Origin of the sequence: Gordonia aurantiaca (assembly GCF_039939235.1) — a bacterium.
Taxonomy (GTDB): Bacteria; Actinomycetota; Actinomycetes; order Mycobacteriales; family Mycobacteriaceae; genus Gordonia.
This window is the reverse complement of the sequence record NZ_JBDUUF010000009.1, coordinates 56,287-171,380: the sequence shown is the minus strand read 5'-3', so window position 1 is coordinate 171,380 and position 115,094 is coordinate 56,287. Positions and strand designations below refer to the sequence as shown.

Below are 115,094 nucleotides of genomic sequence, written 5' to 3'. Positions count from 1 at the left end.
GCGGACCTCGTCGACCTCTCCGGCGGGCAGGCGGGTGGTCGCCCCACGCGGATCGGCGACCAGCGCCCCGTCGCCGCCCAGTGTCACCACGACCGATGCCGTGCTGTGCTCGGCGACGGTGGCGGCCATGCCCTCGACGGCCGGCTCCGCCACGCCTGAGAGATCCGGCGGGAGCAGGGCGTACAGGTCCGCGAGCTCGCCGGCATTGGGGGTCAGGACCGGCGCGAGCGCGAGCAGTTCGGCGAGTTCCGCCGAGACCGGAGCCGGGTTCAGCACGCACGGTATTCCGTGCGCGGCGGCGGTTTTCACGGCCGCCACGACGGCTGCGGCCGGTATCTCGGTCGAGACGAGCACACAGCCGGCCCAGTCGACGGCACGTATGACGGCCGCGCGGGCATGATCCGGGTCGACGGCCGCGTTGGCGCCGGCGCCGACCGCGATCTGATTCTCCCCCTTCGGATCCACCATGATCAACGCGGTACCGGTGACCACGTCGTCGAGGACGGTCACGTCGGTGACGTCCACGCCCTCGCTGCGGAGCTCGGCAAGCGCGTCGGCACCCATGTCGTCTGCCCCGACCGCCCCGCAGAAGCGGACCTCGGCGCCGGCGCGCGATGCGGCCACCGCCGCGTTGGCGCCCTTCCCGCCGCCGTGGCGCGTCATCGTGGGACCGACGACCGTCTCGCCGGGCCCCGGCAGACGATCGGCGGCGACGACCAGGTCGACGTTGACCGCTCCGACCACGAGCACCCGTGGTGCGGTAGCGGTCATGAGCGCGTCGCGTCCCGGCGCGGCAGCACCCAATCCGGTCGCGGGAAGTGGCAGGTGTAACCCGACGGATACCGCTGGAGGTAATCCTGGTGCTCGGGTTCGGCCTCCCAGAACGGGCCGGCCGGCTCGATCGTCGTGACCGCTTCACCCGGCCACAGCCCGGAGGCATCGACATCGGCGATCGTCTCGCGCGCGATGCGCTCCTGCTCAGGGGTCAGCGGGAAGATCGCCGACCGGTAGCTCGTCCCGACGTCGTTACCCTGGCGGTCGAGAGTCGTCGGGTCGTGGATCTGGAAGAAGAACGCCAGGATGTCGCAGTAGGTCGTCACGGTCGGGTCGAACACGATCTCGACGGCCTCCGCATGTCCCGGATGGTTGCGGTAGGTGGCGTGATCGTTGTGCCCGCCGGTGTAGCCGACACGGGTGTCCAGGACACCCGGCTGCCTGCGTATCAGGTCTTCCATCCCCCAGAAGCAACCGCCGGCCAGGACGGCGGTCTCGGTGCCGGGACGGATGGTGATCTGGCCGGTGTCGGTGCCGCGGTGTTCGTTGGTCAAGATTCCTCCTGTCGCCGCCCCCGGTCCGTCGGGCCGACGGAGCGCGGGGCGTCACCACCCACAACAACACGATGCCCCGTTTTGGTCCCGGCTCACCGGGACCCGCGGTGTCGGCTTGCACGAGTACACCCACCGCTCATCCCGATCACGGCGAACCTGCCTGATCTCCCTCCGTGCGGCTCCTTCCCGCGCGCTGTCGAGTGCCGGCTGCACGATGTGAGACCAATCGATGCAGGTGGCGAATCGGGTGCACACCGCCCGTCCTACCCTGATGACCGCCAGACGAGCACTGGCGGTCAGGAGTTCTCAACGTGACGATCGAGCACGGCGACGTCGCCTCCGACGTCGAACCCGACGAGGGTTATCAGCGCGGCCTCACGGCACGTACCGTTCAGATGATCGCCATCGGCGGCGCGATCGGAACGGGACTGTTCTACGGGTCGGGCGGCGCCATCGAGAAGGCGGGACCGGCGCTGGTGCTGGCCTACGCCCTCGCCGGCCTCGCCATCTTCATCGTCATGCGGGCGCTGGGCGAGCTCCTCATCTACCGGCCCATCTCCGGTGGCATCAGCGAGTACGCCGACGAGTTCCTCGGCCGGTTCGCCGGCTTCAGCCAGGGGTGGACCTACTGGGCGGTATGGACCACCACCTGCATGGCCGAGATCACCGTGGCCGGCAAGTACATCAACTATTGGTGGCCGTCGATCCCCGTCTGGGTGACCGCACTCGTCGCGTTGAGCATCCTGTTCGGCGCGAACCTCATCTCGGTCGGGCTGTTCGGCCGCGCCGAGTTCTGGTTCTCGGCGATCAAGGTCACCGCGATCCTCGGGATGATCGTCATCGGCATCGGCGTGCTCCTGCCGATCTCCGGCCTCGGACCCGAGACCGGCCCGTCGATCACCAACCTCTGGAACGACGGCGGCTTCTTCGCCACCGGTTTCAGCAATGCACTGCTGAGCCTGCAGATCGTCATGTTCGCCTACGTCGGCGTCGAACTGGTCGGCGTCACCGCGGGTGAGGCCCAGAACCCGCGTGTCACCCTGCGCAAGGCGATCAACTCGGTGCCGTTCCGCATCGGCATCTTCTACGTCGGCGCGATCCTCGTCATCCTGTCGGTGCGCAGCTGGAAGGACTATCACGCCGGAGAGAGCCCCTTCGTGTCGGTGTTCTCCTACATCGGTATCCCGGGCGCGGCGGGCATCGTGAACTTCATCCTGCTCACCGCCGCCCTGTCGTCGTGCAACTCCGGCATCTACTCCACCGGCCGCATGTTGCGCTCACTCGCCCACGAGGGCGACGCACCGAAGCGGCTGACGAAACTGTCCGGACGCAAGGTCCCCGCGGCGGGCATCACGGCCAGCGCCGCGATGATGGTGATCGGCGTGGTCGTGAACGTCGTCGACCCGGAGCATGCCTTCGCGTACATCACCGCTGTCTCCACGGTCGGCATCATCGCGATCTGGTCGACGATCCTCCTCTGCCAGCTGGCGTTCCGGCGCAAGGTCGCGCGGGGTGAACTGCCGGCGTCGGACTACCGGGTCCCCGGCGCACCCGTCACGACCTGGCTGGCGCTCGCCTTCCTGATGCTGGTGTTCGTGCTGCTGTTCTTCGACGAGGACGGCCGGATCGCGCTGGTCGTCGGCGCCGTGTGGTTCACATGCGTCGGGCTCGGTTATCTGGCGTGGACACGCACCGCCGGGCGGCCGGCGGGCCGGGAGGTCTGACAAGCGGCTCCCGACCGGCCTGCGCAGAGGGATCGACTCGAACCGTTGTAATCTGCGCCACCCCCATTTATTGTTTGTCATACAAACACTGGCGCGACAGGGGGATCAGCGATGGCGACCACCGGACGGGCCAGCAGGGAAGCGGGCAAGGCCACCCGCCAGGCCCTGCTGCGCGCGGCCGCCGAGGTCTTCGCCGAGCGCGGAGAGTCCGCATCGGTGGCGCAGATCTGTCAGCGGGCCGACGCCTTCCCCAATCAGGTCACCTACTATTTCGGTTCCAAGGAACAGCTCTTCGTCGAGGTCGCCTGCGCCGGCATCCTGCGCGCGGGGCGCAGGGCCGAAGAGGCGGCCGCCGACGCGGCGACGGTTCGCGAGTACACCAACACCCTCGTCGGCACCCTGCTCGGGCCGTGCGGTCGCGACGTCGAATTGTTCACCACCGCGATGTTGCTGGTGGCCCGCCGGACCGACCTGCGACCCCTCATCAGCGACACCCTGAGCACGCTGCACGAGCGCGGCGAACAGGCACTCATGGCGACACTCGTCCGCACCGGATGGGAGTTGCGCGCCGGCATCGACGTCGAGGCCCGGGCGTTCTGGTCCGCGATCTTCGGTCTCGCGGTCCAGAAAGCCGCGACCGGATCGGACTTCGGGTACCGGCTCGAGGACGCGGTCGCGGTGATCTTCACGAATCTGCAGATCCCGGAACGGGTTCTGGATCGGCCACTCGAACACTCATCCCAGGAGGCACGATGACCCAGTCCGCGACACACATCCACCCGGAACCGCACGTCACGCACAGCGTGTTCAACCAGGCCCCGCCGCGGGTCGACGTCAACGAGTACGAGCTCGACCGAGTTCTCGTCGAGGCGGTCGGGCGTCACGACGGCGCCTGGGGCGACGCCGAACTCCGCGAGATCGGCGCACTCGTCGGGAGCGAGTCCTTCAAGCACGACGCGCACCTCGCGAACACCATCACCCCGGTTCTGCACACCTTCGACCGCTGGGGCCACCGCATCGACGAGGTCGAGTACCACCCGTCGTATCACCGCATCATCTCGTCCGCGATCGCGCACGGCGCCCACACACGCTGTTGGGAGGACCCGCAGCCGGGTTCGCACGTCGTCCGCGCGGCCGCGTTCATGCTGTTCGGCCAGATCGAACCGGGGCACGCGTGCCCGGTGTCGATGACGCACGCCGTCATCCCGTCTCTGGAACTGCAACCCGACGTCGCTGCCTCATGGGTCCCAAAGGCGTTGTCGCGCAAGTACTCCCCCGACCTGAGTGCGGACAAGGAGTCGGCGATCTTCGGCATGTCGATGACCGAGAAGCAGGGCGGTTCCGACGTGCGCGCCAACACGACGATCGCCGTGCCCGCCGGCGCCGGCGGCCCCGGCACGGAGTACCTCCTCACGGGTCACAAGTGGTTCTGCTCGGCACCCATGTCCGATGCCTTCCTCGTCCTCGCCCAGGCACAGGGCGCCGGCGGCGAAGGGCTTTCGTGCTTCCTGCTGCCCCGCGTCCTGCCGGACGGCACCCGCAACGTCTTCCGTATCCAGCGGCTGAAGAACAAGTTGGGCAACAAGTCGAACGCGTCGAGCGAGATCGAGCTCGACGGCACCGTCGCGGTCATGATCGGCGAGCCGGGCCGCGGGGTCCGCACGATCATCGAGATGGTGGCCCAGACCCGCCTGGACTGTGTCCTCGGCTCTGCCGCCGGTATGCGCCAGGCCGTCGCCGAGGCGCTCTGGCACGCCCGCCACCGCGCCGCATTCGGCGCGACCCTGGCCGACCAGCCTGCCATGACCGCCGTATTGGCCGATCTCGCACTGGAGTCCGAGGCCGCGACGACCACCGCGATCCGCCTGGCCCGCGCCCACGACGAGGATGCCGACGAGCAGGAACGCGCCTTCCGTCGTCTCGCCACCGCCGTCGCCAAGTACTGGATCTGCAAGCGCGGACCGCACCACGCATACGAGGCCCTCGAATGCCTGGGCGGCAACGGTTACACCGAGGACTTCCCGCTCGCGATGCGCTACCGCGAACAGCCGGTGATGGCCGTGTGGGAGGGATCGGGCAATGTGATCGCGCTCGACGTCCTGCGCGCGATGACCCGCGAACCGGAGTCCGTGGCGGCATTCGACGCGGAGATCACCAAGGCCCGCGGCGCCAACAGGACTCTCGACGCCCACCTCGACCGGGTGCGTGACCAACTCGGTGAGCTCTCCCGCCTCGATCCCGCGGGCGCACAGCGTCGGGCGAGGTCGACCGTCGAGGCCATGGCCCTGGCGTTGCAGGCGTCACTGCTGGTGCGCTACAGCCCGGCCACCGTCGCCGACGCGTTCATCGCGGCGCGCCTCGGACCGGACCGCAGCTTCGAGTACGGCGCACTGCCGGCGGGCACGGACCTGGGTGCGATCCTTCAGCGTCACTGAGCGGACCGGACCCGCAGTCGGGACTCGGTCGGCTCGGCGACACCCTCCACAGTTCGATTTCGCCGAGGGACCGATCGCCCGTCCATCGCTTACGACCCGTGCCGCACACCAGCAGAGTGCGCATTCGGTCCGAAGGCACTGTCCAGCGAACATGACGTCATATCGCGGATCGCGACGCTCACCGCGCCTCCTCCGCCGCTGCGAGGATCTGCCGGCGCAACGGCGAGGCGGTGTTGGGCAGCCACATCGCCCGCACCGGCGCGAACGGCGGGTCGGTGAACTCGACGATGCGGATGGAGTTGCCGTAGATCCAGCCGGGTTCGTTGGTGACGAACGCACAGGCCTGCGGGTGGGCGATCACCGCGGTGTGCGGCGGGGTGCCCAGCAGCGTCGACAGGATGATCCGGGGCTCGAAACCGGCACGGCGACACATCCCGACGAGGATGTCGGTGTACTCGTACTCGTGTTCCGGGCCCCACACGACGATCTCGAAGTCGGCAAGGGATGCCATGTCCACCCGGTCGTGCGCCGCGAGCGGGTGATCGCTGCGGACCGCGAGGCGCAGCTCGTGGTGGGCCGCGATCGTCGTCGCCATGTCCGGAGGCGCCGCGACACCCCGCCCCAGTGCCAGGTCGATCGAACCGGCCAACAGCTCGTCACGCATCAGCTCGGCGAAGACCGGCCGCACCGTGATCGGCACCGACGGGTCGGCGAGCACGACCGGCTCGATGATGCGGAAGACCTCCGACGACGCGAGGTCGGGCGCGTGGCCGATGACGAACGGCGACGGGGCGCCGGCGTCGACGCGCCTGACCTGCGTCGCGAGCTGTTCGCCGCCGGCGAGCAGCGGCACCGCGCCGCGATAGAGCGCCTCGCCCGCAGGCGTCGGCGTCAGACTCCGCCGCGACCGGGAGAACAGCTCGACACCCAACTGCCGTTCGAGCTCCCTGATCGCCGACGACAGCGCCTGCTGGCTGATGAACAAGGCGTCCGCGGCGACCCGCAGACTGGGTGCCTCCATGACGACGACGAACATCCGAAGACGACGAAGGTCGATGTCGCGGAGTCCGGCGTCGGCCACACCATTCATCAACCATCTCCTGTCAGTTATCCAGATTGATGTGATTGTAGGTTGACCTTCGAGCCAATATGCTCGGTTTGCGCGGCACTGTTTCCAGATGCCAGACGCGATTTGGGTTACCTGCTGGGGTCCCCCCGCGGAGGGGACGGGAGGACCCCGGCAGGGACACCCCTTCTCCTCGGAACCCCTGCTGGGCAATGTCTCGGAGTGGACGCATCCACAGTGCTACAACTCCGATTAAGTGTCCTTAATCTGGACTACACTCGGCCTGTCCGACATCGCCCGGTGCCGAAACCCCTCTCTCGGACCTCCGGCCCGGCACCCACCGATTTCCGGAGTCGCGCAGGTGAACGAAACGGCCGGCCGCAGGGAGATCGCGCGCGGCACCGCCATCCATGACGAGACGCATCACGTCTTCCAGCAGATCACGCTGCGTGAACGCCACATCCGCTACACCATCGCCGCACTGGTGCTCGTCTTCGGCGTCGTCGGGTTCATCGGGCTCTTCAGCCCTCAGAGCGCCCAGGGTTCGGTGATCCGGTCACTCATCATCGGCACCGCCGCCGCCACCACGCTCCCCACCGCGATCATGGTCAGCCGCATCCATCTCGGCGAGATGTGGTGGACCAAGCGATCACGGGTTCGCGGCTTCAACACGCTCTTCGTGATCTATGCCGACGTCGGCTTGTCCATCTGCCTGTTCGCCACCGCCGACCCCGCACTGGCCCTCTACTTCTGCGCCCTGTTCGCCGTCGTCGGCTCGTACTGCGCGCATTTCGTCCGGCCGGTGGTCGCGTATGTGCACATGGCATTCTCCAGCCTCGTCACCTGCGTCCTCGGGATCAACACCTGGTTCGACGGCAGTTCGGGACTGCTCGCCTTCTCCACCACCCTCGCGCTGCTCGTGGCGGTGAACGCGACGGTCACCCTCCACCAGGGATACACCTCGGACCTGCAGAAGACGCTGAAACACCAACTTCGGATGGCCAATACCGATCCGCTGACCGGACTTCTCAACCGCCGCGGATTCATCCTGGCCACCACGACCCTGTTGCGACGTGGTCCGGCAAGCCATTTCGCCTTCGCCATCGTCGACGTCGACCGGTTCAAGCGCATCAACGACGACCACGGCCACGCCACCGGCGACCTCGTGCTCCAACGGCTCGCCGGGATCCTCGAGGATGCGGTCGACGACCCCGCGGTGGTCGCCCGACTCGGCGGAGACGAGTTCGCGATCGCCATGCAGCTCGACGAACCGTCGGCACGCGTTGTCGCCGAACAGATCTGCGGCCGGCCCATCGAGCTCGGGGACGGGAACCGGGCCACCGTCAGCCTCGGCCTCGCCGTCGGGCCGGTCCCGGGCGGCCGGTTGATCGACGACGCCGCGACCACCCGCATCCAACAGGACTTCGCGCGCGCCGACGCCGCCCTGTTCGACGCGAAGGCGACCCGGCGCGGGACCTACGCGATCGCCCCGGCAGCCGAGGCCCCGCCGCCGGCTACAGGATCACCCCGGGGTTGAGGATGCCGTCCGGGTCGAGCGCGTTCTTGATCCGCGCGGTCAGTTCCATGACGTCGGGCCCGAGCTGACCGGGCAGCCACCCCTTTTTCAGCCGGCCCACACCGTGTTCGCCGGTGATGGTGCCGTCCAATGCGATCGCGAGGTCCATGACCTCGCCGAACGCGTGTTGCGCCCGGGCCGCCTCGTCGGTGTCGGCCGGGTCGAACACGATCAGCGGGTGGGTGTTGCCGTCGCCGGCATGTGCGATGACCGAGATCGTGACCTCATTGTCGGAGGCGATCCTCGCGACGCCGTCGATGAGGTCCGGTAGCGCGGGCAGCGGGACCCCCACATCCTCGAGCAGCAGCGACCCGAGTCGCTCGACCGCGGGGATCGCCGCCCGACGCGCCGCGGTGAAGGCCTCCCCCTCGTCGGGGTCGTCGGTCGCGAACACCTCGCCTGCGCCGTTGTCCGCGAACGCGCGTCGGATCAGTTCCACCTCCGCGGCACCGGCCGCGCCCGGCGCGTCGGACTGGGCGACGAGCAGTGCGCCGGCGCCACGGTCGAGGCCCATCCGCAGCATGTCCTCGACGGCGTTGATCGAGACCGAGTCCATGAACTCGAGCATCGCGGGCCGGATCTGCGAGGTCACCGCCAGCACCGCCCGGCTCGCGTCGTGCACCGAGGGGAAGATCCCGACGACCGTGCTGGCCGCCGCCTGCGGCGGCAGGAGCCGCAGCGTCACCTCCGTGATGATCCCGAGGAGCCCCTCGCTGCCGACGAAGAGCTTCGTCAGGGGCAACCCGGCCGAGTCCTTGAGCCGCTTGCCACCCAGCCGGACGGCGCGTCCATCGGCGAGCACGACCTCGAGCCCCAGCACGTAGTCGGTGGTGACGCCGTACTTCACACAGCACAGACCCCCGGCGTTGGTGGCGACGTTGCCGCCGATCGAGCAGATCTCGAACGACGACGGATCCGGCGGATACCACAGGCCCTCCGCGGCGGCCGCGGCCTTGACCTCGGCGTTGTACAGGCCGGGCTGGACGACCGCGGTCCGGGTGGCCCGGTCGATCCGCATGGTGCGCATTTTCTCCGTGGACAGCGTGATCGCGCCGTCGACCGCGGTGGACCCACCAGACAGGCTGGTGCCCGCACCGCGGGTGATGATCGGAACCCGGTTCACCGCGCACCACTTCACGGTTTCTTCGACCTCGGCGGTCGTCGTCGGTCGCACCAGGGCGAGCGGGGTCCCGGCGTCGGGATCTGCCGCGCGATCCTGCCGGTATCCGGCGAGGATGTCGGGATCTGTGATCACCATCCCGTCCGGGAGGAGGGCGGCCAGCGAACTCGGATCGGCGCTCATGCGTTCAGCGTATTCTTTCCGGTCCGGCCGGCCGGTTTCCCGGCGAGGGCGTGCCGCACGCCCGCCGACGCGCTGACGTCGGGCGGCACCCTCTTCCTGCTGCGCCCCTCTACCCTGGCAGGGTGTTCGAAGTTGGCGAAAGCGTGGCCGGCTTCACCATCGACGAATTCATCGGCGGGGGTGCGAGCGCGGACGTCTTCCGTGTCCATCGCGACGACGGCAGCGGGCCGGTCGCGCTGAAAGTGCTGCACCCGAACGCATCCGACCAGTCACGGGTGCGGGAGCGCTTCGAGCGCGAGTTCGGCATCGCCTCCCTGCTCGACCACCCGCACATCGTGTCCATGCACTCCCACGGCGAGATCGCCCCGCCGCCGGGTGCGCGGCACCGGTCCACGATGTGGCTGGCGATGCAATACGTCCCGGGCCCCTCGGCCGCCGCGCTGGTCCCCGGCGACGACGACGAACCGGATGTCGGGACCATCCTGCGCGTCGCCGCCCAGATCGCCGACGCCCTCGACCACGCCCACCGCGAGGAGGTCCTCCACCGCGACGTCAAACCCGCCAACATACTGTTGTCGCGCAAGATCGGCCCCGACGCGCCGGACGACTCCCCGGTCGACGCATACCTGTCCGACTTCGGGATCGCCCAATTCCTCGACGACACAAGGCCTCTCGCGCGCAACGGGCGCGTCCAGGGATCGATCGGCTACGCGTCCCCGGAACTGCTGCAGGCACAGAAGCTCACCCCGGCGACCGACATGTACGCCTTCGCGTGCAGCCTCGTCGAATTGTTCACCGGCACACCGCCCTACCCGCGTCACACGTCGTTCGCGATCACCTACGCCCATATCCACGACACGCCACCGAAGCTCACTCGGCGTCGTCCATGGCTGCCGTCGGCGATTGACTCGATATTCGCCAAGGCGCTGGCGAAGGCACCCGAGGACCGGTACCGGACGTGCACCGAACTCGTCGAGATCCTCACCCGGCTGCTGCGGGATGTCCCGGTGCCCCGGCCGCCCTCCCGATCGCGCTGGTGGGGTCTGCCGCGCCGTCCCTGAGCGCGGGCGGGCCGCCCCGGCTCAGAGACCGGCGTCGCCGAGCCTGTACACCCGCACCGCGGTGTCATGGAAAATGCGTCGCACCGTCTCGTCGCCCCACCGGGACACGCAGTCCAGCAGCGCGCCGATGAGGACGTCGATGGCCGCGTTGGGCCGGTCGATCGGATAGTTCGACCCGAACATGATGCGGTCGGAACCGAAGTGGGTGACGACGTGTTCGACGAACGGACCGATCATCTCCCCCAGCGTCGACTGTCCGCCGATGTTGCCCCAGCGCTCATGGCCGTATCCGAGAACCGGCATCGCCATGCCCGACAGTTTCACCACCACGTTCCGGTACGACGCGAGGGTGGTCATACGTTCCCGCCACAGCCGGTAGATGTCGGCGCGCGCGGCCGCCGTGGCGCCGGTGCGGGTGCCGATCGGCCCGAACACCCCGGCCGGCATCCCGAAGTGGTCGAGGACGATCGTCGTCTCCGGATATTCGCGGGCCAGGACGACCACGTCGTAGAGCTGGTGGGAGTAGACCGCGGCCTCGAAGACGAGTTTCCGGTCGGCGATCTCGGCGAAACCGTCGAGGAATCGCGTCGACGAAAGGATGTTGTCGCTGTCGCCGCCGGACCGCACCTTCGGATCGGGGTGGCGCGTGGCGACGAGCCGGACACCGCGGACCTTCGACGACACCGTGAGCTGCTCGTCGAGGACCGCGCCGAAATCGGGATCGCGGGGATCGCCGTGCGCGACGATCCCCGCGAGCGGCGGCGCGCCGTCGCGGCCGAACGGCAGCCGCTGGATGTAGCGGGTCTCCTCGACGGCGGTGCGGTGTGCCGACGTCTGCTCCTCGGCCGGCAGCGCCCTGCGCCAATGCGACTCGACGTGCACCACACCATCGATGGGCACCCCGAAAACGGTCGGGACGAGGGCGCAGTCGGTGGCGTACTGCGGCGGCTCGTAGGGTCGGGCGACCGTCCTGGGGTTGAGCACGAACTCGCGGTCCGCACGCGAGGCGAGCAGCGGGAAGGCCCGGTCACCGAGACGGGGGATGAGTCCGGAGAGCCTCGACGCATGGGTCGCCGCCCATGGCGTGCGGCGCGGATTCCAGTGCTGCACGTGCGCGTCAACGATGCCCGACAGGACATCATCGAGGGACGTCATGGGAGTACCTTGCCACACTGGATCACGGTCCGACATGCGATGAAGGATCGTGAATTCGGTGGTGCCGAGGGACTAGTCTGGGATGTCTTGACAGACGCGGGAGCCGAACGCCGACGGAGGTTGTCCAGAAGGAAATGGCGAGTCACACACGCCACGCGTTGCACCAGCTCCGGATCGAGGTCAACCGCGACCCGGACCGGTTCGTCACCGACGTCTACACCCGCATGTTCGCGATCGATCCCGACCTCCGGGATCTGTTCGGCGTGTCGATGGTCGCCCAGCATGTCGCCTTTCACCGCGTCATCGACCACGTCCTGGAGGCCATCCCCGCCGAGACCGGCCACACCGAGCTGGTCGAGTTCCTGGCGCAGCTCGGGCGTGACCACCGCAAGTACGGTGTCGAGCCCGAGCACTACCACGTGATGTACAACGCGCTGATGGGCGAGTTCGCCGAGCTGATGGCCGACTACTGGGACCCCGAGACCCAGCAGACCATCTCGCAGGCGATGATGCTGGTCACCGGCGTGATGCGGGGTGCGGCGGAGACCGCCACCGATCCGGCGCGGTGGACGGCCGAGGTGGTGGAGAAATACCGGATCACCCGCGACCTCGCGGTGGTGCGCCTCATCGCGCACTCACCGCTGACCTTCCGGCCCGGCCAGTACCTCGAGGTGCACGTCCCGCAGTGGCCGAAGGTCTGGCGCAACCTGTCCCCCTCGATCCCGCCCAACCCGGCCGGGGAGCTCGAATTCCACGTCCGCGCCATCAAGGGTGGGACGGTGAGCTCGGCGATCGTCAGCGACACCCGTGTCGGCGACGTGTGGACCCTGGCCCAGAGCCACGGGACGCTGCACGTGGACAGGCAGCACCCGGTACTCATGGTCGCCGGCGGAACCGGCCTGGCGCCGCTGCGCGCACTGCTCATCGAGATGTCCAAACGCGTCGACAACCCGCCGACGCACATCTTCTACGGGATGCGCTATCCCGGCGAGCTCTACGATCTTGCGGTCCTGCGCCGGATCGCGTCGACGAATCCGTGGCTGCAGGTCACCGCGGTGTCGGAGCACGAGCACGACCCGTGGTGGATCAACTCGGTCGCCTCCCCGGCCGAACTGGGCATCGAGCACCACATCGGCACTCTCGCCGACGTGGTCCCGCGCGTCGGCAACTGGGAGAACCACCAGGTGCTCGTCGCGGGCTCGGCACAGATGATCGAGGCCACCCGACGGAAACTGATCATCGCCGGGGTGCGGGCCAGCCGAATCCAGCACGACCCGGTGTTCTAGGGAGTCCTCCGCGACCGACTCAGCGAGAACCGGGTCCGTATCGCGGGGCCTCGCGGCTCACCGTCACGGTCTCGGTCTCCGTCTCGGTGATCGTGACCGTGGCCTGCTCGGGCGCCTCCTCGGTGACCGTCGTCGTCCGGGTCACCGGACGCGCCTCGCTGGTGACCGTCGTCGTCCGCTCGCGGACCTCGGTCTCGGTCTCGGTGACCGTGGCCGCGTCGGCGGTGACCGTGACCGCCGCCGGGGTCTCGGTGACGGTCACCGGGGTGGGTTCGGGGGTGTCGGCCTCGGCTGCGACAACCAGGGTGAGCGCAAGAGCGCCGAGGAAGACCGCGGCGCCGATCGCGGCGCCGACGAACCACCAGCGCCGGCCCGTCGATGCACGATGCGGAGCAGGTTCGGGCGCACCGAGCGCAATGGCCGCGGCGTCGGCGGCACCGAGTGCCGACGTGAGCGCGGGGTTGTCGGCGACGGTGACCGGCCGCTGGGCGGCGTATTCGATCGCCGGTGCGATCCCCGGCACCTCGGCGCCCGGACCGGCCACGACGATGGACGAGATCTCGCGGCCTCGTGGCAGCCCGCCGATCGCGTCGGCGAGGCGCGATGCGCCGTCGGGATCGGTCACCGGACCGAGCTGACCGGCCGTGAAGTCGGCGGTGCCGAGGACGGCGCCCGACGTGGTGTCGACCGTGGCCAGCGTGGTCCCGGCCGCCGGGGCCGCGTCGCGGTCGAGGTCGACGACGGCCACGACGCCCCCGCGGGTCGCATGCGTGCAGGCGATCTCTGCGAGCGCCGAGGCATGACCGGTGACGGTCACGTTCGCGGCCCACTCGGGTGCACCCGGCGTGGCGGGCGCGAACGCCCGTGCGAGGTGCGTGCGCACCTCCTCGCGCGAGACCGAGACACCGATCCGGTCGACGACCACGGGGACCGATTCGACGAGTTCGACGATCGCGGCCTCGGCCCCCGGTGCGGTCGAGTCGGGCAGGTCGACCAGGTTGCTGGCCAAGACGTGGCCATCAGCGTCTCGGACGACCGATGCGATCTGATCGTCGACGACGGAGATCCCCAGAACCACGGATCCGGGCAGCCCGCCCCCCTCCGGCCCCTGGGTCATCGTCACCTCCGCGTCGTCGTTGCCCTGGAGCCTAGTCGCTACCGGCGATCGCGTGGCAGCGGGACCTTGACCCGTCAACCGTCCGGACCACTACGGGCTCGCCGGAGGCCGACGCGGGGCGACGTGAAGAAGACGTGGGTCGTCAGGCGGTGAAGTCCTCGATGAGGGTGTGCTGCTCCACGGCCGAAGGGGCCTGCATGCCGGGTGCCTGCTTGTCCGAGTGGGAAGCGCGGAACGAGTCCGACTTCAGCCAGGCGAGGAAGTCCTCCTTGGAGTCGAACTCCATGGTGCTGACGTAGGGCAGTCCGTCCGCCTCGGGACGCATCAGCGTCGCGCGGTGCAGGCCCGGCACGCCCTTCAGCGTGGTGCGCATGGATTCGGTGAACGCCTTCTCGAAGGCCTCGGCGTTCTCGGTGACGTCGATCCGGTTGGTGACTACGAACATTCGTCGACTCCTGGTCTGGGGACAGCGGGACCCCGACAGTTTACCGACACCGTGTCGGTAAATCGTGCGCGGCCCCGTCACCCGAGCCGCACCACCGGCCATGTCGACTGCCGAACCGACCTGGCGTGCCACGGCCGGACACTTGCACGCCGGGCGTATCGCGGTGCCGTATGCCACCGATCCACATGCCACCGATCGACCTGACCGGAAACGCTGCGCGCCGACCTCACTGCACGACCACGTGCCGACCGGACGTTCGTCGTCGACGACGATGACGCAGGTCTGACGTTCGTAAGTCGACGACGATGACGCACGGTCACGGACCGCTCGATCAGACCGACTCGGCGGCCCGCTGGGTGTAGGCGGCGGCACGGACCGCGGCGTCGGACTCGAGTCCTGCGCCGAGCGCTCCGCCGACGGTGGCCAGCGAGCAGGTCAGCCACGCGACCTCCAGGTAGTCGAGGACTCCGGGGGTGTGGCCGAGTGCGCCGCCGAACACCTGCGGCACCACCAGGCACGCCGCTCCGACGGCCGCGAGGACGAACAGCGCGAGGTAGAAGGCCGCCACACCCAGCACGACGGTGATGACGGTGACGAGGTTGAACATGACAACCTGCTCACGGGCCTGCGGGGTGGAGGCGCGTTCCCAGAGGTCGGCGCCGACGATCAGGGTCGTGGTGATGGCAACGATCGAGCCGACGGCGACACCCGCGAGCCGCACCCACCCGAAGGTGTCCGCGAGCAACCAGATGTCGGCGGTCACGAGCGCGAACACGCCGGCCGCGATCGCACCCGTGAGCGCCTTGGTGAGGCCGAGCGCGAGGCGCCACGGCCGGTTGGCGCGGACCATCCCGGTGAGCAGCCGGAGGTTCCCGGTCAGCACCCGCGCGGTGAAGGCGATGCCCTCGTCGTCGGTGTCGGTCCCGAGTTGGCGTACCCGGTGTCGCAGCGGCGATCTCGACGGCGACCGGCGGTGCTCCCGCATGTCGTCGGGGTTCGCGCCGAGAAGCTGCCCAAGCAAACCGGTGAGGGTCTCACGCGCACGCTGACGGAGGCCGGCGGGACCGAGCGCCGGCACCGAGACCACCGCGACCCCGTGAACCGTGTTCGCGTGCGCCACCACGGGCCGTTTCCCGACGTGCAGCGGCAGATCGGTGAAACAGACGATCAGATCCCATTCGCGTTCGAGGAGAAGACTTCTCGCGGCGTCCACGATCTCGGCATCGGTCGCGGGCGGCCGCACGAGCGCCGATTCGACGATTTCGACGACCCAGCGGGCACCGGGGAACAACGACTGCACGTGAGCGGCGAGGTCGGCGTCGAGGAGCTTGCGCGCCAGGCCGATCGGCTGTCCGGGCGCGGCCACGATCCCGAGCACGACGACCGGCCCCCCACCGGGGTCGTCCGCCGACCTGGCGGCGGGAGAACTCTGCACCCCGTCGACCTTGCCCGCGACTAGGCGCCCTGAAACCTGCGCGCCAGCGCCCGCAGCGTCTCCTCGATCCCCTGACCGTTCTTCTCGTCGTAGCGGAGCAGTTCCATCACCTTGGGGACGGCGAGCGTCGAGTAGTCGAAGGTCTCGGTCACCTGCGTGGTGGTCGGCGAGAGCGCCTCGAGATCCCATCGCCAGCGATGCCCCATGGGGTGCCTCCACTCCACGACCCTGTCGGTCCGGACTTCGGTGGCCGTGGACGTGATCGTGTAAGGCACCCCGAACTGCCTCATCCGGACACTGAATCTGGCCCCGTCGGTGAGCTTTTCGGGCCCCTTCACCGGCTTCTTTCGGACCGTGCCCGAACCGTCGAGATCTGGATGCCGATGCGGGTTGACGATGAGCTCGAAGATCTCGGCGGCGGGCGCGTCGACGACGACTCGCCGAGAGACGCGGTGTGGGCCCGTATCGACGGTGGTGACGAGGTCGGAAGCCATGTCCTCAACCTACGCGGATCGACCGTCGAGCAAGTCGGAATCGGAACTTGATTTATTCGAATGATGTGTCAGTCTTGTTGGAGTTCGTTTGTCTGCCGACTGGAGCGCAGTCGCCGGCGGCATCGTCACACAAGGGGGACCCGATGACCACGACGCAGCCACACCATGCCGATCCCGACTACGAGGTCGCGATCATCGGTTCCGGGGCAGGAGGAATCTGCGCCGGTATCAAGTTGCAGCAGATGGGGATCGACGACATCGTCCTCATCGAACGCGCAGACGAGATGGGCGGCACCTGGCGCGCGAACACCTACCCGAACGTGGGAGCCGACCTCCCGTTTCTCGCCTACCAGTTCTCGTTCGCCCCGAAGGGCGACTGGGATCACTTCTTCGCCAAAGGGCACCAGATCCAGGAGTACCACCTCGGACTCGCCAGAGAGGCCGGGCTCGACCGGAAAACCCTGTTCAACACCGAGATCGTGAAGGAGGAATGGGACGAGGCGAACCACCGATGGCTGCTGCACACCGCGGCCGGCGACGTCATCACCTCGAGGTTCCTGCTGAGCGCGATCGGCGCCTACATCAACCCGAAGGACAAACCAGACATCCCGGGACTCGAGGACTTCCGCGGCAAGGTGATGATCCCCGCGGACTGGGATCACGACTACGACTTTCGCGGCAAGCGGGCGGCGGTGATCGGGGTGGGTTCGAGCGCGGTCCAGATCGCGCCGGCGCTGGCGTCGGAGGTGGAACACCTCGACATCTATCAGCGCACACCGCAGTGGTACTTCCCCAAACCGGACTTCCGGACACCGCGCTGGATGCAACGCGCACTGGGGATGCCGGGGCTGGCTCGCGCGGTCCACGAGGCGGTGTTGTTCTTCCTGGAGCTCGGCCTGCGGGTCCTGATCTACACTCCCCCGAGCCTGTTCGCACCCGGCGCCACCGTCTTCGACCGTATCGCGCATCGCCTGTACGACTTCTGGTTGTGGCTGTGCGTACGGGACAAGAGCGTTCGGGACAAACTCCGGCCCAAGTACGGCGCCGGTTGCACGCGAGGCACCCTGGGCGGGGGATACCTGTCGATCTTCAACCGCAGGAATGTCGAATTACACACCACACCCATCGAACGCATCGAAACCGATGCCGTGGTCACCCGGGACGGGGTGCGGCGGCCCATCGACCTCCTGGTCCTGGCAACCGGTTACGAGATGTTCTCCGACCCCGAATCCTATCGAGAGGGAACGGTTGTCGGGCACAACGGATTCGACCTGGGTCGCTACTACAACACGGTCGGGCTGCGCGCCTATCACAGCACGGCGGTCTCCGGCCTGCCCAACCGCTGGATACTCGTCGGCCCATACTCGTGGACCGGCACGGCGTTCCACTACATCCTCGAGAACGCGACCCGGCACATCACCGCCGTGCTCGCCGAGGCCAAGCAGCGGGGCAGCACACGCGTGGAGGTCACCCGGGCGGCGCAGGACGCCTTCCATGACGACATGGTCCACCGGGGCCGAAACCTGGCCCACTATTTCGGCGTGCACTGTGCGGGTTCCAACACCTACTTCGTCAACTCGCACGGTGAGGCCGTGTACGTGCGGCCGTGGACCATCTACCAATCCCGGCGTCGCAGTGTCGGTTTCGATCGGCACGACTATCGTTTCTCGTCGCTCGGCCCCGCCGCACCGTCCGCTCCGGCCGACGCGCTGGTGGGCGCCGGCCGGACAGACACGGACGACATCGACACCGACAACGACGACGAGGTGCGGGTGTGATGCAACCCCTCGCGCGTTTCCGCTTCGCAGCGACCCGTCCGATCACCGCCGACGAGGTTCCCGACTTCCTCATCGAGGCACCGTTCCGTACTCACGTCGTCTACGACTTCCCCGATCTCGACACCGGCGAACTGTGGAAGGTCGTCTCCTCCGACCGGATGTGGTCGTGGTTGCCCACGGTCTGGGGGTGCCGGTATCCACCCGGCGACCCGATCGGGCCGGGCACGGTCCGCGACTTCCAGATGTACATCCACCATTGGCTCATCTACGCCCAGCGCGAGCGGATTCTGGTGTGGGAAGCAGGTGAGCGTCTCGTGTACACCGCCACGGACGCAACGCTGCCGTTCTTCGGCACGTGGTGCGAGGAGTACATCGTCGAACCGCGGGCGGGCGGCGGTTCCCGGCTCCGATGGACCATGGGCGTCCGGGTCCGATTCCTGGGCAACGTCACGCTGCGGTTCCTGACGCGCCCGATGCAGGCGGTGTTCCGCTTCGGACTTCGCGGCCTGCCTCGCGAATCGGGCATGGGATTGTCTGATGTCGTCGAGCACCGGATCGGCAGGTGAGGAGAGGCCGGCACCTGCCGATCCGGCAGATCCGCCTATCGATCCAGCGAGCCCTCGTCGACGAGCGCGACGGCCGACCCCGCAGGCGTAGATCCGCGCCCGGGACGCCTCAGGCTCGTCGGAACGGCACCGCCGCCGGGCCTCCGGCCGTGATGGGGAATGGGCTGCGCCATGGGTGCCGACGGCGGGAGATCGGGCACCGGGTGCATCGTCCGCCGCGCGACGAATTCGGCGTGCAGCTCACCCGGCCGTCGAACACCGTTGGCGGCGAACGCTTCCCCCGGTGTCCGGGTCACCGGCTCGTGCGGCGGAACGTCTCGGAGCACCGGTTCCACCACCGGGTGGGTCGCCGGCGAGATCCATTTCAGCAGTGCCAGCTGACCGGTCACGCTCAATGCGGCCACGTGGAACGACAACCGCATGACCGGAACGATCAACGCGCGGGTGAGTCGCGACTGCCGGATTCCCGCAAGCCGGAGTTGCCACCGCGGCATCGTCGCCAGCGTCGCCGCACGAAGCCCCCGGCTGATCACCCAGCCACCCGGCCGCAGGAAGAACCACATGCGCGGGTACATGACATGGGCATCGAGCAGGTGCTCCATCGCGTACTGCGTGGCCTCGCTTGCGGCGAGACGCGGACGCATGGCCTCGAAGTACCGACGAATCCCTTCCCGCGTACGTGGCACCGCCGACGGCGCGCACGTCTGCAACTCGGCGGCGATCGCGCACTCCTCCCAATATCGCGATTCCTCCTCCCCGGTGAGCCGTCCCGGACCGAAACGCTCGTACGCATAGAGGATCGAGTGCCAAGCGGTGAGGTGGATCCACAACTGCTGCGCCGGGTCGTTGGCGTCGTACGGACGACCGCTCACCGGTTCCAGACCGTGGATCTGAGCGTGGATCCTCGTCAGCATCTCGGCTGCGCGAACCGCGGTCCCGGAGTCGGCAAACGCCACCGTCGCAAAGTATTTCAGGGTGTTGTCGTACCGCTGCCGCGGTTTGGTGAAGATCTTCGCGGTGTGGTCGACCGGCGCCACCAGAAACGGATCGAGTTCTTCGATGACGACCGCCCGTTGGAATCCCACCGTCAACGACGTCGGGTACGACCACACCTTCCAGGTGACCGACCCGGGTCCGAAGAAACCGTGATCTGCAGGCCGTGCGGCGACCCCACCACGCTCGACCCCTTGCATGTCCGCCATCTGTATTCCCCCCCCGTCTGATTACTACGTTCACGTAGTAATTTAGGCCACGCGGCGGCCGACCGCCAGACCTGACGCGAAAATCGTTGAGGGAAAACAGAAGCTCGGATCAGTTCCGCTTCACGAACGTCGCCGCGAGCTCTCGGACCACACCGACGAAGCGGTCCGGGGTGAAGGACTCCGGATCGGTCAGCACCAGCACACCGGCTTCCTCGAACGACGAGACGACGAAGTGTGCGAGAACCTCGACGTCGACACCGGCGTGCCCGGGCATGGACTCCAGTGCGGCGGCGACACCCTCGACCACCGCACGCCGAGCCCGATCCCGCACATCCTGAACCCGTCGAGGCAGCCCGGGCACGTGGATCAAGATGCATCGCCAACGCTCCGGCGCCTCACGCACCGCGCCGAGATAGCCGTCGAACAGGGCGGCGAGGTCGAACCGCGTCCCCACATCGGAGACCTCGGCCATCACCTGCCGGAGCTGGTTCATCGCACGACGCTTCTCCCGGTCCAGCAGGGACTCGAGGACCTCGTCGCGGTTGGCGAAGTGCGTGTAAACCACCGGTTTGGTGACGCCCGCCCGGGCGGCCACCGCGTCCATGGTCACCGCAGACAGGCCGGAATCGACGAGGACCGACAACGCCGCGTCCAGCACCTGGTCACGGCGTTGCGCCGCCGGAACCCGAGGCGCATAGGGCCGCCGCCTGCCTGCCACGATGCCTCCCACGCCACACCTATCGGTCGAGAGCGATCCTATCGACCCACGCCGGCCCCGCGGGCCGGCGCACGGACCCCATTGAATCTGACATGTCAGTCCGGTAAATTCGCGAGCACTCGGCGCGAACCTGGACGACCGACCAGGTCCGCCGCGGCTCGTCTCTTGGGGGAAACAGGCTCATGACCGACTTCATCGTCTCCGGCGCAACGGGATTCATCGGCTCCCGGTTCGTCCGGCAACTGCTGGAAACCGATCCCGAACACCGCGTCTACGCCCTGGTGAGACCGGCTTCGATTCCGCGGTTCGCCACCCGCACCGCGGGGTGGACGGGCCGCGACCGGCTGATCACCGTCGCCGCGGACCTGGCACAGCCCGGACTCGGACTGTCCGACGGGGCACTGCCCGACACCGTCGAACACGTCGTCCATCTCGGCGCGATCTACGACATGGACGCCGGCGCCGAGGAACAGTTGCGGGTCAACGTCCTCGGCACCGAGCGGATGATCGACATCGCCGAGTCGACCGGCGCGCTGATGCACCACGTCTCATCCATCGCCGTGTCCGGGGACCACCGCGGCCGGTTCACCGAGCACGACTTCGACAAGGGACAGGGATTCCCGACCCCGTATCACCAGACCAAGTTCGCGGCCGAGGAGCGGGTGCGTTCACGTCCCGGTCTGCGGTGGCGCGTCTATCGACCGGCGATCGTGCTCGGCGACTCCCGGAACGGGGAGATGGACAAGGTCGACGGCCCGTACTACATGTTCAAGTATTTCCGTCTGGCCTCGAAGCTGCCGCAACGCGTCCCGCTGCCCCTTCCCGATCTCGGCCAGCTCAACGCCGTGCCGGTGGACTTCGTCGTCGATGCGCTCACGGCGCTGGTCACCTACGACCCGGAGGCAGAGAACCGCGTCTTCCACCTCGTCGACCCGAAGTACCGCAACACCACCGATTTCTACAACGCCCTGGCACCGGCACTGTGTGCACCGCACGCCGTCGACGCGCTGCCGCCCTCGGTGGGCCGGACCGCACTGGAAATCCTCGGGCGCGAACCACTCCGCTCACTGCGCGACGGCATCGCGCGACGCGAGGGCATCCCGCCCGCGGTACTCGACACCGTCTCCCTGCCTGCCCACTTCACCACCGGCGAGACCTTCGCGACACTCGGCCGACTCGGTGTCGAGCTCCCGGAGATCACCGAGTACGGTCCACGGCTCTGGGACTACTGGGCGCGGCACCTGGATCCGGCGCGGCATCGCCGTGATCCCCGACAAGGACTGCAGGGAATCAACATCCTGATCACCGGTGCGTCGTCGGGAATCGGCGCCGCCACGGCAAGAGAGTGCGTCGCGCGCGGCGCCACCGTGTTCATGCTCGCCCGCGACGTGGAGACGCTGTCACTGCGCCGCACCCAGATCGCCGGGACCGAGCCCGTCGACACCCGTATCGGGCGGGGTCGCGCGTACGCGTATCCCTGCGACATCACCGATGCGGGAGCCGTCACCGAGGTCGTCGACGACATCCTCGACGCGCACGGCCGCATCGATGTGGTGGTCAACAACGCCGGGGTCTCGATCCGCCGGTCGGCGCGGCTCTCCCTCGCGAGGTCGCGGGATCTGCGGCGGACGATGGAGGTCAACTACTTCGGCGCGCTCAACGTGATCGACGCGGTCGTCGACCACTTCCGTGCAAACGGCGGCGGACACGTCGTGAACGTGTCCAGCATCGGGGTCGGTGTACACGCGCCGAGGTTCGGCGCCTACCTGGCATCGAAGGCGGCCCTGGAGACCTTCACCGATGTCGCGGCGAGCGAACTGCGTTCAGACGACATCACATTCACGACGATCCGCATGCCGCTCACCCGGACGCCGATGATCGAGCCGACGAGTGCCTACGAGAATGCCCGGGCGATGTCGACGGACAAGGCGGCGGCGATCGTGCTGCGGGCGATCATCGAGAGACCGGTCCTGATCGACACCCCGCTGGGCACCTGGGCCCGGCTGGCGCGGTTCGCGGCGCCGGGACTCAACCGACAGGCCCGAAACCTGGGTTACCACATCACCTTCGATCCGGCCGCCGACCGGGACACCGCCGCCGCCCCGCAGCCCAGCCGGGCGCACAAGGTGCTGCATCGCACCCGACACACGTTGGGCGCCAAGGTCCGTCCCATGTATCGGGCGGCATCGCGATCACCGCTGCGCCGGTATTCGCGCCGCGTCGCCAACGCGGTCCCGGGCATCACGTGGTGAGGTGAGCGAGGGTCACGTCAGGCGTCCGCCGGCCACCCGCCGTAGAGGAGGAAACGGGCGAAGGTGGATGCAGACGCCTCGATGTCGATCTCCTGGTCCGGCTCCAACAGCACCGGGATGAGGAGACCGACCAGGCCGGACACCACGATCTCTCCGACGACCTCTACGTCGATATCGCCGCGAAGGTATCCGGCGTCGACTCCCTCTTGCAGGTAATCCGCACTGAGAGAACTCATCCGGTGGTAGTACGAGAGCATCTCCTGCAGCGCGGCATCGTCGACGCCCGGGGCCTCCATGGTGAGGAAAGCCAGCTCCGCGGGGCGCCGCACTGCGTATTCCAAGATGCGCGCGGCCAGGCTCCGGAGCTCGTCGGTGAACTCCTCGAGGGTTGCGGCGGGAGTGCGGTGCAGTTCGACCACCGCGACGATGTCGTTGACCTCGCGCGTCATCAGGGCGGCGAGCGCGTCCCGCTTGTTGTCGAAATAGTTGTAGAACGTCCCGTGGCTGACCCCGGCACGCGCGACGACATCGCCGACGCCGATCTCCCGGTAGCCGCGTTCCACGCAGAGAGCGAGGAAGGCGTCGAGCAACTCGGTCCGACGCTGCTGGGTGCGGTCGCCACCGCGGGTCGCCGCGGTGGACATCTGTTCCCTGGTCACCGGCCGGCCTGCCTCGCCACGATGCCGCGGCGGGCGACGTCGGTCGCCGTGCCGACCAACAGGTCGCGGAGGGCGGGGTCGGTCTTGCCCTCCACCGAAGCGACCACACCGGGAATGGTCAGGCTGGTGAGCAGCCGCGCGAGAATCGGCCTGCGTTCGTCGGGAACCTCGACCCAGCCCCGGTCGACGGCGATTCCCAGCGCCCGGACGACCAGCGAATTCAGGATCGCCTCGAGTCCCACGACGCGTTCGCGCAGGTCCTTGTCGATGGCGTTGGCCTGGACGGCGATCAGGCGGATGAGTGCCGGGTCCTCGTCGATGAGGCGGTACAGGCGCCGGCCGATCGTCGTGATCTTGGCCGCCATGTCGTCGAGCGACTGCGGGTCGGAATCGAACAGCGAATCCGGATCGACGGTCGAGAACAACCGGTCGATGGCGTTGTCGAAGACGAGGTCGAGCAGTTCGCGCTTGCTCTCGATGTACCGGTAGATGGTGCCCTGGCCGATTCCGGCCTCGCGCGCGACATCGGCGATCGTCGTCGCCTCGTACCCCTTGCCGGTGAAGACCTTGTACGCGGCCTCGACGATCTCACCGCGACGTTTCTCCGCCAGCCCCGCGACCGGGGGCCGTCCACGCTTCTGCGTCGGAGCCGAACTATTCGCCGGTGTCGTCATTCGTCCTCTCGCTGTCCTCGGGGACGCGGGGCGTCGCCCTGGCCAATGCGTGCCCGGCCAAGAATGCCACATAGGCGATGGTTCCCGCTGCCCCGATGGTTCGGGTCCGGCGACCTGCGATGGCCAGTCCGAGGACGGTCTCGGTGGTGCCGTTGGCGAACACCCAGGCGCGGGTTCCCCGTGGGAAGACAGGCCGGGTGATCGGCTCGAACAGCCGCGGGCTGGTGAAGTGGGCGAGCCCCGAGCCCGCGAGGCCGATGCCCACGAGTCGGGCCGATGCCGAATCGGCGGATCGCGCTCGGATGACGACGGGGCGGCGTGGCGTGCGTCCCCGGACGATCTGATCGGCGACGCGACGTCGACTGCGGATATGCATACGGTGCTCCTGAAGGTGAGTGGTCGATGGGTCGGCCTATCGGGGCTCGGTGGGAACGGGCGCGGTGTCGTCGGCATCGTCCAGCACCCCGAAGTCGGAGATCAGCCGCCGGTCGTCGCGCTCGGTGACCGCGACGTCGAGGACCACCTGCGACGGCGCCTCCTCGGGCCGTTGCACGCTCCGAGAGATCTGGTTGCCGACGACGACGAACCGGTAGGTCGCGCCGTCGGTGCCCGGGTCGCCGGTGGACGAGATGAGGTGGGTGGCCAGCACGTCTCCGCGTGAGATGAGCTTCGCCTGCTGCATGACGCCCCGGATGAGGTCCACGGCCGACTCGTACTTCTTCGCGAACTCGGGCGTGATGCCCTTCTTCATCTCGGCCACGAAACCGTCCGGGTCGGTGTAGCTGAAGTTCATCGATCGCGTCGCGTATTCGGCTGCGATCTCGGCCGCGGCCTGTCGCGCCCGCTCGTGCGCTTGATCCTCGGCGACACGCTGGTTCACCGAATGCAGCGAGATCGAGACCCAGGCCAGGCCCGTCAGCGCGACGAGCAGGAGGACGGACAGGACTCCGACTAGCGGAGGGCGTGGGAGACGCCGGGGTTCGCGCCTGTCCACCGGGCCGATCGGGGGTGTCGTCGCATCGCCTTCCGCGGGGTGGATGTCATCGGCGGATTCACCTACCACCACGACCGATTCGTCGGTGTCGTGGGCTTCGTCGGTGTCGTGGGCTTCGTCGGCGTCGTGGGCTTCGTCGGCGTCGTGGGCTTCGTCGGTGTCATGGTTGGCCACGGACGCCTTGGCTGCGGTCGTCCCATCCGGGGCCGATTCCCCCGTGACCGATTTCTCCGGGGCTGTCTTCTCCGGGATGTTCTCCTGTGCAGTCGCCTTCTCGATGGTCGTCATCGTGGCCCTCCTCGGGTCGGTGGTGGGTTCGGGGTCTCCTCGCCGCTGATGGCAGGCACCCGGATGGTCACGCGAGCGCGGCCGTTGCCCGGGAACACGCTGCGCCAGAGGTCGGTGATCGCGGCCGCGTCGACGCGCCAGGACCGCAAGTGCTGCGTCGCCGGTCGCAGCACGGTGGCGATGAATCCGAAATCGGGTGCGAGGGTGTCGAAGTAACCGGCGATGCGGTCGACCACGGGTCCGATGGTCTCGTCCCAGGTCGTGTCCGCAACGCGGCTGTAGGCGCCGAGGGACGTGATCAGGTGGCCCATCTGAGGCTCGAGATACGCCATCGGGGGTGCGGTATCGCCGAGCTCGGCGCCGATGTCGGCCTGACCCATCGACCGGGTGAGTCGCTGCGCGTTGACGAACAGCCGGCGCAGGGCGTCACGTTTCTCGGTGATGGTCTGTGCCATCAGCCGACCCGCTTCGCGCAGGTTCGCGGCGACCGCGGGGTCTCCGAAGGCGTTTCCGAGCACATCCGCGATGCGACGCATCTGCTCGGGGTCGACCTGATCGGCCAAGGTGCCCATGCGGGTGAGCATCTCGCTGACCGTACTGCTCACCCGGACCTGTTCGGGTGGGATACGGTCGCCGCCGGACAGGTACGGCCCGGAATCGGAGTCGGGCCGGAACTCGAGGTACTGCTCCCCCACCGCCGAGAGATTGGCGATCTCGACGGGACTGTCGACGGGCACACGGGTGCCCGGTCGCAATTCCGCGGTCACCTCGACATGGTCGCGCCGGGTGCGGATGTCGACGATACGTCCGACCTCGATCCCTCGTAGAAGAACCCGGGAGGATTCCATGAGGCCGCCGGTCTCCGGGATCGTCATTTCGATTCGGATCGGCTCACGCATCGGGTCCATCCGGAGCACACCGACCGCGAGGTACCCCACGCCCAGCACGGTGAGAGCGATCAGCAGGACGATCGAGAGCCGTCCGGTCATCTGCCTCATAGCAACCCCAGTCCGCGCAGGATGTCGGTCACGTCGCGCGCGCGCTCGACGTCTCGTCCGGTGTCGGTGACGCTCACGATGTCGAGCGATCCACCGCGCAGGAACGGGACGAGGCGGTCTCGGACCAGAACAGCTGCCCGATGAGCGTTCTCCGCGACCGAACGGTCGGCGTTCGCGATGGTGACCAGCCACGGGTCGACGGTCGCCAGCATTGATGTCAGCTCCTCGTGGACGGGATTCAGCACACCGGCCACCCCACGGCCCAGACCTCCGACCGCGATGATCAGGTCCACGACGCTGAGCAGGGTGTTCGACAACCCGCCCAGCCGCGTCTCGCCGTGCGTCAAGATCTCGTCGATCCGGTGCCGTTGTGCGGCGACGGTGGCCGCGACCTGATCCGCGCGCTCGAGGATCGCCTGGATCGGCCCGGTGTTCTCACCCAGGCCGGTCACCGCGGCGGCGCCGGCCGCGGCGATCCGCCGCAACTCGGCGGACGGGACGTCGAGGGCCCCGTTGACATCCCTGATGGCCGACTGGAGCCGGGTGAGCGTCCCGCCGTTCACGAGGTTGCCCACGGTCGTCAGCATCGTCTCGACGTTGATCGGGGGTTCGGTGTGGTCCAGCGGGATCATCGACCCGTCGACCAGCACCGCGTCCCCGACAGGATGGGTCGGCGGGACCAGTGCGACATAGATGTCGCCGAGGAGCGTGGTCTGGCGCAGCTCCGCGCGGGTACCGACAGGGACTCGGCGCGTGCGGTCGAGGTCGATCACCGCGATCGCGCGGTCACCGGCGAGTTCTGTCGACACGACGGTGCCGGTTTCGACGCCGTCCATCAGGACCCGCGCGCGGTCCGGCAGATTCAGCACACTGGCGAACTCGGCACGGATACGGATGGTCGCATCGGTTCGCCCCCCGGCGCCGAGCGGGATGTCGGTGAGAGTGGGTCCGCACGCGCTCGCGAGCAGGCACATCACCAGTATCGCGGCGGCACGACGCAACAGTGCAGGACGCGAACTCATCAGCGCCACCCCGCAGCACCGAGAACGATTTGCACGACGCCGAGATCCACGACCTCGCCACGGTTCGGTGCACGCGGGCAACCCGGCGGATTCCGCAGTGCGCGGCACACTTCACCGACCGATTCGGCGGACAGACGGACGGTCGGCGGGTGATAACGGATCCGACCGGCCCGCAGGTCGTCCGCGTACAGGGTACGCAGACTGTTTCCCACCGAAGGAAGTTGCTCCAGAACATCTTTCACATCTCCGGCACGCGCCGCGAAGAGGTGCACCGCCGGCACGATCCGGTCGGCGGCGTCGAGCAGCCGGTCGCCGTGGCGGTCCAGGACCCGGTCGAGGACCGGCAAGAAGTCCACGGCGAGGTCGATAGCCGCGGCGAACTCCCGGGCGAAACCCCCGAACGTGTCCGCCGTGATCGACAGATTGCGCACAGCCTGCTCGAACTCGGGGAACCGCTCGGTGAAGCTCTGCAGGAGGACATCGAGATTGTCCACGAGACCACGGATCTGGCCGTCCATCCGCCCCGGATCGGGTAGGGCACGCGAGAGCGACGCGAACAGTTCCGCCGCGTCGGGGCCGGTCCCCGACACCGCGGCGTCGGCCTTGCGAACGAGTTCGCCGATCACGTCGGCCCGTTCGCGATCCACCTGCCCGTGTTCGTCGACGCCGAGAACGGCCGAGATCAACGCGTTGGTGGCGTCGAAGGACTTGCTGATGCCCAGTGGCGTCCTGGTCCGGGACTCGGGAATGCAATGGTCGCCGGAGAATTCGGGTCCAGCGGTGTAGGGCTTGGTGAACTCGATCCGACGATCGGTCACGATCGAACCGTCGATGGCCACCGCGCCCACGTCGGCGGGCAGACGGAGGTCGTCATCGACCTGCATGGTGATGCGCACGCCTCCACCGACAGAGGTGATCTCGTCGACCGATCCGACCGGTACACCCATCAGGGTCACCGCATTGCCCGTGTACACGCCGATCGAGTCGTCGAACTCGGCGCAGACGGTGCGGTGGGAGAACCGATCCGCGACGACCCCGAAGAGCGGCCTGGCGGCGACTGCGCCCACGGCGACGAGGGCACAGCACACGATGAGGACCCCGACGACGATGTTCCGGCGCGAGTGTGGTGACGTCATCTAGCACCCCCGCTCCGGGCTCGGGATGCACACGATGATCGCGGATTGCGGTGACCGCGCGGTCTGTGCGGCCTGTTCGCCGAGGAAACCCCTTGCTGCATCGAGGAAGTCGTGGATCGCCGCGATGGACTCGTCGAGGGACGACAGGCGCGCCGCGAGCTTGTCCATGATCGCGACGGCGTCGTCGACGGGCTGCTCCAGTGCCTGCGCGTAGGCGAGAATCGGCCGGTGGAGGAAGGCGAAGACCCGCTTGAGCCTGTTGAACACGCGAACCACGAGATCGCGCTGCACCCCGAGCTTCACCCCGATCGTCCCGAAGTTCCGCACGAAGGTCAGCAGGATCTGCCGGTCCCTCGTCGTGGCGCGCACGTATTCCTCGGAGACCCGCAGTCCCGTCGCCAACTGGTCGGCGCGGGTCGCCACGGTCGAGGCGAGGCGCGAAGAGTTCTGCAGCACCTCGCGGATCGCCTGTGGCCGGCCGGCGAGCGCGGCATCGAGTTCATCGAGGGTGTCGCGCAGCAGCGCGCCGTCGAGCTGGGCCACGCGGGGTGTCGCGATCTCCATCACCGACGACATGTCGAAGGTCGTCTCCGTCCGCGTCACCGGGATGATGCCGTCGCCGATGTCGGTGTCACCGACCGTGGTCAGCTGGACGAAGCGCCCACCGACCGGAGTGAGCAGCTTGATGGCGGCCCCGGAGGAATCTCCCACGAGAACGTCGGATCTCACGTTCAGTACCACTCGCACCCGATCGCCGTCGAGGCTGACGGTGTCGACCTTGCCGACGCTGATGCCTGCGATCCGGACGTCATCGCCGGCGCGCAGGCCGTTGGCGTGGGCGAACTGCACGGTTACCGAGCGATGGCCGGGCGGCGCCAGGTAGAGCAGCGCCGAGGCGGCGAGCAGCGCCACCACGACGACGATGCCGACACAGCCGATGCCGACCTGGACACGACGATCGTGGTCGGCGGTCCGCATCGGACCTCGGCCCATCAACTCTGCGATGAGATCTGATGCGCGGTCGGTCATCGGCATACTCGCAATTCCTTCCCTCCGACCAGGAGTCGGGGCAGCGCCGTGGAGGTGAGTTGTCCACGGCTACACGTCAGGCCCGCAGACGGATGGGTTCCGACGGCTGAGTTGATCGCCGACAGCAGCGTCGGGATCGTGCCGAGCGCCTCGACGATCTGTGGGGTGGCGGGGAGTACCCGACGCAGGAATGCGTCGAGCGGTCCGTAGTTGTAGTCGTAACTGCCCGACATCATCTCGAGCAGTTCGGTGGCGGGCACCAGGGCGCGGTCGGCGTCGTGCAAGGCGCGGTCGACCTCGTCGATGCGGCCGGTGAACTTGGTGACCGCCCCGTTGAGCACGGTGATGAGGCCGGCCACCCGGGCCGAGCGGCCGCCGATCTCGTCGGCCACCGCACCGAGATTCGCGATGAGCGTGAGGATCACGGCTTCCCGGTCGCGGGCGAGTGCGGTGAGCCGGTCCAGGCTCTCGAGCACCGGGGCGTACCCTCGTCCATCGCCTTCGAGCACGGTCAGGATGTTCGCGGCGAAATCGTTGAAGGCCGCGGGATCGAACGAGGCGAGGAGCGGACCCACACCGTTGAACAGTCGGGTGATGTCGAAGGACGGGATGGTCCGTTCCAGCGGTATGACCGCGCCGTCGTCGAGCCGCGACTCGGTGGCCTCGTGCGGTCCGGGGACCACCTCGAGATAGCGCTGGCCGATCAGGTTCTGGTATCGGACGGCGGCTCTCGCCGATCGTCCTGGGCGATGTCCGCGCTGCACCTCGAAGGTCACCACTGCGTTCCCCCGGTCGATGGCGATGTCGCGGACCTCACCGACGAGAACCCCGGCCTGGCGGACGGGGTCGCCGGAGAAGAGCCCGGAGACATCCGAGAACACGGCCCGGTAGGTGGCCTTGTCTCCCGGCAGCGGCCGCGAGATCGCGGTCACGATCCCCCAGGACATCAGCGCCACCACGATGCCGAACGCCGTGAGACGGAGGATGGGAGAACGCATCTCGGTGGTCATTGGGTTCCTCCGCTGGAACGCAGGACCGGACCGATGCCCTGTGGGAAGACGTCGAACAGCACCTCGAGTTCGAGGTGGGGACGATCGGGCGCCCCGGTGAAGGCGAATTCTGTGTCGGCGAGCAAGTTGCCGATGCGGTTGTAGGCGTCGGGGATCGTCCCCACGGACAGCACGAGCGGCAGTCCGATGTCGAGTGCTACCGCGATGATCGTGCCGAGGCTCGTGCGGTGATCGGCGAGGATCTCGGCGACGGGAAGCACGAGGCGGCTCGACAGGCCGCTCACAGCGGCGATCGTGCGCTTCTGCCCCGCCGCCGTCTCCAGAAACCGACTCGCATCCATGGTGGTGTTGACCACGCCGATGGTCGGTGTGAGGACCGCCCGGATGCCGTCGAGGATGTCGGTGGTCTCGCCCAGGAAATCACGCACGCTCATCGCGCGTTCCTCGCGGGCGTCACCCAGGAGGGTGAGGTAGGCGCGCGCCGTCCGGGCGATCGGTCCCGCATTGTCGGCCAGCCCGTCGATCGCGGCCAGCATCTCCGAGGAGGTGAAGGCGTCGGTCAGCGTGGTCGTCCGGTTCATCACACCGGTGACGGTTCCGACGGTGGCATCGCCGGTGATCCGCAACCGCTGCCCGCTCCGCAGCGGCTCGCCTCCCGGCCCGTTCGAGACCAGTTCGATCGCCGTCGTTCCGAAGAGGTTCGCCGACGAATAGCCCGGTTCGACATCGGAACCCAGGCCGGATGCCTCCGCGGGGTCGATCGAGAGGCGCACCTGCTGGGTTCCGTCGGCGAGCGCGGTGATCTCGTCGACGGTACCGATGACGAAGCCGCGGTGCTTGACCGGCGCGCCCACCATCAGCCCGTCGCCGACCTGGTCTGCCTCCAGCAGGAGTTCGAAGCGATCGTCGAATCCGCCTTGCGCATGGGTGCCGAGCAGCGCGGCCACTGCGCACAGCACCGCGATGGTCATCACGCCGCGCAGGAACAGGCCGCTCGCGCTCGGGTCGCGAGGTGACCTCTCCCAGCCGCCGAGTGGATTCATCCCGAGATCGCAATCGTGTTGGTGAGGCCCCAGAACATCAGCGTCAGCACCATGTCCGCGCTGACGATCACCACGAGGCTCGCGCGGATCGCGCGGCCCGACGCCACGCCGACGCCCTCCGGGCCTCCTGAGGCGAAATACCCGAAGTAGCTGTGGATGAGGATGATCAGGACGACGAACACCACCGCCTTGACCACCGAGTAGACGATGTCCGAGCCGCTGATGAACTGGCCGAAGTAGTGTTGGTACGCGCCGTCGGACTCGCCGTGGACGACGATGACGACGAACGCGCACGAGACGTATCCGAGGATCAGCGCGATCAGGTAGAGCGGGACGATGGTGATCGCGCCGGCCACCATCCGGGTGGACACCACAAACGGAATCGAACGAATTCCATTGGCCTCCAACGCATCGACCTCCTCGGAGATCCGCATCGACCCGATCTCCGCGGTGATCCGGCACCCCGTCTGGGCGGCGAAGCCGACCGCGGCGATCATCGGTGCGAGCTCCCTCGTACTCGCATAAGCGGAGACGAGACCGGTGAGGGGACCCATGTTGACCATGTCGAGCAGCGCATACCCCTGGATGCCGATCGACGCGCCGACCGCAACGCCGAGGAATGCGAGGACCGCCAGGGTCCCGCCGCCGACGATGATCCCCGACGACCCCAGCGTCATGTCACCGATCAATGCGGCGATGTGTCGCCGATAGTGCAGCGCTGCATGGGGAATCGCGCCCAGTGACCGCGATACGAAAGTCGCCTGGTGCCCGGCCATCTGAAACGCGCGGACCGGCGCACCCACGACCTGTCCGGCGGCTCGGACCAGTGGCGCCGTGTGCGGCGGATAGTGGCGTGCCGGGACCATCAGCCCACCCGCTGCGGAAGGAACATCGTGACCAACTGGGTGATGACGAGGTTGATACCGAACGCGACCACTACGCCGAGCACCACCGCGGCGTTGACCGAGTCGGCGACTGCCTTGGGTCCGTATCTGGTCTCCAGACCACGCTGTGCTGCGATGACGACCACGACGACTCCGAAGATGAGCGATTTCGCCACGGCCACAGCCAGATCCGATGTCGATGCGAATGCGGAGAACGACGAGCTGTACGAGCCGGGCGTGATGTCCTGGAATGTCACGGCGATGACGTATCCGGTCGTGAGTCCCATGAAGATCACCAGCATGCACAGCAGAGGTGCGACCGCGATGATGGCGGCCATTCGCGGGGCCACCAGTCGCCGCAACGGGTCCACCCCCATGGAGCGAAGCGCGTCGATCTCCTCCCGCATGCTGCGGGCGCCGAGGTCGGAGGCAATGGCAGCACCACCGGCGCCGCCGATGAGCAGGGCCACCACGATCGGCGCGCCCTGCTGGATGACGCCGAGCCCGCCGGCGGCGCCGGACACCGAACTGGCACCGACCTGCTGGGTCAGACTCCCGACCTGGACCGCGACGATGACGCCGAACGGCACCGACACCAGCACCGCCGGGATCGCGGTCACCGTGACCAACAACCATGCCTGACGAACCGCGTCGCGCCACGGGAACCGCAGCGTGACGAGGTCGGTCACGAGGTACACGAAGCCGCTCATTCCGATCTGAACGGCGCGACCGAACGTGGCCAGCGAGGCAAGGCCGCGCGCGACCGCACGGCCGGCGAGGTGCCGTCCGCGGGCCGCCCATCGTCCCGGGATCGCGGTCACCGGCCGCGCCGTCACCATTTGGCCTTCTCCTCGATCCCGAGGGCGGTGTGCAGGAAGCCGGCGATGTTCTCGATCGCCCGACGGCCTTCCGGGACCAGGTCGGCGGCAGCCTGGAAGACGTGGAACTGCCCCTCCCACACCTCGAGCTCCACGTCGACACCGGCCTCCGCCAGCGCGTTTGCCATCAACTCTGCGTCATGGTGGAGTATCTCGCCCGAACCCACCTGGATCAGCGCGGGCGGAAAACCGGCAAGCACGAGTTGATGCGCCGAACCCACCGGCGGCAGTGCGTTGTTCGTCTTGCCCACCCGACGTCGTGAGCGTATCTCGGCCCGTCGGGTCACCCGCAGCATCGCGGACACGGCGTCGGGCGTGAACAACGGGTCAGCAGAGCCCGGGGTGAGCGGCCGGTCGTCGCCGACGTCGACCAACGGCGACTGTCCGACCACTGCGCCCGGCGTGCCGAGCCCGAGTTCGGAAACCCGCGCCGCGACGTGGAAGGCGAAATAGCCTCCGGCGGAATCCCCCACGATGGCGATCCGGTCGGGCGCGTAGCCCAGGTCCAGCAACCAGCGGTACCCGTCCACACAGTCCGAGAGTGCCTCGGCAACCGAATACCGCGGTGCGCGACGGTAGTCGACCGCCAGCGCGGTCATGTGCGATTCGCGCACAAGTCGTGACACCAGCCGACGATGGGTCCGGATGCCGCCGAGGATGAAGGCGCCACCGTGGATGTAGAGGATGGCGCCGTCCGGGTCGGCCACCGTCCGCGGCGTCGAGTACTCCGCCCCGCAGTGCGCGAGTCGTACGCGGCGACGGGCAACGCCCGGTAGCGGCGGCAGCAGCGCGGCGAGATCGTCGAGCAGCCGGTACGGCCAGGGCAGATGCGGAACTCGGGACCACACGACGATCACGGTTCGCACGAAGATCCGGATGAACACTGCGATCATCCGGGAGCGCAGGCCGGGTGGACCGAAAGTCCGGCGGCGCACCATCCCCGGGGCGCCGACGGGCACCGGGACGGCCGCCGCGTCGGCCGCTGTGCGTGGCGCGCTCATCCTGCCACCTTCTCGACCGACCCCCGCGTGAGGCCCCGCTGCAGGAAGAAGCCGAGGAACGGCCGGAGGAACGGTGCGGCCCACCGCAACGGCAGGAACCCGATGAAGCGCGGTGTGCCTGCGATCGTCCAGCTGACATCGACCAGATCGTCGCCGATCTCGTCGATCGTGTAGCGCTCGCCAAAGCTCTCCAGGACCATCGGGATGGAGACCCCGGTTCCGGTGAGGACCAGGATGCGGCCCGGCTCGGCACGGACGATGCGCTCGCCGAGCGCGGCGACCAGCGTGTCGATGCGCCGGCCCTCCCCGACCTGCACGGGGCCGACCTGGCCGCGTGCCCGGATGGGTGTGGACCCCGCCACGAACGGGATGGACTCGAGGTGCCGGCCGTCGGCCAAGGCGATGAAAGCGTCCTCCGGCGCGGTCCGGACGCGGGCCGTCGCGGTCACCGCGAACCGTGCCGTGCTGTCGAAGTAATCGGGGATGTCCCGGGCCGAGAGCTCGGCGGTCCGAGATCGATGGTGGGCATTTTCCCCTCGCGCGAGGATCCGCAGCACGAGGAGGCCCACGAGTCCCCCCCACACCGCGACGATCGCGACGACGACGATCGCGACGACCATGTAGATCACCCCTCTGGTTCTGCTGAATCTCACGACTTGACCTCGGCTCGTGTGGAAGTGCGGCGCCGAGGTCGCCGACCGGATGTCGGCGTCGGCACGACACCGTGGAGACGGTCACGCGTACCCCACCTGAAGCTCCCCCGTGGGGTACGCGTGATCCCCCTCATCCCGGGGTCCGAACGAACTCGTCCGGACCATCACCGGGTAGTGCAATATTAGCCGACTGACATGTCACCCCGCTTGGTTTTCGAGTGCATGCTCGAGATTGTCTGCAACGTGACGTCAGCCGCCGTCGGACGCGGCGACTGGCGCGAGCCCCCGCCGACGCCGTGCAGGAACCCGGTCGACGGTCCGGAATTCGAAGTCGCTCATCGGAATACGCTTGCTCGCCCGCGTGGATTGGTACGCCGTGGTGGGCCGGAGGAATCCGAAGTCACCGTGTTTGTCGATGTAGTAAGAGTTCGCGTTCAGACAAGCCTTGCCGTGCATGAGTGTGTGCTTGCCGCGCTCGGAGATGAACTCGAAGAACCGATCGTTCGCCTCCTCGGTGACCGCCACCGACGTCGCTCCCCTGCGGTCGGCCTCGGTGATCACCGTGGTGACGATCCGCATGGCGTTCTCGACCATCACGTGCCAACTGCTGCCGCTCCAGGCGAACGGCCCGAAGACCATGAAGTGGTTGGGCAGTTGCGGCATGCAGACGCCCTCGTATGCCTTGGCACGGTCGTTCTCGTAGAAGTCGGCGAGATCGAAGCCCTCACGCCCCCGCAGCGGCCGGCGCCGGTATGGCTCCGGGCTCTGCGACATCTCGAATCCGGTGGCGAGCACCAGCACATCAATGGGGTGCTCGACTCCGTCGGCGGTTCGGATTCCGGCGGGCGTGACACGTTCGATGGGTTCGGTGACGAGATCGACGTCCTCCCGGGTGAACGTGCGGTAGTAGACGTTGGACACGCTCGGCCGCTTGCATCCGAACCCATAGGTGGGCGTTAGCTTCTTCCGTAGTTCCCGGTCACGAACCTGAGTGAAGAGGAACAAGCGGCATGCCCAGTTCGGGACGAGCGTGAGGGGCGCGATCTGTTTGCCATACACCGTGATGCCGACGAGGCCGACCTCGACGAGCACCGCGACGATCCCGCGGATCACGCTCTGCAGGAACGGCAATCGACGGAACGCGAACCGCGCCACGCGCGGGATCGGGAAGTCGGGTTTCGCGAACACCCAGATCGCCCGGCGCTGGAACACCTCGAGATGTCCGGCCTGTTCGGCCAGTTTCGGGACAAGCTGTACCGATGTCGCCCCGGTGCCGATCACCGCGGCCCTCTTGCCGGTGAAGTCGTAGTCGTGGTCCCACCGCTGGGATTGGATGATGGTGCCCTCGAAGTCGTCGAGTCCCGGTATGTCGGGTCTGCGAGGTTCCACGAAGGCTCCGATCGCAGAGACGACGTACTGAGCGGTCAGCGTGCGGCCGTCGGCCAGCGACACCTCCCAGCGCTGTCCGTCCTCGTCCCACTGGCGACAGACCACGTCGTGCCCGAGCCGGAGGTGGTCGTCGAGGCCGTAGCGCTCGACGAGGCCGTCGATGTAGGCGCGGACCTCGGCCCCTTTCGGGAAGGTCCTGGTCCAGTCGGGGTTCTTGGCGAAGGAGAACTGGTAGACGATTCCGGGAACGTCGACCGCAACGTCCGGATAGGTGTTCGCATACCAGGTTCCACCGACCCCCTCGGATCGCTCCAGGATGACGAAGTCGTCGATGCGTGCCCGTTTGAGCGCGATGGCCATCCCGACCCCGCCGAAGCCGGCGCCGATGATGATGACCTTGTGGTCGAAGTACGGTTCCGGCTCGTGCCTTCTGGTCCGTGCTCGTGGCATGGGAATCGTTCCTTCCTCAGCCGGCGACTTGCCGGGCGATCCGGTCGTCATACTCGGCCCGGGCCGCGCGGTCGTAGGGTTCCAGAGTGCGATCGGCGCCGGTCAACCGGCGCCCGAGAAGCCAGATCGGCTCGGGCACGACGTGCTGAAGCCGCAGGAGGGGAACGATGCCGCGCGGTGCGCCGACCACCGGGGGGCGTCGGTCCAGACTCTCGAGGGCACGCCGGGCCACCGATTCGGGCGTGACGATCCCCCACTGTTCCCACCGTTTCATCGGAATACCGTCGATGAGCTGGGTTCTCACCGCCGACGGCATCACGACGGTCAACGTCACTCCGGTCCCGTTCAACTCTTCGCGTGCGCTGCGGGCGAAGCCGGTCGCGGCGTGTTTGCTCGCGACGTAGGTCGCCAGTCCCGGCGAGTGGATGGCGCCGGCCGCCGAGGTGATGTTGATGAAATGCCCTCGGCCACGGTCGATCATGCGCGGGGCCAGAATCTTGAAAGAATGGTAGTGGGCCCAGAAGTTCACGCGCAGCGTCGCTTCCGCGACACTGGTCTGCTCGGCGAGCAAGGGACCGACCGGCATGATCCCGGCGTTGTTCACCACGATGTCGACCGGCCCGATGGTCGATTCGACCAGTTCCACCAGATCCTCGAACGCCGACCGGTCACCGACATCGAGGGCGAGGCCCGTCGCCCGCGGTCCCAGGCGCTGCGCGGCGGAATATGCGTCCGCCCCGTCGAGGTCGGCGATCACCACCTGCGCCCCGGCGTCGAAGAGACGTTGCGCCACCGCGAACCCGATGCCGCGCGCTCCTCCGGTCACGAGTGCCACGGCACCGCTGGTCGGAAAGGGACGGAACATCATTCAGATCACCGCTTTCGAGGTCGGGGACGATTCGTCGTCGGAGACCCGCGCGTGCGCCACGGACCCCGCCTTGGTGAACCGATAGGCGTCGAGGTCCACGTCGCGGCTGTCGGATCGCGCGCGGAACAGGCTCGTGGGCCGGATATACGGCGTGTCGCCGGCGGAGTTCACGTAGTAGGTCCGCAGGCCCGCGTTGACGGTGTTGAAGTAGTAATCGATGTTCTCGCCGTTGCGTTCGATCATGTCGCGGTATCGGCGATGGGCGTCCTCGGTGACCTCCACGACCTGAGCATCCTGGCGCAATGCAGCCGAGATGACGTTGACCGCGTGCCCGGAGGTGATCTCGACGAGTTCGTGCCAGCCGGTGCCGATCCAGGAGTACGGCCCGACGAGCATCCACCGGTTCGGCAGGAATGGAACCGAAACCGATTGGTACGCCTGTAGTCCCGCAGTGTTGTAGAACCGACCGAGATCGAATCCGTCGCGGCCGACGACCGCACCCTCGACGTAACTCTCGGGATCGGAGAAGAGGTGGTAGCCGGTGGCGAGCACGATCGCGTCGCACGGGTGGTGCACGCCGTCGCCGGTGAGGATTCCGTCCGGTGCGATCCGCGCGATCCGCTCGGTCACGAGGGCGACGTTGTCCCTGTTGAATGCCTGCAGGAACTCGTTCGACAGTGTCGGTCGCTTGCCGAGTAGACCGTATCCGGGCATGAGGGCCTGCCGCGTCCGTGCGTCGTCGACGACCCGACGCAAGTAGAACCGGTAGAACAATCGGGCGGTCCGGTCGAACCACGGCGCAGCGAGGCGGAACAGGGGCCGCGGCGTCTGATAGAGAATGCGCAGTCCGATCTCGACGACGATGTTGGCGATGGCCGACAGCACCGACTGGACACCGGGTAGACCGAAGATCGTCCGCAGCACCGGCCCGATCGCGAAATCAGGTTTCGGCAGCGCCCACACGGGAGTGCGCTGGTACACCTCGAGCGCGGCCACCTCGGGCGCGATCGACGGGGTGATCTGCACCGACGACGCACCCGTCCCGATCACCGCGATCCGCTTGCCGGCGAGGTCGTAGTCATGGTCCCACGCGTTGGGCCGGAGGATCTTTCCGTCGAAGTCGTCCAGCCCGGGAATCCCGGGGTCGTCCTTGGCCTTGATGTAGGCACCGATCGCGGAGATGACGAACCGCGCGGTCATGATCGTGCCGTTACCGAGATGTAGTTCCCACCAGCCGTTCTCGTCATCCCATCGCTCGGCGAGGACCTTGGTGTCCCACCGGGCGTGGTCGTAGAGACCGAGGCTGCGGGCCACTCCCCGGTGATAGTCGAGGACCTCGCGACCTTTCGGGAACATCCGCGACCACTTGGGATTCCGTGCGAACGAGTACTGATATGTGAAGCCCGGGACATCCACCCCCAGCCCGGGATAGTGGTTGTCGCGCCAGCTGCCCCCGAAATCCAGGGCCTGCTCGAGGATCACGAAGTCCTCGATCCCGCGCTTCTTGAGTAGTGCGGCGGCGCAGATGCCGCCAGGGCCGCCCCCGATGATGGCGACGAGTGTGTCCGGTGTCATGATCAACCCTCCCGCCACACAGACTGACATGTCATTCAGATAATGTCAACGGGCTGCCCCTGCGGCGTCTTCGGAAAAGAAACCGCCCTGACCGGGCGCTTCCGGTCAGGGCGGCGGGTTCAGCGGTCCGGCCGACGGCGACGCCAGAGCGCGATCTCCTCCCCCATCGGAGTCGCCGGCCCGGAGATCCCGAGGGTCTCCCGGGCGATGTCGGACCAGGGCGCGGTCGCGTTCAGCCTGCCGAGCAGGGACAACACGGCGAGTTCGTTGCGCCGCCCGAGCGCGTGCGCCTCGACGATGGCCTGGGCGCCGAACGTACCGATGTGGCCGCCCTGTGGGAGCAGCGCGGCGCTCACCGCGGCGGCGGCGACCTGCGGGGTGATGGTCAGGATTCCCGACTCGAGGTGCCAGCCCGCGACGTCGCGGATGTAGGCGGTCAGCTCGTCCGGGCCCATGGCCTTGTCGTTCACGACGAATCCGGCCTCGCGGACCAGGTCGTACACCTCCCGGTGTCGTCCGCCGAGGAGCCCCTCCAGCGCGCGCCGTTCGAGGGCGTGCTCGTCGGGAGACAGCGTCACACATGACCCGAAGTCCACGAAACAGACCGTGCCACCGGGATTCACGAGGATGTTCCCGGGATGCGGGTCCGCACAGAAGTGCCCCACTCGGTACATCTCCCCGCAGTAGAAGCGGTAGATGGCCTCCCCGATCCGGTCCCGCTCCGGCGCGGGCAGAGCGGCTGCATCGTCGAGAGTCATCCCGTCGAAGAACTCCGTCACCAGCATGTCCCCGGTGCACAACTCCTCGACCGGAGAGGGTATTCGGATCACCGGGTGGCCGTCGAAGCGGTCTGAGAAGATCCGCTGGTTGCGACACTCCGCCTCGAAGTCGAGTTCGGTCGAGATCTGGCGCGCCACCTCGTCGACGATCGCCTCGGAGTTCACTGCCGGCAGATGGCGTCGGACCGCGCGGACCAGCAACCGCAGGTTCTGTAGATCGGCGCGGACCATACGATCGACGTTGGGGTACTTGACCTTCACCGCGACCGACCTTCCGTCGCGGAGGCGTGCCCGGTACACCTGCCCGATGGATGCTGTCGACACCGGCCCGGCGACGTCGGTCAGGTCGGCCACGTGCGGGCCGAGTTCGTCGGAGATGCGTTGCTGCATCGACGAGTCGGTCCATCGCGGGGCGGTGGCGAAGACGCGTTCCATCCGCCGGCTGAATTCGGCCCTGGTCTCCTCGTCGGCGATGCCGAGGTCGAGGACGGCCATTATCTGACCGAGTTTCTGTGCGGCACCGCGCATCCCGACTGCGACCGTGGCGATATCGTCGGCAAGGCGCAGGATGGTCCGCTCCCGCGCCCTGGCCTCCTGTTCGGGGCCGCGGAACCGGGAGGTCGCGGCCACGGCCGCCGAACGGGCGGCATGTCGTGCGGCCACCGCGCCCACGCGGCCGCCGCGGCGGAGCCGCTCCACCGGCAGTGCCGACGACCCTTCTGCGGATGACGTGCTGTCTTCGCCCATCGAACACCCCCTGCGACGATCAGCGGGCCCAGTGTGGCACGGTCCTGCCGGTGATCGCACCGAAACGGCGAATCGTCGCCGATCCGGCAGGTGCTCGAAGGAGCGTGTCCGCTCAGTCGGTGCGCCGCTTGTGCCGCGGCTGCCACACGACCAGGGCGTTGGTCCGCGGCACCGGCACGAGCTCGCCACCGCGGCGACCCTGGGCGGCGGCGACCTCTTCGGTGAGCTCCCGGACGCGCTGTTGCAGCGCCTCGACCTGGTTGGTCAGTTCGATGATCCGTTTGATGCCCGCCAGGTTGACGCCCTCTTCCTGCGAGAGACGCTGGATCTCTCGCAGGAGTTCGACGTCGCGGTTCGAGTACCGGCGTCCGCCGCCACTCGTCCGCTGCGGGGTCACCAGACCCAACCGGTCGTAGGTTCGCAGGGTCTGCGCGTGCATGCCGGCGAGCTCGGCGGCGACCGAGATCATGAAGGTCGCGCCGTCGTCGAACTTCTTCCCACCGGCCATCACTCATCGCCCCCAGTTCGCCCGCGGATCGAATCCGCTTGCGCGCTCGGCCTTGTCGTAGGCGCGCATGGCCTCGATCGCCGCCTCGTCGAGCTTGTCCGGCACGGCCACCTTCAGGGTGACCAACAGGTCGCCGGCGCCGCCCGAACGCTTCGGCACGCCGCGGCCGCGCACCCGCAGGGTGCGGCCGTCGCTGGTGTTCGGCGGGATCCTCACGCCCACCGAGCCCTCGAGCGTCGGCACCGAGACCGTCGCTCCGAGAACCAGTTCGGAGAACCGCACGGGCAGCGTCACACGCAGGTCGTTGCCGCTGCGGGTGAAGTACTTGTGCGGGGTCACGTGGACGACCACATACAGGTCGCCCGACGGTGCGCCGCGTCGACCGGCCTCGCCCTGTCCGGCGAGCCGGATGCGTTGTCCGTCTTCCACCCCGGCCGGGATCCGCATGTTGATGGTGCGGGCACGAACCTTCACGCCGGTGCCGCTGCAGTCGGTGCACGGGTCGTCGATGCGCGAGCCGGTGCCCTGGCAGTCCTGGCAGGGTTCGCTGAACCCGAAGGCACCCTGGTTCCGGCTGACGAAACCGGAGCCGTTGCAGTTGGGGCAGACGCGCGGACTGGTCCCGGGCTTGGCGCCAGAGCCGTGGCACGTCGTGCACGGGGACGGGCTCGTGACCCGCAGCGGGACGGTCGTGCCGAGCGCCGCGTCCTTGAACGACAGCGTCGTCTCGGTCTCGAGGTCCTTGCCGCGCCGCGGACGGCTCGCCGTCGACGTACGCTGTGTTCCGCCGCCACGGTTGAAGAGTCCTTCGAAGAGATCGCCGAAACCGCCGCCGGTCGCGCCGCCGAACAGGTCACCGAGATCGAAGTCGGCCCCACCCGTCGTCGTGTAGGTCGTACCGCCACCGCCACCGAATCCACCTGGGAATCCGTTGCCGCCACGGAATCGTCCGCCGGCGAACATCGCCCGCGTCTCGTCGTACTCCTTGCGCTTGACGGGATCGCTCAGCACGCTGTGGGCTTCGGACACCCGCTTGAAGCGCTCCTCGGCCTCCGGGTCCCCGGGATTGGCATCCGGGTGCAGCTCGCGTGCGAGCTTGCGATAGGCCTTCTTGATCTCTTCAGCCGAAGCGTCAGAAGCAACGCCCAGGTCCTTGTAGAAGTCGTGTTCCAACCACTCTCGTTGGGGAGCCACCAGACGTCACCTCCTTCAAGTCTTCTGTTGTCTGGATTGATGATTCAGTTGTCGTTCGCTGTTCGCGAGCGGAGCGAGCCACGAAGGGAGATCCCTTCGTGGCTCGCCCCTCGGGACCGGGCGTCGGGTGCTCTATTCTGCACCGGCCTGCTCGTCGGCACCTGCTGTGTCCGCGGGCTTCTCGGCCCCGGGTTCGGGGTCGGTGACCGTCACCATCGCGGTACGGATCACCTTCTCACCCAGCCGGTAACCGCAGCGGTAGACCTGCCCGATGACCGGGTGCGCGCCGGTGCCGTCGTGCTGCACCGCCTCATGGAGTTCGGGGTTGAACTCCTCGCCGGGAGCACCGAAGGGCGCGAGGCCTTCGCCGGTCAGCACCGCGATGAGCTTGTCGGCGAACATCTTCAGCGGTCCGCTCTCGAGGTCGCCGTGCTCGCGGGCACGGTCGAGGTCGTCGAGGATCGGGAGGAGCTTGTCGATCAGGATCTGCTTGCCGTAGGCGATCGATCCCTGCTTCTCCTCCGCCGCGCGGCGTCGGAAGTTGGCGAACTGCGCGCGTTCCCGCTGCAGATCCGCCGTCAGCTCCGCGACGCGGGCGTCCGCGTCCACGGCCGCCGGTGCGGACTCAGCCTGCTCCGGAGCACCGTCTGCCGATGCCTTGTCCTGCGATTCGTCGGTCTTGTCGACGACGGGTTCGGCCTCGGCCGGGCCGGGCCCGGCGGCCGAATCCTCGCGCACCTGGCCCGTTTCCGGGTCGATGCGACGACGATCGGTCACCGTGACCGGCTCCTGATCGCCGGACCCGTTCGTCGAATCGGGTCCTGCGGTCACTTGTTCTCCTTCGCGTCCTCGTCGACGACCTCCGCGTCGACGACATCGGACTCGCCGGCGTCGCCCGACGGGGCCTCACCGTTGGGGGACTCCGCAGCGGCGTTGGCGTAGATCGCCTGGCCGAGTGCCTGCGATTCCTCCGACAGCTTCTCGATCGCCGAGCGGATCGCGGCGGTGTCGGTACCCTTCAGGGCTTCCTTCGCGCCCTCGACGGCCTTCTCGACCTTCTCCTTGACGTCGGCCGGGACCTTGTCCTCGTTGTCCTTGAGGAACTTCTCGGTCGTGTGGACCAGCGACTCCGCCTGGTTGCGGGTCTCGGCCTCCTCACGACGCTTGCGGTCCTCCTCGGCGTGCGCCTCGGCGTCCTTGATCATGCGGTCGATCTCTTCCTTGGACAGACCGGAGCCGTCCTGGATGCGGATCGAGTTCTCCTTGCCGGTGCCCTTGTCCTTCGCGGTGACGTGAACGATGCCGTTGGCGTCGATGTCGAAGGTCACCTCGATCTGCGGGACACCCTGCGGCGCAGGTGCGATACCGCCGAGCTCGAAGCTGCCGAGCAGCTTGTTGTGCGCGGCGATCTCGCGCTCGCCCTGGTACACCTGGATCTGCACCGACGGCTGGTTGTCCTCGGCCGTGGTGTACACCTCCGACCGCTTGGTCGGGATCGTCGTGTTGCGCTCGATCAGCTTGTGGAACACGCCGCCCTTGGTCTCGATGCCCAGCGACAGCGGGGTCACGTCGAGCAGCAGCACGTCCTTGACCTCACCGCGCAGGACGCCGGCCTGCAGGGCCGCGCCGACGGCGACGACCTCGTCCGGGTTGACACCCTTGTTGGGGTCCTTGCCCCCGGTCAGTTCCTTGACCAGGTCGGTGACGGCCGGCATACGGGTCGAACCACCGACGAGCACGACATGGTCGATGTCGTTGACCGAGATGCCCGCGTCCTTGATGACGGCCTGGAACGGCGCACGGGTGCGGTCCAGCAGGTCCGAGGTGATCTTCTGGAACTCGGCGCGGGTCAGCTGCTCGTCGAGGAACAGCGGGTTCTTGTCGGCGTCGACGGTGATGTAGGGCAGGTTGATCGAGGTGCTCTGCGATGCGGACAGCTCGATCTTGGCCTTCTCGGCAGCCTCGCGGAGACGCTGCATGGCCATCTTGTCCTTGGTCAGGTCGATGCCGTGGCTCTGCTTGAACTTCTCGACGAGCCAGTCGACGATGCGCTGATCCCAGTCGTCACCACCGAGGTGGTTGTCGCCGGAGGTCGCGCGGACCTCGACGACACCGTCGCCGATCTCCAGCAGCGAGACGTCGAACGTACCGCCACCGAGGTCGAACACCAGGATGGTCTGCTCCTTCTCGCCCTTGTCGAGGCCGTACGCCAGTGCGGCGGCGGTCGGCTCGTTGACGATGCGGAGCACGTTGAGACCGGCGATCTGGCCGGCTTCCTTGGTGGCCTGACGCTGAGCGTCGTTGAAGTACGCGGGCACGGTGATCACGGCGTCGGTGACATCCTCACCGAGGTATGCCTCGGCGTCGCGCTTCAGCTTCATGAGCGTGCGCGCGCTGATCTCCTGCGGGGTGTACTTCTTGTCGTCGATCTCGACACGCCAGTTGTTGTCGCCCATGTGGCGCTTGACCGAGCGGATGGTGCGATCGACGTTCGTGACGGCCTGGTTCTTTGCGGGCTGACCGACCAGAACCTCGCCGTTGCGCGCGAAGGCAACCACGGACGGCGTGGTCCGCGAGCCCTCGGCGTTGGCGATGACGGTCGGCTCGCCACCCTCGAGCACCGCGACAACCGAGTTGGTGGTGCCGAGATCGATTCCAACAGCACGAGACATTCTGACTTCCTCCTAGTTCTGGGTCTGCACCCAAGTCCTTCTTTCCCCGCGGTACGTGGACGCGGGGCTTGATGTCCGAACCCTGTGCGAGGCGGACTTCAGTGCGTCCGACTCAATGTCCTACTGAAAGCGTAGCGGTGAGTCAAACCGACTTGAGTCGCTGTCACTCAGGTTTCTCGAAGGGTGCAACGGGACCCCTTCCGCGTTTGTTCCCGGTCTTCGGAAAAAGTTGAGTCGATATGGCTCAATCCTACGCCGTGACGCTGTGACCCTTGACACAGCGGGGGTCGCCGGGCAGATTCCAACCGGAAGCGTCCGATTCCACTTTCCGTCCGACTGCGAGGACCGCCAGTGACCCAGACCAGCCCGATGACGACCGCCGCCGACGCGCCGCCGCGACCTCTCCGGATCGCCGTCTGGGGGCCGGGCGAGGTCGGCGGAGCGGTCGTCCGCGCCGCCGTCGAGGACCCCGGCTTCGAGGTCGTCGGCGCCCTGGTCCACAACCCGAAGAAGGAGGGTCGGGACGTCGGCGAGCTGTCCCGGACCGAGCCGATCGGCGTCCTCGCCACCCGCGACCGCGACGCGATCAAGGCGCTCGATGTCGACTGCGTGGTGGTGACCCCCGCGCCCGCCGCCGTGTTCAAGGGGCTCGACGACGACGTCATCGATCTCCTCGAGTCCGGGAAGAACGTCGTGGCCACCGCGGCGTACCACAACGTGTCGATGCCGAACTGGATGTCGCCGTTCCGCAGGTCGCCGCAGCGGCTGCTGGCGGCGTGCCACACCGGCGGAGCCACGCTGCACGGGACGGGCGTGCACCCGACCTTCATCGTCGAGCGCCTGGCGATGACGATGGCGAAGGCGATGTCGTCGGTGAGTCACGTGCGATCGGTGGAGGCCGTCGACTTCTCCCGCGCCGGTGCGATGTGGGGAGGCCTGGAGGCGCTCGGATTCGGCTCCGACCTCGACTGCCTCGGACCGGACTCCCCCGTGGCCAAGGGCGGCGACCTCTACTATGGGGATCTCACCGGCAACGTCGCGCACGCCCTGTACGGCGCCGACAGTTCCCGGGTGCGGGTCGAGACCTCGCTGCGTGGACTGCCGGCCCCGCACGACGCACAGATCGGCTCGACCACCATCGCGAAGGGCACCGCGGCGGCACTGCACCTGACCCATCGCGGATACCTGGGCGATCATCACTTCTTCACCAACGAGGAATGCTGGTACCTCGCCTCGGTACCCACCGAGCCCGCTCGCTCCGCTCCCGGCGAGGACGTCGTCTATCGCGGCGACGACCTGCCGTTCGGCAACTTCACCAGCCCGATCGCCTACACGCTCGTCCTCAGCGGAGAGCCCGCCGAGATGCGCGCCCAGCTCGAGTTCGGGATCGGGACGGGGCACACCAACCCGATCACCACGGCCTCGGTCCGCGCAGTGCTCGACGCGGTCCCCGCGGTGGTCGCCGCGGAACCGGGCATCCTCGTCGACGACGTGGGCCCGCATTACAGACACGACGACCGGGTGAGGTCGTCGTGAGCGCGGCCCCGGTCTCGGCGGACGGTGACCCGCGTCCCGAGGTGGCCGCGTGGAACGGCCTGGTCGACGCCCTGCGCACCGCGGGTGAAGAGCTCGCGGCCGACACCGCCGACCTCGACCCGGTCGAGCGGGCCGACGGTTTCCGCGCACTGTTGCGCGGATTGTCGAATCAGTTGGCGCGCCTCGAGGTCGACCGCGAACTCCCCGAACTCGCGCCGTTCAACGGGTGGCGACAGAAGTTCCTGATGGACAACCCGGACTTCCGGTACTGGGTCACCGAGGTTCGCGGCGACCGCAGCTACCGCATCCGCGGAAACCGCGGCGACGCGTCGTACCTGTCGGTCACCGTCTATCGGAAGGCCGGCGGGCTCGGCGCAGAGGCGACGGCCCGTGCCGACAGCGACTCCATCGGGTTCGACGCCGACGGCGGTTTCGAGGTCGCCCTCGGCGCAGACGGTTCCGGTTCGACCACGTGCCTGCCGCTGCCGGACCGGACGGCGACGGTGTGGGTCCGGTTCTTCCACGACGATGTCACGCGAGACCGGTTGGGCTGGTGCGAGATCGAGCCGATCGTCGAGCCGCATGTGCCGCCACCGATCGAGCCCGCCCGATTCTGTTCGGCGCTGGGCACGCTGTCGGCGACGACATCGTTCCTACCGGCGATCTTCGAGGCGGCGGTGAAAGAGGACCTCGATCCGCCGAACATGCTACGGCACTGGTCGGAGATGGGCGGCGGCGCGGTGTTCACCGAACCCGGCATCCACTACATCCGCGGCGGCTGGCGACTGAACCCCGGAGAGGCACTGGTCATCGAGGGGGACGTGGTCGACTGCCGGTACTGGAACATCCTCGCGTACAGCCGTTTTCTCAACTCGCTCGACTTCCGGCACCGGACGGTGTCGTACACGGGCGCGACGGCGACGGTCGCCGGCGGACGGTACCGGTTCGTCGTCGCGGCCGAGGATCCGGGGGTCGGCGACTGGATCGACTCGGAGGGCCGGGACGTCGGGATCGTCGTCATGCGGTTCCTCCGGCCCACGACGCCCCCTCCCCTGCCGACGGCCCGGGTGGTGTCCCTGGCCGGACTTCGAGGTGAGTGATGGTCGGCTGGACACCCCCGCCGCGCACCGACACGGCCCGGAACATCCATGCCGCGGCCGAGGCCGACCGCGCCGCCCGACCGGACCGCTACCGGTTGGGCGCCGACACCGCCGACCTCCTCGTCGAGAAGGCCACCGCGAAGCACGGCGTCGACGGGCTGGGTGATCCGGAACAGTGGCGGCCCGGACTCGAGCGGTACCTCGACTCCGCGGCAGAGGACGGACGGTTGAACGCGGTCGGCATCCGCAACGCGCAGGACGCGATGGTCGGGAAGCTGCGGGCGCGCTCGATCCTCGGGAAGATCCTGCGTGAGTCCCCCGCGGTCGCCGAGCGCGAGGTGATCCCGCCGATCGTGATCATCGGCGGTTGGCGAACCGGCACCACCTTCCTGTTCCGGTTGCTCGCGCGTGATCCGCGGCTGCGTGCGCCGCGACCGGTCGAACTGTACGCGCCCTGGCGTGTCGCGGGGCTGACGCCCGAGGAACGCGAGCGGCTGATCGACGACCACGCGGCCGAACCCAATCCGCTGCATCTGCTCAACCCGGCGATGGCCGCGGTGCACGATTCCGGCCCGACCCTCCCCGAGGAGTGCGTCCTCGGCATGGGAACGACCATGCGCAACTGGGCACTCGGTTCCACGACCCGGCTGGACTCGTACGCCCGGTGGCTGGCGACACAGGACTTCGCCGGCGAGTACGCCGCGCACCGGACCATGCTGCAGATCCTCGACGACGGCTCGGGCCGGCGCTGGCTGCTGAAGGCGCCCGCGCACACCCCCGAACTGGCACATCTCGCCGCGACCTATCCGGGTGTGGTCGTCGTGCACCTGCACCGCGACATCGTCGAAACCGTGGCGTCCGGCGCGAGCCTGTTCGCGACGTATCGGGCGACCTACAGCGACGAGGTCGACGGACCCGACGTCGGGCGGTTCCAGATCGAGCAGTCCGAACTGTGGTTCCGGCGTGCGTTGGACTTCCGCGGTTCTGCGGCAGCCGAATCCGCGACCATCGTGGACATCGACTACCGGGATCTGGTGTCGAGACCGGAGGCCACCTGCGAACGCGTGTACGCCGCCGCCGACATCGATGCGCCCGACATCGCATCGATGCTCGCCCGGCACAACGCCGAACAGCCGCGTCACGGCAAGGGGCGACATCGGTACACACCCGAGGAGTTCGGGATCGACCCGGATGCGCTGCGGGAACGGATGGCGTTCTACACCGACGCCGTCGCCGAATGGACGGCGTCGGGCGTGTCCTGAGTCCCGCCGCCCGCACGACCGACACCGGAGCCCGGCGATTCACTGGATTCCGCTCCTCGGGCGGGGTTATGTTCGCTCAAGTCGAGGTCGGGAGGCGACATGAGCGACACCGCGCCCACAGACGCCGGATCGACCTGGGTGCCGTGGCGGGTGGCTCCCGGGTCCGGGTTCGAGGTCGACGACCCGTCGGGCCGCGGCAGCGTCGGGATGGTCCAGATCGACGACCGACATTTCGTCGTCCGCAACGCCTTTCGGTACTCCGATCGGGGCGTCTTGAAGGATCTCTTCGCGCTGCTGGTGCGCGGCGGCATGAAGGAGGCCGAGGCGCGCAGGGCGATCGACGAGGCCCGCACCTTCGTCCCGCGTGAGGACAATCCGACGGACCTGGCGTCGATACCGCGGTTCATGCGGTGGTTCGAGGACGCGTACGGCCGTCACACGCTCGCGGCGATCCTGCACGACGAACTCATCACCGAGACGGTCAACTCCGGCGCACTCGAGAGCGATGTGCTCGCCGACCGCTTCTTCCGGGAGATGATGCGCACCTCCGGCGTCCCGTGGCTGAAGCGGTGGATCATGTGGTCGGCGGTGGCACTTCGAACCCGCTGGGTCGCAGGAGGTTTGCGACGCCTGAGCCTGGTGCTGTGGCTGCTGCTGAGCCTGCTCGGGATCACGATGTTCGTCGGCTCACTCGGCGCGTCGGCATTCGACTGGCCCTGGCCGCTGTCCGCACCCGTCTGGTCCCTCCTGGCATCGCTGGTGCTGATCTTCCTCGCCGCCCCGCTGTGGGGCAGGCAGTGGATGGCGGGTCTGATCTCCGCTGTCGGGGCATCGTGGTTGGTGCCGGCCGGTGCGGCGGCGGGGATCGCCGGCATCGTCTATCTGCTGCTGGAGAGGGTGGCCGCCGCATTCCGGTTGCGATGACACGAAACGGGGCGCCGACCGGATCGCCCCGGACGACGTCCCGTCGTGTCCGGTGGGGTGTCAGGCCGCGTCGGCCTGCGCCCCGGTCGCGGGTTCCAGTGCCTGCGCGACGATCTCGGCGACGTCGGTCATCGGACGCACGTCGAGGGCGTCGAGAACCTCCGCAGGCACGTCGTCGAGGTCGGGTTCGTTGCGCTGCGGGATGAAGACCGTCTTCAGCCCGTTGCGTTGCGCGGCGAGCAGCTTCTGCTTGACCCCGCCGATCGGCAGGACCCGACCGTTCAGCGTGACCTCGCCGGTCATGCCGACGTCGGCCCGCACACGGCGCCCGGTGGCCATGGACACCAGGGCGGTGACCATGGTGACGCCGGCGCTGGGACCGTCCTTGGGCACCGCCCCGGCCGGGACGTGCACGTGGATGGCCTTGTCGAGCGACGTCGGGTCGACGCCGAGCTCGCCGGCGTGGGCCCGCACGTAGGACAGCGCGATCTGCGCCGACTCCTTCATGACGTCGCCGAGCTGACCGGTGAGCTTGAGGCTCGGCTCGCCGTCGGTGGCGTTGGCCTCGATGAAGAGGACGTCGCCACCCATCCCCGTGACGGCGAGACCCGTTGCGACACCGGGCACCGCGGTCCGTTCGGCCGATTCCGGCGTGAACCGGGGGCGGCCGAGGTAGTCGCGCAGGTCGGCCTTGTCGATGGTGACCGGCGGCGTCGCCGTGCCCTGGGCGATCTTGGTGGCCACCTTGCGCAACGCCTTGGCGATCAGACGTTCGAACTGTCGCACACCGGGTTCGCGGGTGTGGTTCGCCGCGATCTCGCGTAGCGCGTCCTCGGTGATGGTCACCTCGTCGGTGGTCAGGGCCGCCCGTTCGGCCTGCCGCGGGAGCAGGTGGTCGCGGGCGATGGCCACCTTGTCGTCCTCGGTGTAGCCGTCGAGTGTCACCAACTCCATGCGGTCGAGCAGCGCCGACGGGATGTTCTCGACGACGTTGGCGGTCGCGATGAACAACACGTCGGACAGGTCGAGGTCGAGATCGAGGTAGTGGTCGCGGAAGGTGTGGTTCTGCGCGGGGTCGAGGACCTCGAGCAGCGCCGCGGCCGGGTCGCCCCGGTAGTCCGAGCCGACCTTGTCGATCTCGTCGAGCAGCACGACCGGGTTCATCGAGCCGGCCTCGCCGATCGCCCGCACGATACGGCCGGGCATCGCGCCGACGTAGGTGCGCCGGTGACCGCGGATCTCCGACTCGTCGCGCACGCCGCCCAGGGCGACACGCACGAACTTGCGGCCGAGGGCGCGCGCGACGCTCTCACCCAGCGACGTCTTGCCGACGCCGGGCGGACCGGCGAGCACCATCACCGCACCCGAGCCTCGACCTCCGACGACCTGTAGGCCGCGTTCGGCACGCCGGGCACGCACGGCGAGGTATTCGACGATGCGGTCCTTGACGTCCTCGAGTCCGTGGTGATCGGCGTCGAGGATCTCGCGAGCGCCCTTGATGTCGGTGGAGTCCTCGGTTCGGACGTTCCACGGCAGCTCGAGTACGGTGTCGAGCCAGGTGCGGATATACCCGGTCTCGGGTGACTGGTCGCTGGCCCGTTCGAGCCGACCGACCTCGCGGAGCGCGGCCTCGCGCACCTTGTCCGGCAGGTCGGCCTCCTCGACGCGCCGACGGTAGTCGTCGGCACCGTCGGGCTCGTCCTCGCCGAGCTCCTTGCGGATGGCCGCCAGCTGCTGACGCAGCAGGAATTCCTTCTGCTGCTTGTCCATCCCGGCGCGGACATCCTCGGCGATCTTCTCGTTGACCTCGGTCTCGGCGAGGTGATCGGTGGTCCACTCGATGAGCACGCGGAGCCGCTCGGCGGTGTCCGGCGTCTCCAGGAGCTGTCGCTTCTGGGCGTCGGTCAGCCACGATGCGTAGCCCGAGGTGTCGGCGAGATCCGAGGGGTCGGTCATCTTGTTGACGGCGTCGATCAGCTGCCAGGCCTCGCGGCGCTGCAGCATGGCCAGGACGAGCTTCTTGTACTCGCCGGCCAGTGTCCGGACCTCGTCGGTGATCTCCGGTTCGTCGACCTCGGTCACCTCGACCCACAGCGCCGCGCCGTGACCCGGGGTCCCGGTCCCGATCTGTGCACGCTTCTCGCCCTTCACCACGGCGGCCGGACCGCCGCCCGGGATGCGCCCGACCTGCAGGATCGACGCGATCACGCCATAGGTGGGGTACCGGTCATCCAGCCGCGGGGCGACCAGCAGTCTGCCGGTCTCGCTCGCCCGCGCGGCATCGATCGTGGCCTGCGCGGCGTCGTCGAGCGGGATCGGCACGACCATGCCGGGCAGCACGACGACGTCCGGCACGAAGAGCACCGGTAGTGAGTATGTCTGCGTCATGAAAGCCTCCAGAGTCAAGTCTGTTGGACTCAACCCGGGTGGCCGGAAGTTTGTTCCCGCATGATTCATGCCAGGTGGGGTAGGTTCTCGACCCGGGGCATCGGAGCGACGACAAAGGCAGCCCCCGCCCGCTCAGAGGCCTCCATCCAGCTCTACGCCTCCGCGTGGCTACACCATGGTTGCGCCCGGACAGAACGGCCCGAGCTCCCACGAGGCAGATTCCGCCGATACCGGGCCGGTAGCGCGGTATGACACGTCCTGGGTTTCCGGAGGCTCGCGTCATGGGATTCCGACCGGATCACCGACCCCGGTCGAGGATGCCGACTTCGCGGCAGAACGGCCGCTCAGGCGCCGGGCAGGTCGACGGCGAGACGCGCCGCGAACACGAGGAACTGGGCCACCAGGAGAACGAAGAACCCGATGATGAACGCTGCCGCCGTGACGACGACACCCGCGGAGGTCTTGAGCCCATCCCAGACCGTTCGCGCCGTCACGACCGGCCTCCGGATCGCGTCATGGCGGAACCGTGGCCGAGGGACGTCTGTCGGCGGGCCGACAACAGAACGAGGGACATGGGGCTGAACCTCCGTGCGGACAAACCTCGGACGCCGGTGTCCGAGGTCACAATATGTACCACACACATGGCAGCGATGCGACATACCGGACGTACTGACGGGTAACCCAATTCCCGACTGCCACACCGCTTCACGTCGAATCCATGGCTCGACGTCGGCCGAGCGCCTCTCCGCGCCATGGTTTCGCGGCATCGGCGGCGATGGCCTCGGCGAGCCCGACGAACTGGCGGCCGCCGATCCGATGGCGATGCAGCTGCGCATCCGGAAGCAGGGCGGCGTTGAGGTCCAGGTGCCCGGCCGGGACCACCTCGTCGTCGAGGCAGTGATGCATCGAGAGATCGACACCGCGGGGGACCGGGCCGGTGAAGGCGTACTCCGGGACGTCCCACCCGTCCGGCCCCCAGTCGGGCATGGCCAGCAATACGACGCGTCGGGGTCCGTCGGCGGCGGCGAGCACGCGCAGCAGGATCGACGCGCCGAACGAATGGGCGACGAGCAGGTCGTCGGCGCTCAGCCTCGACAGGTGCGTCCTGATGGCCGTTGCCCACGCACCGAACGATTTGTCCTCGGGCAGTCGTGGCATGTCGACCGGGGCCTCGAGGGCGCTCTCGAGCCCCTCGGCGATCGACCGGTCGTCGTCGAAGCCGTCCGCGCCGTGGAGGAACAGGAGTCGTCGGCTCATCGGGCCCCCTTCGACATTGGTTTCACGGTGACCGACCGTCGGCGATGGCCGAACTCATCGGCGACCCACGCGGACGGAGGGCCCGGAGACAAGTCGACGCCGCGACCTCGGGTGTGGTCGCGGCGTCGGGAAGAAATGGCCCGAAGTCGCGGTGCACGCGGCTTCGGGCCATGGACTTCTACTTCTCGTCCAGCTTCTCGGCCAGCCAGTCCATCGTCTGCATGCCGAACAGATCGGTGCCCCAGCCGTAGAGGTTGGTGAGGAACCGCACCATGCTGCAGTCGGTGGGCTGGTAGTCGACCTCGGCGCCGCGTGAGCGGTAGCTCTTGGCGAGGTCACGCGAGTCCTTGGCCGGGACCAACGACATGAACGAGTCGTCCTTGGCGCACGACGCGATGAGCACCGGCGCGTTCGGGGTGCCCTTGCCCAGCTTGTTGTCCTCGTAGACGTGCTGGAAGTCGGCGATGTCCGCCGGGTTCTGACCGCTCTTGAACATCGTGTTCATCGGGATGAACGGCATCGTGAAGTACGCCGGGGTCTGGCACTGGGTGCGGAAGACGTCGGCGATGGCCTTCGCGGCGGGAGTGAACTTCTCGTCGAGCTTCATCTCCGGGTAGCGCGGCTCGAGGCCCAGCAGCGTCGCGAGGACGAACGCCGAACCGATCGAGCCATCGGCGACCCGGATGAAATTCTTCTGGTCGACGACCATGCCCTCGAGCACGTAGCCCTTGATGTTCAGCTCGGGCGCGTAACGCTTGGCGTTCTCGGCGGCGAAGGCCGCACCCACGCCGCCGCCGGCGATGCCGAAGACACCGATCGGCGACGACGCCGACAGTTCGGTCTTGCCGTTGCCCACCGCGGCCCGCAGGCCGTCGAGCAGTGCCTTGCCGGCGAACTTGCCCGCGAAGACACCGTGCGGCCTGGGATCGCCGTCGTTGCCGACGTCGCTCATCATGACCGCGTAACCCTTGCCGAAGAACTGCGCGAGCGGGCCGAGCGCCGACCACGAGGCGCCGTCCATGATGTCGCCGCCGGTGAACATGGTGCCCGGATGGCAGAACGCGCCGACGCTGTCGTTGGCGAGCTGGTAGCCGATGATCGGGCGGGTCTTGTCCGAACGTCCGTCACGCGGGACGACGAGCAGACCGGTGGAGATCTCGGGCTCGTCGTGCAGGCCGCGGGTCACGTACATCAGCTTGTACGCGTCGAGGTTGCCCGGGCGATAACCCATGAACTGGATGGCGACCTTCTTGGTCTTGAGCACGGTGCCGGGCTTCTCGGTGCCCTTGAGCTTCGGCTCGTCGTAGAACTTGTCGGTCCGCAGGAACGGTTCGAGCAGCGGCTCGGCGATCTCCTGCGGGCTGCCCATCCGGCCGTCGACCATTGCCTTGAGGACGAAGCCGTTGAACACCTCTCCCAGTTCCGGGGTCCGATTGGGGGCGGCGGACGCCGGCGCGGCGAGCCCGACGGCGGACGCGACGATGGCGAGGACGGCGGCCACCGTGATGCGACGGGTGGCGCGTGCGCGGAATGAAATCACTGGTGGGTCACCTTGATCGAGGTCAGAACCGACTGGAACAGCGGCAGCAGGTTACGGGTGGGACGGTGGGTTTCCATCTGTTCGAAGTACGGGACGCGCATGGCCGCGGAAAGCGCCGGCCAGTTGTTCTCGACCTGGTACCTGTACTTCGGCAGCAGTTGCTCGGTGATGTACTGCCAGCGGTCCTCGTAGACCGACCAGTTCCACTGCGGCAGCGGCAGGGTCACGATGGCCTTGCGGCCGTCGAGGGCGCGGCCGGCGACCTTCACCTGGTTGATGTCGCGCGGCGGGACCACACCGGCCACCGACGGCGCGGCGAGGATGGTGCTGGCATAGGTCATCGCCTCGCCGACCCCGCCCTTGTAGTTGCGGGTGGCGTCCCACTGCTTCTTGATGATCTCGCCCTGCTCACGCTGCAGCAGGCGCGCATTGCCGGCGGCGACCCGCTCCGGGTCCTTGGAGGCGATACCCTCCCAGTGCCCCATGATCTCGTCGTCGAAGATGCCGGCCTCGTGCATCTCGCGCAGCGCGGGCAGCCCGCCGGTCACATACGCCCGGTGCATCGGCATCAAGTCGGAGAAGATGTTCTTCTGCATCACCAGGATCTGGCCCTGGACCTCGCGCAGGTCGTCGACGGTGAGCTTGGCGCCGACGCGTGCCAGCGCGGGCAGCCCGGCCGGCAGACTGTCCACGGCCTGCTTGCCGGCGAGCTCGTTCACCTTCGCGACGATCGCCTGGACAACCGGCTGCAGCCGGCTGAACTCGTAGATCTCGGTCGCGTCCTTGTAGTCGAGGAGGCCGCCGCCGAAGTCGGCGCCGACCATACCGCCCATGCCGGCCCACTGCAGCTCTCGATGCGCCAGCTGCAGATCCTCGTAGTAGCGATAGGACTTCAACAGGTTCTGGTGGTTGGCCGCGACGCCCTTGCGCGGGTCCCACGATGCGAGGTCGATGCCGGCACGGGTCGTGGTGTCGGCGAGCCAGTACTGGTACAGCAGCGCGGTGTACGACGCGGGCGGCAGGCCGCGGTCACGCGCTTCGTCCAACAGGCGCTGCAGCACCTTGGGGTCGGTGGGCAGCTTGGGGTGTACGCCACCCGGACCCTTGGATGCGTCGCGGTTGACCAGCGGTAGGTTCAGGTACGAGTCCAGCGGGTCGGCCTTTGCGACACCGCCACCCAGGTAGGAGCCGAGGACGACCACCACCGACACCAACGCGCCCACCGACGCACGAACCAGCTTGTTCACTACGCTCCCGCTTCCAGGCACCCGACCATCACGGCCGAATCACATTCGGATAACCGAAGAGAATCTATCTGTGACGCCCCCGAACAGCAATTTCGTCGTTGGTCCGTTCGGGTGAACTCAGCCGAATTCGGCGAGCCTGGTCGATCGTCCGGGAGGCAGCACGCGCAGCGCGTGAGCATATTCCTCGGAACGCGCCGCGTCATTGCGCGGCGAGCTGCGCCTCGGCCTCGATCTCGACGACCCACCGCGGGTCGAGCAGCCCGGCGACGATGACCATCGTCGCGGCCGGTCGGATGGCGCCGAAGGCGGCACCGTGTGCACGACTCACCCCCGGCGCCGCGTCGGGCGTCGTGATGAACATGCGGGTCCGGACGACGTCGGAGAACGTCGCCCCGGCCTCCTTCAGCGCGGTCTCGATGATCTCCAGGCAGCGGCGGGCTTGGACCTCGGCGTCGGGATCGCACGAGCCGTCCGGCCAGACCGGGCCGGTCCCCGACACCAGGACGCGCTCGTCGATGCGCACCGCACGGGAGAAACCGATCTCGGGCTCGTACGGCGAGCCGGACGGGATGAGTTGGCGCGTGGTCATCGTCGCGTTCTCACAGGCGGTCGGCCGTCGTGCGCCTCGAGCAGCGCCCGGAGCCGGCTGAGGTCCTCCTCGACCATCCCGGTGTCGCGGTCGAACTCCTCGTCGGACATCTCCCGCTGCCGCAGGGTGAAGACGACCTCGGCGCCGTCCGGATGGGCGAGGACCCGCATCGGGTTGTTCACGGTCCCGCCGTCCGGAAGGACCACATCGTGGTCGACGACACCGAACTCGTTGCGCGGGACGAAGCGAACCGTCACGGTACCCATCGGCGACTCCGCGATCAGGTCGTCGCCGCACCGGGTCACTTCCGAACGAGCCAACCCGCCGGCCCATTTCGGGAGATTGTCCGGTTCGGCGATGAATTCGTAGACGGCTTCGGGCGATGCACCGATCACGGTGCTGACGTGTCGGCTGCGCATACGTCGAGTATCGCGGGAATGACGACACCTGTCCGAGGATTGGTGGCACCCTTGGCTGGGAACACCAAGCCGTCGCGATCACCATCCGCGCTCCGCGAACACGACGAGAGAACAGGTGCCCTGTACATGAGAAGAGCGATCAAGCGGTTCAGTGTGTCCACCCTCTGTCTGCTGGCCGCGACGGCCGGAGCGGCGGCCGTCGGGAGTCCGTCCGCGGAGGCCGCCACGTGCTCCGACGTCGAGGTGGTGTTCGCCCGCGGCACCGTCGAACCCGCGCCGCCACTCGGTCTGACGGGACTGTCGTTCGTGGAGGCGGTGCGCAGCCAGCTGCCGGGTAGGTCGGTCACCGGCCACGGGGTCCCCTACCCCGCCAGCGATCGGTTCAACGACCGACTCGCCTTCGCCCGCACCGTCGCCGACGGTGTGCGGACCACGCAGAACCGCATCAAGTACCTCGCCGCGAAGTGCCCGCGCACCAAGGTCGTTCTCGGTGGCTACTCGCAGGGCGCGGTGGTCGCCGGATACGCGGTGCACGCCGGGCTGGACCTGCCGCCGCAGTACGTCGCCTACGACCGGTACGTGCCGCCGCCGCTGCCGGCGTCGCTGGTCGGCAACGTGGCCGCCATCGTCCTGTACGGGGCGCCCTCCGACCGGTTCATCAACGAGGTGGGCGCACCACCGGTCAAGGTCGCGACGCCATACCGCAGCAGGACGATTCGCTTCTGCGTACCCGGCGACACCATCTGTGACGGGTCACCGGTCGGCGGCCCGAACGCCCTCCACACGCTGTACTCCGTCAACGGGATGACGCTCGACGGCGCACGGTTCGTGGCGCGCCGGCTGTAGACGCACGCCTTCGGAATGACCCGAGTCGATTCGCCGACCCGGGTCATTTCTTCGTCAGCCGGATCGCCAGGTCGAAGTGGTTCAGCGAGCGCGGGAGCTCTGCTCCTCCCGAGACCAACGGGGTCAGCACGTCGTCGGACGGCTCGTGGTCGCGGCAGATCTCGGCGGGCACGAGGGAACCGAAGAGCATCACGACGTTTCGGCCGGGACACTCACCCGGCCCGTCGGCGAACGGCACGACGCCTGCCAGCCCCAGCGCGCGTCCGTCGAGCCATGCTTCGGGCGCGAACCGCCGCGCGAAGTCCATTGCGTCGTCATCGCGCTGAAAGTGTTCTCCGAGGACGACTGTCGTGGTTCCGGAGGGGATGACCCCGCCCGTCCAGTGGACGTCGCGGATGGCCTCCCGGAGAATCGCCAACGTCGTGGGCCACAGGCGGAGCGACTCGAGCAGCGCGGCACGGAGATTCGGCAGACGCGCTGAACGGCCGGCGTCCAGGTCGTCGATGTCTGCGCGAGCGCCGCCCAGGGCGTCGGGATGGGCGGCGAGCAACGCCGGCGCACGCAGGATCGCCACGGCCACCGCGTCGAAGGCGAACAGCCACTGCGGGATCTGACCGGTCGGGTCGATCTCGTCCCGGCCGGCGACCGGCGCGTCGCGGATGGTCCCCGCGAGCGAATCCGTCGGCGCGGCGAACACGAGTTCGTCGAGTCGCCTGCGGAAGCGCGCGGACCTGCCGTTGCGCGGCGGAAATGCGTACGCCCAGTTGGCCTCGTGGCGGAACTCGGTGAGCACGTCGGTCACGTCTTCCTGGTCCCGGGCGGCGTCGCCGAAGACGAGGCGCCGAAGCATGCGCCAGTGGGCGATGGCGTAGGCATCCCACGTGAGCCGGCCGTCGAAGCATTCGACGAGCAGGTTGCCGACCTCCGCACGGACGATGTCGGCACAGCGGGGATACAAGGTGTGGACCGGTGACGACGTCTGCAATGCAGCCCGTTCAGTTCTCGACGCGCAGGTCGATGGTCCGGATCGGAGATGAGGACCCCCGTGGGCTGGAACCGCGACACCGCGGCCACCTTCTCGCGGGACGCGGGGATGAAGGGGTCCGGTGCGCCCTGCAGCGTCGCCTGTGCGGCGGCCGGGCGCAGCGCGACGACCATTCTGCGCGGCAAGGTCAGCCGCAGCGCGTCGGCGTCGTACTTCTCCTTGAGTCCGTTCAGTATCCGGGTCGCCTTGCCGTGGGTGTCGAGACGAGCGCCTAGACGAACCATCGCCTTGCGCCGGGCCGGCACGCCTTCGGCGACGATCGGGGTGAGGACGCCACCGACGATGCGCGCGGTGTCGAGCACACCGGCGGTCGCGAGGCGGGGCGGAGGCACGATCGGGTGGTCACGCGAGGTCATCGCCGTCGGCCACCCGGGGACCGGCTGGGTGAAACGACGACGTGACCCGACCCTGGTCAGGGGAGCGGCTTCTCGCCGGCCTTCATCGACCGCGAGACGAGCTGGGAGATGCGCACGTCCCGGTCGTGATTGAGGTGTTCGAGCATGAGCAGCCGCGCCTTCTCGGCTGCCCCGTCGACGATCGCGGAGAGGATCTGCTCGTGTTCGTCGATCGAGCTCTCGAAGCTCTCGCGACCGGTGGGGGTGAACCACGGCGCGCTCACCTTGCACTGGTCCCGGAGGTCCCGTTCCAGCGCATGGATGGTCTGGTTGTGTGAGGCCAGCATGACGCAGTCGTGGAAGACGTTGAGCGCGTGCCGGATCTCCGCCGGGTCGGTGTGCGTGCGGCTCTGCGTCAGCGCCTCCCTGAGGCGGGCGATGTCGACGGGTGTGTGGCGTTCGGCGGCGGCCGCGGCCGCGCTCGACTCGAGGACGGCGCGCACCTCGAAGATTTCGAGCATCTCCTCGTCGCTGCGGATGCGCAGGACGAAACCACGGGACGCCGCGACGATCAGGCCCTTGCGTTCCAGCAACCCCAACGCCTCACGCACCGGGGTCCGCGACACCCCGAACTCCTCGCTCAGGGCCTGGGGGATGAGGACGGCGTCGGCCGGGTAATGGCCGTGCGTCAGGCGCTCGTGCAGCGCTTCGTAGACCGCGTCGCGGGCGCTCTTCATCTACGGTCACCTTCCGGGGCATCGTTCGGGACGGACAGTGTGAGCCCCTCGATCCTCGCAGACAACCCGACGAGGGTGTCGACGGTGACCGAGGTCAGGTCGTCGACGATGAGCGCGGTGTCGTCGGAGAACCGGTGGGTTCCGGTCTGCACGCCGACGAGCGGGATGCCCAGGCGCCGGGCGGTGAGTTCGTCCCACTTGCCGTCGCCGAGGATCACCAATCGCCAGCCGTCGACGTCGTGGCCGATCGCCTGGCCGATGGCGTCACGCACGATGGCGGCACGGTCGTCGTGTTCGGTGCCGGTGGCCAGCGGCACCTCGTCGGCGTCGACGCCGAGCAGACGCAGCTTGGTCCGGGCGAGTGCCCGGAACGATCCGGTGGCGAAGGCCCAGTGCACATCGACTCGATCCGCCAACTCCGACAGCAGTTTCCGCGCGCCGGGGATCTCGTCGACCGCACCGGCGGCGACGTGAACGTCGAATTCCTTGTCGTAGAGGCGTTCGAGCTCCGCGATGAACTCGGGGTCGGCGGGCACGCCGTGCTTGTCCTCGTACACCTCGCCGGTCACCGCCGAATCGGTGTAGGCGCGATACGCCGTCCACGGTTTGGCGAGCACGTCGAGGCCGTGACGCGCCAGGACCTCGATGGCGACGCGGTCGTGCGCGGCGGCGGAGTCGAGCAGCGTGCCGTCGATGTCGAAGACGGCCAGCGTCCGGGGCCGCGCGGCGCTCATCGCGGCTCCCGTCCGGTGACGAGTGGAAGCTCGGGGTGGCTGCGCCACTCGCTGAGCGATCCGTCGTACACCCGCGGCCGCGGGTACCCGGCCTCGACGAAGGCCAGTGCGGCGCCCGACGCGTTGATGCCCCCGCCGCAGTAGACGATGACCTCGGAGTCGTGACCGATCCCCTTCTGCCCCAACAACTCCCGTGTTCGTTCCGGCGAGAATGTGCCGTCGTCGGACAGGAGATCCGGATACGGGACGCTCAGGCTTCCCGGGATGTGCCCGGGACGGTCACCACCGGATTCGCCGGTGTAGTCCGGAGTGCGGAGGGCACACACCAGCGTCGTCGACGACGATTCGTCATCGGAGATCGCCCGGACCTCGTCGAGACCGGCGAAGACCCCTTCGAGCTCGCGGAGTTCGGGGGCGCCCACGGACCTGGCCGGGGTGGCGGGGTCACCGGATTCGACCGGGTGGCCCAGCGCCGTCCACCGGGCGAACCCACCGTCGAGGACGCGGACACGGTCGAATCCGAAGGAACGCAACACCAACCACACCCGCGCCGCGTAAGCCCCGCTGAGCTGGTCGTACACCACGATGTCGTCGGCTGGGGTGATGCCCAGTTCCGCTGTCGCCGCGGTCATCTGCTCGAGGGTCGGGCGGGTGAACGCGATCGGCGACGACGGGTCGGAGAAGGTCGCGAACAGGTCCGCGAACCGGGCCCCCGGGATGTGGGCGGCCCGGAACACGTCGTGCCCGGGGTCGAACACCGTCAGTCCCGTGGTGTCCACCGATCGCGCGATGCTGGCGTCGAGGACGACGACCCCGTCGGTGTGGTCGTGCAGCCATTGCGCCGTGACGAGGGCGCCGGTCTCGGCCGGGTCGGCGGTCATGCCGTGACCGGGGCGACGCTCTTGGCCCGGTTGCGCCACTCACCGCGCTCGGGACGGTTGAGGCCGAGGTTCTCGCGGAGGGTCTCGCCCTCGTACTCGGTCCGGAAGAGGCCGCGGCGCTGCAGCTCCGGCACCACGAGCGTCGCGAAGTCCTCGAAGGCGGCCGGCACGTGGGTCGCCTGGATCATGAAGCCGTCGGCGGCGCCGGCGTCGAGCCACTGCTCCATCGTGTCGGCGATGTCGGACGGCGAGCCGATCATGTTGCCCTCGGTGCGGGCGCCGTACCAGCGTCCGATCTCGCGGATCGACAGCTTCTCCCGCTCGGCGAACTCGACGACCTCGCGGTAATGGCCCTCGACGCCGACGACTTCCAGGGACGGCAGCGGTCCGTCGAGGTCGTACTTCGTGAGGTCGACGTTGACGTGGTACGCCAACCGGGACAATCCCGCCTCGGGGTCGACGAGCTCGAAGAACGCCTCGTGCCTGGCCAGGGCGTCGCGGTAGTCCTTGCCGACGACGGTGGTGGCCGCGGGAAGGATCTTGAGCTGTTCGGGGTCCCGGCCGTGTGCGGCCGCGCGCTCCTTCATGTCACGGTAGAAGGCGATTCCGCTCTCCAGGGACTCGTGGCTGCAGAACACGACATCTGCCCAGCGGGAGGCGAAGTCGCGACCGGTCGGCGACGCGCCGGCCTGCACGATGACCGGGTAGCCCTGCGGCGGGCGGGGCACACCCAGTGGTCCCTGCACCTGGAAGAAGCGGCCCTTGTGGTCGATGGCCTCGACCTCCTCGGGGCGGGCGAAGCGCCCGGCTTCCTTGTCGCGGATCAGCGCGTCGTCGGACCAGGAATCCCACAGACGGGTGGTGACCTCGAGGAACTCCTCGGCACGCGCGTACCGTTCCTCGCGATCGGGCAACCTGTCCTGGTTGAAGTTCTGCGCCTCGGCGTCCTGGAAGCTGGTCACGACGTTCCACCCGGCGCGCCCACCGCTGAGGTGATCGAGGGTTCCCATCGAACGCGCGAGGTTGTAGGGCTCCTGGTATCCGGTCGACATCGTCGCGGCCACACCGAGTTTGGTGGTCACCGAGCTCATCAGGGTGATCACTGTCATCGGATCGAGTCGCGGGGTGCCGGTGCCGTACCTGACCGCGGGATCGAAGGAGTTGCCGAGGCTGCGCGGGACCGCGAGGGCATCGGGCACGAAGGCCATGTCGAACTTCGCATCTTCGAGGACCCGCGCGATGTGCAGGTAGTGCTCGGCGGTGAGGAAGCCGTCCCCGGCATCCGGGTGACGCCAGCCGACCGTCCCCTGCGGACCTGCATTCATGAATGCGGCCAGGTGGATCTTCTTGCGGGACATGTCATTCGCTCCTTTGCGACGGATCGGCGGTGGACGGATGGCGGGGCGGCTGCTTCCGGGGCCGCCTCGTCAGAGAAGGGAGAGTTCGTCGACGAACGCGACGGCGAACGACCCGGTGCCGGTGGCACGGGCACCGGCCCGCTGTCCTGCCGCGGCGAACGCGGCGTGAGCGGCCCGCGCGGCGGTGAACGGGTCGACGACCGCGCAGAATCCGGCGCTCAGCGCTCCGAGACTGCAGCCGGTGCCGGTGACCTGCGGCATCCGCGCGTCGCCGCCTTCCACTGAGGTGGCCCGCCCGGACGGATCACACAGGTAGTCGACCTTGCCGGAGACCGCGACCACGGAGTCGAGCCGGACGGCCAGGTCCTTGACGGTGTCGATGACCTCCGAGGAGTCGAGGGTCGAATCGACGCCGCTGCCTCCCGAACCGCCCGCCAGGGCGGAGATCTCGCTGGCGTTGCCGCGGATGATCGCCGGCTTGTACTCGAGCAGCGACTTCAGGATGTCGTCGTATTCGGTGGCTCCGGCTCCGATGGCCACGGGGTCGAAGACCCACGGGGTACCGGCCTTGTGCGCGGTCGCCGCGGCCTCTTCGAGGGCCTCGGGCGTCACCGACGACATGAGCGCGGCGCCGTTGATCCAGACCGCCCCCGCGCCCGCGGGGAATGCGGCGGTGAAACCGGGAGCGGCACCGATGGCCGGGCCCGCACCGAGCGCGAGCAGCACGTTCGCGCTCAGGTTGGCTGCGACGTAGTTGGTCAGTCCGTAGACGAACGGGGCCTTGTCCCGAAGGCTCGCGATGGCGGCCTGCACCTCGGGCGACTCGATGGTCGTCGTCTCCATCTCCACTGCTCTCCTTGCGTATCGCACTTCGGGACTCGAACTGCATTTAGTTGTATACAGATGCATGCGACCGAGCCAGCCGGGAGCGACTTAAATTCACGCCGGTTTCAAAACTGCCAGGTGTCGTCGTGTGATGTCCGCCTCGCCGTGGTCCACGATGGTCTCCATGCGTGATCTCACCGCCGACGACCTCGGGGTTCTCCTGTCGGTGTTCGCCGTGCTGTTGCTGGCCTTCGGCGCCGACTTCCACTTCTCCCGCCGCATGGCCAAGCGCCACAAGCTGTCGGCGCGGGTGATCATGACGGTCAACATCACGGGCGAACTCGCCACCGCCATCGCCCTGGTGCTCACCTGGGTCGCGCTGTGGAGCCCCACGGCGTGGGAACGGATCGACGACATGCTCGTCTTCGTCCCGGGTTGCATCGCGATGCTGTGCGTCGTGATCCTCGCGGTCGAGACCGTGGTGTCACGGACGATGGACGTGTGGCGGGGGTGACTTCGACGCCCCGGGCGCGCCGGCGCACGCGGGAGATCCCCGCCACGGACAAGTCGCGGGCGACATCACGGGTGTTCCGACGCCCGCGCGCGGGGGCGTATCGGAAGGCACACCACTGCGGCCGATGGCTGCGTCAGGGAGCAGAGGAGAGCAGCGCGACGATCGCCCTCGCGAGACCCTTCCGCGCCAGTTCCTGATCCTGGAAACTGCCGAGCTGCTTCTCGGACACCAGTCCCCGCATCGCGCCCGGCAGGAAGGCCGCGACCTCCCTGACCCGGTCCGGATCGACGTCGAGATCGGCGAAAGCGCGTTGGCACGCGTCGGTCCACGACGGTCCCCAGGACTCGAATTCCGCTGCGGTCTTGGGGTACAGGCGGCGCAGCTCGTCCGGATCACGCGGCAGCGCGGCCCGCAACGTCTCGATGGCCCGGGACTCCGGGGTCAGCAGCCCTTCGAACAGCAGGTCGACGATCGACTCGACGCGTTCGGCCAGTGGCGCCTCGGGTCTCACGGTGACCGGCAGATCGCCGCGCTGTTCGGCGGTGCGGTGCAGCACCGCGGCCCACAGTCCGTCGATGTCGTCGAACTGGTACTTGACGGCACCCCAGGTGGCCCCGATGTCCCTGGCGATCCGGTTGCCCGACACCGCCGTCGGGTCGCCGGATGCAAGCGACTTGATCGCGGCGTCGAGCATCGCATCGCGCGTCGCCTGTCCGCGGCGGTTCGCGCGCCGGCCGGCCGGGGCCGTGGACCGCAGGGTGGCGTCGACGGGTTGCACGGTCGCCGATGGTAGCGACTCGGAATCCTTGCTCACCGCCTCGTCGCCCGTCACCTCGTCGCCCGTCACCTCGTCGCCCGTCACCTCGTCGCCCGTCACCGCGTCGCCCGTCACCTCCTCATCCCCGCCGCTCCGCGGCGACGAGTTCCCGAACCGCGGGCGCGACCTCGTCGGCGAAGCGGGCCAGGTCATCCGGGTCGTCGGTGGCGAGGATGTAGGTGCTCATCCCGAGAGTGACGGTGAGGTCGGTCAGCTGCTCCGCCCACTGGGCGGGGCTGCCGGCGAGCAGACCGTCACCGGCCCCGAAACCGCCGTCGATGTTGTAGATCCGGGTGATCTCCGCGGGATCGCGCCCGGCGGCGCACGCGGCGTCGTCGATGATCTCGCTCTTGACCGCGACCTGATCCGGCGGGACGAACTGCAGGCTGGGTACCCAGGCGTCGGCGATCTCGCCGGTGACCCGCAGCATCCTCGGCCCGAGAGCGCCGAGCCAGATCGGGATGTCGTGTGCCGGAGCAGGTCCCGAGTGGAGTCCGTGAACCGGATAGAACTCGCCGTCGAGATCCACTGTGCCACCGGCCCAGAACGCCCGCAGAACCGCGATCGCCTCCGTCAGCGCTCGGACCGCTTCGCCCGGTGTGCGCCGCGGACCACCGGCGGCGACCACGCCGTCCCAGAACGCGCCGGCACCCAGCCCGAGTTCGACACGGCCACCGGTGATCACGTCGAGACTCGCAGCCGCCTTCGCCAGCATCACCGGTGGGCGCAGGGGCAGATTGGCGACGTTGGGTGACAACCGGATCGACGATGTCCTCGCCCCGATCACCGACAGCAGCGTCCACGTGTCCAGGAACCGCTTCTGGTAGGGGTGATCCTGGATGCTGACCAGGTCCAGACCCCGGGCCTCGGCGATCTCGACCAAACGCAGCAGGTTGTCGAGGTTGTCGGCCCGAGGGCTGGGAAAGAACCCGAAGCGCAACGGTTGTCCGTAGTCGGTCATGACGACTCCTCACCGGATTGACGATCGAACCGTTCGCGAGCCTCCCCGACGCGGGGCGCCAACCGGATGATCACCGACGTGAAGTCGGCGACGGCCGCGCGCACCTCGACCCCGAGGTCGGTCAGCGTGTACAGGACGCAGGAGCGCCGGGTCGGCATGACGCCACGGTCCACCAGTCCGTCCCGCACGAACCGGTGCAGCGTCTGGGACAGCATCCGGTCGTTGATGCCGGTCACCGCCCTGCGCAGTTCGCCGTAGCGGCGGGGCTCGGTGTCGAGGGCGATCAGCACCATCATCGGCCAGACACCGCCGATCGTCTCCAGCGCGGCGCGCACGATGCCCGAACCGGCGAGGACGTCGTCGATCCTCACCTCGTCGGTAGTCGCCGACCGTGCCTCGTCCATGTCCGCGAGCGTACTCTCTCGAAACAAGAGCACTCTTGAAATAAGAGTGAATGTCGGCGTGTTGAGCCGGGTGGACATCGCAGATCGCGATGGAAAGGATTCGTCATGACTCTCACCGAAAAGCGCAGATCCGCGGATCCGGCAACTCCCACGGGGCGCGTCGTCGAGCTCGGCCGCCCCTGGCGTGGCGTCGGACCGTTCCTGTTCACCGCGCATCACGTCGACGCCTACCCGGCCGGCAACGAGCAGATGGGACCGGCCGCCGGGCTCGACGACCGGCATCTCGGCAGCGATTTCGGGCATCCGTCGGGCTGGAATATGTATCACGGGCGAACCGTTCCCGGATTCCCCGCGCATCCGCATCGCGGCTTCGAGACCATCACGATCGTCCGCAGGGGCGTCGTCGACCACGCCGATTCGACCGGAGCGAGCGCACGCTACGGTGACGGCGACGTCCAGTGGGTGACCGCCGGGCGCGGTGTCTCGCACTCGGAGATGTTCCCGTTGCTGAACACCGACGGCGACAACCCCTTCGAGCTGTATCAGATCTGGCTCAACCTGCCGGCGCGTGACAAGACCGCCGACCCGGAGTTCACGATGCAGTGGCGCGAGGACATCCCGGTGGTGACACGCGGCGGGGAGGAGGCACGGGCCGTCGTGCGCGTGATCGCCGGTCGATTCGGCGACGCGACCGCGCTTGCGCCACCGGCACGTTCATGGGCCTCGGCCCCGGGGTCCGACGTCGCGATCTGGCTGATCGACCTCGACCCGCATGCGACCGTCGCGCTGCCCGCCGCGGGCGGCACCGAGACCCGTCGCCTGCTGTGCGTCCACGGTGACGATGCGGTCGTCGAGATCGACGGTGTCGCAGTCGGATCGGGGCAGGGCTTCGAGCAGGACCGCTCCGCCGCGGTGCGAGTGGTCAACGGCGCCGCGGCGTCGACGATCCTCGTGCTGCAGGGCGCCGAGATCGGCGAACCGGTGGTCCAATACGGGCCGTTCGTGATGAACAGCGCCACCGAGATCGACCTCGCCTTCGACGATTACCGCCGCACGCGGTTCGGTGGCTGGCCGTGGGCGTCGGACGCCCCGGTGCATCCCCGCTCGGAGGCCCGCTTCGCGCGGTACCCGGATGGACGTGTCGAGCGACCCCGCGGCTGATCAGGGGGCGGGCGCGGGTTCCGGTGCCTCGGGAGCGGGCACCGGAACCGGCACCGGCGGGTACACCTTCTCGTTGACCCGGTAGACGACCGCCTCGCCCTGCCGGAACACCTCGGTGAGGCCCGGCGCCCCGTTCTCGCGGAGTTCGAGGAACGGGTCTCCCTGGTGGCCGTTGGCCGGGTCGGGGCGGCCACGCTGGAACTCCCAGTAGCTGGTCGGCGAGTCGATCACGTAGTGCACGTTGAGATCCCGCACGATCTGGTCGATCTTCGGGTCGGCGCCGATCTCGGCCACACCCCAGAAGAGGTCGCGCTGGCGGTCGGAGAACTCGTTGGCCCGGTAGAACGGGAACAGCGGGGTCACGCCGGTCACCGGGTACAGCCAACCGGTGCCCTGATCGAGGTTGTTGAGGACCAGCACGTTGTAGGCGTCGGGCTGGGAGGCCAGCCACGCGTAGGCGGCCAGGTCATCGGGTCCCACGTATTTGCCGCCGCGCTCCTTGGACGCGATCTGCGCGTTCGGCGGGTAGCGGACCACCGCGGCGCCGGCGACGAGGGCCAGCAACACGACATACGTGGCCGCGACCAGGACCCGTGACCTCGGGGTGCGCGCGGGCGTCGCGTCGTCCGGCCCCGTGAGCCGACGCCCGAGGAAGCCGGTGAGCAAGATCAGCGCGGCGCCGATCGCCGTACCCGCAGCCGCGGCGGAGAACATCGCGACGACGAAGGTGAGGCGATGCGGCGAGTTGTAGAAATAACCGCCGATCGCGCCGAGCGGATACGACAGCGGCCCGAGTGACACCACCGCGTTGGTGGTGACGAGAGAGAACACGACCCATCCCGCGAGGCCGGCCCAGCACCGGAGCCAGGCCAGCACGACGAGGCCGAGAACGGTGACGACGATGAGTGGCCAGATCGGGTAGTGGTCGAGGTTCAGCGGGATGGTCCCGTTGAACATGCCCTGCGCCAGCCCGTCGAGGACGCTGATCCCGTCCTCGCGGAAGTCGAAGAACGGCAGCTCGTTGGTGTCGGCGACGCGGATCGTGCCGAGTACCACCGGGAAGATGAGGACGAGGGTGAGCACGGCGGTGACCGCGAGCGTCGCGAGGTCGGCAAGGCGACTCACCGCGGGACGCCACGCTCCCTCCAGCAGCCACCAGAGAGCGACGATCACGCCGACCAGGATCAGCCCGGACGGATGGGTGGCGGTCACACCGGACACGGCCAGGGCGGCGGGCCCGACGCGACGGCGGTCCCGCACGACGCTCATCACCAGCACGGCCGCGACCGGGGCGATGCTCACCCCGACCGCGTTGGGCACCGAGGTGAGCTGCACCTCGACATACGGCAGCGACGGGAACAGCGCACCGATCGCACCGGCGGTGCCCGCGATGAGCGCCGAGGCGTTCACGTCGTATCGGTGCCGGGCGAACCAGTAGGCCAGCGACGCGACGCCGAGAGGAACCGTGATGGCCAGCACCGCAGGCGAATACGTGTTGTACATCTCGACCGGGTTGGCGCCGGTCAACGGGAAGAGCAGGGCACCCAGCGCATGCCAGGTGTTCGGGTAGTAGTTGAACCCGTGGGTGTCGTAGTTCATCAGCTCGCCCATGCGCAGGGCCGAACCGATGCCGGTCTCGTGGATCCAACGCAGAGAACTGGCGTGCCACAACGAATCCCACACCTGCGAGATGTTGTTGAGGCCCGCGAACGCGGTCTTGGCCACGGGGCGGATGCACGTCACCGCGATGATGAGGCCGCCCAGCCCGAGGCCCGCCGCGACGCGGAGCATCGCGGTCCGTCCGACCCGGGGTTCGCCGGTGTCCGGCGGGACCGGGGCGAGACGCCGTCCGATGCCCGTCTGCAGCAGACGCGAGTAGATCCACGCGCCGATGAGCGCGAGGACCAGGCCGACCAATGCCGACACCACGTTCCACTCGAACCCGACGGCGGAGTACAGCACGGTGAGGACCGAGACGAGCGCGAACGTGATCGGGGGCCCGGCCGCGAGCGCCACCGGCCACGGCAGGTTCATGCGTCGGCCGACGACGGCGCCCGGGAGGATCAGCATCAGCGCGGTCACGATGACCACCCACGCTGCCAACACCATCAACCCGCGCCCTCCACACTCGTCCGTCACCCCGGGTCGGTCCGGCTCGTCTCCCCCGTCGTCCGGTGAACCGGCCGCGACCAAACATTCAGCAGGGTACCCGCCGGTGTCTCACCGCGGCTGTCCGGTGACCGCCGCCTCGTCGGGCGCGTCGTCGAGGACGATCTCCTCGATCTCCGGGCGGTGGCGGGCGTGCCCCGCCAGGGAGATCGCGAGGCAGGCGAGCGCGACGACGGCCCCGAACCCGAACATCTCCGTGTACGTGATCGACGTCCAGGTCTCGGAGATCCACGCCAGCAGAGCCGGTACGGCGAAGCCCAGGTAGGTGAAGCTGTAGAAGACCGCGGTCAGGCCCGCGAGGTCGTCGGGGTCGGCGATGCGCTGCACCTCGAGCAGCCCGGTGATCAGCGCCATGCCGTATCCGCAACCGAGGAGGGTGGCGGCGACGAGCGCGAGCCAGACCGTGAGCACGTGCGCAGCGAGTGCCGCGACGAGCATGCCCGCGACCAGCGTCGTGAGCGCGACGACGATGCCACGCGAACTGCCCGGCACGTTGATGCGCCGACCGATCGATTGGATGCCGAAGCCGGCGCCCAGCCCGAGGACGCAGCAGAGGGCGGCGAAGGCGATGGGCGCGCCGGTGGTGCGCACCGACATCAGCGCCGGGATGATCGCGTAGGCCGACGCCGCGGCGCCGAACACCCACGGGGCCAGCGGCACGACGACGAACAGGAAGCGGCGATGCCCGGCGGCGCGGATGCGGAGATCGTCGCGCAACGGACGTGGATCGGCGCGGCGCAGCCGGGTCTCCGGCACGCGCATCAGGAGCGCGAGTGCGCAGATCGCGATGGCGATGTTGAGCGCGTACGGCAGGATGTGCGGCTTCGGGCCCCACTCGGCGAGGACTCCTGCGACGCCTGCGCCGATGCCGAATCCGGCGGTCAGGCTCATCGCGGCGCGTCCCGCCCCGGCGCCGACGCGGGCGCCGTCGCGGTCGGAGAGTTCCTTGATCCAACTGCCGCCCACGGCCATCGACAGGCCGAGCGCGATCCCGCTGCAGATGCGACCCACGGTCAGCAGTGCCACCGACTGGGATCCGGCTGCGAGCAGCACCGAGCCGAGCGCGGCGAATACCGGCGCGGGCAGCATCAGGGGCCGGCGCCCGAGGCGGTCCGACAGCGGCCCACCGATGAGCAGCGCGGGCACGATCCCGAGGACGTAGGCGAACAGCAGGGCATCGACGACGACCGGCGACAGGCCGCTGATCTGCCGGTACATGACCAGCAGCGGGGTGAATTCGTTGCCGCCCCATGCGGAGGCGAAGACGGCCAACGACACCGCCGACCAGCCGAGTCGGGCGCGGGTGTTGCTCATGCGGACGCTCCCGGGAGGTCGTGGACCCCGGCGAGATGCCCGGCCAGGAGTCGTTCGAAACGATCGGCGTCGGCGGCCTCGATGGCCCCGAGCAGATCGAGATGGTCGGTGAGGATGCGCGAGGCCACGGCCGCGTCGCGGTGGACCGAGGCAATCGTCATCCGGCGATGCCGTTCGCCGAGCGTGACGTAGAAGTCGGCGAGGATCGGGTTGTCGCCCGCAGCCGCGATCAGCTGATGGAACTGGGCGTCGAGGCGGGAGAACTCGACGACGTCGGACGGGTCGGCCCGGCGGTGGGCGTCGAGGTTGTCGCGGAGAGCGGCGACGAGTTCGGGCACCGCGGCCGGTCGCGACGTCAGCGAACGCACCGCGTGTCCCTCGAGGAGACGTCGGGCGTCGATCACGTCACGCTTCTCACGCTCCCCGATCGGCACGACGAGGGCGCCTCGTTTCGGGTACAGACGCATCCACCCCTCGGCCTCGAGTCGCAGGAACGCCTCGCGCACCGGGGTCCGGCTCACCGAGCACCTCGCGGCGATCTCACCCTCGCTGATCAGCTCACCACCCGCGATCGAGTTTGTGAGGATCCGCTCCTTGACCTCGGCATATACGCGCTCAGCAGCGGATTCGGTAGCGGTACGCGACATAGACACAAGTTGTACCTTACCAACGTCCGATGGAGTCCTCGGCAGGCCCTACCCCGGTGCTCGGACGGCGTTCGGCGATGAGACACTTAATGTGGCCGTAACGAGCGTCATCCCGCTCTCGTGCCCTGACCGCGTCCGCTGAGCCATCCGCTCGCGTAGTAGACGCGGTCGCTCGTTAGCTCGCGGGCAGCGTCGCCGGCGAGACGATGCAACCCGCGCCGCATTCTGCGGCCATCAGGAGGACCCGACCGTGACGAGCACGGAGGACACACGTATGGGCGACACCCCGATCACCGAACCCTCGATCGCCGACATGCCGATCACCGACGAAGAGATCTTCTTGGCTCACGCCGGCGGCAAGTTGTCGGTCGAGCTGCGCGCGCCGATCGACACCCAACGCGACCTGTCGATCGCCTACACCCCGGGTGTCGCCCAGGTCTCGCGCGCCATCGACACCGACGCCACCCTGGTGAACAAGTACACCTGGACCGACCGCCTGGTCGCCGTGGTGAGCGATGGTTCGGCCGTTCTCGGACTCGGCGACATCGGCCCGCGTGCGTCGCTGCCGGTCATGGAGGGCAAGTCGGCGCTGTTCCGCAGCTTCGCAGGGCTGAACTCGATCCCGATCGTCCTGGACACCAAGGACCCCGACGAGATCGTCGAGACCCTCATCCGCCTGCGCCCGAGCTTCGGCGCGGTCAACCTCGAGGACATCTCGGCACCGCGGTGCTTCGAGATCGAGCGCCGTGTGATCGAGGCGCTGGACTGCCCGGTGATGCACGACGACCAGCACGGCACCGCCATCGTCGTCCTCGCCGCCCTCAAGGGTGCGATCACCCACCTCGGCCGTGACATCACCGGCCTGCGCGTGGTCATCTCCGGCGCCGGTGCCGCAGGTGTCGCGTGTGCCAACATCCTGCTGGCGGCCGGCGTCACCGACGTCATCGTGCTCGACTCGAAGGGCATCGTCTCCGAAGGCCGTGACGGCCTCAACGAGTCGAAGGCGGAGCTCGCCTCGCGCACCAACCCACGCGGTGTGACGGGCGGCGCGGTCGAGGCGCTCGCCGGTGCGGATGTCTTCATCGGCGTCTCGGCCGGCGTCATCCCCGAGGAGCTGATCGCGTCGATGAACAAGGACTCGATCGTGTTCGCGCTGTCGAACCCCGATCCGGAGATCCACCCGGAGGTCGCCGCAAAGTACGCGGCGGTCGTCGCCACCGGTCGCAGCGATTTCCCGAACCAGATCAACAACGTGCTGGCGTTCCCCGGTGTGTTCAAGGGCGCTCTGGACGCAGGTGCGCGCCGGATCAGCGAGGGTATGAAGATCGCTGCCGCAGACGCGATCTTCTCGGTGGTCGCCGACGATCTGGCCGCCGACCGCATCGTGCCGAGCCCGCTGGACCAGCGCGTCGCCCCGGCTGTCGCCGCAGCCGTCGCGAAGGCCGCGCAGGACGAGGGGCTCTGCTCGTAGATCTGCCGATGAGGCGTCGTCGACGCGGGGGGGGTTCGGCCCCCGCCGGTCGCGTTCTCTAGGTGTCGCGTGCCTGCCAGGTACACAGGCAGATCTCGTTGTCCTCGGGGTCGGCGAGAATCCACCATGCGGGCGCGTGCTCGTCCGAGAGCAGCTGACCCCCCGCGGTGATGGCGGCCTGCAGACGGCGGTGCGCTTCGTCGTGCGGCAACCAGATGTCGAAGTGGATGCGATTGCGCTGTGGCCGCGGCCCATCCATCTGCTGGAACCACACCCCCGGTAGCCGGCCTGCGGGGTCGACCAGGTCGACGTTCTCTCTTTCGTGCGCGTCCGAGTAGCCGAGGATGGCTCTCCAGAACGGACGGACGGCGTCGATGTGCATCGCGTCGATCGCCAGGTCGATCTGCGCGACGGGCTCCGGCAGCGCCTCCAGGGACATCTCCGCGGCGATGCCGGTGATCCGGTTGGCGAGTGCGGCATCGGCTTCGGTGAGTTGGTGGGCGCTGTGCGTGGTCAGCGTGAGATGGACCGTGCCATAGCGAAGATCGATGTCGGGGTGATGGTCGGCCTCTTCCGCGGCCTCGATGACCTTGGTGACGAACTCACCCCCGCACACCATCGACCCGGTGCGAAAGGCGGCGGCGAGCCCTGCCGCCTCCGATGACGCGCCACGGATCGGAGACGATCTCGGTGGCCTGTTGGGCGGTGAGTGGCGTACGCGTGGACCCGGTCATGCTCCCCCATGCTGCTCCTCCGGAAGCCGTTCCGAAAGGGGTTCCGGATCCGCAGATTCCGTTCGGAGTGCCGGGTTCCGGCACGCAGAACGCAGTCCGGGATGCTGTCAGCGCCGGTTGGACGCGGCCGCGGCGAGTTTCGCGATCGTGTCGGTGGTCGCCGGGAGAAAGCCGCGCCGCGCTTCGGCGTCGAGGGTGGTGCCGGCACCGATGACCGGGTCATAGTCCAGGCCGATGACGCCGCCGACCGCACCGGACACGACGCCGACCAGCATCTCGGCGAGACCTTTCTGCCGGGACACCGGCAGCGGGCTGGAGATCACGACGACGGTCTTCTCCAGCACGCCGGCGCGATCCCACTCGGTGAAGACGACACGTGCCCGGTTGAGCAGGTCCGGTCGCGGGCTGATCACGAGGACCGGGGTGAGATTCGGCAGGTCGTCCTCGGCGAGTTCGGGCAGCAGCGTCAGCGGATGCGCGCCGGCGTCGACGACGGGTACGGCCCCTTGGCGCCACACCTCGACGACGGCGTCGGTGACGGTCGTCTCCTCGGGAGGAAGCCACAGACCGGTCCCCGACGAGGTGCGCAACAACTCGTCATCGCCGGTGCCGCGAAGGCGGAGCTCGATGTCGCAGTCGTTGCACGACGCATCGACCCACCAGGACAGGAGGCCGAGACCCGACGCCGCGCGATACTCGGCGAGCAGCGCTGAGACGACGGACGTGCCGACGCCGCCCGCCGTGCCACAGACGACGACGGCCCGCTCATCCCAGGATTGCGGGTCGCCGTCGCGAAGAGGAGTTGAACCAGTCATCAGTCCTCATGGAACCAGAAGGTGGTCGCCGTGACCGCCATGGCCTGTTGTCTCTACCGACAACCCGTATCCAGGCCTCGGCACAGCGCCGCTCGCGCATCACAGCGTCGAACGCCTGGCTCCGAAGCACGCTTGAACGGGCTAGGAAACCAGAAGGTAGCCGCCGTAGCCATAGGACTGGGGCACTGCGACCGGGCTGTTCGCCGAGTACGCACTCACAGTGAACCCCACCAGTCCAGAGCCGGTATGCACGTCCCAGGTCTTGGTCTCTCCGCGCCTCGGCCCAAAGCTGACGGTATTCCACTTGTAGGCGTAATACGCCCGGGCACTCGTGTAGATCGATGCAAACTTGATCCGACACTTGGGGTTTCGCTTCCAAGAGGCACCCTCACCGGTGAACCCGTGCGAACGAACCGTCACCCGCACGATCCCGCGGGTCTTCTCGGGCGCGTCGAGGGTCACCCGTACCGACCCTCGACAGAACGAATGATCACCGAACATCCCGAAATCGTTTCCGGTCGTCGAGACCTGGGGAATCGGTGCGGCAGAACTCACCCCGACTCCACCGGCCGACAACATGATGGCCGCACACACCGTTGCCGCGACAGCCAGGAACTTCTTCATTCTTCCCTCCATTTCACGCCACATCGTCAGCGGCTCATCACACTCGCGGAGATCAGGGGCCCAACATCCACAGCGCCCCCCATAACCCGCGGGCACGCGCACCGGACCATTGATCGCCACCGCTTCGACCGTCAGCTGCACCGGGCCGGATCCAGTCCGGATCTCCCAGGACGTCGTCTCACCTGGGCGGGGACCGAACGAAACCGTGACGGGTTTCGCGAGGTCGTGGCCACGAACGCTCACCAACCGATCGAGAAACTGAAGATCAGGCGCCCGGCGGCGTGGATCTCGACCACTCTCCGCGGAACCATGGGCGTGGATCTACCCTGCCGCAGAGCCCTCACCGGGCCACCGAACGTCACTCCCCGGCACAGCACGCTTCAGATTGTCCGACTGCGTTCGGGTCCAGTCGCGAACCGACTTCGCCACACCAGAGCCGAGCACCGCATACGGCGCGCGCGCCTGCGCTCCCGACCACTTGTATTGAGACGCACCGACCTTCACGTCCACATCACCGCGGTTGTTCACCACGTAGTCGACGGCCGGAAGACCCGAACGGCGTGCCTGATCAGCAGACAGATGGAACTCGAACTGGTTCGGCCCCTTCACCTCTGGGGCAGCGCGACGAGGACCGTCCTTCTTCCACGGCTCATCGGGATTCGCACCCGGATCACCCGCACCCAGCGCGTATGCAAGCAACCCGCCGACAGTGCCACCGACCGCAAATCCCACCGCAGCGCCGGCCGCTCCTACGCCCGCGCCGCCGACAGCTGCACCGATCAACGCGCCAGGGCCGGTCTGGAGAGGCATCGGCTGAACAACCGAGCCGATGGATCCGCCGATGACGGCACCACCAACCGCGCCGACCACCGCCGACGGAATCCCCAGCGCCACGGCACCAGCCGTACCACCGGCCATCACACCGATGATCGTCGCCGCCGCACGACGCGACGCCTCATCCTCCGGCACACCCAGCGAGATCAAACCCTGCGCGATCTTCGCCTCACCATAAGCCGACCACGCATTGATCGAATTCACATCCTTCTCCGACAACCCCTCCGGAATATCCGACACGAAGTTGCCGATACGAATCTTCTCCGGCGGCGGAGCGATCGGACGCACCGGCGGAGCAACCCGCGGCGCAACAGGCTTGGTGATCACCGGCGAATACGGCTGGTCATACGACTGCGCCAGCGAATCGTCATACGGACGATACGGAGCCTCCACCGGCGGACCCGGAATCGAACCCGGCCCCGGAACCTCCACCGGCCGGACGATCGTCTCCCCCGACTCCGGAGCACCCGGCGCCACATCCGACGGCGACGTACCACCCTGTCCCGGAGCAACATCCGACGGGTCCGTGCCACCCTGCTGCGGAACCGCGAGCGCCGCACCAGCGCCCGCGGTGATCGACGCAGCAACCACAGCCGATGTCACCGACAACACCGACCCCGACGGCACCCGACGCCTACGATGCCGACCCCGCGACTGACTCATCCTCTCCTACCCTTCCCCGGCGCACCGCATGCGCGAGACCTCATGTGTGACGAATGCTGTTGCGTGCGAACTCATTCGACAGCCTTGATGGAATCGATGAAATACTTCCCGCCCGTCTTGGACGTGCGGATGATCTGGTTGTAGGTGATCGGCGTGGCGTCGGGCTGCAACTCGGTGAGCGTCACCGCATACTCGCCGGGCTCGAGTTCGCCGATCTTCAGGCAGTGCTCGGTGCCGACAGGACGCTGGTCGATGTACTGCTGCATCACATATTCGGATGCGACCGCGCCGGGGGCGGTCACGGCCCGCGCGGCTTTCGCCGACCGCAGCACGTAGTACGCATAATTGAACGCGCGGATCGCGCCCTCGCCGGATTCCTGATCGCCCCTGTCGTCGCTGTTCGACACCGTCGACCCCGCACCCACCGGGAGCTGTGCGCAGGCCGGCACCCTCACCGCAGGCGAGTTCGACGCGTCGGTCGGTGCAACGGACTCCGTGGTGTCGCCCGCGACGGGTCGTTCCGTCCCGCCGCCGGTGATCGACAGCGCGACAGCAACTGTGGCCGCAATCACAACGGTTGCGACCGCCGCAGCGGCGATTCGCGGGCGAGGACGTAGGAGCCGGCGCCACGCGGGCTCCTCCGGGGAAGCGGCCTTTCGCCTCTCCCGGACCGACTTCTCTGCTTCTGCGAGGAACGCATCCAGGTCCGACGACGGGCGATCCGGAACCTCCATCGGGACGCGTCCAGGGAAGTTCTCCGCCTCGTCGATCATCTGCTGCGGCGCGTCGAGGACGGCGACCGAGGATGTTGCGTCAGGCGGCTGAACCGCATCGACAGAACGGAATCGGGCGAGGTGAGCGGCCAGATCGGCGGCCGGCGTGGCACCGGTGGACGGCCATGCGGGCAGATCGGGGTACCACAGAGACCGTGGGCGCGGCTGCACCAGAATCCCCCCTCCCCCGAACGGCGATCGTCGTCGTCGATACGCACGCGACAGCACGACACCGCAGGAATCCCCCCGAAGGCGCCGGCGACAAGGCCGTCGCTGATCTCGGGTCACCCTACATCAGCTCTCAGGAAGGTCTCAGATGTCGTCCACAGGGTGACCACCCGGGACGTCGAATCACAGAACGTCGAATCACAGAACGTCGAATCACGGATCGCCGAATCCGGCCGCGGTTAGGCTCGGGCGTGTGCTTCTCACCGCGGCCGTGGCGCGCGGGGTCGCCGACGGATCGGTCGATCTCGCGTTCCGACGCTGGGCACGTTCCCGCATCCGCGTCGGGTCTAGTTTCATCGCGCTCGGTCACGTCATCGAGGTGACGTCGCTCGAGAAGGTCGACCCCGACCGCATCACGGCGCAGGACGCGAGTCGCGCCGGATACGACAGCCCCGACGACGTGCGCGCTGCGCTGTGCGTCAACGCCCACAATCCCACCTACCGGATCGGCCTGCGCTGCATCGGTGAGGACCCGCGGATCGCGCTGCGCGCCGACGACAACCTGTCCGACGACGATGTCACCGACATCCGCGCCCGCCTGGATGGGATGGACGCACGGTCCAGGCACGGTCCGTGGACGCGCGCGGTCCTGGTTCTCATCGGGCGACGCCCCGGCGTCGTGTCCACCGAGCTGGCCGCCGCACTCGGCCGGGACCGAAAGAGCTTCAAGGCCGACGTCACGAAGCTGAAGAAGCTCGGCCTCACCGAGAGCCTGGAGGTCGGCTACGCACTTTCGCCGCGGGGCGTCGAATTCCTGCGGCGCGAGGTACCGACGGATGACGATGTGCAGACGGATGACCAGGTGCAGACGGATGACCAGGTGCAGACGGATGAGTAGGTGACGCGCGACAATGATCTCCATGCGTCTTCTCCGGTCCGGATTCCTCGCAGCGGCCACCGGTCTCGCCGCCGCGCTCGCTCTCGCCCCGGGCGCCGCACACGCGGCGCCGTTTCCCGTCACCACCGACGTCAACCAGGCCGTCGCCGACCACTACTTCTCGCCGGCAACCGAAGCGCCGGCCGGGAGCAACCGGTGGGACTGCCGCGACGACCAGGGCCGCGACCCGGTGATCCTCCTGCACGCGACGGCGATGAATCAGAGCGCCAACTGGGCGTACCTCGCCCCGACCCTCGCCAACGCCGGCTATTGCGTCTTCAGCACCACGTACGGGCAGGCGTCGTGGAGCGGCAACACCGGCGGACTCGGCAACAAGGAGCGGGCCACCGGGCAGGTCGCGTCGTTCCTGGATCGTGTCCTCGCCGCCACCGGCGCGTCGAAGGTCGACCTGGTCGGGCACAGTCAGGGCGGGGCGATCGCACAGCTGGTGACACAGCTGCCGGGACGGGCCGCGCAGGTGGACACCATCGTCTCGTTGTCGGCCACGCACCAGGGAACGTCCCGGGTCGGATCGATCACCGACCGACTCCCGGCCCGAGCCCCCGGAGAGGCCGACTGGGGTCCGCGGCATCCGACGATCCGCTACGTGAACTTCGCGACCCGGTTCGACAAGATCTCCACGCCCTACCGGGTCACGCTGATGCCCCCGGGGCCGAACGTGACGAACACGCTGGTCCAGGACGTGTGCCCGGCATCGAAGATCGGTCATGTGGGCATGGCGTACTCCCCGACGGTGGCCGCGCTGGTCCGCAACGCGCTTGATCCGACCCACCCGGTGCCCGTCGTCTGCGGGTCTGACTATCCCCTCTGAGGCACGCCAGGCCAGGAAAGTCCGAGCCGGTTTTTGCTGCGGGCCGTCGACTCGCTAGACTCGTCTGCGCTGCCTCGCGCAGCACGCCGCCCTAGCTCAGTCGGTAGAGCAATTCACTCGTAATGAATAGGTCAGGGGTTCGATTCCCCTGGGCGGCTCCACGAGTCACAGCCAGACGGCGTTCCCGGAAACCCCGAGGACGCCGTTTCTGCTTTTCCGACCGGTGCATCGCACCCAACCGATGTCGCCTGCCACGTCACTGCGTCGCGCGCGATCGGCCGAGGTCGCCGTGGCCGAACGGCGCCGCGGGCGAGATCCCTCCGAAGAGCCGGACACCCGCGCGAACCATGTTCGTTCTGCCGGTTTTGCGGGCCTTAATACGTTCGAATGACAGACACCATCCGCTCGACCTCAATAAACTCTCTCCGACAATAGGAGGACACGTGGGGGAACGTCGCAGATCACGCCGGGCGTGGTCGGCGCGCACCACGAAGCCGTTCCGGGCGTCCTCGCGCTCCACGACAACCTCCCTGGCATTCAGCGCATTGGCCCTCGCCTCGGTCGTGCCCATCGCCGTGGCCTCGACCAACGTCGCCGCGGTAGTCGAATCACTCGTCGACCGCGAGGTCGCCCGTGACGGGACGCCGTACCGCTACGGCAGCACCACCGACCCCTTCTCCGGGCTGCCGCGCGGGACGATCAAGGTCGCCACGCCCGACGGGGGCACGATGCTCATCGCGGGCCTGCCGACGAGGGGAGACCGGCAACCGCCCGCCGCTGGGTACCCGGTGAGCCTGACCGCCGCCGGCCGCCCGACTCCGCTCGCGCCTCTCGCACCGGGCCGCGACGAAGCCGTCGCCGCGATGAAGCAGGACCTCGCGGTCATGGAGGCATTCGCGGACCTCGGTGGCGGCCGGCCCGGGACGCCCAGCCGGCCCGTCGTGATCGTCACCGACGTCCGCGATCACCCGAACGACCTCGAGCCGCCCAACGACCCACCCGAGAACACCGCGACCGACGACCGCGAGTGGGATGACGACTTCATCCTCCCCGACAAGGATCGAATCCTCGTGATCTCCGACCCCCGGAGCCCATGGGGTATCAAGGCGTGGTTCGACACCATGCCCTGGCTCAAGCCGTTCGTCGAGGCCGCCGGAATCAAGGCCAATGGCGCGCGCGACCCCGAGTCCTCCGGCAAGACCAAGGTCGTCTCGGTGATCATCGTCGGCGACCCGGTCAGCAACTTCCAGTGGGATCCGACCCGGCCGCTGAGCTCGATGCTGGTCAACATCGCCGGCTACATCACGATTCGCTCGGGCAACGGTCCGCAGAACTACGACGACCTCATGCGACTCGGCGATCCGAAGCTGTTCACGAGCCACAACACCACGTACGCGGTCTACGAGGCCGCGCATCCGCTCGCACTACTGTTGGCAGTCGTCTACGAGAAGCTCGGAATCCGCTACGACAAGGGTGATCTCGAGCGTTGGGACGAATTGGCACAGGAATTCTACCCGATCCGACGTCCCTCGGTGGACACCTCGGCCGTGCCGATGGACGACGGCGGCTCGTTGCCGTTCGATCCGGCCCACCCCGACGAGCCGAAGGAACCGGAGGACAATCCCACCCCACCTCCGAACCAGGGCATCGTGCCGCCGAATCAGGGCATCGTGCCGCCCGGGGTCACCTCGGTCGATGGCGGCGAGACCGGCACCGGGGGGCCGGATACCTCGGCCGACGAAGCGCCGGTCGTCGAAGCACCGGCCGACGAAGCACCGGCCGACGATCAGACGTCGAAGGACGAAACCCCTTCTCAGGACCGTGATCCCAGGTCTCCGGCCGGTCCCGGAGCGGTTGGTGAGGACGGAGACGAAGGCGGTGACGCCGGGGACGCAGACGGCACCGACTCGAGTTCGGAGAGGCCGACCTCGGATACGTCGACGCCGACGCGGGGAGACGTCGATGAATCGACCCATTCCACTTCGTCCGAAAACGGTTCTGACAGCGGGGAGTCGACGGACTGATCGCAAGCCGGCCCACCGACCGACCGGTCTACGGACCGCGGCTCCCGCCATTGTGGTAGGACGCTTCCCGGGCCCATGGGCGCACGGGATGGAGACCGACCGTGAGGACATCGGAGCGCGGGCACCGGTACCGGGTGAGACCGGGAGAGTCGGGCTCACCCGGCACCGGTTCGGCCGGTGGAGTCGTCGGCCGCGAGGCCACCCGACCCAACTCACCGCGGGGGTGACTCAGGCGAGGCCACCGAACAGGCCGCTCAGGCTACCGTTGCCCGAGTTGTCGGGGCCGTCGTCACCACCAGGGCCGTCATTGCCACCAGGGCCGTCATCACCACCAGGGCCGTCATCACCACCAGGGCCGTCATCACCACCAGGGCCGTCATCACCACCAGGGCCGTCGGCGGGCTTGCCGGTGCCGGTCACCTTGTAGACCTGCGCAAGACCGTTGATCGTCAGGCCGGTGACAGGATCGGGAGTGGTGCACTCCTGGTAGATCGCGTAGGAGGTGTTGGCACGGTTCGAGTTCCACGTGCCGGTGGCCGAGGCGTCCTTGGCGATCGTCCTGGCATCCCACAGGATCTCGAGCGCACCCTGAGCGGCATCCGCGCGGGCGTTGTCGAGCAAGGAAGACGGGATACCGGTTCCGAGAATCGCGTTGACCGCGGCCGCACGCAGATCGAGTTGGCTCTCCTTGCTCGCGTCGTGGATGGACACCCAGCACGTCGCCGTCTTGGTCGTCGAGTTGATCACCGTCAGGGACAACGTTCCGTCGGTCAACGTCTGGGCGTGCGGGTAAGCCGACGGCAACAGCAGCGCGGCCGATGCCTCACCGTTCCCGGCGAAGACCACCGCAGCCGACGCCGCCAGCCCGATTCCCGCTGCGGCCAGTCGAGTCAAACGCATCTGTTTCCTTTCGATACACGCGATCCGCTGAATCGACAACATGTGTCGCGGACACGACCCGACACACCGACGAGTCGGCATCAGCGGAATGAGTTCTCCGGGGACGATTCCGATCCGTCCCCGGACACGACGCAACCCGGCACAGGCGGAGCGACACCGTCCTCGCCGGTCGTCGTGAAAACAGCAGATCCCGCGCCGCGCCGATCGCCGGCGCGGCGTCCACCAACGCCCCGGCGGAGAGTCGGGCATCGTGGCCCGCACTCCCCGCCGACGGAGGTCAGGTCAGAAGAGGCCGCCGAAGATGTTCTCCAGACTGCCAGTGGAGCCGCCGCCCGGGACATCGGGAGCCCGGCCGGTTCCGGTCACCCGGTAGGCCCGGGCATATCCGTTGACCGTCAGGCCCGTGAGGGGATCAGGGGTCGTGCACTCCTGGTAGATCGCGTATGACGTCTCGGTGCGACCCGAGTCCCAGGTCTTGGTGGTCGATCCGCCCTTGGAGACCGAGACACCGTTCGCCAGGATGTGGAGCGCTCCCTCGCGAGCGTCCGCGCGAGCGCTGTCGAGGACACCGGACTCGATCCCGGTTACGATGGCGTTGACCGCAGCAGCACGCAGGTCCAGCTGCGACTCCTTGGTGGCGTCGTGCACCGACAGCCAGCATTTCGCCGTCTTCGACGTATCGTTGGTCACCTTCACGGACAACTTGCCGTTGGCGAGCGACGCCTGGTGCGGGTACGACAAGGGCAACAGCGCAGCCGAGGCCTCTCCACTACCGGCGAGTGCCACAGCACCTGCGGCCGCCAATCCGATTCCAGCAGTCGCGAGCCGAGAGAATCGCATCTGTTTCCTTTCGGGTACACGTGATCCATTGCTCTACAACACGTGCCGTAGACACACCCCGACGGATCAACGACGTCCGGAGATTAGCAGAAGAAATTACCCGCCAGTATGGCCAGGTTTTTCGAAATCACGATTCTGGCTCAAATTTGCTGCGACAGAGATCATTCATCGAAAATGTCTCGGAAATGGTTCACTTGACCCACTTTTCACCGGCGGGGTGCGCGCCAACGTGAATCATCGTCAACTGGCGAGCGCGTGATCGATCAGAATCTCGGCAGCGCTTCGTGCGTCCACTGCGGCCTGAACACCACCGGAGATGGCCGCGGTGGTCTGGGCTCCTTCGGCCAGGATCGCCAGTTGCGCGGCGAGGTGTCGAGGACCGCCGAGCTCGGCGACGAGGCCGGCCACGTACTCCTGGAAGTCGGCCTTCTGCCGCCGAACCGCCTCTGCCACCGCCGGCGACTCGGCCCCCAGCTCCCCGTACGCGTTGATGAACGCACAACCGCGATACTCGTCGGCGCCGAACCAGTGCAGGAGGAAGTCGAAGATCGCCAGCAGCTTGTCACGCGGACCGGTGGCACCCTCCGCCGCCGCGGCGATCCCATCGTTCCACTGACGGCTGCGACCCTCGAGCACGGCGAGGATCAGCGCCTCCTTGGACGGGAAGAGCGAATAGATCTTCTTCAGTGAGACGCCCGCCGCGTCGCGCACCCTGTCCATGCCGACCGCACGCACACCGTGCGCGTTGAACAGCTCATCTGCTGCACGAATCACCTGCTCACGGGGGTCGATCGCAGTGCCGTTCGCCGATGCCACAGCGCACCGTCCTCTCTTTTCCGACAAACCCCTTGCGCGGGGAACGCTCGTTCTCTAGTCTAGCAATCACCGCGGAGAACGAACGTTCTCCACGGAGCCGGAACAACGATCATCCCCACCGCCTCAAGAAGAGAGAAGTGATCGACATGGGCTACATCACCGTCGGAAAAGAGAACACCACCGACATCGAGCTGTACTACGAGGACCACGGGAGCGGACAGCCCGTCGTCCTGATCCACGGGTACCCCCTCGACGGCCACAGCTGGGAGCTCCAGACCCGCGCGCTGCTCGACGCCGGGTATCGGGTCATCACCTACGACCGTCGTGGCTTCGGCAAGTCGAGCAAGGTCGGCACCGGATACCACTACGACACATTCGCCTCCGATCTGAACACGGTGCTCGAGACCCTGGATCTGCGGGACGTGATCCTCGTCGGATTCTCCATGGGCACAGGAGAACTCGCGCGCTACGCGGCCAAGTACGGTACCGAGCGGGTCGCGAAGTTCGCGTTCCTCGCCTCCCTCGAACCATTCCTGGTGAAGGCCGACGACAACCCCGACGGGGTGGACGGGTCCGTGTTCGACGGCATCGTTCAGGCGGCCAAGGACGACCGCTACGCGTGGTTCACCCAGTTCTACAAGGATTTCTACAACCTCGACGAGACGTTGGGCAGCCGCATCTCGCAGGAGGTCGTGAACGCCAACTGGAACACCGCCGTCGGCAGCGCACCGGTCGCGGCGTACGCCGTGGTCCCGACCTGGATCGAGGACTTCCGCTCCGACGTTGCCGCCGTTCGTGATTCGGGCAAGCCGGCGCTGATCCTGCATGGCACCGCCGACAACATCCTGCCGATCGACGCCACGGGCCGGCGCTTCCACGAGGCTTTCCCGGAGGCCGAGTACGTCGAGATCGACGGCGCCCCGCACGGCCTGTTGTGGACGCATGCCGCAGAGGTCAACGAGGCCCTGCTGCGGTTCGTGAAGAAGTGAGCGGGAGAACCCCGCAGTCGATGACGGTCGTCGGGTGGACGCCACCCGACGACCGTCATCGCGTGTCCTGATCGCGAACGGTCCCGCTTTCGAAGGCACGTGCGACGCTGATCCGGTCGGCGAGATCGACTACTTCGCCGCCTCGCCCTCGACCGGCGTCTCCTCGACCAGCCCCTCGCCGGTCGCGCTCTCCGACGACTCGTCGGTATCGGTGTCATCTGCGAGCGGGTCGTACCCGGGCACGCCTTCGAGGACGGTCAGCTCTTGGTCGATCGCGGCCGCGACCGCCTTGGCCTCGTCCTTGATCTTGCGGATGAAGTCCGACATCGACTGCTCCCTCGCTCCTCGGTGCGCATGACCCCACGACCGTGCCCCCATGATAGGGCGGCTCATCGCTTCAGATCGGGGTTCTCCTCGTAGACCTCCTTGATGAGGGACATGTCGAAGATCTGCTCGGCCTTGATGTCGTAGCCGGCCTTGGCCAGCGCCTCGATGTTCTGCTCGATGAGCTCGTCGGTCATCGTGAGCAGGCCGTTGACCTTGGTGTCCTCGGAGACGACGAGCGCGTTCTGGGCGATGGCCTCCTTCGTCTGCTCCGCCTCGTCGAGCCCCAGGTCCTTGCCGTACTTGGTGACCGCGAGCCTGGCCGAGCCGGCCGGGTCGGCAACCGCGTCGTACCAACCCTTGATGTCGGCCTTCAGGAATGCCTTGACCTTGTCGCGTTCGTTGTCGATGGTCTCCTGGCGCACCACGAGTGTCTCGGCGACCAGCGGCAGGTTGAAGTCGGCGAACAAGAAGTTGACGTTCGGGAAACCGCCGGCCTCCAGGGTGATCGGCTCGTTGGTCACGTAGCTGACCCAGCCGTCGACCTCGCCGTTCTTCAGCGGCGTCGGATCGTACTGGACGGTGATCTTCTGGATGTCCGACTCGGTCATGTCGTTGGCCGTGAGCAGCGCCTTGAACACGTTCTCGTTGGACGCCTGTACGCCGATCTTGCGACCCTTCATCTCCTCCGGGCTGCGGATGGGACGCTCCGCCGACGACACGATGCAGAACGGGTTGCGTTGGAAGGTGGCCGCGACGGTCATCAACTTGGCGCCCTGGAGGATCACCGGGGCGGTCAGCATCGGCGCGGTCATGCCGATCCACACCTTGTTCGACGTCAGGCCGGTCTCCACACCGGTACCGGCGCCGCCGCCGGTGAGGAGCTCCGGCGTGCCGAGCCCTTCCTCTTCGTAGTAGCCGTTCTCGAGGGCGAAGTACTCGCCGGCGAACTCGATGTTCTTCTGCCAGGACAGCTGCACCTTCGGGTTCATGGCGGAGGAACCGCCGCCCGAGCTGTCGCCGCTGCTGCACGACGACAGCGCGCCGGTGAGCCCGAGTGCACCGGCCGCACCACCCGCCATCAGTGAGTAGCGCAGGAACGACCGACGATCGAAGGAACCGACCATGTGACAATCACCTTTCACCCGAAGCTGTTACGAGCTCGCGCCGATGCGATCTCAGGTCTGCCGCATCCCCATCTGCGACAGCACGACCGTCTCGATGACACCCACCACGGCGTAGATGACGATCGACGAGACGGTGATGACGAGGACGGAGGCCCATAGCTCGTCGTAGGCCGCCGAGGGCAGCGCCTGTTGCAGCGAGGCACCCAGCCCCTTGTTGGTGCCGAGCCATTCGGCGACGGTCGCGCCGATGAGAGCACCCGGCACCGACACCTTGGCCGCGCTGAACAGCGACGGCACCGCGGACGGAATCGCCGAGCGGCGCAACGCGGTCCAGCGTCCGCCTCCGTACACGCTGATCACGTCGCCGATCTGCCTGGGCGCGTTCGCCAGGCCGGTCATGATCATGACCAGGGCCGGAAAGAACACGACGATGCCGCCCATGACCGCGACCACCGCGACACCCCGGCCGACGATGACGGTGATCAGCGGGGTCATCGCGACCAGCGGCACCGAGCGCAGCAGCATCGCGATCGGCATGAAGGTCTGTGCCGCCGGACGGGATACGACGAAGATCGCGGCGACGACGACCGCGGCGAGCATGCCCGCGACGAAGCCGATCGCCGCGTCGGTCAGGGTGATCCACAGATTGTCGAAGATCCTGTCCCGCGCGACCTTCGAGTCGGGGTCGGTGAACAGGAACTCGAACACGTCGGCGGGGGTGCGTCCGATGATCGGACCGATGTCGGGGTAGGCCAACAGGAACAGCCACCAGATCACCAGGATCAGCACGAACGACATCGTCAGCGAACCGAGGAACCGCGCGGCCGCGAGCACCCCACCGGCGCCGAAACCGCCTCTCGCGCTGCTCTTCGGCTCGACCCCGACCGGGCCGGTGGTGGCCGCCGGGCCCGTCACATCGGTACTCATCGTGCTGCCGCCGTTCCGGTCGACCAACGGGTCACGTACCTGGCGATCACCGCGATGATCGCGTAGCCGATACCGGCGACTGCGCCGCTCATCAGGGCGATCGCCCACACCTGCGGGATGTTGCCACTCTGTTGGGCGATGATCATCGCCGGCCCGGCCCCGGTCTCCGGCATCGCCAGGAACTCACCGAGTACCGCACCGAGAACCGCTGCGGGAGCGGCAATCTTGATGGCGGCCAGCGTGTTCGGCAGGGCGGCGACCCACCGGACGCGCCAGAGTTGCGCGACGCGCCCGCCGCCGTACACCTTGATCAGGTCGAGGCTGCCCTGGTGCGGCGATCGCAGGCCCGACAGTGTGCCGATCATCGTCGTGAAGAACACCGAGATCGCGGCGAGGAAGACGATCATCGTCGTCACCTCGGCGAACGCGACCTGGATGATCGGCGCCACGGCGATGATCGGGGTGCAATACGAGAGGATCGCCAGCTGGGTGGCCAGCCCCTCCACCGGCGGGAAGAGGATCACCACCACGGCCAGCGCGATCGCCAACCCATTGCCCCACAGGAACCCGCGGAACGCGAGTTCGACTGTGAGAGAGAAATTGTCGAGATAGTAGGCGGAGCCGGTCTCCCCCATCTCCGTCAGGACCGACCACGGCGTCGGGATGGTGCCGCCGAATGCCTCCATCGCACCGAGAATCCACCACACGATGACGAGCCCGACGATCCCGAAGAGTCCGGCCGGCCATCGACCCGCCCCGGATCTAGCCACCCACGCCCTCCGCGACCATCTCCGACGCATCGTCGTCCGCGGCCCCGTGCTCCCCGGTGACCTTCCCGAACAGCAGGCCCGACAGGTAATCGTGGAGTTCGTGGAACTCCGGCGTGCGCATCATCTCCGGGACCCGTGGGCGCGGCAGGTCGATCGGCACGACCTCGACGACCCGGCCGGGGCGCGGACTCATGACCGCGACGACGTCGGAGAGGAACACGGCCTCGCCGATGCCGTGGGTGACCATCAGGGTGGTGGCGGGCTTCTCGGTCCAGATCCGCAACAACTCGAGGTTGAGGCGTTGCCGCGTCATGTCGTCGAGCGCGCCGAACGGTTCGTCGAGCAACAGTGCCGTCGGCTTGACGACGAGCGCGCGGGCGATCGAGACACGTTGGCGCATACCGCCGGACAACATCGCCGGCTTGGCCTTCTCGAAGCCCTTCAGGCCGACGAGCTCGATGAGGTCGGTGACCAGGTCGTCGTCGACGGGCATCCCCCCGACCTGTAGCGGCAACTTGATGTTGGATTCCACCGAGCGCCACGGCAGCAATGCCGAGTCCTGAAAAGCGATGCCCAGCTCATGGTTTCGCTGGAGTTCGCGCGGCGACTGGCCGTTCATCAGCGCGGTGCCCTCGGTGGCCTCCTCCAGGCCGGCGAGAATCCGGAGCACCGTCGACTTGCCGCACCCCGACGGGCCGAGCAGCGACAGAAACGATCCCTCGGCGGTGGCCAGCGAGACATCGGAGAGCGCCGTCACCGTCGAGCTGCCGCGCAGCGAACGAGTGGTGAACGTCTTGGTCAGACCGGAGATGTCGATCCCCGTACCCAGCGGGCGTGTCATGACCGCAGACGTTAAGGATGCTGTGTTGCTTCCTGATTACCAACGCGTAAGAGTCGCAACGCCGTACGCCACCGACCCCGCGTCCGATCCGCTTGTTCGTTCGAGCGACGGGCGCCGTCGCCCGAGCCGGCCACTCAGCCGGCGGAGATCTCCGTGTATGCGGGCGCGGGGTGATAGGAGTCGAGGTCGACGATGTCGACACCCGCGCCGGTCGTCTCCGCGGCGACGAGGCCGGCCGAGGTGGTACTCCCAACCGGCCCGACGAGGGGGACAGCGGGACGAACGGGGTCACCGGCCGACCTGCGGCACTCCCCGGGGATCGGCACCGGGGATCGACCCCGGGCATCGTCGTCCTAGGTCCTCGTCCTAGGTGTCCTCGTCCTAGGCGTCCTCGTCCTAGGCGTCCTCGTCCTAGGCGTCCTCGTCCTAGGCGTCGACCTGCCGCTTCAACGCCAACCCGATGCGGGCGACCATGTCGTCGACGGCGAACTTGGGCTTGACGTTCATGTCGAGGGCCTCGCGGCAGTCGAGCACCGCCTCGACACACTGCAGGAGTTGCTCCGGGCGGGCATAGCCTGCCATCGGGATGGTGATGTCGTCGGATTTGTCGGGGTGCATCGGCGTCACCCTCGCTCCGACGCTGACCACGAGGGCATCGCGGAACAGCGCCGCGAGATCGACGAGTGCGCGGTCGAGGACATCGCGGCCCACGCGGGTGGCCCTCGACTTCTGCCGCTTCTCCAGTTCCTTGAGCGCACCCGCGGTACCGCGGGGCATCCGCGAGGTGCCCTTGCCGGTGCCGCCGGCGCCGAGTGCGGTCCTCATCTCCTCGGTCTCGGCCTCGTCGAGTTCGGCGGCGATCGCCTTGGCCGCGGCCTCCGCGGACTTCACCAGATCCTCGGCGGCCGCGTACGCGGTGGAGTCTCGGGTGGCGGCGCGGGCGAGGGACAGCGCCTTCTCGCGCTGGGCGCGTGCCTCGGGATCGGTGGCCAGGCGCCGGGCGCGCCCGATGTGCCCACCGCAGACCGACGCCGCCCAGTGCGCCTGCTCGGGGTCGAGGCCGTCGCGTTCGACGAGGACACGCTCGATGTCGGCGGTCGTCGGCGTCACCAGCGCGATGTGACGGCAGCGCGACCGCAGGGTGACCGAGATGTCCTCCGGGTCCACCGACGGCGCGCACAGCAGGAACACGGTTCGCGGTGGCGGCTCCTCGACGACCTTCAGCAACGCGTTGGCGGCCTGCTCGGTGAGGCGGTCGGCGTCCTCGACGATGACCACCTGCCAACGGCCGGTGCCGGGGCGTCGGGAGGCCGCCTGCACGATGTCGCGCATCGCGCTGACGGCAAGGCTCAGTCCCTCCGGGACGACGTGCCGGACGTCGGCGTGCGTCTTGGCCATCACGGTGACGCAGGCCCGGCACTCGCCGCAGCCGATGTTGTCGGGCGACTGGCACTGCAGCGCGGCGGCGAAACACGTCGCGGCCACCGACCGCCCGCTGCCGGGTGGGCCGGTGAACAGCCACGAGTGGGTCATCGACGCGCGTGACCAGCCCGCGTCGACACCGGGGATCTCGTCGTCGGGCACGAACAGACCCTCGGAGTCGCCCGCGTCGAGGCGCTGCGCGAGCACCCGAGCGGCCCGCGCAGCGGCGCGGAGCTCGTCCGCGATCGCGTCCTGCCCGGTCAGCCGGTCGAAGACATTGGTCACAAAGACACCCTAAACCGCAGTTCGGACACGTCCGGGGCGGGGAACGGTGTTTAACGATTGCAAGCAGCCAGCTACCGTAGTCTCCGTGGTGGAACAGCGGTCGCGGTGGTCCAAGGTCTTACACCTGGGCCGATGGCTCGTTCATACCCCGTGGCCGATCCTCGCGCTCGACATGCTCCGTGCGAATCTCGTCGGCGCCCTCTTCACATTCGCGTTCCTGCGGTTCGGCATGCCGCTGCAGGACTCGATCAGCCTCGACGAGATCACCGCGCTGAACCAGGCCATCTTCGCGGGCTATCTGCTCATCGCAATGATCATCGGCGGCTTCGCCTCGATCCAACTGTCACTGCCGGTGCTGGTCTGGCATCGCCGGCGCACCCGTCTGGACAACGAGGCGGCCCGACGTCGGGCGCTGGCCCTGCCGACCCTTCTGACGGTGGTGAACGCCGCGCTGTGGGTCGTCGGCGGCGCGGTGTTCACGTTGGTCAACCTGACCGTCTCCACGAAGAACGCCTTCATCGTGGCCATCGCCTCCGCGATCGGCGCGATGGTCACCTGCGCGCTGAGCTACATGCAGGCCGAGAAGGTGATGCGGCCGATCACCGTCGCGGCGATGGCCAACAACCCCGAGGACGCGATCGCGCCCAGCGTCACCACCCGCATCACCGCGTTCTGGGTGATCAGCGTCGTGGCGCCGATGCTGGTGATCATCGGCCTGATCCTGCTGCACCGCCTCGGGATCATCGAGGGCGACTCCACCGGACTGGAACGGCCGATCCTGTGGATGGCGGTGTCCGCGCTGGCGTTCAGCGTGATCGCGATCGTCCGCGTGGTGGCCGCGATCAACGACCCGATCAAACAGCTGCGTCGCGCCCAGGCCCGCGTCTCCGACGGCGACCTCAACGTCGCGGTGAAGATCTACGACGGCAGCGACCTCGGCCTGCTGCAGGCCGGCTTCAACGACATGGTCGCCGATCTGCGCGAACGCCAGGAGCTGCGCAACCTGTTCGGCCGGTATGTGGGCGAAGATGTCGCGCGCCGCGCCATCGAGCAGGGCACCGAGCTGGGCGGCGAGGAACGCTACGTCGGCGTGCTGTTCGTCGACATCGTCGGTTCGACGCGCCTGGCCGTGAACCGTCCGCCGCGCGAGGTCGTGGAGTTGCTCAACGAGTTCTTCCGCGTCGTCGTCGCGGTCGTCGGACGCCACGGCGGCTTCGTCAACAAGTTCCAGGGCGACGCGGCGCTGGCGATCTTCGGCGCCCCGCTCGAGCTGGACGATTTCGCCGGCCGGGCGCTCGCCTCGGCCCGCGAGCTGCGCGCCGAGCTGGAGTCGCTCGGCGACACCGACATCGGCATCGGCGTCTCGGCCGGCAAGGCCATCGCCGGTCACATCGGCGCAGAACAGCGCCTGGAGTACACGGTCATCGGCGACCCGGTGAACGAGGCGGCCCGCCTCACCGAGCTGGCGAAGGACGAACCCACCCGCGTGCTCGGTTCGGCCCGCGCGGTGTTCCTGGCATCGCACACCGAGGCCGAGCACTGGGAGATCGGCGAGGGCGTCGAACTACGTGGCCGCGGCATCGAGACGCTGCTCGCGCGTCCGCACATGGAGCCGTACCGAAGGGACTGAGCGCGGCGGCCCGACGCTCCGTCGACCCAGCACACCGTCGACCCAGCACACCGTCGACCGTCGGTCCAGCCCTCCGGTGACCCGGATCCCCCGGGCCCGGAGGTCCCGGGCGCTCAGTCCTCCGACGCCTCGGTCTTCTTCGTCGCCTTCTTGGCGGCCGTCTTCTTCGCGGTCGTCTTCTTGGCAGTCGTCTTCTTCGCGGTCGTCTTCTTGGCAGCCGCTTTCTTCGCGGGGGCCTTCTTTGCAGCCTTCTTCGCCGACTTCTTGGCCGGGCCGCGGGCACGACGATCCGCCAGCAGCTCCATCGCGCGCTCCGGCGTGATGGACTCGACCTCGTCGCCCTTGCGCAGGCTGGCGTTGGTCTCGCCGTCGGTCACGTACGGGCCGAAGCGGCCGTCCTTGATGACGATGGGGTTGCCGCTGACCTCGTCGTTGACACCGAGCTCACGCAGCGGTGCGGCGGCGGCCTGACGACCCCGGCGCTTGGGCTCGGAGTAGATCTTCAGCGCCTCGTCGAGGGTGATGGTGAACAGCTGTTCCTCGCTGGTCAGCGACCGCGAGTCGGACCCCTTCTTCAGGTACGGACCGTAGCGGCCGTTCTGCGCGGTGATCTCCTCGCCGGATTCGGGGTCGACGCCGACGACCCGCGGCAGCGACAGCAGCTTCAGCGCGTCGTCGAGGGTCACCGTGGCGATGTCCATCGACTTGAACAGCGAGCCGGTACGCGGCTTGGGACCGGCCGCCTTCTTGGCGGCCTTCTTCGCGGCCTTCTTGGCCGCGGGCCTGGTCTTGGTCGCGGTGCCGCCGCCCGGGGTGTCGAGCGGGACCACCTCGGCGTCGCCGGGCTCGGCCGAGGCGCCGCCGTCGCGGGGCGTCGGACCGGCCGGGATGGTCACCGGCGCGTCGTCACCCTCATCGTCCTCGTCGTCGTCGGACGGCAGGATCTCGGTGACATACGGACCGAACCGGCCCTCCTTGACGACGATCTCATGCCCGGTCTCCGGGTCGATGCCCAGCGAGCGGCCCTCCTGCGGCGTCGCGAACAGCTTCTCCGCGACCTCGAGGGTCAGCTCATCGGGGGTCATGTCGGCGGGGAGGTTGGCGCGCTGGAGATCGGGTTCGACGTCGTCACCCTGCTTGCCCGCGTTCAGGTCGCGCTCGAGGTACGGGCCGAAGCGGCCGACGCGCACGTAGACCGGGCGCCCCTCGGAATCGTCGAAGAGTTTGATCGAGTTGACCTGTCGGGCGTCGATCTCCTCGAGGTTGACGCCGACGAGCTTCTTGAGGCCGCCGTACTTGGCGATCTCGGAGTGCGCGGACTTGCCGTCTCCGTTGGTGCCGGGTTCCTCACCGAAGTAGAACTCCGACAGCCAGCGGGTACGGTCCTCGTTGCCGGTCGCGATGCGGTCGAGGTCGTCTTCCAGCGTCGCGGTGAAGTCGTAGTCGACGAGGCTCTCGAAATAGGCCTCCATCAGCCCGACCACCGCGAACGCGATCCACGACGGGACGAGGGCGTTGCCCTTCTTGACCACGTAGCCGCGGTCCTGGATGGTGCCGATGATCGAGGCGTAGGTCGAGGGGCGGCCGATGCCCAGTTCCTCGAGCACCTTGACCAGCGAGGCCTCGGTGAAGCGCGGCGGCGGGTTGGTCGCGTGCTGCTCGGCGGTCAGGTCGGTCGCGGTCAGCGACTGGCCCTCGACCAGCTGCGGGAGGCGGTTCTCCGCATCGTCGGCCTGGCCGCCGGCGAGCTCGTCGACGGTCTCGACGTAGGCCGACAGGAAGCCGGGGAAGGTGATGGTGCGACCGGACGCGGCGAAGGTGGCGCGCTCACCGGTCGACGAGGTGCCCGCGATGCGCAGGCTCAGCGTGGTGCCCTTGGCGTCGGCCATCTGCGAGGCGACGGTGCGCTGCCAGATGAGCTCGTAGAGCCGGAACTCGTCGGTGTCGAGCTGTCCGGCGACCTGACCGGGGGTGCGGAAGGTCTCGCCGGCGGGACGGATCGCCTCGTGCGCCTCCTGTGCGTTCTTCACCTTGCGGGTGTACTGCCGCGGCGTCGGATGGACGAAGTCCGGTCCGTACAGCTCACGGGCCTGTGCGCGGGCGGCGGCGATCGCCGTCTCGCTCAGGCTCGTCGAGTCGGTACGCATGTAGGTGATGTAGCCGTTCTCGTACAGCCGCTGCGCGATGCGCATGGTGCGGTCGGAGGTGAACCGCAGCTTGCGACCGGCCTCCTGCTGCAGCGTCGAGGTCATGAACGGCGCGTACGGGCGGCGGGTGTAGGGCTTCTCCTCGACCGAGGTCACGGTCATGTTCGCCCCACGCAGGCCCGCGGCCAGCCGCTCGGCACGATCGGCGTCGAGGACGACGACGCCATCGGACTTCTTCAGCCGGCCGTTGGCCTCGAAGTCACGTCCGGTGGCGACGCGGTTGTCGTCGACGTTGACCAGGCGCGCCTTGAAGGTCTGCGGGCTGGCGTCGGCGCCGGCGTCCATGGTCGCGGCGATGTCCCAGTACTCGGCGGAGACGAACGCCATGCGCTCGCGCTCCCGCTCGACGATGATGCGGGTCGCGACGGACTGCACGCGGCCGGCCGACAGCTTCGGCATGACCTTCTTCCACAGCACCGGCGACACCTCGTAGCCGTAGAGGCGGTCGAGGATGCGGCGGGTCTCCTGCGCGTCGACCAGGTCGGTGTCGAGGTCGCGGGGGTTCTCGGCGGCGGCCCGGATCGCGGGCTCGGTGATCTCGTGGAACACCATCCGCTTGACCGGGATCTTCGGCTTGAGCGTCTCGAGGAGGTGCCAGGCGATGGCCTCTCCCTCGCGGTCACCGTCCGTGGCGAGGTAGAGCTCGTCGACGTCCTTCAGCAGCGACTTCAGCTCGCTGACCGTGGACTTCTTGTCCGGGCTGACCACGTATAGCGGTTCGAAGTTGTCGTCGACGTTCACCCCCAGGCGCGCCCAGGGCTGCCCCTTGTACTTGGCGGGCACGTCGGCGGCGCCGCGCGGCAGGTCGCGGATGTGACCGCGGGAGGACTCGACGACATAGTCGGGGCCCAGGTAACCGGCGATCTTGCGCGCCTTGGTCGGGGACTCGACGATCACGAGTCGTCTGATTCCCCCACTAGAGCGGGATGCGGTGCTGGTCTCGGCCACCGGGGCGTCCTTCGTTTGACTTGGGTGAAACGTCCTGCGTTGGAGTTCAGGTGTGTTGGATCGCTTTGTACCTTATGTATAGCGCCGTGTGCACATCTGAATTCCGCGGCGGGTCGTCGAAGGGACCCCGATTCGGACATGCTATTGGCCGTAACCGCAGGTCAGAGGTGTAAAGAAGATTCAATCAATGCAATTCCGCAGGTGGCCAGTCCGCAACGGCCTCCGGACACGGCGGAGCGCCCACATATTCATGGAGCCGCGCGAGACGACGATGGCCGGAGATGCGCAACGCGGGGGAGTTCCCGCGGGTGCCCACGAGCGTGGGAGCGATACCGGCACGCATGAGGGCGGTGGCCAGGTCGGCGTGGGTTTCGGGAGCGTGCGGGTCGAGTCCGAGTTCATAGCGCCCCTCGTCGAAGTGCCCCGACGCGATCACCCACAGCCGCAGCGCACGGTACGACGGCACCCAACCGGACGGCATCGCCTTGACCGCGCCGGCCGACCAGGCGGCGTGCAGCGCGTCGAGCGCATGGGTCGGGGACGTACGGGCCAGCGGGGTGCCCTCGTCGGAGGTCGTGACGTCCGCGTCGAGGGCGGCGGCACGCATCTCGTCGACGATCTGCTCGGCGCGCCAGCGGTCGGCGACCACGATCGAGACCCGCGTACCGGACTCGGACCGGACCGCTTGACCGTGGGCGGCCAGCAGACCCTCGAGATCGGAGTACGCAGGCTGCTCGGTCTCGGCGGAGAAGAACGACAACTGGCCCACAGGTCGAGGTTAGGGCCTCACCGTCACCCAAACCGGTCTTTGGCCCCGGCGGTTCGCGCCGGGGTCCCGCTCGGCGACGGACGAGCGGAGACAAACCACTCCCGCCTCGACGGTTCGGGACGGGAGTGGATGTCGGCCGGCTGCGTCTCGCAGCCGCTCGGGTGGTCTCTAGACGGCGCGGACGCCGGTGGCCTGCGGGCCCTTGGTGCCCTGCCCGACCTCGAACTCCACCCGCTGGTTCTCCTCGAGGGTACGGAAACCGGATCCCTGGATCTCGGAATAGTGGACGAACACGTCGTCGGAACCCTCATCCGGTGCGATGAAGCCGAAGCCCTTTTCCGCGTTGAACCACTTCACAGTTCCCTGTGCCATGTCTTGCAATCCTTTACATATCAACTGTCGCGACGAGGTGGGTCACCACGTCGTGGCCGGTTGACCGCCATACCTCAAAGAGCCCCGCGAAGATCTGCGTCGATCCGCCAAACTAGCCTCAGTACCACGGCTGCAACACGCTGTTCGCCCACCGCCGGTGGGTTGCGAAAGCTGCGGCCGAAAACAGTCAATCACGTTCCGACCCGTTGCGATAGTCGCACCAACCAACCTGAGTAAAAAACCTCGCCAAACTTCAGACCGATGACACCCGTCGGTAACATCCGAGCGGCCCAGACCCTAGGCGTCGGCACCACTTTGAAGAGTTTCGATCAATAAAATGCAGTACTCCACATTCGGGACAGACCTCCTCGCGCGATCCCTCGCGGGCACCGATCCCGAGGCATCCCCTCTGACTCACCTCACGGTAATCCCATCGCGCCGTGAGGCTTTCGCGCAGTGGCCGGAATGGGTTCCCGAGCCCCTCCGCGAGGCGTACTCGGACAACGGGATCGAGCGGGTCTGGACCCATCAGGCACAGGCCGCCGACGAGGCGTTCGCGGGCCGGCACGTCGCGATCTGCACCGGCACCGCATCCGGCAAGTCGTTGGCCTACCAGTTGCCGATCCTGTCCACCCTGTTGACCGAGAAGAACGCGACGGCGCTGTACCTCGCCCCGACGAAAGCTCTGGGCGCCGACCAGATCCGCGCGGTGTCGGCGGTCATCTCCGGGCGCCCCGAATTCGGGCACCTGCAGCCGTGCGCCTACGACGGCGACACGGACCCGGAGATCCGGCAGTGGGCGCGCATGCACTCCCGGTGGATCTTCACCAACCCCGACATGCTGCACATCGGCATCCTGTCGCACCACGCGAAATGGCGGCAGTTCTTCCGCAACCTCCGCTACATCGTCATCGACGAGTGCCACCACTACCGCGGCGTCTTCGGATCGCACACCGCGCTGGTGCTGCGCAGGTTGTTGCGCATCGCGCGTGCGACGGGTGCCGATCCGGTCGTCATCGGAGCGAGTGCGACGGTCGCGCAGCCGGCGGAAGCGTTGAGCCGCTTGATCGGTGAACCCGCGGTCGCGGTGACCGAGGACGCCTCGCCGCGCGGGGAACGCACCGTCGCGCTGTGGGAACCCGACTTCCTGCCGGCGGTGACGGGCGAGAACGGCGCCCCGGTCCGACGCTCCGCAGGGGCCGAATCCGCCAGGCTGCTGGCCGATTTCGTGGTCGAAGGCGCGCGGACGCTGTGCTTCGCACGAAGCCGCCGCGGCGTCGAGCTCACCGCCCTGACCGCGCGAAACCTGTTGCAGGACAGTGCTCCGGATCTCGTCTCACGGGTGGCGGCGTACCGGGCCGGATACCTCGCCGACGACCGGCGCAAGCTCGAACAGGCGATCAACGACGGCGAACTGCTCGGGGTCGCGACGACCAACGCCCTCGAGCTGGGCGTCGACATCAGCGGCCTGGACGCGGTCATCGTCAGCGGCTACCCGGGCACGGTCGCATCGTTCTGGCAGCAGGCCGGACGCGCAGGGCGTCAGCGCGAGTCCGGCGATTCCCTGGTCGTGCTCGTGGCCCGCGACGACCCGCTCGACACGTACCTCGTGCACCATCCGGCCGCACTCCTCGACAAGCCGGTGGAGGCCACGGTCACCGACCCCTCGAACCCCTACATCCTCGGTCCGCACCTGCTGTGCGCGGCCGCGGAGAGGCCGCTGACCGACGCCGAGATCGATGCGTGGGAGGCCCGCAGCGTCGCCGCGGCCCTCGCCGCAGATGGTTTGCTACGCAAGAGGAAAGCGGGTTGGTATGTCGCCGCCGGCGTCGAACCGCATGCGGAGGTCGACATCCGCGGCGGCATCGGCGGCCAGGTCCTCATCGTGGACACGACGACGTCGCAGGTGCTCGGCACCGTCGACACCGGGCGGGCGATGTCGACGGTGCATCCCGGCGCCGTCCACATCCACCAGGGCGAGACCTACCTCGTCGACGAACTCGACCTCGACGACGGTCTGGCCCTGGCACACCCGGAGGATCCGGACTGGACGACGTCGGCACGAGAGACCACCGACATCTCGATCACCTCGGTCATCTCCAGCGAGACCTTCGGCCCGTTGACGGTGGCGTTCGTCGAGGTCGACGTGACGCACCAGGTGGTCGGCTATCTGCGCACCCTGCGGACCGGCGAGGTGCTCGACGCGGTCGAACTCGACATGCCCGAACAGATCCTGCACACGCGCGCCGTCATGTACACGCTGACACCGGAGGTCCTCGCCGACGCCGGGGTCGACGAGGCGCGCCTGCCGGGCTCGTTGCACGCCGCCGAGCACGCGGCGATCGGACTGCTGCCGCTCGTCGCGACCTGCGACCGCTGGGACATCGGCGGCGTGTCGACCGATCTGCATCCCGACACCGGACTGCCGACCGTGTTCGTCTACGACGGCTACATGGGTGGGGCGGGCTTCGCCGAGCGCGGGCATGCGGCGTTCCTCACCTGGATCGATGCCACCCGGGACGCGGTCGCGAGCTGCGGCTGCGAGAGCGGGTGCCCGTCGTGCGTACAGAGTCCGAAGTGTGGCAACGGGAATGATCCGTTGGACAAAGATGGCGCGGTAACCGTCCTCGATCTGATATCTCGGCAATACTTGGCTCATGCATGATGAGGCACCCGACCATGGGGTCGGCATCCAGCGGCTGGTGACCCGGCCGTCACGCGCCTTCTTCCTGCTCGCGCGCCCGACCCAGAACACAGACAACCTGCCCTCCTCGATCGGCGAACGCGATGTGTTCTTCTCCGAGGAGGAGGCGCTCGACGCCCTCGACCTCCACTACGGCTGGTGCGCCGCCCGGTCCGGGGGTTTCACGTCCGTGGTGACGACCGCCCAGTGGTATCTGCAGTCGGCGATGATCGGCCCGCGAATCACCCCGGCGCTCGGTGAGGTCTACCTGGCCGCGTCCGATGCGCAGTCCGGCGAAACCTGGGCCGCCGCAGGAGGATTCCTCACCGAGGGCGAGCTCATCCACTGGTCGTCGTTCGTCCGGGCGGTGCGACCGCTGATCCCGCTGAACACCGGCACCGAGACCTTCGAGCTGGCGTACCGGGGCGACGTGAATGTTCACTTTCACCAATTGTGGTTTGCGCCTATGCAATCGGTGCGGGTGTACCCGAAGGAGATCGTGGTCGACGACGACAACAGGGGTTAGCCCTGTCCGTCACCACTTCGGAGACGGCCGATGATGGCGTCGCGGCCGGCCCAGAACCACCGGCCCGCCAGCGAAATGAGCAGGACGAAGGCAAGGAAGACCGGGATCTGCCCCACCGAACCGCCCGCTCCGACAAGTGCGTGAGGTTCGTGGCGATCAGTACCAGCAGGACGCATCCGAGCGCGAACAGAACCCATGTGCGGGTTTCGGTATGCTTCGGCGGTTTCGGTTGTGCGGGTTCGGCAGCGCGATGCGCGCCGCGGTGTTCGACAGCGAGGGTCACGGCGAAACTCCCTCTCGTTTGCGGTGTTCGTGGTGCCGGTCAGTCACCGACAAAGGCCGAGTCGGGCAGGTCCGGCAGCCCGGGGTGCTCGACGTCGGGGGTGATCGGACAAGAACTCGTCCGCTGAAACATCCTGCGCACACCGCGCCTGCCCGATGTGGCTCCGATCTCGATGCGAGTGAAGATCTCGACCTGCCGTGTTCCTCTGAGTTCAGCAGTGTCGCGAACTGACGGACGGTGATGCCGGCTGGTCCGGGGATGGTGAACGCGGTCGTCTTGACCGAGCGCGCCCCGGGTGATTCGACGTGATCGCCTGATTTGTGGAGCAAGTCAGACGGGTTCGCGACACCCTCGACATCCCAGGCCAGACATGTCGCATTCGGCGCGAATCCCCTCACGGTGTCGCCGGGTGAGGCGACCGTGATCGCACGCCGCGGGGCCGGACTCTGCACCGGAGTCCAACCCGGCAGAAGGCCCCAGCACTGAACTGGATTCAGCAACTCTGATGCGTCCAGGCTCCACACCGCACTTCGCCGCCTGCAGCCCGGACCGCGGTGATCACCGGTACGGGTTGTCTGTTCTCCCCCTCTATTTCCTCTCCCCACTCACCGTGACCTGCACGCCGGCGACCGCCGACAACTCGTCCACAGTCAACGGCGCATACGCATTGTTCAGAACAACGAGATCGATCCTCGGGTGAAAGGAATTGCTGCGGCGCGGCTTACCGCCGAACCACCGCCGGTCGATATGCGAATCGCCCGTGACGCCGAGCTTCCCGCCGACTTGAATGGCGGTGACCCGCTCGGTCCTGAACGTCGCAACCATCGGCCCCCATGCCGATTGCCCCTCGACGACGCCCCGGCGAACATCGAGCGTTGTCCGACTGCGTACAAACAGCAACAGCACAGCGAGAATTGCGCCGGCGCCGATACGCGCCGGCCACGGACCCTCGCCGAATCGATCGATGTACTCCGGCCGCGCGAGAGCAAGCGCGAAGAAGTCGGCCATGATCACGATCCATGGACCGATGAGCAGGATCCATCGCGTCCGCGGGGAGATGAACGATATCCACCCGTCGGCGCGCACCACGTCCAGGCGCGCGAATCGCGGCACCAGAAACTGCGAGTGAGCGGAGACGACGGCGTAGATGGCCACCGGGATCATCAGATACAGCGAGCAGAAGATGACCCGTTCCACCGGTCCCTCGCCCGGTACCGTCACGCACAGCGCAATCGACAGCGGCATGCTCAGCACGAGTGCCACTTCGAGCGCGACCAGGAACCACTTGTTGTACCTGTGCGAGACGCGATAGCGCTCAATCAAATTCATATCAACCTTTTCACCGGATGAACCGCCACACCGCTACCAGAGACGCAGCAGGCCGGCTGTCGCGAAGTGGCCGACGACTGCCCCGACGCCCAAGCCGACCGCCGTTCTCACGCCGGGAACGGCGGTATCGATGGCCATACCCGTCAACGCCGCCGCCCCCATCCCGGCCTCGGTTCCGATGGCGGCACCACCGATGTTGGTTGCCGCGGCTTTCCCCCAACCGTGCTCCTCCGCATCCGCGTGCGCCCACCAGGGCACTTCCCGCGAAACCCCGTCAGACCCGGGACACCGCTGATCGTCACGTTCGCGTTCGCACCGATCGAGGAACCGAATCCGATTGACGCACCGCCGGACACATCGACCTGGCAACCGAGCACCAAGAACCGTTCCAGCACAACGGAGTTCACCGGCTGGCGGGGAGTTTGGCCCGAGGCCGGGCTGATCCGCGCACCGACGCGGGCGGAGATCCATCGCTCGTGCTCGCCGTGTTCGCCGCGGCGCCTGCGCGGGCCGAAACACCTGCCGAACGGTGCCACTCACGCGAGGCGAAGCTGTTGGCGATGTTGCTCATCGGATTGACGACTAGCTCGCTGGCCCGCAGCTTCAGCTTCCAGCCGTCGTCGGTGACCAGTGTGTCGTACTTCGACGCCGGCGGCGTCGAGCCGCATGTGCGGCAACGACATTCTTGGCGATACCGCCGGTCACCGCAGCGAGCACAATCCCGAACACCGTCGCACGGGCAGCGACGATGCGACCAGCGACAACTCTCACCATGTCCCCCGACAATCACAGCCAGCATCGTATTTGTGATACTGGATGGCGCGTTCATGATGCTGCCCCCCTGAGCGGGATTTCAAACCGGCTGGAACCCAATGGTCCGCGACCTACGCCCGGGTCCTTTGGCCGCGTCACTCGACCGGCCCCGCTCGTGCGACTGCGATCGCTCCACCGGTCCCGAAACCACCGAGTTCGACTGACAACCGCACCGACACCACGACGTCGGCCCCGTCGATGCGGCACGCAACGATCTCGACCCGCGGACGTTGTACCCGTGCCAGCGAACGCGCCTGGCCACAGGGATCGGCACCTCCTCCGACGTGGTCCACGGCAGCCGCCAGTGCAGCCAGATCGGCTGCCGACTGCGCTCGATGGCGGGCAAGAACGGCTGCACCGACGTAGATCACCAGGACGAGAACCGCCGCGAGCGCCGCGATCACGAACGCGCCCAGCACCGTCGCGTTTCCGTCCTCGTCGGCGGCAGGACCGCGGATGGACCTCACGGTTCGACCCCCGGCGCGAACACGACCTGATCCTCACCGCGCGGTTCTCTCACTGCCACGGCACGTGCCGACAGGGTCAGCCCCGGCATGAGCGCCGCCGACGTCCGAACGTGAACGATCACCCGCTCGCCCTCTTCCGAAATGTCGACCACCGCCCCGTCACCAGCCAGACCCTTCGCGATCTCACGTGCCGAGTCGTCACCGGCCGCAGTCAACCGCGCGGCCTCGCGCGCGGCGTCGGTACACCGGATCTGCGCCGTCACACCGGAGATCGCGCCGACCGCCAGCAACACCGCGACGAGGATCGCAGCGATCGCATACGCCGCCTCGACCGACACCATCCCGGACTCGTCGCGGGCCAGATGCGAGAGTCGAGATCGACAGCCACGCAACAGCATCATCCGACCGAGGTACTGAGTGCCTTCGCGATGATCCCGGTCAACGCACTCACTATGTCATCCCCGGTGACCACCGTATAGAGGATGGCTCCGAATGCCGCGGCCGCAATCGTGCCGATGGCGTATTCGGCCGTCGACATGCCGTCCTCGTCGGTGACGAGTCGGGTGACGTGCGCGCCGACCTGGTCGAGGATGCGAGAAGCATGATGTGTCACGAGACCTCCTGTGAGTCGAGTGGGTTGTCCGGATGGGGACACCGAATCGGTGCACATACTTGGACGCATCCAAGCGCCGATCGGATCCAACGATTTGTCTGACGAGCTCGGACCGCCGCCACCGCTGCGGTCCGGCAACCGACGCCTCAGAACGAACCGAGAACGGTGGAGGCCAGACCCACGACCACCGGCACGATCCCGAGGCAGAGAAACGCCGGCAGGAAGCACAGGCCCAACGGACCGCTGATGGCGACACCGGCGCGTTCGGCCGCGGCGAGTGCATCGTCGTGGGCCCGTCGGCGAACATCTTCGGCCAGTTCCGCCAGTCCCCCGGCCAGTGACGAACCGGCCCGGGCCGAGCGCCGGGCCAGGGCCGCGAGCTCATCGAGATGGTCCCCTGCCGACGGCGCGTCATCCTCCAGCGCCGACCACGCGGCATCGGGGTCGGCGCCGAGCTGCAACAACTCGGCGACCCGCCCCAGGGGTCCGGCGAGCGGTATCGGTGCGCGCGCCGCCACCACCGATGCCGCCACTACCACCGGTAGACCGGCGCGCAGGCAGACGGCGAACAGGTCGAAGGCCGCGGCGACCGCGAACGGATCGGCCTTCGGCGGCCCCGCACCGAGCCATCGCGGGGAGCGGTCGGGGCCGGGCGGCGGGTCGACGACGCGGTACAGGTGCCAGCGGGGCTCGGGCCAGACCCACAACGCGATCCCGGCGAGGGCCGCCACGATGGCCGTCGTCAACGCGTCAGCACCTTGCCCGTGATCCGCTCCGACCACACCACCCCGGCTGCCGCCAGCGCGGTGCCGATGACCAGCAGCAGCCCGCCGAACCCGCCACCCAACAGGACCTGGAGCGGTCCGGCCCCCGTGGCCTGCCCCAGCGCGATGCCCAGCAGCGGTAGTCCGGCGAGGACCATTGCGGTGGCGCGCGGACCGGAGAGCCCGGCCCGGGTGCGGTCCACGAAGCCCCTCCGTGCGGAGAGATCCGACCGGAGGGCCGTCAGCATGTCGACCATCGGCAGTCCGTACTGCTCCGCGGTCTGCCAGGCGATCCCGATGCGGCGCCACGACGCCACATCCGAGCCGCCCGACCGGTCCGGGCCCTCTCCGGGACCCATCACCTCGATCGCGGCACCGCCGAGCGACGCCCGGGATGCCATCGCCTCGAGCCCGTCGGCGATCTCGGAGCCGTCACCACCGGTCTCCCTACGCCGCAGCTCGAGGGCCGCGACCCCGCACGCGTGGACCGGTGGGGTGCCGACGGACATCTCCGCGATCATCAACGACAGCGCCATCAGCAGATCGTCGAGTCGCCGTTCGAAACGACGCTCCGATGCCCGTCGTCGGCGAAGCCACACGACGACGGCGACCACGATCCCACTCGCGAGCGCGAGCCCCACGCCCCCGACCGACAGCGCAAGTCCCGGGACCACGACGACGATGACACCGGCCGGGTCGATCGATCGATGTCCCACCCTCTCGACGAACAGACCCCGTACCCGGTCCACCGCCCTCGGCGGCGACCACAACAGCACCGCCACACCCAACGCTGCCAGCATCGGGACCGCCGGCGGAACCCCCGTGGTCATGCGATCCCCACCCGCACCTCGGGGTCACGTGCGGCGACCATCTCGTCGAAGAGGTACCGATGAGGGGTGAAGCCCTTGTCGCGCATCCAGATCGGGATGATCTCGACGCGTCCGTCGGCGTCCCGGCGAACCACCCCGATCTCCGTCAGGCCGCGCGTCCCAGCGGCCCCACGAGCCACGCCGAGCACGACCTGCAGCGCCGCGCCGAGTTGGCTGTGAAGCGCATCCCGGCCCATACCGCCCAACGCGGCAAGGGCTTCCATGCGTGCCGGGACCTCTGCGGTCGAGTTGGCGTGTACCGTGCCCGCGCTCCCATCGTGTCCGGTGTTGAGTGCGGTGAGCAGATCGATGACCTCGCCGCCACGGACCTCGCCGACGATGATCCGGTCCGGACGCATCCGGAGGGCCTGCCGGACCAGGACGCGCACCCCGACGTCGCCGACGCCCTCGACGTTCGCCGCACGTGCCACCAGCCGCACGACGTGCGGATGTCCGGGTGCGAGCTCGAGCGCGTCCTCCACGCACAGCACCCGTTCGCGCGGGTCCATCGCGCCGATCAGCGCGTTCAACAGCGTCGTCTTGCCCGAGCCCGTCCCGCCGACGACCAGGAAGGCCAGCCGATGCCGCAGGATGTCGCGGATCATGGTGACCACCTCACCGGGGATGGTTCCGCTCGCGATCAGAGCGTCGAGATCCTTTGTCGCCGAACGCAACACACGCAGGGAGATGCACGTACCATCCGTGGCGAGCGGTGGGATGATCGCGTGCAGACGCACCGTGTATCCGCGCCGCCCGACGTTCGACAACCGGCCGTCGACCCAGGGCTGCGCGTCGTCGAGGCGCCGGCCCGAGCCGAGCGCGAGACGCGTGGCGAGTCGGCGGACCGAGGCCTCATCGGGGAAGCGGATCGTCGTCGGCTCCAGGCCGTGACCGCGATCGACCCACACGGCATCGGGACCGCAGACGAGGATGTCGGCGATGTCGGGCTCGGCCAGAAGGGGTTCGAGTTTGCCCGCGCCGGTGAGCTCGGTCTGTAGGAAGCGCAACGCGGCGAGCAGGTCGGTGTCGCCGAGCACTCCCCCGGCCTCGGCGCGGATGGCCTCGGCGATGACCGCCGGGCCGGGATCGGCCGACTCGGCGGCGAGCCGGGCGCGTACCCGGTCGAGCAGTTCGTCGTCCGGCTGCACCCGCCCGGGGGTCACGCCGCTCTCCGCTCGCCGGTCACCCGGGACCGGACCGCCCACGCGGCCCGGCCGAGCGGGCTCCGCGGACCGATTCGCAGTGGTCCGCTCTCGAGTCGCATCGGGAGACGCGGATCGGGACGATAGGCGGCGAGAAGCGGCAGCCCGACGGCCGCGGCCACCTGCGCGGGACCCAGGCCACCGGGCGAGGGTCCCCGGACGACGAGTTCGACCGCGGCGTCGTGCCCGAGGAGTCGGCTGCGCACCCGCCGTGCGGCCGAGCACCCGCCGACCGTCGGCGTCGTGAGCAGGACGACGAGATCGGCCCACGACGTCGCCACCCGGACGACAGGCGAGTCGGACCGGGGCAGGTCGATGACGACGAGGTCCCCATTGGCCCGGCCGGCGTCGATGACCGCGGTGACCGCCTCCGGGGACAGCCCGCGGGACGGCACCCGTTCGGAGGTGAGGACGGCGAGGTCGTCGGCAGCACGAGGCAGCGCCCGGTGCAGGGCGGTGCCCCCGACGGCACCGCCGTCCAGGGACAGGTCCTGCCAGCGGAGTCCGGGGCGCTGTTCGACACCGAGGAGCAGGTCTGCGCCCGGCGCGACGTCGTCGAGGTCGAGCAGGAGGGTGGGCGCTCCCCGCCCGGCCCCGGCCAAGGCGACGGCTGCGGCGAGGGTGGACGCCCCGGCACCGCCGTGCGCCCCGATGACGGCGACGACGCCGGCCGGGTGGCGGCGCGGTACGCGGAGGTCGGTCAATGCTCTGACCAGAAGATTCTCGTCGGCGGGGAGCGTCACCGTGTCGGCGGCGCCGAGGTCGATCGCCAGACGCCAGGTGCCGGCACCGGGATCGCCGACGGTGACCAGGATGAAGCCGTCCCGACGCGGCGGGTGGACCCGGGCGAGCACCGCGACCGCCGCGGGGTCGGCGACGACGGCCCGGGCCGTCAGCCACTCACGTCGACAGTCGTCGGCGCGCGCGGACCGGACACGGTATCCGGCGGCCGCAGCACACCGCGCGACATCGTCGTGCAGATCGGGACCGACGAGGACGAGCAGGTCGGGAACTGGCTGATCGTCGTGCATGTCGACGATGTTCACCCGGATCGGGGACGTGTGGACGTCGACGACCGAAGGTGTGGATGGAATGCTTCGCTCGACGATCCTTTGTGGACATTGATTCGGCGTCGCCGGGGAGCCCGGCTAGAACTGACCGTAGAAAGAAGACAACCCCGGCCAGGGGGGGAGGAGGCCGGGGTTGTCGCGTTTCAGCCCCGGGGGGTCGGGCTGAAAGGCGCCGGTATCAGAACCGGTGCTGACAACTATACACACGCTTACGGATTCTTTGCAAGTACAACAATCGCTTTTCGCAAATGTTCGTTCTGATCTCCCGATGACGCGGTACCGGATTGGGAAACGTGCCGTGAATTCGATTTATTGATCATAATTGCGGTTGGTGAACACCCGCCTTCGGCCGCCGGACGCCCGGCGACCCGTCGATTCGCACCGGCCTCCAGTGGGTGCGTCGAGGTCGACGCCACGCGCACCACCCCAACCCACGCCGGCCGCCGCCGAACCGGCGGGAATGCGGACGCTCGATCCGACGAAACGCCCGGTTCGGACCCGAGAATCGGGCGGACACACCGACCCCGAAACCCAAACGCCGTGCCGTACAGCGATTTCAGGCCCGAAGATCACATCAATCAACATTTGGACGCCGATTGCTTGATGTGACCGCGATCACGGTGTACAACAGTGGTACGGAAGTTCGGAAGGCCAAGCCCGATCCGGAAGAGAAGGACCGAGCCCCCGCTCCGAGCACTTCCCAGCACGGGCGGCAAGCACCCACGCGGAGCACGCCGCATAAGGGCAAAAGTGTTGTGCGCCTGCGACATCGCGGCCAGGAGACACGACCGCCACACTGGATGCGCCACAGCCTCGTCCCGTCGGCAAGAGCCCGGGGCGACCGGCCCGAGAGATGGCAGCACGTGGACGGTACGGGCCCTGACTCGCGATCCCTCGCCGAGGCGGTGACCACAACCCACCAAGCACGCTTGGTAACTTGAGCCCGTGCTACGCGGGCGGCAACCTCGTCGGGAACGACAGGGAGGCCGCCCGCAGTGCGTTCCGGGGTCGTACCACCGACCCCGGAATTGTCATTTCCGGGCCGCGTCTGCGATCGACTTCGCTTCCGCCGCACCCGCTTCGAGCGCCTCGCAGCAGAAGATCAACCAGTCCCGGAGTCCGTCCGGAGTGCCGGCGGCGAACTCCTCGGAGAGCCGCCGGTAGTCGACCACGCGCTTGAACCAGGTGACCTCCGGGACCCCGAGGCAGTGCGGATCGAGCCCGGTCGCCGCGGACACCAGCCGCGCCATGCCGCGCGCCACCACGCCGTTGGCCGACGCGAACGGCGCCAGCGCGATCAGTTCGCCGTGCACGACCGCCGTCAGCACCGGCGCCGGCACCGAGGTCGCACCGGTCACCAACTGCCCCAACAGGTCGAGACGCTGAGCGACATCCGTCTCGGCGCGGGGACGCCCCAGCTCCTCGGGATCGTCGACCAGGTCGGCGGCCGCGAGCGTGTGCAGCCGGGCCAGCGCCTGTGCCGGCGCCCGCCTGACCACCCGGGTCAAGGTCTCGAGCGACTCACCGTCAAGCGCCTGGGACACGCGCATCGCACCGGCCAGGATCGGGTCGTCGAAATCGCCGTCACGGCGAAGCTCGACACTCCCTCCGTCGATCGCGGCCGATGAACGCCCTGCCCGCCACGACGCCTCGGTGGCAGTCTTGTCCCATCCGCGGAGGTTGACGGGATGGCGATGCACGGCCGACAGCGCGTCGCGCGCGCGATCGGCGGCGTCGGCGACACCGGGCAGGTCCAGCAGCGGGGCCAGGGGATCAGTGGTCACGACCCGACGATAGTTGCGACCGGACGTCCGGCCCGCGGCGACCTCCCGCGTCGGCCTCCCCTCGACCTATTGTTAGGCAGCATTTCGAAAATCTTCGCCGCTCTGTCGGACGACCGGCCCGATCCGGCCTCCCGCCCGCGCGAAGGGGTCCACGCGCACCGCTCATCGAGCCGGGGATACCGTTCGTCGCGAATCGGACTCACTCCCCAGACCTGCGGTACCCGGTTGCAACGTGGCGTGACTACGCTCACAGCAGCGATCCGTCATCAGGCTGGGTCACCTTTAGTGTGGAGTGGACCCGCCGTCGACAGCGAAAGGCTCATACGACTGATGTCTTCAACCACTGTTCAGGCCTATCCCCCGTCCGCGGAATTCGCCGCGCAGGCCAACGGCACTGCCGAGTTGTACGACCGGGCCGAGCAGGACCGGCTCGGGTTCTGGGCCGAGCAGGCGCGACGCCTCGACTGGGACACCGATTTCAAAGACGTACTCGACTGGTCGAACGCCCCGTTCGCGAAGTGGTTCGTCGGCGGCAAGCTGAACGTCGCGGTCAACTGCGTCGACCGGCACGTCGCCGCCGGCAAGGGCGATCGCGTCGCCATCCACTGGGTCGGCGAGCCAGGCGACTCCCGCGACATCACCTACAGCCAACTGCTGGCCGAGGTCTGCAAGGCCGCGAACTACTTCACCTCGATCGGCCTGAAGGCCGGCGACCGCGTCGCGATCTACATGCCGATGGTCCCCGAGGCCCTGATCTCGATGCTCGCGTGCGCCCGCCTGGGCCTGACCCACTCGGTGGTCTTCGCCGGCTTCTCGAGCGGCGCGCTGCGCTCGCGCGTCGACGACGCCGAGGCCAAGCTCGTCATCACCACCGACGGCCAGTTCCGGCGTGGCAAGCCGGCCCCCCTGAAGGCCAACGTCGACGAGGCCCTCGGCAGCGGGGACGACGCCGCGAAATCGGTCGAGAAGGTCCTCGTGGTGCGTCGCACCGATCACGACCCGGACCTGAACTGGGTCGAGGGCCGCGACGTCTGGTGGGAGGACACCGTCGACAAGCAGCCCGACACGCACGAGCCGGAGGCGTTCGACGCCGAACACCCACTCTTCCTGCTCTACACCTCGGGCACCACCGGCAAGCCCAAGGGCATCGTCCACTCCTCCGGCGGTTACCTCACCCAGGTCAGCTACACCTTCCACTACGTCTTCGACCACAAGGAAGGCCGTGACGTCTACTGGTGCGGCGCCGACATCGGCTGGGTGACCGGGCACTCCTACCTCGTCTACGGCCCGCTCTCCAACGGCGCCACCGAGGTGGTCTACGAGGGCACCCCGAACACGCCGAACGAGCACCGCCACTTCGAGATCATCGAGAAGTACGGCGTCACCATCTACTACATCGCGCCGACGCTGATCCGCACCTTCATGAAGTGGGGCCAGCAGATCCCCGAGGCGCACGATCTCTCGTCGATCCGCCTGCTCGGCAGCGTGGGCGAGCCGATCAACCCCGAGGCGTGGAAGTGGTTCCGCGAGGTCATCGGCGGCGGCACGGCGCCGATCGTCGACACCTGGTGGCAGACCGAGACCGGCGCGATCATGATCTCGCCGCTGCCCGGCGTCACCGCGGCCAAGCCCGGCTCGGCCATGCGCCCGCTGCCCGGCATCAGCGCCAAGATCGTCGACGACGAGGGCAACCCGGTCGGCGCCGGCGAGCAGGGTTACCTCGTGCTCGACCAGCCGTGGCCGTCGATGCTGCGCGGCATCTGGGGTGACGAGGAACGCTACCGCGAGACCTACTGGTCACGCTTCGCCGACCAGGGCTGGTACTTCGCCGGTGACGGCGCCCGCTATGACGAGGACGGCGCGCTGTGGGTCCTCGGCCGCGTCGACGACGTCATGAACGTGTCGGGCCACCGCATCTCCACCGCCGAGGTCGAGTCCGCGCTCGTCGGTCACTCCGGCGTCGCCGAGGCGGCGGTCATCGGTGCCGCCGACGAGACCACCGGCCAGGGCATCGTCGCGTTCGTCATCCTGCGCGAGGGCGTCGAGAACACCGGTGACCAGTTGATCGCCGAACTGCGTGAGCAGGTGGCCGTCGAGATCTCCCCCATCGCCAAGCCGCGGGAGATCAACGTCGTGCCCGAGCTGCCCAAGACGCGGTCGGGCAAGATCATGCGCCGCCTGCTCAAGGACGTCGCCGAGGGCCGCGAGCTCGGCGACACCTCGACCCTCGTCGACCCGTCGGTCTTCGAGGCGATCCGCGCGAAGCGGGCGTGACGCTCCCGTCGTTCGAGACACCCGCTCCTCGGGGAGCAGGAGTGGCGATCTGATCCCCAGGTGCGCCACCGGCCGGGACGCCGGTGGCGCACCAGCCCTTTCGGGGTGGGGCCGCATCGTCTCGCCGGGTGGGCCGCGACCTCGACGCCCCGCACATGGCAACATATGCCCCATCAGCCGAACAACGGAGGATTCTGTGAGCCCCAACGAGCACGGCCTGCCCGAAGCGGGCCGGGACTCCGTCCCGTCGATCCCGCTCTCCGACGCCAACGCCGGCCCGAGCGGTGAGCCGACGATCGGAAGCCTGGTCAAGGACGCCACCACCAGCATGTCGACTCTGTTCCGCGCAGAGGTCGCACTCGCCAAGGCCGAGATCGTGGGCGAGGCGAAGAAGGCGGGTGCCGGCACCGGCCTGTTGATCGTGGCCGGCGTGATGGCGCTGTACTCGAGTTTCTTCTTCTTCTTCTTCCTCGCCGAACTGCTCGACGAGTTCATGTGGCGCTGGCTCGCGTTCCTGATCGTGTTCCTGCTGCTGGTGGTCGTCACGTGCATCGCGGCGTTCGTCGGCTACATCTTCTTCAAGAAGGTCCGCGGCCCCAAGAAAACCATCAAATCGGTCAACGAGCTGCAGACCGTCCTGCCGCACCGCGGCGACGCCGGTCCCGGACAGCCTGCCCACCCGAGGATCCCCCCTGCCCGCGAGGGCTGACAGTTGAGCGAGGCGCCAGACCCGTCGAGTGTCCGCCTCCCCGGCGGCTGGGATCACCTCGACATCCGTGCGAACGGCGTCCGGTTCCATGCCGTCGAGCCGGCCGGCACCCCTGTGGGTGACCGGCCGCTGGTGCTGTTGCTGCACGGGTTCGGTGAGTTCTGGTGGAGCTGGCGACATCAGCTGACGGCACTCGCCGCCGCCGGCTTCCGGGCGGTGGCCGTCGACCTGCGTGGCTACGGAGACTCCGACAAACCCCCGCGTGGCTACGACGGCTGGACGCTGGCCGGCGACACCAATGGACTCATCCGCGCGCTCGGGCACACCAGCGCCACCCTGATCGGCCACTCCGACGGCGGACTGGTGTGCTGGGCGACCGCCACGCTGCACCCACGCGTCGTCGACCGCATCGTCGTCGTGGCGTCCCCCCATCCGCGCGCGCTGCGTCATCGGGTGCTGCGCGACCGGGCCCAACGCGCACAGTTCCTGGTGCCGTTCCTGCGCAATCAGCTACCGCGTCTCGGCGAGCGGCAGGTGACCCGCGACGACGCGGCGTTCATCGCGGACTACTTCGCGCAGCGCGCGTCGTCGCACTGGCGCGCCCAGGAGGACTACGCGCGTACCGTGCGACTGAACCGTTCGGCGATGCTGATCCCCAACGTCGCGCACTGTAGTCTGGAGTACCGGCGCTGGGCGTTCCGCTCTCAGTTCCGTCCCGACGGATGGCGCTTCATGGAACTCATGGACCAGCGCCTGCATCTGCCGGTCCTCGCGCTGCGCGGCCGCGACGACCCGTACATCCTCACCGACGCGATGGCCGACGGACACCGCTGGGCGGCGCATCAGACCTACCGGCAGATCGACGGCGCCGGGCACTTCGTGCACCAGGAACAGCCGAAGACGGTCACCGAGGCGATCCTCGCCTTCCTGCGGACCGAACCGGAGGCCACCACCGACGTCGCCGTCCGCAGGACTCGGAAGATCAGGCCAGCACGCAACTCCTGGTACTCACCCGCTCGCTTCGCCGCTCGGATTCGACGAAATCGGCGCGGACCTGGCGGGCGGTGAGCACGAAACCGGTCTCGTCGGCGGCGTTCTCGGCCGCACCGAACACCACCCCGAGCACCTCGCCGTCCGAATTGAGCAGCGGCCCACCGGAATTGCCCTGCCGAATGGACCCACGCACGGCGTAGACCTCGCGGGTGACCTGTCCGGTCCGGTAGATGTTGTCGCCGGTGTGCATGAACGTCGTCCGCACCCGCACCGGGCTGACGGTGAACGGCCCCGCCTCCGGGAACCCCAGCGCGATGGCGTCGTCACCGGTCGACGCTCCGCGGGGCGCGAATTTCAATGCGGGAGCGCGCAATCCCGGTACGTCGAGGACGGCGATGTCGTTGTCGCTGTCGAAGAGCACGACCTTCGCGGCCAGGCGCGCGCCGGTGCTGGTCTCGACCTCGAGGCGCTCGGTGCCGGCGACGACGTGCGCGTTGGTCATGACGCGTTCGGGCGAGACGACGAACCCGCTGCCCTCGAGCGCCTGCCGGCAGCTCGGCGCGACGCCTTCGATCTTGACCACCGAGGGTCGGGCCTGACGGACCACGGGCAGGTCGGCGAGCTCCGGGTCTGGCGGGTCGACGTTGGTCGACGGGGTGGACACGAACGGGAACTTCGGCAGGCCCGAGCTGTCGAGCAGTGCCTTGAACTCTCCGGGCAGATCGTTGACCCATTGCGGCGACAACACCTCGACGCCGGTGAGGACCTTGGAATCGCGGACCGCGCCGGCGATCGCCGGGTCGGCCGACTCCCGCAGCGGGATCGCGAGCAGGCCTGCGGCGAGTAGCACCGCGACCACCTGCAGGATCGACCCGACCGCGCTGTCGGCCGCGCGCACTCCCGGTGATCGGATACCGCCGCGGGCGGCTCGACCGAGGACCATGCCGGCGACCTCGCCGACGACCACGAGCACGACGAGCACGATGATGCCCACGAGCACCCTCATCTGCAAGTCGTCGAACCGTTCGATCAGGTGCGGCGCCAGCAGGAGACCGGCGACCGCGCCGAGCGCGACACCGATGAAGGCGAGGGCCGAGGCCACCGCCCCGGACCGATAGCCACTCAGCGCCGCGAGCAACGCGATGCCGACGACGATGACGTCAACCCACGCCGAACCGGTCATCGCCCACCACCCGGCCGGGCGTCGAGTTCACCGGTGGCGTCGGGGTCGACGGTCCCGCGTGGGTGGACTGCGTGAAAACCCGACTCCT

At 68.2% G+C, this 115,094-nt stretch carries 108 protein-coding genes, 1 tRNA gene and 1 pseudogene (2 of these 110 only partly in view); 28 read left to right on the top strand and 82 right to left on the bottom strand.

Going from position 1 to position 115,094, the window contains the following annotated elements; translation table 11 throughout:
* On the bottom strand, positions 1-771 hold the 5' portion of the coding sequence (locus ABFT43_RS17840) for a PfkB family carbohydrate kinase (protein WP_347961639.1). The gene continues 171 nt to the left of window position 1, outside the view; 771 of the gene's 942 nt are visible here — the first part of the coding sequence; the start codon lies at positions 769-771; its stop codon lies beyond the left edge, outside the window.
* Positions 768-1,328, bottom strand: a complete 561-nt coding sequence (gene msrA / locus ABFT43_RS17835; protein WP_347961638.1) for a peptide-methionine (S)-S-oxide reductase MsrA — start codon at positions 1,326-1,328, stop codon at positions 768-770. Before msrA ends, ABFT43_RS17840 begins: the two co-directional genes overlap by 4 nt.
* Before the next feature lie 311 nt (positions 1,329-1,639).
* Here msrA and ABFT43_RS17830 point away from each other — a divergent pair, with 311 nt between their 5' ends.
* The 3 genes from ABFT43_RS17830 (at position 1,640) to ABFT43_RS17820 (ending at position 5,487) form a co-directional block, all read left to right on the top strand.
* Positions 1,640-3,052, top strand: a complete 1,413-nt coding sequence (locus ABFT43_RS17830; protein WP_347961637.1) for an amino acid permease — start codon at positions 1,640-1,642, stop codon at positions 3,050-3,052.
* A 111-nt stretch (positions 3,053-3,163) separates the two neighbouring features.
* Positions 3,164-3,808 (top strand): TetR/AcrR family transcriptional regulator C-terminal domain-containing protein, encoded by a 645-nt coding sequence (locus ABFT43_RS17825; RefSeq protein WP_347961636.1) that lies wholly within the window; start codon positions 3,164-3,166, stop codon positions 3,806-3,808.
* The gene (locus ABFT43_RS17820) at positions 3,805-5,487 is read left to right on the top strand and encodes an acyl-CoA dehydrogenase family protein (protein ID WP_347961635.1); all 1,683 of its coding nucleotides are present in this window, start codon (positions 3,805-3,807) and stop codon (positions 5,485-5,487) included. Before ABFT43_RS17825 ends, ABFT43_RS17820 begins: the two co-directional genes overlap by 4 nt.
* 178 nt (positions 5,488-5,665) lie before the next feature.
* Here ABFT43_RS17820 and ABFT43_RS17815 read toward each other — a convergent pair whose 3' ends face one another.
* Entirely contained in the window at positions 5,666-6,577 is a 912-nt protein-coding gene (locus ABFT43_RS17815; protein WP_347961634.1) for a LysR family transcriptional regulator, read from the bottom strand.
* Between the two features lie 337 nt (positions 6,578-6,914).
* Between ABFT43_RS17815 and ABFT43_RS17810 the strand changes: the two genes are divergently transcribed.
* Entirely contained in the window at positions 6,915-8,090 is a 1,176-nt protein-coding gene (locus tag ABFT43_RS17810) for a GGDEF domain-containing protein (protein ID WP_347961633.1), read from the top strand.
* Here ABFT43_RS17810 and ABFT43_RS17805 read toward each other — a convergent pair.
* Entirely contained in the window at positions 8,068-9,432 is a 1,365-nt protein-coding gene (locus tag ABFT43_RS17805) for an FAD-binding oxidoreductase (protein WP_347961632.1), read from the bottom strand. The genes ABFT43_RS17810 and ABFT43_RS17805 overlap by 23 nt on opposite strands.
* A gap of 122 nt (positions 9,433-9,554) precedes the next feature.
* Here ABFT43_RS17805 and ABFT43_RS17800 point away from each other — a divergent pair, with 122 nt between their 5' ends.
* A complete protein-coding gene (locus ABFT43_RS17800) occupies positions 9,555-10,493 on the top strand; it encodes a serine/threonine-protein kinase (protein WP_347961631.1) in 939 nt (312 codons plus the stop codon).
* A 21-nt stretch (positions 10,494-10,514) separates the two neighbouring features.
* On the opposite strand, the gene ABFT43_RS17795 is transcribed toward ABFT43_RS17800, so the two are convergent.
* Entirely contained in the window at positions 10,515-11,648 is a 1,134-nt protein-coding gene (locus ABFT43_RS17795) for an amidohydrolase family protein (protein ID WP_347961630.1), read from the bottom strand.
* 134 nt (positions 11,649-11,782) lie between these two features.
* Between ABFT43_RS17795 and ABFT43_RS17790 the strand changes: the two genes are divergently transcribed.
* Entirely contained in the window at positions 11,783-12,934 is a 1,152-nt protein-coding gene (locus ABFT43_RS17790; protein WP_347961629.1) for an FAD-binding oxidoreductase, read from the top strand.
* A 19-nt stretch (positions 12,935-12,953) separates the two neighbouring features.
* Here the strand turns inward: ABFT43_RS17790 and ABFT43_RS17785 are convergent, their stop codons facing one another.
* The 4 genes from ABFT43_RS17785 to ABFT43_RS17770 all read right to left on the bottom strand — a co-directional run bounded on the left by ABFT43_RS17785 (position 12,954) and on the right by ABFT43_RS17770 (position 16,425).
* Positions 12,954-14,051 (bottom strand): hypothetical protein, encoded by a 1,098-nt coding sequence (locus tag ABFT43_RS17785; RefSeq protein ID WP_347961628.1) that lies wholly within the window; start codon positions 14,049-14,051, stop codon positions 12,954-12,956.
* Positions 14,052-14,193: 142 nt separating this feature from the next.
* Positions 14,194-14,496 (bottom strand): antibiotic biosynthesis monooxygenase family protein, encoded by a 303-nt coding sequence (locus ABFT43_RS17780; RefSeq protein WP_347961627.1) that lies wholly within the window; start codon positions 14,494-14,496, stop codon positions 14,194-14,196.
* Between the two features lie 331 nt (positions 14,497-14,827).
* A complete protein-coding gene (locus ABFT43_RS17775; protein WP_347961626.1) occupies positions 14,828-15,931 on the bottom strand; it encodes a hypothetical protein in 1,104 nt (367 codons plus the stop codon).
* A 20-nt stretch (positions 15,932-15,951) separates the two neighbouring features.
* Positions 15,952-16,425, bottom strand: coding sequence for an SRPBCC family protein (locus ABFT43_RS17770; protein ID WP_347961625.1), 474 nt, complete (start codon positions 16,423-16,425; stop codon positions 15,952-15,954).
* A 143-nt stretch (positions 16,426-16,568) separates the two neighbouring features.
* Between ABFT43_RS17770 and ABFT43_RS17765 the strand changes: the two genes are divergently transcribed.
* Together ABFT43_RS17765 and ABFT43_RS17760 are read left to right on the top strand one after the other, a co-directional pair.
* Positions 16,569-18,203: a flavin-containing monooxygenase gene (locus ABFT43_RS17765; RefSeq protein ID WP_347961624.1), complete on the top strand. Its 1,635-nt coding sequence runs from the start codon at positions 16,569-16,571 to the stop codon at positions 18,201-18,203.
* On the top strand, positions 18,203-18,769 hold the full coding sequence (locus tag ABFT43_RS17760) for an SRPBCC family protein (RefSeq protein ID WP_347961669.1): 567 nt from the start codon (positions 18,203-18,205) through the stop codon (positions 18,767-18,769). Before ABFT43_RS17765 ends, ABFT43_RS17760 begins: the two co-directional genes overlap by 1 nt.
* A 35-nt stretch (positions 18,770-18,804) precedes the next feature.
* On the opposite strand, the gene ABFT43_RS17755 is transcribed toward ABFT43_RS17760, so the two are convergent.
* Positions 18,805-19,971: an oxygenase MpaB family protein gene (locus ABFT43_RS17755; RefSeq protein WP_347961623.1), complete on the bottom strand. Its 1,167-nt coding sequence runs from the start codon at positions 19,969-19,971 to the stop codon at positions 18,805-18,807.
* Positions 19,972-20,080: 109 nt separating this feature from the next.
* Positions 20,081-20,689 (bottom strand): TetR/AcrR family transcriptional regulator, encoded by a 609-nt coding sequence (locus tag ABFT43_RS17750; protein WP_347961622.1) that lies wholly within the window; start codon positions 20,687-20,689, stop codon positions 20,081-20,083.
* Positions 20,690-20,871: 182 nt separating this feature from the next.
* Here ABFT43_RS17750 and ABFT43_RS17745 point away from each other — a divergent pair, with 182 nt between their 5' ends.
* Positions 20,872-22,941: an SDR family oxidoreductase gene (locus ABFT43_RS17745; protein ID WP_347961621.1), complete on the top strand. Its 2,070-nt coding sequence runs from the start codon at positions 20,872-20,874 to the stop codon at positions 22,939-22,941.
* Positions 22,942-22,958: 17 nt separating this feature from the next.
* Here the strand turns inward: ABFT43_RS17745 and ABFT43_RS17740 are convergent, their stop codons facing one another.
* The 22 genes from ABFT43_RS17740 to dnaK form a co-directional block, all read right to left on the bottom strand.
* The gene (locus ABFT43_RS17740; protein WP_347961620.1) at positions 22,959-23,600 is read right to left on the bottom strand and encodes a TetR/AcrR family transcriptional regulator; all 642 of its coding nucleotides are present in this window, start codon (positions 23,598-23,600) and stop codon (positions 22,959-22,961) included.
* On the bottom strand, positions 23,597-24,274 hold the full coding sequence (locus tag ABFT43_RS17735) for a TetR/AcrR family transcriptional regulator (protein WP_347961619.1): 678 nt from the start codon (positions 24,272-24,274) through the stop codon (positions 23,597-23,599). Before ABFT43_RS17735 ends, ABFT43_RS17740 begins: the two co-directional genes overlap by 4 nt.
* A complete protein-coding gene (locus ABFT43_RS17730; RefSeq protein WP_181954826.1) occupies positions 24,255-24,650 on the bottom strand; it encodes a hypothetical protein in 396 nt (131 codons plus the stop codon). Before ABFT43_RS17730 ends, ABFT43_RS17735 begins: the two co-directional genes overlap by 20 nt.
* Positions 24,651-24,686: 36 nt before the next feature.
* On the bottom strand, positions 24,687-25,556 hold the full coding sequence (locus tag ABFT43_RS17725) for a hypothetical protein (protein WP_347961618.1): 870 nt from the start codon (positions 25,554-25,556) through the stop codon (positions 24,687-24,689).
* Positions 25,553-26,545, bottom strand: coding sequence for an MlaD family protein (locus tag ABFT43_RS17720; protein WP_347961617.1), 993 nt, complete (start codon positions 26,543-26,545; stop codon positions 25,553-25,555). The genes ABFT43_RS17725 and ABFT43_RS17720 overlap by 4 nt, the downstream gene beginning before the upstream one ends.
* Positions 26,546-26,550: 5 nt before the next feature.
* Positions 26,551-27,576, bottom strand: coding sequence for an MlaD family protein (locus tag ABFT43_RS17715; protein WP_347961616.1), 1,026 nt, complete (start codon positions 27,574-27,576; stop codon positions 26,551-26,553).
* Positions 27,576-28,712 (bottom strand): MCE family protein, encoded by a 1,137-nt coding sequence (locus ABFT43_RS17710; protein ID WP_131734202.1) that lies wholly within the window; start codon positions 28,710-28,712, stop codon positions 27,576-27,578. Before ABFT43_RS17710 ends, ABFT43_RS17715 begins: the two co-directional genes overlap by 1 nt.
* On the bottom strand, positions 28,713-29,747 hold the full coding sequence (locus ABFT43_RS17705; protein ID WP_131734203.1) for an MlaD family protein: 1,035 nt from the start codon (positions 29,745-29,747) through the stop codon (positions 28,713-28,715).
* Positions 29,738-30,751, bottom strand: a complete 1,014-nt coding sequence (locus tag ABFT43_RS17700; protein ID WP_347961615.1) for an MlaD family protein — start codon at positions 30,749-30,751, stop codon at positions 29,738-29,740. Before ABFT43_RS17700 ends, ABFT43_RS17705 begins: the two co-directional genes overlap by 10 nt.
* Positions 30,748-31,794: an MlaD family protein gene (locus ABFT43_RS17695; protein WP_347961614.1), complete on the bottom strand. Its 1,047-nt coding sequence runs from the start codon at positions 31,792-31,794 to the stop codon at positions 30,748-30,750. Before ABFT43_RS17695 ends, ABFT43_RS17700 begins: the two co-directional genes overlap by 4 nt.
* A complete protein-coding gene (locus tag ABFT43_RS17690; protein ID WP_131734206.1) occupies positions 31,791-32,660 on the bottom strand; it encodes an ABC transporter permease in 870 nt (289 codons plus the stop codon). The genes ABFT43_RS17695 and ABFT43_RS17690 overlap by 4 nt, the downstream gene beginning before the upstream one ends.
* A complete protein-coding gene (locus ABFT43_RS17685; protein ID WP_347961613.1) occupies positions 32,660-33,517 on the bottom strand; it encodes an MlaE family ABC transporter permease in 858 nt (285 codons plus the stop codon). The genes ABFT43_RS17690 and ABFT43_RS17685 overlap by 1 nt, the downstream gene beginning before the upstream one ends.
* A complete protein-coding gene (locus ABFT43_RS17680; RefSeq protein ID WP_131734208.1) occupies positions 33,511-34,557 on the bottom strand; it encodes an alpha/beta hydrolase in 1,047 nt (348 codons plus the stop codon). Before ABFT43_RS17680 ends, ABFT43_RS17685 begins: the two co-directional genes overlap by 7 nt.
* Positions 34,554-35,210: an SRPBCC family protein gene (locus tag ABFT43_RS17675; protein WP_347961612.1), complete on the bottom strand. Its 657-nt coding sequence runs from the start codon at positions 35,208-35,210 to the stop codon at positions 34,554-34,556. The genes ABFT43_RS17680 and ABFT43_RS17675 overlap by 4 nt, the downstream gene beginning before the upstream one ends.
* Positions 35,211-35,459: 249 nt before the next feature.
* Positions 35,460-37,049: a flavin-containing monooxygenase gene (locus ABFT43_RS17670; protein ID WP_347961611.1), complete on the bottom strand. Its 1,590-nt coding sequence runs from the start codon at positions 37,047-37,049 to the stop codon at positions 35,460-35,462.
* A 16-nt stretch (positions 37,050-37,065) separates the two neighbouring features.
* A complete protein-coding gene (locus tag ABFT43_RS17665; RefSeq protein ID WP_347961610.1) occupies positions 37,066-37,917 on the bottom strand; it encodes an SDR family NAD(P)-dependent oxidoreductase in 852 nt (283 codons plus the stop codon).
* Positions 37,918-39,492 carry a flavin-containing monooxygenase gene (locus ABFT43_RS17660; RefSeq protein WP_347961609.1) on the bottom strand — a complete coding sequence of 525 codons (1,575 nt, stop codon included), beginning with the start codon at positions 39,490-39,492 and terminating at the stop codon, positions 37,918-37,920. It abuts the gene before it with no gap.
* Positions 39,493-39,611: 119 nt separating this feature from the next.
* Complete coding sequence (locus ABFT43_RS17655) at positions 39,612-41,018, bottom strand: ABC1 kinase family protein (RefSeq protein WP_347961608.1); 1,407 nt, start codon at positions 41,016-41,018, stop codon at positions 39,612-39,614.
* 112 nt (positions 41,019-41,130) lie between these two features.
* On the bottom strand, positions 41,131-41,526 hold the full coding sequence (locus ABFT43_RS17650; protein ID WP_347961607.1) for a heat shock protein transcriptional repressor HspR: 396 nt from the start codon (positions 41,524-41,526) through the stop codon (positions 41,131-41,133).
* Positions 41,527-41,529: 3 nt separating this feature from the next.
* A complete protein-coding gene (gene dnaJ / locus ABFT43_RS17645; RefSeq protein WP_347961606.1) occupies positions 41,530-42,720 on the bottom strand; it encodes a molecular chaperone DnaJ in 1,191 nt (396 codons plus the stop codon).
* A gap of 132 nt (positions 42,721-42,852) precedes the next feature.
* Positions 42,853-43,551, bottom strand: a complete 699-nt coding sequence (grpE, locus tag ABFT43_RS17640; RefSeq protein WP_347961605.1) for a nucleotide exchange factor GrpE — start codon at positions 43,549-43,551, stop codon at positions 42,853-42,855.
* Positions 43,548-45,392, bottom strand: coding sequence for a molecular chaperone DnaK (dnaK, locus tag ABFT43_RS17635; protein ID WP_347961604.1), 1,845 nt, complete (start codon positions 45,390-45,392; stop codon positions 43,548-43,550). Before dnaK ends, grpE begins: the two co-directional genes overlap by 4 nt.
* Before the next feature lie 351 nt (positions 45,393-45,743).
* Here dnaK and ABFT43_RS17630 point away from each other — a divergent pair, with 351 nt between their 5' ends.
* The 4 genes from ABFT43_RS17630 (at position 45,744) to ABFT43_RS17615 (ending at position 50,214) form a co-directional block, all read left to right on the top strand.
* Complete coding sequence (locus ABFT43_RS17630) at positions 45,744-46,928, top strand: hypothetical protein (RefSeq protein WP_347961603.1); 1,185 nt, start codon at positions 45,744-45,746, stop codon at positions 46,926-46,928.
* Complete coding sequence (locus ABFT43_RS17625; RefSeq protein WP_347961602.1) at positions 46,925-48,028, top strand: hypothetical protein; 1,104 nt, start codon at positions 46,925-46,927, stop codon at positions 48,026-48,028. The genes ABFT43_RS17630 and ABFT43_RS17625 overlap by 4 nt, the downstream gene beginning before the upstream one ends.
* Positions 48,028-49,290: a sulfotransferase gene (locus tag ABFT43_RS17620; protein WP_347961601.1), complete on the top strand. Its 1,263-nt coding sequence runs from the start codon at positions 48,028-48,030 to the stop codon at positions 49,288-49,290. Before ABFT43_RS17625 ends, ABFT43_RS17620 begins: the two co-directional genes overlap by 1 nt.
* Positions 49,291-49,389: 99 nt before the next feature.
* Complete coding sequence (locus ABFT43_RS17615; RefSeq protein ID WP_347961600.1) at positions 49,390-50,214, top strand: DUF1353 domain-containing protein; 825 nt, start codon at positions 49,390-49,392, stop codon at positions 50,212-50,214.
* A 60-nt stretch (positions 50,215-50,274) separates the two neighbouring features.
* On the opposite strand, the gene lon is transcribed toward ABFT43_RS17615, so the two are convergent.
* The 7 genes from lon to ABFT43_RS17580 all read right to left on the bottom strand — a co-directional run bounded on the left by lon (position 50,275) and on the right by ABFT43_RS17580 (position 57,654).
* Positions 50,275-52,602 carry an endopeptidase La gene (gene lon, locus ABFT43_RS17610; RefSeq protein ID WP_347961599.1) on the bottom strand — a complete coding sequence of 776 codons (2,328 nt, stop codon included), beginning with the start codon at positions 52,600-52,602 and terminating at the stop codon, positions 50,275-50,277.
* 344 nt (positions 52,603-52,946) lie between these two features.
* Positions 52,947-53,096: a hypothetical protein gene (locus ABFT43_RS17605; protein ID WP_347961598.1), complete on the bottom strand. Its 150-nt coding sequence runs from the start codon at positions 53,094-53,096 to the stop codon at positions 52,947-52,949.
* A 211-nt stretch (positions 53,097-53,307) separates the two neighbouring features.
* The gene (locus tag ABFT43_RS17600; protein WP_347961597.1) at positions 53,308-53,859 is read right to left on the bottom strand and encodes an alpha/beta hydrolase; all 552 of its coding nucleotides are present in this window, start codon (positions 53,857-53,859) and stop codon (positions 53,308-53,310) included.
* A gap of 178 nt (positions 53,860-54,037) precedes the next feature.
* A complete protein-coding gene (locus ABFT43_RS17595; protein WP_347961596.1) occupies positions 54,038-55,399 on the bottom strand; it encodes a lipase family protein in 1,362 nt (453 codons plus the stop codon).
* Positions 55,396-56,646 (bottom strand): hypothetical protein, encoded by a 1,251-nt coding sequence (locus tag ABFT43_RS17590; protein ID WP_347961595.1) that lies wholly within the window; start codon positions 56,644-56,646, stop codon positions 55,396-55,398. The genes ABFT43_RS17595 and ABFT43_RS17590 overlap by 4 nt, the downstream gene beginning before the upstream one ends.
* A 199-nt stretch (positions 56,647-56,845) precedes the next feature.
* Positions 56,846-57,235: a RidA family protein gene (locus tag ABFT43_RS17585; protein WP_347961594.1), complete on the bottom strand. Its 390-nt coding sequence runs from the start codon at positions 57,233-57,235 to the stop codon at positions 56,846-56,848.
* Entirely contained in the window at positions 57,232-57,654 is a 423-nt protein-coding gene (locus tag ABFT43_RS17580) for an SRPBCC family protein (protein ID WP_347961593.1), read from the bottom strand. The genes ABFT43_RS17585 and ABFT43_RS17580 overlap by 4 nt, the downstream gene beginning before the upstream one ends.
* Positions 57,655-57,780: 126 nt before the next feature.
* Here ABFT43_RS17580 and ABFT43_RS17575 point away from each other — a divergent pair, with 126 nt between their 5' ends.
* Complete coding sequence (locus ABFT43_RS17575) at positions 57,781-58,500, top strand: cutinase family protein (RefSeq protein WP_347961592.1); 720 nt, start codon at positions 57,781-57,783, stop codon at positions 58,498-58,500.
* Between the two features lie 43 nt (positions 58,501-58,543).
* Here ABFT43_RS17575 and ABFT43_RS17570 read toward each other — a convergent pair whose 3' ends face one another.
* The 6 genes from ABFT43_RS17570 to ABFT43_RS17545 all read right to left on the bottom strand — a co-directional run bounded on the left by ABFT43_RS17570 (position 58,544) and on the right by ABFT43_RS17545 (position 64,433).
* Positions 58,544-59,458, bottom strand: a complete 915-nt coding sequence (locus ABFT43_RS17570) for a cytochrome P450 (RefSeq protein WP_347961591.1) — start codon at positions 59,456-59,458, stop codon at positions 58,544-58,546.
* 499 nt (positions 59,459-59,957) lie between these two features.
* The gene (locus ABFT43_RS17565; protein WP_347961590.1) at positions 59,958-60,617 is read right to left on the bottom strand and encodes a GntR family transcriptional regulator; all 660 of its coding nucleotides are present in this window, start codon (positions 60,615-60,617) and stop codon (positions 59,958-59,960) included.
* Entirely contained in the window at positions 60,614-61,351 is a 738-nt protein-coding gene (locus ABFT43_RS17560; protein WP_347961589.1) for an HAD family hydrolase, read from the bottom strand. Before ABFT43_RS17560 ends, ABFT43_RS17565 begins: the two co-directional genes overlap by 4 nt.
* The gene (locus tag ABFT43_RS17555) at positions 61,348-62,232 is read right to left on the bottom strand and encodes a sulfurtransferase (protein WP_347961588.1); all 885 of its coding nucleotides are present in this window, start codon (positions 62,230-62,232) and stop codon (positions 61,348-61,350) included. The genes ABFT43_RS17560 and ABFT43_RS17555 overlap by 4 nt, the downstream gene beginning before the upstream one ends.
* Positions 62,229-63,590, bottom strand: coding sequence for an LLM class flavin-dependent oxidoreductase (locus tag ABFT43_RS17550; RefSeq protein ID WP_347961587.1), 1,362 nt, complete (start codon positions 63,588-63,590; stop codon positions 62,229-62,231). The genes ABFT43_RS17555 and ABFT43_RS17550 overlap by 4 nt, the downstream gene beginning before the upstream one ends.
* 69 nt (positions 63,591-63,659) lie before the next feature.
* Positions 63,660-64,433 carry a hydroxyethylthiazole kinase gene (locus ABFT43_RS17545; RefSeq protein ID WP_347961586.1) on the bottom strand — a complete coding sequence of 258 codons (774 nt, stop codon included), beginning with the start codon at positions 64,431-64,433 and terminating at the stop codon, positions 63,660-63,662.
* A gap of 166 nt (positions 64,434-64,599) precedes the next feature.
* Between ABFT43_RS17545 and ABFT43_RS17540 the strand changes: the two genes are divergently transcribed.
* Positions 64,600-64,929 carry a hypothetical protein gene (locus ABFT43_RS17540; RefSeq protein WP_347961585.1) on the top strand — a complete coding sequence of 110 codons (330 nt, stop codon included), beginning with the start codon at positions 64,600-64,602 and terminating at the stop codon, positions 64,927-64,929.
* Positions 64,930-65,062: 133 nt separating this feature from the next.
* On the opposite strand, the gene ABFT43_RS17535 is transcribed toward ABFT43_RS17540, so the two are convergent.
* The 3 genes from ABFT43_RS17535 to ABFT43_RS17525 form a co-directional block, all read right to left on the bottom strand.
* Complete coding sequence (locus ABFT43_RS17535) at positions 65,063-65,707, bottom strand: TetR/AcrR family transcriptional regulator (RefSeq protein ID WP_347961668.1); 645 nt, start codon at positions 65,705-65,707, stop codon at positions 65,063-65,065.
* Between the two features lie 118 nt (positions 65,708-65,825).
* Positions 65,826-66,707 (bottom strand): LLM class flavin-dependent oxidoreductase, encoded by an 882-nt coding sequence (locus ABFT43_RS17530; protein WP_347961584.1) that lies wholly within the window; start codon positions 66,705-66,707, stop codon positions 65,826-65,828.
* The gene (locus ABFT43_RS17525; protein WP_347961583.1) at positions 66,704-67,111 is read right to left on the bottom strand and encodes a winged helix-turn-helix transcriptional regulator; all 408 of its coding nucleotides are present in this window, start codon (positions 67,109-67,111) and stop codon (positions 66,704-66,706) included. The genes ABFT43_RS17530 and ABFT43_RS17525 overlap by 4 nt, the downstream gene beginning before the upstream one ends.
* Before the next feature lie 105 nt (positions 67,112-67,216).
* Here ABFT43_RS17525 and ABFT43_RS17520 point away from each other — a divergent pair, with 105 nt between their 5' ends.
* The gene (locus ABFT43_RS17520; RefSeq protein WP_347961582.1) at positions 67,217-68,272 is read left to right on the top strand and encodes a pirin family protein; all 1,056 of its coding nucleotides are present in this window, start codon (positions 67,217-67,219) and stop codon (positions 68,270-68,272) included.
* On the opposite strand, the gene ABFT43_RS17515 is transcribed toward ABFT43_RS17520, so the two are convergent.
* The 3 genes from ABFT43_RS17515 to ABFT43_RS17505 form a co-directional block, all read right to left on the bottom strand.
* Positions 68,273-70,381, bottom strand: coding sequence for a DUF6541 family protein (locus ABFT43_RS17515; RefSeq protein WP_347961581.1), 2,109 nt, complete (start codon positions 70,379-70,381; stop codon positions 68,273-68,275).
* 111 nt (positions 70,382-70,492) lie between these two features.
* Positions 70,493-71,755, bottom strand: coding sequence for an MFS transporter (locus tag ABFT43_RS17510; protein ID WP_347961580.1), 1,263 nt, complete (start codon positions 71,753-71,755; stop codon positions 70,493-70,495).
* Positions 71,752-72,402 carry a GntR family transcriptional regulator gene (locus ABFT43_RS17505; RefSeq protein ID WP_347961579.1) on the bottom strand — a complete coding sequence of 217 codons (651 nt, stop codon included), beginning with the start codon at positions 72,400-72,402 and terminating at the stop codon, positions 71,752-71,754. Before ABFT43_RS17505 ends, ABFT43_RS17510 begins: the two co-directional genes overlap by 4 nt.
* A 274-nt stretch (positions 72,403-72,676) precedes the next feature.
* On the opposite strand from ABFT43_RS17505, the gene ABFT43_RS17500 reads away from it, so the two are divergent.
* Positions 72,677-73,873 (top strand): NAD(P)-dependent malic enzyme, encoded by a 1,197-nt coding sequence (locus tag ABFT43_RS17500; RefSeq protein ID WP_347961667.1) that lies wholly within the window; start codon positions 72,677-72,679, stop codon positions 73,871-73,873.
* Between the two features lie 58 nt (positions 73,874-73,931).
* Here the strand turns inward: ABFT43_RS17500 and ABFT43_RS17495 are convergent.
* The 5 genes and pseudogenes from ABFT43_RS17495 to ABFT43_RS17475 form a co-directional block, all read right to left on the bottom strand.
* A pseudogene (locus ABFT43_RS17495) lies at positions 73,932-74,607 on the bottom strand (VOC family protein).
* A gap of 107 nt (positions 74,608-74,714) precedes the next feature.
* The gene (locus ABFT43_RS17490; RefSeq protein WP_347961578.1) at positions 74,715-75,422 is read right to left on the bottom strand and encodes a hypothetical protein; all 708 of its coding nucleotides are present in this window, start codon (positions 75,420-75,422) and stop codon (positions 74,715-74,717) included.
* 141 nt (positions 75,423-75,563) lie between these two features.
* Positions 75,564-76,046: an enoyl-CoA hydratase gene (locus ABFT43_RS17485; RefSeq protein WP_347961577.1), complete on the bottom strand. Its 483-nt coding sequence runs from the start codon at positions 76,044-76,046 to the stop codon at positions 75,564-75,566.
* A gap of 321 nt (positions 76,047-76,367) precedes the next feature.
* Positions 76,368-77,543, bottom strand: a complete 1,176-nt coding sequence (locus ABFT43_RS17480) for a hypothetical protein (RefSeq protein WP_210753964.1) — start codon at positions 77,541-77,543, stop codon at positions 76,368-76,370.
* Positions 77,544-77,614: 71 nt separating this feature from the next.
* On the bottom strand, positions 77,615-78,487 hold the full coding sequence (locus ABFT43_RS17475) for a hypothetical protein (RefSeq protein WP_347961576.1): 873 nt from the start codon (positions 78,485-78,487) through the stop codon (positions 77,615-77,617).
* Positions 78,488-78,737: 250 nt separating this feature from the next.
* Here ABFT43_RS17475 and ABFT43_RS17470 point away from each other — a divergent pair, with 250 nt between their 5' ends.
* The 4 genes from ABFT43_RS17470 to ABFT43_RS17455 all read left to right on the top strand — a co-directional run bounded on the left by ABFT43_RS17470 (position 78,738) and on the right by ABFT43_RS17455 (position 82,277).
* Entirely contained in the window at positions 78,738-79,382 is a 645-nt protein-coding gene (locus tag ABFT43_RS17470) for a hypothetical protein (RefSeq protein WP_347961575.1), read from the top strand.
* Positions 79,383-79,395: 13 nt separating this feature from the next.
* Positions 79,396-80,253, top strand: coding sequence for an esterase/lipase family protein (locus ABFT43_RS17465; RefSeq protein ID WP_457590176.1), 858 nt, complete (start codon positions 79,396-79,398; stop codon positions 80,251-80,253).
* An 85-nt stretch (positions 80,254-80,338) separates the two neighbouring features.
* Positions 80,339-80,414 (top strand) — tRNA-Thr (locus tag ABFT43_RS17460).
* Positions 80,415-80,696: 282 nt separating this feature from the next.
* Positions 80,697-82,277, top strand: coding sequence for a hypothetical protein (locus ABFT43_RS17455; RefSeq protein WP_347961573.1), 1,581 nt, complete (start codon positions 80,697-80,699; stop codon positions 82,275-82,277).
* A gap of 228 nt (positions 82,278-82,505) precedes the next feature.
* Here the strand turns inward: ABFT43_RS17455 and ABFT43_RS17450 are convergent, their stop codons facing one another.
* From ABFT43_RS17450 to ABFT43_RS17440, 3 genes are all read right to left on the bottom strand, one after another.
* Positions 82,506-83,177, bottom strand: coding sequence for a hypothetical protein (locus ABFT43_RS17450; RefSeq protein WP_347961572.1), 672 nt, complete (start codon positions 83,175-83,177; stop codon positions 82,506-82,508).
* 282 nt (positions 83,178-83,459) lie between these two features.
* Positions 83,460-84,017, bottom strand: coding sequence for a hypothetical protein (locus ABFT43_RS17445; RefSeq protein WP_347961571.1), 558 nt, complete (start codon positions 84,015-84,017; stop codon positions 83,460-83,462).
* Between the two features lie 240 nt (positions 84,018-84,257).
* Entirely contained in the window at positions 84,258-84,833 is a 576-nt protein-coding gene (locus ABFT43_RS17440; RefSeq protein WP_347961570.1) for a TetR/AcrR family transcriptional regulator, read from the bottom strand.
* A 146-nt stretch (positions 84,834-84,979) separates the two neighbouring features.
* On the opposite strand from ABFT43_RS17440, the gene ABFT43_RS17435 reads away from it, so the two are divergent.
* Positions 84,980-85,822 (top strand): alpha/beta fold hydrolase, encoded by an 843-nt coding sequence (locus ABFT43_RS17435; protein ID WP_168698519.1) that lies wholly within the window; start codon positions 84,980-84,982, stop codon positions 85,820-85,822.
* Positions 85,823-85,951: 129 nt separating this feature from the next.
* On the opposite strand, the gene ABFT43_RS17430 is transcribed toward ABFT43_RS17435, so the two are convergent.
* The 7 genes from ABFT43_RS17430 to ABFT43_RS17400 all read right to left on the bottom strand — a co-directional run bounded on the left by ABFT43_RS17430 (position 85,952) and on the right by ABFT43_RS17400 (position 91,518).
* On the bottom strand, positions 85,952-86,149 hold the full coding sequence (locus ABFT43_RS17430; protein ID WP_131734241.1) for a hypothetical protein: 198 nt from the start codon (positions 86,147-86,149) through the stop codon (positions 85,952-85,954).
* A 62-nt stretch (positions 86,150-86,211) separates the two neighbouring features.
* Positions 86,212-87,273, bottom strand: coding sequence for an ABC transporter substrate-binding protein (locus tag ABFT43_RS17425; RefSeq protein WP_168698477.1), 1,062 nt, complete (start codon positions 87,271-87,273; stop codon positions 86,212-86,214).
* Positions 87,274-87,324: 51 nt separating this feature from the next.
* Positions 87,325-88,071 (bottom strand): ABC transporter permease, encoded by a 747-nt coding sequence (locus tag ABFT43_RS17420; RefSeq protein WP_247601451.1) that lies wholly within the window; start codon positions 88,069-88,071, stop codon positions 87,325-87,327.
* A 125-nt stretch (positions 88,072-88,196) separates the two neighbouring features.
* Complete coding sequence (locus tag ABFT43_RS17415) at positions 88,197-89,000, bottom strand: ABC transporter permease (protein WP_347961569.1); 804 nt, start codon at positions 88,998-89,000, stop codon at positions 88,197-88,199.
* On the bottom strand, positions 88,963-89,811 hold the full coding sequence (locus tag ABFT43_RS17410) for an ABC transporter ATP-binding protein (RefSeq protein ID WP_168698479.1): 849 nt from the start codon (positions 89,809-89,811) through the stop codon (positions 88,963-88,965). Before ABFT43_RS17410 ends, ABFT43_RS17415 begins: the two co-directional genes overlap by 38 nt.
* 134 nt (positions 89,812-89,945) lie before the next feature.
* On the bottom strand, positions 89,946-90,137 hold the full coding sequence (locus ABFT43_RS17405) for a hypothetical protein (protein ID WP_347961568.1): 192 nt from the start codon (positions 90,135-90,137) through the stop codon (positions 89,946-89,948).
* Positions 90,138-90,237: 100 nt separating this feature from the next.
* A complete protein-coding gene (locus tag ABFT43_RS17400) occupies positions 90,238-91,518 on the bottom strand; it encodes a DNA polymerase III subunit delta' (RefSeq protein WP_168700585.1) in 1,281 nt (426 codons plus the stop codon).
* Between the two features lie 172 nt (positions 91,519-91,690).
* Here ABFT43_RS17400 and ABFT43_RS17395 point away from each other — a divergent pair, with 172 nt between their 5' ends.
* Entirely contained in the window at positions 91,691-93,148 is a 1,458-nt protein-coding gene (locus tag ABFT43_RS17395; protein ID WP_347961666.1) for an adenylate/guanylate cyclase domain-containing protein, read from the top strand.
* Positions 93,149-93,261: 113 nt separating this feature from the next.
* Here the strand turns inward: ABFT43_RS17395 and topA are convergent, their stop codons facing one another.
* The 3 genes from topA to ABFT43_RS17380 form a co-directional block, all read right to left on the bottom strand.
* Positions 93,262-96,303: a type I DNA topoisomerase gene (gene topA, locus ABFT43_RS17390; RefSeq protein ID WP_347961567.1), complete on the bottom strand. Its 3,042-nt coding sequence runs from the start codon at positions 96,301-96,303 to the stop codon at positions 93,262-93,264.
* Between the two features lie 184 nt (positions 96,304-96,487).
* Entirely contained in the window at positions 96,488-97,072 is a 585-nt protein-coding gene (locus ABFT43_RS17385) for a hypothetical protein (protein WP_347961566.1), read from the bottom strand.
* Between the two features lie 168 nt (positions 97,073-97,240).
* On the bottom strand, positions 97,241-97,444 hold the full coding sequence (locus ABFT43_RS17380) for a cold-shock protein (protein ID WP_004022110.1): 204 nt from the start codon (positions 97,442-97,444) through the stop codon (positions 97,241-97,243).
* 337 nt (positions 97,445-97,781) lie between these two features.
* Here ABFT43_RS17380 and ABFT43_RS17375 point away from each other — a divergent pair, with 337 nt between their 5' ends.
* Positions 97,782-100,109: a DEAD/DEAH box helicase gene (locus tag ABFT43_RS17375; RefSeq protein ID WP_347961565.1), complete on the top strand. Its 2,328-nt coding sequence runs from the start codon at positions 97,782-97,784 to the stop codon at positions 100,107-100,109.
* A complete protein-coding gene (locus ABFT43_RS17370) occupies positions 100,102-100,653 on the top strand; it encodes a hypothetical protein (protein ID WP_347961564.1) in 552 nt (183 codons plus the stop codon). The genes ABFT43_RS17375 and ABFT43_RS17370 overlap by 8 nt, the downstream gene beginning before the upstream one ends.
* Positions 100,654-101,524: 871 nt before the next feature.
* Here the strand turns inward: ABFT43_RS17370 and ABFT43_RS17365 are convergent.
* The 10 genes from ABFT43_RS17365 to ABFT43_RS17320 all read right to left on the bottom strand — a co-directional run bounded on the left by ABFT43_RS17365 (position 101,525) and on the right by ABFT43_RS17320 (position 109,847).
* Complete coding sequence (locus ABFT43_RS17365) at positions 101,525-102,265, bottom strand: hypothetical protein (protein ID WP_347961563.1); 741 nt, start codon at positions 102,263-102,265, stop codon at positions 101,525-101,527.
* A gap of 143 nt (positions 102,266-102,408) precedes the next feature.
* Entirely contained in the window at positions 102,409-102,801 is a 393-nt protein-coding gene (locus tag ABFT43_RS17360; RefSeq protein WP_347961562.1) for an MspA family porin, read from the bottom strand.
* Positions 102,802-103,173: 372 nt separating this feature from the next.
* Positions 103,174-103,545 carry an Rv3654c family TadE-like protein gene (locus ABFT43_RS17355; protein WP_347961561.1) on the bottom strand — a complete coding sequence of 124 codons (372 nt, stop codon included), beginning with the start codon at positions 103,543-103,545 and terminating at the stop codon, positions 103,174-103,176.
* The gene (locus ABFT43_RS17350; protein WP_457590175.1) at positions 103,542-103,886 is read right to left on the bottom strand and encodes a TadE family type IV pilus minor pilin; all 345 of its coding nucleotides are present in this window, start codon (positions 103,884-103,886) and stop codon (positions 103,542-103,544) included. The genes ABFT43_RS17355 and ABFT43_RS17350 overlap by 4 nt, the downstream gene beginning before the upstream one ends.
* A gap of 56 nt (positions 103,887-103,942) precedes the next feature.
* Positions 103,943-104,158, bottom strand: coding sequence for a DUF4244 domain-containing protein (locus tag ABFT43_RS17345; RefSeq protein WP_347961560.1), 216 nt, complete (start codon positions 104,156-104,158; stop codon positions 103,943-103,945).
* Between the two features lie 146 nt (positions 104,159-104,304).
* The gene (locus ABFT43_RS17340; RefSeq protein ID WP_347961559.1) at positions 104,305-104,904 is read right to left on the bottom strand and encodes a type II secretion system F family protein; all 600 of its coding nucleotides are present in this window, start codon (positions 104,902-104,904) and stop codon (positions 104,305-104,307) included.
* Complete coding sequence (locus tag ABFT43_RS17335) at positions 104,901-105,752, bottom strand: type II secretion system F family protein (RefSeq protein ID WP_347961558.1); 852 nt, start codon at positions 105,750-105,752, stop codon at positions 104,901-104,903. The genes ABFT43_RS17340 and ABFT43_RS17335 overlap by 4 nt, the downstream gene beginning before the upstream one ends.
* Positions 105,749-106,954 (bottom strand): TadA family conjugal transfer-associated ATPase, encoded by a 1,206-nt coding sequence (locus tag ABFT43_RS17330; protein WP_347961557.1) that lies wholly within the window; start codon positions 106,952-106,954, stop codon positions 105,749-105,751. The genes ABFT43_RS17335 and ABFT43_RS17330 overlap by 4 nt, the downstream gene beginning before the upstream one ends.
* Positions 106,951-108,024: a septum site-determining protein Ssd gene (gene ssd, locus ABFT43_RS17325; RefSeq protein WP_347961556.1), complete on the bottom strand. Its 1,074-nt coding sequence runs from the start codon at positions 108,022-108,024 to the stop codon at positions 106,951-106,953. Before ssd ends, ABFT43_RS17330 begins: the two co-directional genes overlap by 4 nt.
* Before the next feature lie 1,070 nt (positions 108,025-109,094).
* Positions 109,095-109,847: a Fic family protein gene (locus tag ABFT43_RS17320; RefSeq protein WP_347961555.1), complete on the bottom strand. Its 753-nt coding sequence runs from the start codon at positions 109,845-109,847 to the stop codon at positions 109,095-109,097.
* A 330-nt stretch (positions 109,848-110,177) separates the two neighbouring features.
* On the opposite strand from ABFT43_RS17320, the gene acs reads away from it, so the two are divergent.
* The 3 genes from acs (at position 110,178) to ABFT43_RS17305 (ending at position 113,898) form a co-directional block, all read left to right on the top strand.
* Entirely contained in the window at positions 110,178-112,121 is a 1,944-nt protein-coding gene (gene acs, locus ABFT43_RS17315) for an acetate--CoA ligase (RefSeq protein WP_347961554.1), read from the top strand.
* A 196-nt stretch (positions 112,122-112,317) separates the two neighbouring features.
* Positions 112,318-112,830 (top strand): phage holin family protein, encoded by a 513-nt coding sequence (locus tag ABFT43_RS17310; RefSeq protein ID WP_347961553.1) that lies wholly within the window; start codon positions 112,318-112,320, stop codon positions 112,828-112,830.
* A gap of 3 nt (positions 112,831-112,833) precedes the next feature.
* Positions 112,834-113,898, top strand: a complete 1,065-nt coding sequence (locus tag ABFT43_RS17305) for an alpha/beta fold hydrolase (protein WP_347961552.1) — start codon at positions 112,834-112,836, stop codon at positions 113,896-113,898.
* Here ABFT43_RS17305 and ABFT43_RS17300 read toward each other — a convergent pair.
* Both ABFT43_RS17300 and ABFT43_RS17295 read right to left on the bottom strand, forming a co-directional pair.
* Positions 113,813-115,006 (bottom strand): MarP family serine protease, encoded by a 1,194-nt coding sequence (locus ABFT43_RS17300; RefSeq protein ID WP_347961551.1) that lies wholly within the window; start codon positions 115,004-115,006, stop codon positions 113,813-113,815. The two genes, ABFT43_RS17305 and ABFT43_RS17300, sit on opposite strands and share 86 nt — an antisense overlap.
* Positions 115,003-115,094, bottom strand: the final stretch of a protein-coding gene (locus tag ABFT43_RS17295) for an NUDIX hydrolase (RefSeq protein ID WP_347961550.1). It continues 748 nt past the right edge of the window; only the last 92 of its 840 coding nucleotides appear in the window; the start codon falls outside the window, past its right edge; its stop codon occupies positions 115,003-115,005. Before ABFT43_RS17295 ends, ABFT43_RS17300 begins: the two co-directional genes overlap by 4 nt.

Bases quoted from the DNA above. Each gene is read 5' to 3' on its own strand.
- ABFT43_RS17540 (WP_347961585.1), top strand. From the start codon at position 64,600: ATGCGTGATCTCACCGCCGACGACCTCGGGGTTCTCCTGTCGGTGTTC.
- ABFT43_RS17415 (WP_347961569.1), bottom strand. From the start codon at position 89,000: ATGCGTCGGAGATGGTCGCGGAGGGCGTGGGTGGCTAGATCCGGGGCG.
- ABFT43_RS17700 (WP_347961615.1), bottom strand. From the start codon at position 30,751: ATGACCACCGAGATGCGTTCTCCCATCCTCCGTCTCACGGCGTTCGGC.
- ABFT43_RS17505 (WP_347961579.1), bottom strand. From the start codon at position 72,402: ATGTCGCGTACCGCTACCGAATCCGCTGCTGAGCGCGTATATGCCGAG.
- ABFT43_RS17685 (WP_347961613.1), bottom strand. From the start codon at position 33,517: ATGGTGACGGCGCGGCCGGTGACCGCGATCCCGGGACGATGGGCGGCC.
- ABFT43_RS17715 (WP_347961616.1), bottom strand. From the start codon at position 27,576: ATGAGTTCGCGTCCTGCACTGTTGCGTCGTGCCGCCGCGATACTGGTG.
- ABFT43_RS17430 (WP_131734241.1), bottom strand. From the start codon at position 86,149: ATGTCGGACTTCATCCGCAAGATCAAGGACGAGGCCAAGGCGGTCGCG.
- ABFT43_RS17710 (WP_131734202.1), bottom strand. From the start codon at position 28,712: ATGACGTCACCACACTCGCGCCGGAACATCGTCGTCGGGGTCCTCATC.
- ABFT43_RS17575 (WP_347961592.1), top strand. From the start codon at position 57,781: ATGAGAAGAGCGATCAAGCGGTTCAGTGTGTCCACCCTCTGTCTGCTG.
- ABFT43_RS17380 (WP_004022110.1), bottom strand. From the start codon at position 97,444: ATGGCACAGGGAACTGTGAAGTGGTTCAACGCGGAAAAGGGCTTCGGC.
- ABFT43_RS17500 (WP_347961667.1), top strand. From the start codon at position 72,677: ATGGGCGACACCCCGATCACCGAACCCTCGATCGCCGACATGCCGATC.
- ABFT43_RS17580 (WP_347961593.1), bottom strand. From the start codon at position 57,654: ATGCGCAGCCGACACGTCAGCACCGTGATCGGTGCATCGCCCGAAGCC.
- ABFT43_RS17560 (WP_347961589.1), bottom strand. From the start codon at position 61,351: ATGAGCGCCGCGCGGCCCCGGACGCTGGCCGTCTTCGACATCGACGGC.
- ABFT43_RS17550 (WP_347961587.1), bottom strand. From the start codon at position 63,590: ATGTCCCGCAAGAAGATCCACCTGGCCGCATTCATGAATGCAGGTCCG.
- ABFT43_RS17725 (WP_347961618.1), bottom strand. From the start codon at position 25,556: ATGACGACCATCGAGAAGGCGACTGCACAGGAGAACATCCCGGAGAAG.
- ABFT43_RS17300 (WP_347961551.1), bottom strand. From the start codon at position 115,006: ATGACCGGTTCGGCGTGGGTTGACGTCATCGTCGTCGGCATCGCGTTG.
- ABFT43_RS17615 (WP_347961600.1), top strand. From the start codon at position 49,390: ATGAGCGACACCGCGCCCACAGACGCCGGATCGACCTGGGTGCCGTGG.
- ABFT43_RS17410 (WP_168698479.1), bottom strand. From the start codon at position 89,811: ATGACACGCCCGCTGGGTACGGGGATCGACATCTCCGGTCTGACCAAG.
- ABFT43_RS17660 (WP_347961609.1), bottom strand. From the start codon at position 39,492: ATGACACCGGACACACTCGTCGCCATCATCGGGGGCGGCCCTGGCGGC.
- ABFT43_RS17490 (WP_347961578.1), bottom strand. From the start codon at position 75,422: ATGACTGGTTCAACTCCTCTTCGCGACGGCGACCCGCAATCCTGGGAT.
- ABFT43_RS17485 (WP_347961577.1), bottom strand. From the start codon at position 76,046: ATGAAGAAGTTCCTGGCTGTCGCGGCAACGGTGTGTGCGGCCATCATG.
- dnaK (WP_347961604.1), bottom strand. From the start codon at position 45,392: ATGTCTCGTGCTGTTGGAATCGATCTCGGCACCACCAACTCGGTTGTC.
- ABFT43_RS17335 (WP_347961558.1), bottom strand. From the start codon at position 105,752: ATGACCACGGGGGTTCCGCCGGCGGTCCCGATGCTGGCAGCGTTGGGT.
- acs (WP_347961554.1), top strand. From the start codon at position 110,178: ATGTCTTCAACCACTGTTCAGGCCTATCCCCCGTCCGCGGAATTCGCC.
- ABFT43_RS17600 (WP_347961597.1), bottom strand. From the start codon at position 53,859: ATGAGCCGACGACTCCTGTTCCTCCACGGCGCGGACGGCTTCGACGAC.
- ABFT43_RS17530 (WP_347961584.1), bottom strand. From the start codon at position 66,707: ATGACCGACTACGGACAACCGTTGCGCTTCGGGTTCTTTCCCAGCCCT.
- ABFT43_RS17545 (WP_347961586.1), bottom strand. From the start codon at position 64,433: ATGGAGACGACGACCATCGAGTCGCCCGAGGTGCAGGCCGCCATCGCG.
- ABFT43_RS17825 (WP_347961636.1), top strand. From the start codon at position 3,164: ATGGCGACCACCGGACGGGCCAGCAGGGAAGCGGGCAAGGCCACCCGC.
- ABFT43_RS17350 (WP_457590175.1), bottom strand. From the start codon at position 103,886: ATGGTGTCGGTCGAGGCGGCGTATGCGATCGCTGCGATCCTCGTCGCG.
- ABFT43_RS17705 (WP_131734203.1), bottom strand. From the start codon at position 29,747: ATGCCGATGACCGACCGCGCATCAGATCTCATCGCAGAGTTGATGGGC.
- ABFT43_RS17785 (WP_347961628.1), bottom strand. From the start codon at position 14,051: ATGACCCAGGGGCCGGAGGGGGGCGGGCTGCCCGGATCCGTGGTTCTG.
- ABFT43_RS17790 (WP_347961629.1), top strand. From the start codon at position 11,783: ATGGCGAGTCACACACGCCACGCGTTGCACCAGCTCCGGATCGAGGTC.
- ABFT43_RS17520 (WP_347961582.1), top strand. From the start codon at position 67,217: ATGACTCTCACCGAAAAGCGCAGATCCGCGGATCCGGCAACTCCCACG.
- ABFT43_RS17420 (WP_247601451.1), bottom strand. From the start codon at position 88,071: ATGTCGTTCGTGCTGATCCTGGTGATCTGGTGGCTGTTCCTGTTGGCC.
- ABFT43_RS17760 (WP_347961669.1), top strand. From the start codon at position 18,203: ATGCAACCCCTCGCGCGTTTCCGCTTCGCAGCGACCCGTCCGATCACC.
- ABFT43_RS17365 (WP_347961563.1), bottom strand. From the start codon at position 102,265: ATGAATTTGATTGAGCGCTATCGCGTCTCGCACAGGTACAACAAGTGG.
- ABFT43_RS17565 (WP_347961590.1), bottom strand. From the start codon at position 60,617: ATGAAGAGCGCCCGCGACGCGGTCTACGAAGCGCTGCACGAGCGCCTG.
- ABFT43_RS17480 (WP_210753964.1), bottom strand. From the start codon at position 77,543: ATGAGTCAGTCGCGGGGTCGGCATCGTAGGCGTCGGGTGCCGTCGGGG.
- ABFT43_RS17375 (WP_347961565.1), top strand. From the start codon at position 97,782: ATGCAGTACTCCACATTCGGGACAGACCTCCTCGCGCGATCCCTCGCG.
- ABFT43_RS17780 (WP_347961627.1), bottom strand. From the start codon at position 14,496: ATGTTCGTAGTCACCAACCGGATCGACGTCACCGAGAACGCCGAGGCC.
- ABFT43_RS17670 (WP_347961611.1), bottom strand. From the start codon at position 37,049: ATGCCACGAGCACGGACCAGAAGGCACGAGCCGGAACCGTACTTCGAC.
- ABFT43_RS17795 (WP_347961630.1), bottom strand. From the start codon at position 11,648: ATGACGTCCCTCGATGATGTCCTGTCGGGCATCGTTGACGCGCACGTG.
- ABFT43_RS17395 (WP_347961666.1), top strand. From the start codon at position 91,691: ATGCTCCGTGCGAATCTCGTCGGCGCCCTCTTCACATTCGCGTTCCTG.
- ABFT43_RS17510 (WP_347961580.1), bottom strand. From the start codon at position 71,755: ATGAGCAACACCCGCGCCCGACTCGGCTGGTCGGCGGTGTCGTTGGCC.
- ABFT43_RS17435 (WP_168698519.1), top strand. From the start codon at position 84,980: ATGGGCTACATCACCGTCGGAAAAGAGAACACCACCGACATCGAGCTG.
- ABFT43_RS17820 (WP_347961635.1), top strand. From the start codon at position 3,805: ATGACCCAGTCCGCGACACACATCCACCCGGAACCGCACGTCACGCAC.
- ABFT43_RS17770 (WP_347961625.1), bottom strand. From the start codon at position 16,425: ATGGCTTCCGACCTCGTCACCACCGTCGATACGGGCCCACACCGCGTC.
- ABFT43_RS17515 (WP_347961581.1), bottom strand. From the start codon at position 70,381: ATGGTGTTGGCAGCGTGGGTGGTCATCGTGACCGCGCTGATGCTGATC.
- ABFT43_RS17815 (WP_347961634.1), bottom strand. From the start codon at position 6,577: ATGAATGGTGTGGCCGACGCCGGACTCCGCGACATCGACCTTCGTCGT.
- ABFT43_RS17370 (WP_347961564.1), top strand. From the start codon at position 100,102: ATGCATGATGAGGCACCCGACCATGGGGTCGGCATCCAGCGGCTGGTG.
- ssd (WP_347961556.1), bottom strand. From the start codon at position 108,024: ATGCACGACGATCAGCCAGTTCCCGACCTGCTCGTCCTCGTCGGTCCC.
- ABFT43_RS17765 (WP_347961624.1), top strand. From the start codon at position 16,569: ATGACCACGACGCAGCCACACCATGCCGATCCCGACTACGAGGTCGCG.
- ABFT43_RS17620 (WP_347961601.1), top strand. From the start codon at position 48,028: ATGGTCGGCTGGACACCCCCGCCGCGCACCGACACGGCCCGGAACATC.
- ABFT43_RS17445 (WP_347961571.1), bottom strand. From the start codon at position 84,017: ATGCGATTCTCTCGGCTCGCGACTGCTGGAATCGGATTGGCGGCCGCA.
- lon (WP_347961599.1), bottom strand. From the start codon at position 52,602: ATGACGCAGACATACTCACTACCGGTGCTCTTCGTGCCGGACGTCGTC.
- ABFT43_RS17450 (WP_347961572.1), bottom strand. From the start codon at position 83,177: ATGCGTTTGACTCGACTGGCCGCAGCGGGAATCGGGCTGGCGGCGTCG.
- ABFT43_RS17465 (WP_457590176.1), top strand. From the start codon at position 79,396: ATGATCTCCATGCGTCTTCTCCGGTCCGGATTCCTCGCAGCGGCCACC.
- ABFT43_RS17655 (WP_347961608.1), bottom strand. From the start codon at position 41,018: ATGGGCGAAGACAGCACGTCATCCGCAGAAGGGTCGTCGGCACTGCCG.
- ABFT43_RS17680 (WP_131734208.1), bottom strand. From the start codon at position 34,557: ATGAGCGCGCCACGCACAGCGGCCGACGCGGCGGCCGTCCCGGTGCCC.
- ABFT43_RS17745 (WP_347961621.1), top strand. From the start codon at position 20,872: ATGACCGACTTCATCGTCTCCGGCGCAACGGGATTCATCGGCTCCCGG.
- ABFT43_RS17730 (WP_181954826.1), bottom strand. From the start codon at position 24,650: ATGCATATCCGCAGTCGACGTCGCGTCGCCGATCAGATCGTCCGGGGA.
- ABFT43_RS17695 (WP_347961614.1), bottom strand. From the start codon at position 31,794: ATGAATCCACTCGGCGGCTGGGAGAGGTCACCTCGCGACCCGAGCGCG.
- ABFT43_RS17690 (WP_131734206.1), bottom strand. From the start codon at position 32,660: ATGGTCCCGGCACGCCACTATCCGCCGCACACGGCGCCACTGGTCCGA.
- ABFT43_RS17555 (WP_347961588.1), bottom strand. From the start codon at position 62,232: ATGACCGCCGACCCGGCCGAGACCGGCGCCCTCGTCACGGCGCAATGG.
- ABFT43_RS17735 (WP_347961619.1), bottom strand. From the start codon at position 24,274: ATGACGACACCGGCGAATAGTTCGGCTCCGACGCAGAAGCGTGGACGG.
- ABFT43_RS17805 (WP_347961632.1), bottom strand. From the start codon at position 9,432: ATGAGCGCCGATCCGAGTTCGCTGGCCGCCCTCCTCCCGGACGGGATG.
- ABFT43_RS17650 (WP_347961607.1), bottom strand. From the start codon at position 41,526: ATGGCCGGTGGGAAGAAGTTCGACGACGGCGCGACCTTCATGATCTCG.
- ABFT43_RS17665 (WP_347961610.1), bottom strand. From the start codon at position 37,917: ATGATGTTCCGTCCCTTTCCGACCAGCGGTGCCGTGGCACTCGTGACC.
- ABFT43_RS17525 (WP_347961583.1), bottom strand. From the start codon at position 67,111: ATGGACGAGGCACGGTCGGCGACTACCGACGAGGTGAGGATCGACGAC.
- ABFT43_RS17755 (WP_347961623.1), bottom strand. From the start codon at position 19,971: ATGGCGGACATGCAAGGGGTCGAGCGTGGTGGGGTCGCCGCACGGCCT.
- ABFT43_RS17585 (WP_347961594.1), bottom strand. From the start codon at position 57,235: ATGACCACGCGCCAACTCATCCCGTCCGGCTCGCCGTACGAGCCCGAG.
- ABFT43_RS17425 (WP_168698477.1), bottom strand. From the start codon at position 87,273: ATGGTCGGTTCCTTCGATCGTCGGTCGTTCCTGCGCTACTCACTGATG.
- ABFT43_RS17720 (WP_347961617.1), bottom strand. From the start codon at position 26,545: ATGACCGGACGGCTCTCGATCGTCCTGCTGATCGCTCTCACCGTGCTG.